Source organism: Clostridium sartagoforme, from assembly GCF_039521405.1.
Lineage (GTDB): Bacteria > Bacillota > Clostridia > Clostridiales > Clostridiaceae > Clostridium > Clostridium sartagoforme.
Genome location: NZ_BAAACH010000003.1, coordinates 57,672 through 173,014, shown reverse-complemented (window position 1 = coordinate 173,014; position 115,343 = coordinate 57,672). Strand labels below are relative to the sequence as shown.

97 protein-coding genes, 3 riboswitches and 2 other annotated features (2 of these 102 cut by a window edge) are annotated in these 115,343 nt (G+C 28.9%); of the genes, 74 read left to right on the top strand and 23 right to left on the bottom strand.

The window, feature by feature from the left end:
* Window positions 1-670, top strand: partial view of an ATP-binding cassette domain-containing protein gene (locus ABDZ60_RS01555; protein WP_343775294.1) — the 3' portion only. Its footprint begins 206 nt before the window's first position; the window shows 670 of its 876 coding nt (coding positions 207-876); its start codon lies beyond the left edge, outside the window; it ends in the stop codon at window positions 668-670.
* Window positions 670-1,413 carry a hypothetical protein gene (locus tag ABDZ60_RS01550; protein ID WP_343775291.1) on the top strand — a complete coding sequence of 248 codons (744 nt, stop codon included), beginning with the start codon at window positions 670-672 and terminating at the stop codon, window positions 1,411-1,413. The genes ABDZ60_RS01555 and ABDZ60_RS01550 overlap by 1 nt, the downstream gene beginning before the upstream one ends.
* A gap of 82 nt (window positions 1,414-1,495) precedes the next feature.
* Here the strand turns inward: ABDZ60_RS01550 and trhA are convergent, their stop codons facing one another.
* Entirely contained in the window at window positions 1,496-2,143 is a 648-nt protein-coding gene (gene trhA / locus ABDZ60_RS01545; RefSeq protein ID WP_046999882.1) for a PAQR family membrane homeostasis protein TrhA, read from the bottom strand.
* A gap of 209 nt (window positions 2,144-2,352) precedes the next feature.
* Here trhA and ABDZ60_RS01540 point away from each other — a divergent pair, with 209 nt between their 5' ends.
* From ABDZ60_RS01540 to ABDZ60_RS01525, 4 genes are all read left to right on the top strand, one after another.
* On the top strand, window positions 2,353-2,937 hold the full coding sequence (locus ABDZ60_RS01540; RefSeq protein WP_343775287.1) for a DUF1836 domain-containing protein: 585 nt from the start codon (window positions 2,353-2,355) through the stop codon (window positions 2,935-2,937).
* Window positions 2,938-3,112: 175 nt separating this feature from the next.
* A complete protein-coding gene (locus ABDZ60_RS01535; protein WP_343775284.1) occupies window positions 3,113-3,871 on the top strand; it encodes a hypothetical protein in 759 nt (252 codons plus the stop codon).
* A gap of 22 nt (window positions 3,872-3,893) precedes the next feature.
* A complete protein-coding gene (locus ABDZ60_RS01530) occupies window positions 3,894-4,424 on the top strand; it encodes a sigma-70 family RNA polymerase sigma factor (protein ID WP_016206971.1) in 531 nt (176 codons plus the stop codon).
* A gap of 231 nt (window positions 4,425-4,655) precedes the next feature.
* Entirely contained in the window at window positions 4,656-6,323 is a 1,668-nt protein-coding gene (locus ABDZ60_RS01525) for a flavin monoamine oxidase family protein (RefSeq protein ID WP_343775379.1), read from the top strand.
* 89 nt (window positions 6,324-6,412) lie between these two features.
* On the opposite strand, the gene ABDZ60_RS01520 is transcribed toward ABDZ60_RS01525, so the two are convergent.
* Both ABDZ60_RS01520 and ABDZ60_RS01515 read right to left on the bottom strand, forming a co-directional pair.
* Window positions 6,413-7,099, bottom strand: a complete 687-nt coding sequence (locus ABDZ60_RS01520) for a YjjG family noncanonical pyrimidine nucleotidase (protein WP_343775279.1) — start codon at window positions 7,097-7,099, stop codon at window positions 6,413-6,415.
* A 151-nt stretch (window positions 7,100-7,250) separates the two neighbouring features.
* Entirely contained in the window at window positions 7,251-7,988 is a 738-nt protein-coding gene (locus ABDZ60_RS01515) for a MerR family transcriptional regulator (protein ID WP_343775276.1), read from the bottom strand.
* Window positions 7,989-8,211: 223 nt separating this feature from the next.
* Here ABDZ60_RS01515 and ABDZ60_RS01510 point away from each other — a divergent pair, with 223 nt between their 5' ends.
* Window positions 8,212-8,853 (top strand): pentapeptide repeat-containing protein, encoded by a 642-nt coding sequence (locus tag ABDZ60_RS01510; protein WP_343775273.1) that lies wholly within the window; start codon window positions 8,212-8,214, stop codon window positions 8,851-8,853.
* 141 nt (window positions 8,854-8,994) lie between these two features.
* Here the strand turns inward: ABDZ60_RS01510 and ABDZ60_RS01505 are convergent, their stop codons facing one another.
* The 3 genes from ABDZ60_RS01505 to ABDZ60_RS01495 form a co-directional block, all read right to left on the bottom strand.
* Window positions 8,995-11,223, bottom strand: coding sequence for a glycosyl hydrolase family 18 protein (locus tag ABDZ60_RS01505; protein ID WP_343775270.1), 2,229 nt, complete (start codon window positions 11,221-11,223; stop codon window positions 8,995-8,997).
* Window positions 11,224-11,313: 90 nt separating this feature from the next.
* A complete protein-coding gene (locus tag ABDZ60_RS01500; protein ID WP_343775267.1) occupies window positions 11,314-13,587 on the bottom strand; it encodes a glycosyl hydrolase family 18 protein in 2,274 nt (757 codons plus the stop codon).
* Window positions 13,588-13,626: 39 nt separating this feature from the next.
* Entirely contained in the window at window positions 13,627-15,120 is a 1,494-nt protein-coding gene (locus ABDZ60_RS01495) for an immunoglobulin-like domain-containing protein (RefSeq protein ID WP_343775264.1), read from the bottom strand.
* 706 nt (window positions 15,121-15,826) lie between these two features.
* On the opposite strand from ABDZ60_RS01495, the gene ABDZ60_RS01490 reads away from it, so the two are divergent.
* From ABDZ60_RS01490 to ABDZ60_RS01465, 6 genes are all read left to right on the top strand, one after another.
* Window positions 15,827-17,626, top strand: coding sequence for a S8 family peptidase (locus ABDZ60_RS01490; RefSeq protein ID WP_343775261.1), 1,800 nt, complete (start codon window positions 15,827-15,829; stop codon window positions 17,624-17,626).
* Window positions 17,627-17,635: 9 nt separating this feature from the next.
* Complete coding sequence (locus ABDZ60_RS01485) at window positions 17,636-19,390, top strand: S8 family peptidase (protein ID WP_343775258.1); 1,755 nt, start codon at window positions 17,636-17,638, stop codon at window positions 19,388-19,390.
* A 143-nt stretch (window positions 19,391-19,533) separates the two neighbouring features.
* Window positions 19,534-20,295, top strand: a complete 762-nt coding sequence (locus tag ABDZ60_RS01480) for a sulfite exporter TauE/SafE family protein (protein ID WP_343775255.1) — start codon at window positions 19,534-19,536, stop codon at window positions 20,293-20,295.
* 121 nt (window positions 20,296-20,416) lie between these two features.
* Complete coding sequence (locus ABDZ60_RS01475; protein ID WP_343775253.1) at window positions 20,417-21,484, top strand: AI-2E family transporter; 1,068 nt, start codon at window positions 20,417-20,419, stop codon at window positions 21,482-21,484.
* A gap of 72 nt (window positions 21,485-21,556) precedes the next feature.
* A complete protein-coding gene (gene proB / locus ABDZ60_RS01470; RefSeq protein WP_343775251.1) occupies window positions 21,557-22,363 on the top strand; it encodes a glutamate 5-kinase in 807 nt (268 codons plus the stop codon).
* 20 nt (window positions 22,364-22,383) lie between these two features.
* On the top strand, window positions 22,384-23,628 hold the full coding sequence (locus ABDZ60_RS01465; RefSeq protein WP_343775249.1) for a glutamate-5-semialdehyde dehydrogenase: 1,245 nt from the start codon (window positions 22,384-22,386) through the stop codon (window positions 23,626-23,628).
* 83 nt (window positions 23,629-23,711) lie between these two features.
* Here the strand turns inward: ABDZ60_RS01465 and ABDZ60_RS01460 are convergent, their stop codons facing one another.
* Window positions 23,712-24,095, bottom strand: a complete 384-nt coding sequence (locus ABDZ60_RS01460) for a hypothetical protein (protein ID WP_046999895.1) — start codon at window positions 24,093-24,095, stop codon at window positions 23,712-23,714.
* Between the two features lie 133 nt (window positions 24,096-24,228).
* Here ABDZ60_RS01460 and ABDZ60_RS01455 point away from each other — a divergent pair, with 133 nt between their 5' ends.
* The 5 genes from ABDZ60_RS01455 to ABDZ60_RS01435 all read left to right on the top strand — a co-directional run bounded on the left by ABDZ60_RS01455 (window position 24,229) and on the right by ABDZ60_RS01435 (window position 28,662).
* Window positions 24,229-25,278 (top strand): ABC transporter permease, encoded by a 1,050-nt coding sequence (locus ABDZ60_RS01455; protein WP_046999896.1) that lies wholly within the window; start codon window positions 24,229-24,231, stop codon window positions 25,276-25,278.
* Window positions 25,279-25,280: 2 nt separating this feature from the next.
* The gene (locus tag ABDZ60_RS01450; RefSeq protein WP_016206955.1) at window positions 25,281-26,585 is read left to right on the top strand and encodes an ABC transporter permease; all 1,305 of its coding nucleotides are present in this window, start codon (window positions 25,281-25,283) and stop codon (window positions 26,583-26,585) included.
* A 4-nt stretch (window positions 26,586-26,589) separates the two neighbouring features.
* Window positions 26,590-27,258 carry an ABC transporter ATP-binding protein gene (locus tag ABDZ60_RS01445; protein ID WP_016206954.1) on the top strand — a complete coding sequence of 223 codons (669 nt, stop codon included), beginning with the start codon at window positions 26,590-26,592 and terminating at the stop codon, window positions 27,256-27,258.
* A gap of 223 nt (window positions 27,259-27,481) precedes the next feature.
* Window positions 27,482-27,943: a GNAT family N-acetyltransferase gene (locus ABDZ60_RS01440; RefSeq protein WP_016206953.1), complete on the top strand. Its 462-nt coding sequence runs from the start codon at window positions 27,482-27,484 to the stop codon at window positions 27,941-27,943.
* A gap of 23 nt (window positions 27,944-27,966) precedes the next feature.
* Window positions 27,967-28,662 (top strand): SanA/YdcF family protein, encoded by a 696-nt coding sequence (locus tag ABDZ60_RS01435; RefSeq protein WP_343775245.1) that lies wholly within the window; start codon window positions 27,967-27,969, stop codon window positions 28,660-28,662.
* A 45-nt stretch (window positions 28,663-28,707) separates the two neighbouring features.
* Here the strand turns inward: ABDZ60_RS01435 and ABDZ60_RS01430 are convergent, their stop codons facing one another.
* Entirely contained in the window at window positions 28,708-29,100 is a 393-nt protein-coding gene (locus ABDZ60_RS01430) for a hypothetical protein (protein WP_016206951.1), read from the bottom strand.
* Window positions 29,101-29,609: 509 nt separating this feature from the next.
* Between ABDZ60_RS01430 and ABDZ60_RS01425 the strand changes: the two genes are divergently transcribed.
* The 3 genes from ABDZ60_RS01425 (at window position 29,610) to ABDZ60_RS01415 (ending at window position 32,290) form a co-directional block, all read left to right on the top strand.
* Complete coding sequence (locus tag ABDZ60_RS01425) at window positions 29,610-31,004, top strand: NCS2 family permease (protein ID WP_016206950.1); 1,395 nt, start codon at window positions 29,610-29,612, stop codon at window positions 31,002-31,004.
* Between the two features lie 203 nt (window positions 31,005-31,207).
* A complete protein-coding gene (locus ABDZ60_RS01420; RefSeq protein ID WP_016206949.1) occupies window positions 31,208-31,993 on the top strand; it encodes an SDR family NAD(P)-dependent oxidoreductase in 786 nt (261 codons plus the stop codon).
* 9 nt (window positions 31,994-32,002) lie between these two features.
* A complete protein-coding gene (locus ABDZ60_RS01415) occupies window positions 32,003-32,290 on the top strand; it encodes a hypothetical protein (protein WP_016206948.1) in 288 nt (95 codons plus the stop codon).
* Window positions 32,291-32,360: 70 nt separating this feature from the next.
* Here ABDZ60_RS01415 and ABDZ60_RS01410 read toward each other — a convergent pair whose 3' ends face one another.
* The 3 genes from ABDZ60_RS01410 to ABDZ60_RS01400 are packed head-to-tail and all read right to left on the bottom strand — an operon-like array spanning window position 32,361 to window position 34,508.
* Window positions 32,361-32,555, bottom strand: a complete 195-nt coding sequence (locus ABDZ60_RS01410) for a hypothetical protein (RefSeq protein ID WP_016206947.1) — start codon at window positions 32,553-32,555, stop codon at window positions 32,361-32,363.
* Between the two features lie 44 nt (window positions 32,556-32,599).
* Window positions 32,600-33,784 carry an ABC transporter permease gene (locus tag ABDZ60_RS01405; protein ID WP_016206946.1) on the bottom strand — a complete coding sequence of 395 codons (1,185 nt, stop codon included), beginning with the start codon at window positions 33,782-33,784 and terminating at the stop codon, window positions 32,600-32,602.
* Window positions 33,777-34,508 (bottom strand): ABC transporter ATP-binding protein, encoded by a 732-nt coding sequence (locus tag ABDZ60_RS01400; RefSeq protein WP_016206945.1) that lies wholly within the window; start codon window positions 34,506-34,508, stop codon window positions 33,777-33,779. Before ABDZ60_RS01400 ends, ABDZ60_RS01405 begins: the two co-directional genes overlap by 8 nt.
* Before the next feature lie 800 nt (window positions 34,509-35,308).
* Here ABDZ60_RS01400 and ABDZ60_RS01395 point away from each other — a divergent pair.
* From ABDZ60_RS01395 to ABDZ60_RS01385, 3 genes are all read left to right on the top strand, one after another.
* On the top strand, window positions 35,309-36,358 hold the full coding sequence (locus ABDZ60_RS01395; RefSeq protein ID WP_016206944.1) for a carbamoyl phosphate synthase small subunit: 1,050 nt from the start codon (window positions 35,309-35,311) through the stop codon (window positions 36,356-36,358).
* A gap of 12 nt (window positions 36,359-36,370) precedes the next feature.
* The gene (carB, locus tag ABDZ60_RS01390; protein WP_016206943.1) at window positions 36,371-39,577 is read left to right on the top strand and encodes a carbamoyl-phosphate synthase large subunit; all 3,207 of its coding nucleotides are present in this window, start codon (window positions 36,371-36,373) and stop codon (window positions 39,575-39,577) included.
* 354 nt (window positions 39,578-39,931) lie between these two features.
* Window positions 39,932-40,222: a hypothetical protein gene (locus ABDZ60_RS01385; RefSeq protein WP_016206942.1), complete on the top strand. Its 291-nt coding sequence runs from the start codon at window positions 39,932-39,934 to the stop codon at window positions 40,220-40,222.
* A gap of 30 nt (window positions 40,223-40,252) precedes the next feature.
* Here ABDZ60_RS01385 and ABDZ60_RS01380 read toward each other — a convergent pair whose 3' ends face one another.
* Both ABDZ60_RS01380 and ABDZ60_RS01375 read right to left on the bottom strand, forming a co-directional pair.
* Window positions 40,253-41,326: an HD-GYP domain-containing protein gene (locus ABDZ60_RS01380; protein WP_016206941.1), complete on the bottom strand. Its 1,074-nt coding sequence runs from the start codon at window positions 41,324-41,326 to the stop codon at window positions 40,253-40,255.
* A 121-nt stretch (window positions 41,327-41,447) separates the two neighbouring features.
* Window positions 41,448-43,343, bottom strand: a complete 1,896-nt coding sequence (locus tag ABDZ60_RS01375) for a type I glutamate--ammonia ligase (RefSeq protein ID WP_016206940.1) — start codon at window positions 43,341-43,343, stop codon at window positions 41,448-41,450.
* Between the two features lie 280 nt (window positions 43,344-43,623).
* Here ABDZ60_RS01375 and murI point away from each other — a divergent pair, with 280 nt between their 5' ends.
* From murI to ABDZ60_RS01335, 8 genes are all read left to right on the top strand, one after another.
* A complete protein-coding gene (gene murI / locus ABDZ60_RS01370; protein WP_016206939.1) occupies window positions 43,624-44,397 on the top strand; it encodes a glutamate racemase in 774 nt (257 codons plus the stop codon).
* A 149-nt stretch (window positions 44,398-44,546) separates the two neighbouring features.
* Window positions 44,547-44,816: an STAS-like domain-containing protein gene (locus ABDZ60_RS01365; RefSeq protein WP_016206938.1), complete on the top strand. Its 270-nt coding sequence runs from the start codon at window positions 44,547-44,549 to the stop codon at window positions 44,814-44,816.
* A 136-nt stretch (window positions 44,817-44,952) separates the two neighbouring features.
* Entirely contained in the window at window positions 44,953-45,477 is a 525-nt protein-coding gene (locus tag ABDZ60_RS01360) for a peptidylprolyl isomerase (protein ID WP_016206937.1), read from the top strand.
* Between the two features lie 24 nt (window positions 45,478-45,501).
* Window positions 45,502-45,879, top strand: a complete 378-nt coding sequence (locus ABDZ60_RS01355) for a DUF3783 domain-containing protein (protein WP_016206936.1) — start codon at window positions 45,502-45,504, stop codon at window positions 45,877-45,879.
* Complete coding sequence (locus ABDZ60_RS01350) at window positions 45,872-46,555, top strand: helix-turn-helix domain-containing protein (RefSeq protein ID WP_343775230.1); 684 nt, start codon at window positions 45,872-45,874, stop codon at window positions 46,553-46,555. Before ABDZ60_RS01355 ends, ABDZ60_RS01350 begins: the two co-directional genes overlap by 8 nt.
* A 176-nt stretch (window positions 46,556-46,731) precedes the next feature.
* Window positions 46,732-50,436: a S8 family serine peptidase gene (locus ABDZ60_RS01345; RefSeq protein WP_343775228.1), complete on the top strand. Its 3,705-nt coding sequence runs from the start codon at window positions 46,732-46,734 to the stop codon at window positions 50,434-50,436.
* Window positions 50,437-50,498: 62 nt separating this feature from the next.
* Complete coding sequence (locus tag ABDZ60_RS01340) at window positions 50,499-51,980, top strand: peptidoglycan-binding domain-containing protein (RefSeq protein ID WP_343775226.1); 1,482 nt, start codon at window positions 50,499-50,501, stop codon at window positions 51,978-51,980.
* Window positions 51,981-52,204: 224 nt separating this feature from the next.
* Complete coding sequence (locus tag ABDZ60_RS01335) at window positions 52,205-53,980, top strand: heme NO-binding domain-containing protein (RefSeq protein ID WP_343775224.1); 1,776 nt, start codon at window positions 52,205-52,207, stop codon at window positions 53,978-53,980.
* Between the two features lie 69 nt (window positions 53,981-54,049).
* Here the strand turns inward: ABDZ60_RS01335 and ABDZ60_RS01330 are convergent, their stop codons facing one another.
* Window positions 54,050-55,108, bottom strand: coding sequence for a YkvI family membrane protein (locus tag ABDZ60_RS01330; protein WP_343775222.1), 1,059 nt, complete (start codon window positions 55,106-55,108; stop codon window positions 54,050-54,052).
* 132 nt (window positions 55,109-55,240) lie between these two features.
* On the opposite strand from ABDZ60_RS01330, the gene ABDZ60_RS01325 reads away from it, so the two are divergent.
* The 6 genes from ABDZ60_RS01325 (at window position 55,241) to ABDZ60_RS01300 (ending at window position 61,402) form a co-directional block, all read left to right on the top strand.
* Entirely contained in the window at window positions 55,241-56,350 is a 1,110-nt protein-coding gene (locus ABDZ60_RS01325; RefSeq protein ID WP_046999913.1) for a hypothetical protein, read from the top strand.
* 83 nt (window positions 56,351-56,433) lie between these two features.
* Window positions 56,434-57,360 carry a tRNA modification radical SAM protein MnmL/YtqA gene (gene mnmL, locus ABDZ60_RS01320; RefSeq protein WP_343775220.1) on the top strand — a complete coding sequence of 309 codons (927 nt, stop codon included), beginning with the start codon at window positions 56,434-56,436 and terminating at the stop codon, window positions 57,358-57,360.
* A gap of 31 nt (window positions 57,361-57,391) precedes the next feature.
* Window positions 57,392-58,123 carry a 2-phosphosulfolactate phosphatase family protein gene (locus tag ABDZ60_RS01315; protein ID WP_343775218.1) on the top strand — a complete coding sequence of 244 codons (732 nt, stop codon included), beginning with the start codon at window positions 57,392-57,394 and terminating at the stop codon, window positions 58,121-58,123.
* Between the two features lie 294 nt (window positions 58,124-58,417).
* The gene (locus ABDZ60_RS01310; protein ID WP_016206927.1) at window positions 58,418-58,975 is read left to right on the top strand and encodes a sigma-70 family RNA polymerase sigma factor; all 558 of its coding nucleotides are present in this window, start codon (window positions 58,418-58,420) and stop codon (window positions 58,973-58,975) included.
* A 1-nt stretch (window position 58,976) separates the two neighbouring features.
* Window positions 58,977-60,242 (top strand): hypothetical protein, encoded by a 1,266-nt coding sequence (locus ABDZ60_RS01305; RefSeq protein WP_343775214.1) that lies wholly within the window; start codon window positions 58,977-58,979, stop codon window positions 60,240-60,242.
* Between the two features lie 347 nt (window positions 60,243-60,589).
* A complete protein-coding gene (locus tag ABDZ60_RS01300; protein WP_343775212.1) occupies window positions 60,590-61,402 on the top strand; it encodes a CAP domain-containing protein in 813 nt (270 codons plus the stop codon).
* 80 nt (window positions 61,403-61,482) lie between these two features.
* Here ABDZ60_RS01300 and ABDZ60_RS01295 read toward each other — a convergent pair whose 3' ends face one another.
* Window positions 61,483-62,658 (bottom strand): class I SAM-dependent rRNA methyltransferase, encoded by a 1,176-nt coding sequence (locus ABDZ60_RS01295; RefSeq protein WP_343775210.1) that lies wholly within the window; start codon window positions 62,656-62,658, stop codon window positions 61,483-61,485.
* 289 nt (window positions 62,659-62,947) lie between these two features.
* Between ABDZ60_RS01295 and ABDZ60_RS01290 the strand changes: the two genes are divergently transcribed.
* Window positions 62,948-63,649 (top strand): hypothetical protein, encoded by a 702-nt coding sequence (locus ABDZ60_RS01290; protein WP_343775208.1) that lies wholly within the window; start codon window positions 62,948-62,950, stop codon window positions 63,647-63,649.
* A 125-nt stretch (window positions 63,650-63,774) separates the two neighbouring features.
* Window positions 63,775-63,957, top strand: coding sequence for a hypothetical protein (locus tag ABDZ60_RS01285; protein WP_046999919.1), 183 nt, complete (start codon window positions 63,775-63,777; stop codon window positions 63,955-63,957).
* Between the two features lie 170 nt (window positions 63,958-64,127).
* Here ABDZ60_RS01285 and ABDZ60_RS01280 read toward each other — a convergent pair whose 3' ends face one another.
* On the bottom strand, window positions 64,128-64,346 hold the full coding sequence (locus ABDZ60_RS01280; protein WP_016206921.1) for a (2Fe-2S)-binding protein: 219 nt from the start codon (window positions 64,344-64,346) through the stop codon (window positions 64,128-64,130).
* A gap of 290 nt (window positions 64,347-64,636) precedes the next feature.
* Window positions 64,637-64,887: a binding site (T-box leader), on the top strand.
* Between the two features lie 166 nt (window positions 64,888-65,053).
* On the opposite strand from ABDZ60_RS01280, the gene ileS reads away from it, so the two are divergent.
* Both ileS and ABDZ60_RS01270 read left to right on the top strand, forming a co-directional pair.
* A complete protein-coding gene (ileS, locus tag ABDZ60_RS01275; RefSeq protein WP_343775205.1) occupies window positions 65,054-68,164 on the top strand; it encodes an isoleucine--tRNA ligase in 3,111 nt (1,036 codons plus the stop codon).
* A 182-nt stretch (window positions 68,165-68,346) separates the two neighbouring features.
* The gene (locus ABDZ60_RS01270) at window positions 68,347-69,345 is read left to right on the top strand and encodes a LacI family DNA-binding transcriptional regulator (protein ID WP_343775203.1); all 999 of its coding nucleotides are present in this window, start codon (window positions 68,347-68,349) and stop codon (window positions 69,343-69,345) included.
* A gap of 261 nt (window positions 69,346-69,606) precedes the next feature.
* Here the strand turns inward: ABDZ60_RS01270 and ABDZ60_RS01265 are convergent, their stop codons facing one another.
* The gene (locus ABDZ60_RS01265; RefSeq protein ID WP_016206919.1) at window positions 69,607-69,792 is read right to left on the bottom strand and encodes a hypothetical protein; all 186 of its coding nucleotides are present in this window, start codon (window positions 69,790-69,792) and stop codon (window positions 69,607-69,609) included.
* 185 nt (window positions 69,793-69,977) lie between these two features.
* Between ABDZ60_RS01265 and ABDZ60_RS01260 the strand changes: the two genes are divergently transcribed.
* The 6 genes from ABDZ60_RS01260 to ABDZ60_RS01235 all read left to right on the top strand — a co-directional run bounded on the left by ABDZ60_RS01260 (window position 69,978) and on the right by ABDZ60_RS01235 (window position 75,471).
* Complete coding sequence (locus ABDZ60_RS01260) at window positions 69,978-70,553, top strand: nucleoside recognition domain-containing protein (protein ID WP_016206918.1); 576 nt, start codon at window positions 69,978-69,980, stop codon at window positions 70,551-70,553.
* A gap of 18 nt (window positions 70,554-70,571) precedes the next feature.
* On the top strand, window positions 70,572-71,096 hold the full coding sequence (locus ABDZ60_RS01255; RefSeq protein WP_016206917.1) for a spore maturation protein: 525 nt from the start codon (window positions 70,572-70,574) through the stop codon (window positions 71,094-71,096).
* A gap of 118 nt (window positions 71,097-71,214) precedes the next feature.
* On the top strand, window positions 71,215-71,427 hold the full coding sequence (locus ABDZ60_RS01250) for a hypothetical protein (protein ID WP_016206916.1): 213 nt from the start codon (window positions 71,215-71,217) through the stop codon (window positions 71,425-71,427).
* A 261-nt stretch (window positions 71,428-71,688) separates the two neighbouring features.
* A complete protein-coding gene (locus tag ABDZ60_RS01245) occupies window positions 71,689-72,129 on the top strand; it encodes an ACT domain-containing protein (RefSeq protein WP_016206915.1) in 441 nt (146 codons plus the stop codon).
* A 15-nt stretch (window positions 72,130-72,144) separates the two neighbouring features.
* On the top strand, window positions 72,145-73,377 hold the full coding sequence (locus ABDZ60_RS01240; protein WP_343775198.1) for an aminopeptidase P family protein: 1,233 nt from the start codon (window positions 72,145-72,147) through the stop codon (window positions 73,375-73,377).
* A gap of 78 nt (window positions 73,378-73,455) precedes the next feature.
* A riboswitch (Lysine riboswitch) is annotated at window positions 73,456-73,633 on the top strand.
* A gap of 107 nt (window positions 73,634-73,740) precedes the next feature.
* Window positions 73,741-75,471, top strand: coding sequence for a Na+/H+ antiporter NhaC family protein (locus ABDZ60_RS01235; RefSeq protein WP_343775196.1), 1,731 nt, complete (start codon window positions 73,741-73,743; stop codon window positions 75,469-75,471).
* 72 nt (window positions 75,472-75,543) lie between these two features.
* Here ABDZ60_RS01235 and ABDZ60_RS01230 read toward each other — a convergent pair whose 3' ends face one another.
* The gene (locus tag ABDZ60_RS01230) at window positions 75,544-75,999 is read right to left on the bottom strand and encodes a DUF5680 domain-containing protein (RefSeq protein ID WP_016206912.1); all 456 of its coding nucleotides are present in this window, start codon (window positions 75,997-75,999) and stop codon (window positions 75,544-75,546) included.
* A gap of 236 nt (window positions 76,000-76,235) precedes the next feature.
* Between ABDZ60_RS01230 and ABDZ60_RS01225 the strand changes: the two genes are divergently transcribed.
* On the top strand, window positions 76,236-78,002 hold the full coding sequence (locus ABDZ60_RS01225; RefSeq protein ID WP_343775194.1) for an aminopeptidase P family protein: 1,767 nt from the start codon (window positions 76,236-76,238) through the stop codon (window positions 78,000-78,002).
* 78 nt (window positions 78,003-78,080) lie between these two features.
* Window positions 78,081-78,392, top strand: coding sequence for a hypothetical protein (locus ABDZ60_RS01220; RefSeq protein ID WP_046999926.1), 312 nt, complete (start codon window positions 78,081-78,083; stop codon window positions 78,390-78,392).
* A 24-nt stretch (window positions 78,393-78,416) separates the two neighbouring features.
* Here ABDZ60_RS01220 and ABDZ60_RS01215 read toward each other — a convergent pair whose 3' ends face one another.
* Window positions 78,417-78,920, bottom strand: coding sequence for an FUSC family protein (locus tag ABDZ60_RS01215; protein ID WP_343775191.1), 504 nt, complete (start codon window positions 78,918-78,920; stop codon window positions 78,417-78,419).
* A gap of 129 nt (window positions 78,921-79,049) precedes the next feature.
* Between ABDZ60_RS01215 and ABDZ60_RS01210 the strand changes: the two genes are divergently transcribed.
* The 13 genes from ABDZ60_RS01210 (at window position 79,050) to ABDZ60_RS01150 (ending at window position 93,547) form a co-directional block, all read left to right on the top strand.
* The gene (locus ABDZ60_RS01210) at window positions 79,050-79,391 is read left to right on the top strand and encodes an SdpI family protein (protein ID WP_040436630.1); all 342 of its coding nucleotides are present in this window, start codon (window positions 79,050-79,052) and stop codon (window positions 79,389-79,391) included.
* A gap of 54 nt (window positions 79,392-79,445) precedes the next feature.
* Window positions 79,446-79,682 (top strand) — a binding site (T-box leader).
* 81 nt (window positions 79,683-79,763) lie between these two features.
* The gene (gene metG, locus ABDZ60_RS01205) at window positions 79,764-81,707 is read left to right on the top strand and encodes a methionine--tRNA ligase (protein WP_016206907.1); all 1,944 of its coding nucleotides are present in this window, start codon (window positions 79,764-79,766) and stop codon (window positions 81,705-81,707) included.
* Between the two features lie 134 nt (window positions 81,708-81,841).
* Window positions 81,842-83,470: a methionine--tRNA ligase gene (gene metG / locus ABDZ60_RS01200; protein WP_046999929.1), complete on the top strand. Its 1,629-nt coding sequence runs from the start codon at window positions 81,842-81,844 to the stop codon at window positions 83,468-83,470.
* Window positions 83,471-83,768: 298 nt separating this feature from the next.
* Window positions 83,769-85,379, top strand: a complete 1,611-nt coding sequence (locus tag ABDZ60_RS01195; protein WP_343775185.1) for a Na/Pi cotransporter family protein — start codon at window positions 83,769-83,771, stop codon at window positions 85,377-85,379.
* A 179-nt stretch (window positions 85,380-85,558) separates the two neighbouring features.
* On the top strand, window positions 85,559-86,344 hold the full coding sequence (locus ABDZ60_RS01190; protein ID WP_016206904.1) for a TatD family hydrolase: 786 nt from the start codon (window positions 85,559-85,561) through the stop codon (window positions 86,342-86,344).
* 258 nt (window positions 86,345-86,602) lie between these two features.
* Window positions 86,603-87,655, top strand: coding sequence for a resuscitation-promoting factor (locus ABDZ60_RS01185; protein ID WP_016206903.1), 1,053 nt, complete (start codon window positions 86,603-86,605; stop codon window positions 87,653-87,655).
* A 194-nt stretch (window positions 87,656-87,849) separates the two neighbouring features.
* On the top strand, window positions 87,850-88,404 hold the full coding sequence (gene rnmV, locus ABDZ60_RS01180) for a ribonuclease M5 (protein ID WP_016206902.1): 555 nt from the start codon (window positions 87,850-87,852) through the stop codon (window positions 88,402-88,404).
* On the top strand, window positions 88,404-89,249 hold the full coding sequence (gene rsmA / locus ABDZ60_RS01175) for a 16S rRNA (adenine(1518)-N(6)/adenine(1519)-N(6))-dimethyltransferase RsmA (RefSeq protein ID WP_343775181.1): 846 nt from the start codon (window positions 88,404-88,406) through the stop codon (window positions 89,247-89,249). The genes rnmV and rsmA overlap by 1 nt, the downstream gene beginning before the upstream one ends.
* A gap of 303 nt (window positions 89,250-89,552) precedes the next feature.
* Window positions 89,553-90,899: a hypothetical protein gene (locus ABDZ60_RS01170; protein WP_343775179.1), complete on the top strand. Its 1,347-nt coding sequence runs from the start codon at window positions 89,553-89,555 to the stop codon at window positions 90,897-90,899.
* Window positions 90,900-90,943: 44 nt separating this feature from the next.
* Window positions 90,944-91,456, top strand: a complete 513-nt coding sequence (locus tag ABDZ60_RS01165; RefSeq protein WP_016206899.1) for a hypothetical protein — start codon at window positions 90,944-90,946, stop codon at window positions 91,454-91,456.
* A gap of 136 nt (window positions 91,457-91,592) precedes the next feature.
* Window positions 91,593-92,432, top strand: coding sequence for a YhfM domain-containing protein (locus ABDZ60_RS01160; RefSeq protein WP_343775176.1), 840 nt, complete (start codon window positions 91,593-91,595; stop codon window positions 92,430-92,432).
* A gap of 12 nt (window positions 92,433-92,444) precedes the next feature.
* A complete protein-coding gene (locus ABDZ60_RS01155; protein ID WP_016206897.1) occupies window positions 92,445-93,287 on the top strand; it encodes an Mrp/NBP35 family ATP-binding protein in 843 nt (280 codons plus the stop codon).
* Between the two features lie 71 nt (window positions 93,288-93,358).
* Entirely contained in the window at window positions 93,359-93,547 is a 189-nt protein-coding gene (locus ABDZ60_RS01150; RefSeq protein WP_016206896.1) for a ferredoxin, read from the top strand.
* Window positions 93,548-93,580: 33 nt separating this feature from the next.
* Here ABDZ60_RS01150 and ABDZ60_RS01145 read toward each other — a convergent pair whose 3' ends face one another.
* The 3 genes from ABDZ60_RS01145 to ABDZ60_RS01135 form a co-directional block, all read right to left on the bottom strand.
* On the bottom strand, window positions 93,581-93,781 hold the full coding sequence (locus ABDZ60_RS01145) for a hypothetical protein (RefSeq protein ID WP_016206895.1): 201 nt from the start codon (window positions 93,779-93,781) through the stop codon (window positions 93,581-93,583).
* 77 nt (window positions 93,782-93,858) lie between these two features.
* The gene (locus ABDZ60_RS01140; protein WP_016206894.1) at window positions 93,859-94,320 is read right to left on the bottom strand and encodes a PadR family transcriptional regulator; all 462 of its coding nucleotides are present in this window, start codon (window positions 94,318-94,320) and stop codon (window positions 93,859-93,861) included.
* A 1-nt stretch (window position 94,321) separates the two neighbouring features.
* A complete protein-coding gene (locus ABDZ60_RS01135) occupies window positions 94,322-95,167 on the bottom strand; it encodes a DegV family protein (protein ID WP_016206893.1) in 846 nt (281 codons plus the stop codon).
* A gap of 328 nt (window positions 95,168-95,495) precedes the next feature.
* On the opposite strand from ABDZ60_RS01135, the gene ABDZ60_RS01130 reads away from it, so the two are divergent.
* The 7 genes from ABDZ60_RS01130 (at window position 95,496) to ABDZ60_RS18640 (ending at window position 104,385) form a co-directional block, all read left to right on the top strand.
* On the top strand, window positions 95,496-97,613 hold the full coding sequence (locus tag ABDZ60_RS01130) for an anaerobic ribonucleoside triphosphate reductase (RefSeq protein WP_016206892.1): 2,118 nt from the start codon (window positions 95,496-95,498) through the stop codon (window positions 97,611-97,613).
* 297 nt (window positions 97,614-97,910) lie between these two features.
* On the top strand, window positions 97,911-99,074 hold the full coding sequence (nifV, locus tag ABDZ60_RS01125) for a homocitrate synthase (protein WP_016206891.1): 1,164 nt from the start codon (window positions 97,911-97,913) through the stop codon (window positions 99,072-99,074).
* Between the two features lie 22 nt (window positions 99,075-99,096).
* On the top strand, window positions 99,097-101,016 hold the full coding sequence (locus ABDZ60_RS01120) for an aconitate hydratase (RefSeq protein WP_016206890.1): 1,920 nt from the start codon (window positions 99,097-99,099) through the stop codon (window positions 101,014-101,016).
* Window positions 101,017-101,153: 137 nt separating this feature from the next.
* Window positions 101,154-102,458: a CapA family protein gene (locus ABDZ60_RS01115; protein ID WP_343775170.1), complete on the top strand. Its 1,305-nt coding sequence runs from the start codon at window positions 101,154-101,156 to the stop codon at window positions 102,456-102,458.
* Window positions 102,459-102,606: 148 nt separating this feature from the next.
* Window positions 102,607-103,116: an anaerobic ribonucleoside-triphosphate reductase activating protein gene (nrdG, locus tag ABDZ60_RS01110; protein WP_343775168.1), complete on the top strand. Its 510-nt coding sequence runs from the start codon at window positions 102,607-102,609 to the stop codon at window positions 103,114-103,116.
* Window positions 103,117-103,452: 336 nt separating this feature from the next.
* Window positions 103,453-103,554: riboswitch (purine riboswitch) on the top strand.
* Between the two features lie 92 nt (window positions 103,555-103,646).
* A complete protein-coding gene (locus ABDZ60_RS01105) occupies window positions 103,647-104,219 on the top strand; it encodes a xanthine phosphoribosyltransferase (RefSeq protein WP_343775166.1) in 573 nt (190 codons plus the stop codon).
* Window positions 104,220-104,253: 34 nt separating this feature from the next.
* On the top strand, window positions 104,254-104,385 hold the full coding sequence (locus ABDZ60_RS18640; protein WP_425544841.1) for a LuxR C-terminal-related transcriptional regulator: 132 nt from the start codon (window positions 104,254-104,256) through the stop codon (window positions 104,383-104,385).
* A 57-nt stretch (window positions 104,386-104,442) separates the two neighbouring features.
* Here the strand turns inward: ABDZ60_RS18640 and ABDZ60_RS01100 are convergent, their stop codons facing one another.
* Entirely contained in the window at window positions 104,443-106,455 is a 2,013-nt protein-coding gene (locus ABDZ60_RS01100) for a penicillin-binding transpeptidase domain-containing protein (protein ID WP_343775164.1), read from the bottom strand.
* Window positions 106,456-106,868: 413 nt separating this feature from the next.
* Here ABDZ60_RS01100 and ABDZ60_RS01095 point away from each other — a divergent pair, with 413 nt between their 5' ends.
* The 4 genes from ABDZ60_RS01095 to ABDZ60_RS01080 form a co-directional block, all read left to right on the top strand.
* Window positions 106,869-108,344, top strand: a complete 1,476-nt coding sequence (locus tag ABDZ60_RS01095; protein ID WP_016206886.1) for a leucyl aminopeptidase — start codon at window positions 106,869-106,871, stop codon at window positions 108,342-108,344.
* A gap of 259 nt (window positions 108,345-108,603) precedes the next feature.
* Entirely contained in the window at window positions 108,604-109,197 is a 594-nt protein-coding gene (locus ABDZ60_RS01090) for a hydrolase (RefSeq protein WP_343775162.1), read from the top strand.
* Window positions 109,198-109,370: 173 nt separating this feature from the next.
* Complete coding sequence (locus ABDZ60_RS01085; protein WP_343775160.1) at window positions 109,371-110,435, top strand: SIR2 family protein; 1,065 nt, start codon at window positions 109,371-109,373, stop codon at window positions 110,433-110,435.
* 100 nt (window positions 110,436-110,535) lie between these two features.
* Window positions 110,536-110,617, top strand: a riboswitch (cyclic di-GMP riboswitch).
* A gap of 48 nt (window positions 110,618-110,665) precedes the next feature.
* Window positions 110,666-115,343, top strand: the 5' portion of a protein-coding gene (locus ABDZ60_RS01080) for a SpaA isopeptide-forming pilin-related protein (protein WP_343775158.1). 20 nt of this gene lie beyond the right edge of the window; the window shows 4,678 of its 4,698 coding nt (coding positions 1-4,678); the start codon lies at window positions 110,666-110,668; the stop codon falls past the right edge of the window.

Below are 115,343 nucleotides of genomic sequence, written 5' to 3'. Positions count from 1 at the left end.
AAATAGTAATGCCTTAGGGAAAATATATTTTATGACAGAGCAAGATTTATATCCTGAAGGAATGAAAATTAAGGATTTATTTAAATGGACAAAAGAGTTTTATAGTAATTTCAATATGGATTATGCTTTAAGCTTAAGCAATAAATTTGGACTTAATGTTAATAAGAAGTTTAAAGAATTATCTACTGGATATTCATCAATTTGTAAGATTATTATAACTTTATCATCAGGAGCAGAAGTATTGCTTTTTGATGAACCTGTTTTAGGATTAGATGCTAATCATAGGGATATGTTTTATAAGGAATTAGTAGCAAATTATATTGATAAACCTAAAACTATAGTTTTATCAACTCATATTATAGAAGAAGTTTCAGAGATATTAGAAAAAGTAATAATAATTAAAAATGGAGAGGTATTAGGTAATAATGAAGTTGAAAACTTGTTAGGGGAAGCTTACTTAGTATCTGGATCTTCAGAAAGGGTTGAAGAATATATAAAGGGTAAGAAATGTATTAATATAGATTCTATGGCAGGCTTTAAGGCTGCAACAATTATTGGGAAAATAAATGATGAAAATAAAATGCAAATAACGGATTTACAATTAGAAACATCAAAGGTAGAACTACAAAAATTATTTATCCACTTGACTGGAGAGGAGGAAGTTAAATAATGACAATAAAATCTATAATTAAATATAATATTAGTAGTTTAAAAAATTCAATAGCAATTTATTACACAATTTTTATTACTGTATGTCTAGCTTCAGTATTTCTTTCAAGAAATGCTAATATATCTTCTTCAGGAATAGAAATATCATCAGGAATATTTTTATTTGTAGCGGGACTAAATTTATTTAAAGAAAACTTCTATTTTATGAAGAGTAATAATGTATCAAGAAAAGATTTTCTATATGGAACAGCATTATCCATGATTCCAGTTGTTCTATTTATGTCTTTTATAGATATAATAATTAACCGTATCTATAATATATTTATGAAATGTCCAACTATTTACGATATGGCTTATAGCAATATAGGAAATGGGAATTGGTATCATTCTTTTGACTGGGTGCAAAGTAATAGTATTATAACTTTATTTAATACATTTGTGTTACAAGCTACAATATGTTTAGCTGCAATTTCTTTAGGTTTCTTAATAACTATAATTTATTATAAATGTAATAAGTTTATGAAGGTAGTAGTATCAATAGTACCAGTAGCAATAATTATACTATTAAATGTACTAATTACAGTTAATCCTAATATTAATAGTAGGATGGGGAAGGTTATAGCAACTATATTTGGATTGAATATTAGAAATTCATATGTAGCTGTATTAACGTTTATAATATTATTTATTGTATTTATATCAGTATCAAGGCTATTAACTAGAAAAACAATAATTAAGCAATAATAAGAAGAATGATAGTTATAATTTATAGCTATCATTCTTTATTTATATTTTATTTAAACAATATATTTATATTAATAAGTTTTTATAAGATATATGAAAATACAGAAATGAAATGACTTAAGCTTCCTAAGATAATAAATATGTGAAATATCTCGTGAAAACCAAACTTGCCAAATTTAAGCATTTTAGGCTTTAAAGCATATATAACCCCTCCAACAGTATAAAGAATACCACCAAGAACTAATAAGTATAAGCTAGCAGGATTAAGTACTTGAGATAATGGTTTAATCATAAATACTGCAGCCCATCCAAGTCCAATATAAAGAGAGGTTTGTAACCATCTTGGACAGTTAAACCAAAGCATTCTAAATAATATACCAGCAACTGCAATAGAAGCTATAGTTGTAAAGAAAACAGTTCCTTTAGAACCTCCAAGAGCAATTAAACAAAATGGCGCATAAGATCCAGCTATTAAAATGAAAATCATAGAATGATCCAGTTTTCTAAGTCTAAATATTATTTTTTCACTGGTTATTACACCATGATAAGTTGCGGAAACACTATATAATGAAATCAAACTTATACCAAATATAACGATGGAAACTATTGATACAGTGGAAGCATTATTAAGTAATCCTTTTGTTAACATTGCTATTAATGCAAAAAGTGATAAAATTGCTCCGATCCAATGAGTTAAGCTATTTATAGGTTCTCTTAAATATTTTTCCAAAATAAACACTCCTTCGTAGGTAGTTTTAAAAACTACGTGTTGTTAGTATTATATTAATAATATATAGTTAAAAAGTCAAAGTCCGTAAAAGTTCAAATTTTCAAAAAAATTAATATATTATATTAATTTTCTTGAAATATCTTAACAATACTAGTATATTTAATATAGATATATTAATAAGTAGTTTATGAAACTACGTGGAGGTACATATGAATATTACTGAATTAATAGAAAAATTTGATGAACTAAATTTAAATAATCAATTAACATTAGAAGAAATTCCTGAAATAGATTTATATATGGATCAAGTGATCCAACTTTTTGATGGTAAATTTAATGAGTCTAAAAGAAATGAAGAAGATAAAGCATTGACCAAAACAATGATTAATAATTATGCAAAGGGCAAACTTTTAATGTCTATTAAAAATAAAAAGTATAGTAAAGAACATTTAATATTAATGAGTCTTATTTATAATTTAAAAGGTGCATTATCAATAGGGGATATAAAAAGTTCATTAGATAAAATAGTTAAAGATTTAGAATCTAAAGAAAGTTATCCAATAAGAAATTTATACAATTTATATTTAAGTCAATATGAAGAAGATTTAAAAGATGTAAAAAAATCTATTGAAAATAAATTTGATAGTATAAATGAGATGATTTTAAAAGAAGAAGAATTAAATTCAGATGAATTCGAGAAAAATTTTTTGTTGCTTTGTTCACTGATTAACATGAGTAATACTTATAGAAAAATGGGTGAAAAATTAATAGATGATTATTTTAGTAAACTATAAGAGATATTAATATGAAAATACATAAAGACCTACTATTTATGAAAACAAATTTATAAGTAGTAGGTCTTTTCACTAAAAAATAACGCTAAATATTTGGAAAAAATTATATTATATGTCCAAAATAAGGTGAGTTATTTCGTATATAAGGTAAAGGAAATAATAAAGGAGATTTAATATGAATGATAGAGAAATATTTAAAGAGCTTAATGGCATTAATTATAATGAGCAAGAAATTAAAGAATATATAAATTTTTCTAATATTGAGGATAAGAAATTAAGCAGCATAACAAATGATGTAAAAACAAATTTAGCAAAAGAAAAACTTATGGAAGCTTGTATTTATGTTGAAGAAAGATTATTAGAAAAGGATGAAGTAATAGAAAAGATAATAAAGGGTACAGATCCAGATATGCTTATGGTAGCTACTGGAGCAAATTTAATGGTTAATGCACCTTTTATGACTGGGGATGGATATTCTTTTAATGTATTAATGTTTTGTACTAATAAAAGAATTATATTAGTTAATTCAAATTATTATAATAGAATGCAAGGAATAAAAATATATAATAAAGAAGAGATAAAAGATATGCTGGTTGGAAAAGATGTAAAGAAAAAGTATAGATTTAAAATTCAATTAGATTATAAGAGAAATAAGAAAGGTGCAATAGCAAGCTTATTATTTATGCTATTTATGACACACGTACTTTCAAATGTATTATCAAAGTTTGCATATATGCTATTAGGGGAATCTGAATTAATAGGGGCTGTGACTTATTTTATTTTAATAATACCTATCGCTTATTTCTTTCTTACCAGGAAAAAACTTGAGTCAGAAGTTCTTATAGAATTTAGTAATGGTAAGTTTAAGGATTTATTAATAAGAAATGTAGACTGTGATGAAATACAAGAATATTTATCTGATAAATATAAATAATTTTCTATAGGGGGATAGTGTTTTGGAAGATAATGAAATACTTTTGGACTTAATGAATGGCGAGCAATTTGCATTAGATAATTTATCAAGAACTTATGGGAAATTAATTTATGGAGTAATAAATAAGGTTCTTTGTGATTATTCAGAGATAAATGATGTGGATGAATGCTTTAATGATGTTTTAATAGCTCTTTGGAGAAATATAGATTGCTATGATAGAACAAAGGGAAGTTTAAGAAATTTTTTAATTTCAGTTGCTAAATATAAGGCTATTGATTATAAACGAAAAATAAATAAAAGAAAAATAAATTTAGAACTTAAGGAAGAAATTATAGATATTGGAATAAATGAAAATATGGAATTAGATAATGAAGAATTTTATATTTTATTAGAAAGTTTAAAGGAGGAAGATAAGAAAATATTTATAAAAAGGTATTTACTTGATGAGTCAATAGAAAAAATATCTGGAGATTTAAAGTTAAGTAAAGATTTAATTTATAAAAGACTAAGCAGAGGAAGAGATAAGATTAAAAACGAGTTAATAAATAGTTAATATTTATATATTTTATTCAAAAATTAAAACAGTTAAAGGAATTTTATAATAACTACCTATACGAAATTAAAATAATTTATTAAATTAATGATTATATAATGCTATTATTGATAACATTAGCATAAAATTAATAGAGTAATTAATGCAATTATTAATTTAAAGGAGTATGAGTTCTTGTATAGAGTTAATTATATTCAGCCAAATAATCCCACATATGAAGAAAGAAAGAATATGGTCAGAATAGCACTTGCGGAAGTAGGAAGGTTAGAAGACTTTGATAATTTACTGGAATTACTTGCGCCGCCAAAGGAGATTACAAATATTGCTTCACCTGGTATTGCTAAAGGAAAAGGGATTAAAGTAGGAATTATAGGAGCTGGAGTGGCAGGGTTATCTGCTGCATTTGAACTTAGAAAACTTGGTTTTGATATAACTATATTTGAACAACAAAAGCAAAGAATAGGAGGAAGGATATATACTCACTATTTCGATAAAGAAAGAGATCTTTATGGTGAATTAGGGGCAATGAGAATACCAGCAATACATGAAGCAGCATGGAATTATATAGATCTTTTCAAGTTGCCAACAAGTAAGTTTGTTGAAAATAATCCCAATACGTATATATATATAAGGAATACTCGCGTAAGAAATGACCCACAAGGGATAGGGGTTTCAAGAGAAATATATCCACAATTCAATTTGACAGCAGCTGAGAAAGAGTTGTCATGGAGACAGCTTATAGGATTAGGGCTAGAAAAGGAATTATATAAAATAGACCCAGAAACAAGAAGGGAATTAGTAGAGATAAAAAAAGAATACTCACCTCAAATAAATGCATTAGGGGATTTGAGTATAAGAAGAGTAATGGAGTTAAATGGATTAAGCCAAGGTGCCATGGAATTAATAGCTTCAATAAGCAGCTTTTTAGGATATTTTTATTATAATAGTTACATGGAAAACTTACAGGAGCAGTATACTGTGGATTATGCTTTCAGGTATTATATAAATGGAGGATTTGCAAATTTACCAAATGCTTTTTATAACTCATTAATATCGGGAAATCCAAAAGAATATATAAATATACCCCAAAGTGATTTAGGGACTGTGACTTTTAAAATGGGTAGAAGTGTAAATGAAATGCACCTAGATAGTGATAAAAATAAGGTCCGTATTTATTATAGCTATGAAGATAGACCAGAGCCAGTATATTCTGAAGAATTTGACTATGTAATTTGTGCAATTCCCTTTTCTTCACTTAGAAATATTGATTTATATCCAATGTTTTCTACAGATAAAATGCAAGCCATAAGGGCCTTAAATTATACTCAATCACAAAAAACATTATTTTTATGTAATGACCGTTTTTGGGAAAAGGATCCGGCTAAAATAGTGGGAGGAAGCTCTATAACGGACTTAGTTATATCAACAATATGGTACCCAAATAACCCTACTATAAATAATACTAATAGAAGAAGAAAGGAATCTAAGAAGCATAAGAGACAAATAACGTGGGACAATCCTGGGGTACTTTTAGCATCGTATAATTTAAATCAAGATGCAATAAGATTGGGAAATAATCAGCCCTATATTGATAGAGTAAAAAGACAAGTAGAAAATGTTCATGGTCTACCATTAGATTACCTTAACTCAATAGTTGAAGATTATAAACTAATACAATGGGACCAAGAAGATGGCTTTTTTGGCGCATTTTGTTATTATTTACCACAACAACAAAGATTATTTGCTTATTCTTCAGCAAAATCAGAATATAATGAAAGAGTTTATTTTGCAGGTGAACATGTATCAACGGCACACGGATGGCTTCAAGGTTCTTTTAATAGTGCTATGAAGGCAGCCAATGATATAGCTGCTCATTATAAAAATAATTTTATTAATTAAAGCAAAATAATATTATAAAAAGTATATTAATAGATTACCTTGATGTTGATCTATTAATATACTTTTTTTTAGGGATTATTATTAACTATTTAATCTAAAATGCTTTTTAAATCCATTAAGCAATTAATTTCATAAGTAGGTGTAATCTTTGATTTATTAGTACTTTTATTAGGGTTATACCAACAAGTATCTATACCGAAGTTTATACCACCTTGTATATCTGAGGTTAAGCTATCTCCAACCATTAAAACTTTACTTTTATCAGTATAATTAATAGAACTTAAGGTAATTTCAAATATTTTTGGATCTGGTTTAGCTACTTGTAATTCTTCTGATATAGCTATAGTTTCAAAATAATTAGAAATAATAGATTTTCCAACTCTTTTATTTTGAACTTCTTTTAATCCATTAGTAATTATAGCAAGTCTATGGTTTTTGCTTATATCTTCAATTAACTGAACACTTTCATTATATAAAAAAGAAGCATCAGATAAATGATTCATGTAAGCTCTAGCAAAATCTACTTCATTAAAATATATCCCAAGTTTATTTGATAATCTTTTAAATCTCTCGACTTTTAACATTTCTTGGGAAATACTGCCTTCTTCAAATTCTTTCCATAATTTAGCGTTTATATCTGAATAAATTTTTAAATGATAATCTTCATTATAGCTTAAATTAAACTCACACATAGAGTTCTCAAAAGCATATTTTTCAGATTTTCTAAAATCAAATAAGGTTTCATCTGCATCAAATAATATAAGTTCGTATTTCATATTAACCCCCATATAATTAATATTTACTAAGCGTATTGCTTATATAATAAACTGTCATAACCTTATAATTAAATTACAGTATTTATATTAATTTGGATATGACATATGTCATTATATGAGAGAAGTCATTAAATATTTTTAGAAAAATATTCTATAAAGAAGCATAGTGCTCAGCTGCGATACAAATAAAGTAACTTAATCCAGTTTGTATATTTTCTAGCATTTCGCGATGAAATTCATCAGATAAAAAGAATCGTGATTGTGCTACAAAGCCGTCTTTATCAATTTCTATATCATTTTTTAAGAAATTAATATGATTTTTAATGGCTTCCATTATCTTACCATCATTAGGACTTAAATTATTTTTTAGTGAATTAGCCATGAAATCCATAAACTTAGTAGCTTCAGCTGCCTTTTTATTCATTTCATTAGTATTTATTTCATCTGTATTTAATTCTATATTATATTTATTTTCTAAATGTTTATTTTGATCTTTAAAGATAACTGTCCAATCTTCCTTATTTAAACCTGTAAACATATTTTCCTTATTCATACTCTTACCATTCCTTTCATACTCTATTGTTTTATTTATTGTTTGTAAAATATTAGTCAACTTTTTTTGACGTGCTTCAAGTAGCTTTTGTTGTTCATATAGGATCATTAACCTATTTGGTTCACTTTCTAAAGAAACTTTTATCTTTTCTAATGAAAAGTCTAACTCTTTATAAAACAATATTTGTTGTAGTTTTTCAAGTTCTTTATCACCATAATATCTATAACCATTTTGAGTTATCTCTTGTGGTAGTAATAATCCTATTTTTTGATAGTGATAAAGAGTTTTTATTGTTGTTCCGGATAACCTTGCAACCTCTTTAACTGTATATAGCATTTTTCTCACCTCGTTTTCAGTATAAAGTCAGACCTAAGGTTGGAGTCAATAGAATTTATTATAATAAATTAGAAAAAACTTATTCAATATAAAAATGGTAATTTTAAGGAATTAGGGTTATAATGTATGATAAAAATAAATTTAATATAAATATTAAATCTATGAAGGATAATAAGCAAAATATATTTTATCAAATTAATAAAGGTGTGGTGAGTAATTTATTATGAAAAGCAGTAAGATTCAAAAGCCTAAGTTTCTAGATGAGCTTGAAGAAGTAATAGATATTACAGAAGAAATAATTGAAGCAGATAAAATTCAAAATAAGGTAGTAGAAAATATAACAATAGAAAATATGATGAGTAAGGGAATTACAATAGACTCTTGTATATTTAAGAATGTTATATTTGAAAACGCTTCACTTAGAAATATAGATTTATTAGATGCAATATTTGAAAATTGTGATTTATCTAATATTGACTTAGGTGATGGGAGCATACATAGAGTAGAATTTATTAATTGTAAGCTACTTGGAGCAAAATTAGATGAGTGTAATATAAAGGATGTAAAATTTCACGAGAATATTGGAAAATATATAAACTTATCTTATTCAAAGTTAAAAAATGTAAGTGTAGAAGAATGTAATTTTAAAGAAGGTATATTTCAACAGGTAAAGTTAGAAAAGGTTAGTTTTAATAATACTGATTTAACCAATGCATATTTTAGCAAAACATCATTAAATAAAGTAGATTTAACTACTTGTGAGATTACAGGTATAGATGTTGAAATAAATGATATATCAGGAGCAATAGTAAATAGTATTCAAGGCTTGGATTTAACTAGGTTAATGAATTTGACTATTAAGTAATAACCCAAAACAAATATTTAATACAAAGAAGAGGACAATAGAAAATTTTAAACTATAAAATTTTCTATTGTCTTTTTTAGATATGATTATTAAGTTTTTATAATTTAGTTAATGTTACTATAGAAAGGTTTTAGTATTAAATTAGTTAATTTTTTCCCAAGCACCCCATTGGTTTGTGCCAGGAGTTTCACCTTGTGTCCACCATTTAGCTCTATATTTAATACCGTTATACATAACAACGTCGCCAGCTACATAAGTCTTGGTTGGGCTATAGGTTGGGACTTCAGGATTTGTATTATCAACTACTGTGATTGTTACTTTAGCAGTAGTTACTAACCCCTTACTATCAGTAACTGAATAAGTTAAATTGTAACTTCCAGCTTTAGTTGTATCAACTGTGCCAGAAACAATTATTTTATTAGTTAAATCACCATCTTCCTTGTCAGAGGCAGTAATGCCTGCCAAAGGATTAAATGAATCACCTAAATTTATTGAAGCATTTGAAATACCTTTTAATGTTGGAGCGAAGTTTCCATTTACAGGCACGTTAGATGGGTTCATTCCATTAAAGGTTAAGTTTTTAACTCCTCCAAAGCATAGTTTAATTGATCCTGCTAATGAAGCAGTTTCTCCAACTTCAAGATTTTGCCATCCTGATGATGTTATTGTAACTCTATTAAAGTCTCCAATATCTTCAATTGTTGCAGTTCCGCCTTGAGGTTGAGCAAATATTGCTGATTTAGGTAAATCAAAACTTACCTTCCAGCCCTTATCTATTGCCTTGTCTGTTTTATTTGTAACTTTGATATCATAAGTGTAATTTGGATGATCATATTTTCCTCCAAATATAACCTCTACATCAGTTTGAGATAATCCAGGAATGGAATCATCGGTTACTTTACAATTACCTATTGAGTCTAAGCCAGATTTTAATCTACTTGTTAAAGTATCTCCAAAAGTATATTTTCCTTCATTTATATTAGTAGAGCCTGGTTTATAATTAGGATTTGAACCAAAGTCTCCATTCATTACCCATATTAGTGCTCCACCTAAGTTTTTATTTTTAATATATTCTACTCTTTTATCTATTGACTTTTCATTTTCAAAAGATAGGAATACTTTCTTTTCATTCTGCCAAACGTATGGAACTCCACCAACTTCATCAAAATAAACTTTTAGGTTTGGATCACTTTCCATTAAGTTTAATACATGCCACAATGGGTTTGCGCCTGCAGGGTCTAAGACACCATTATTATCTACGTCATCTCCCCAAACATTGTATATTCCAGTAGCAGGTGTTCTACTAGAACCGTGTAATCCATTAGTTCCACCTTGTACATTTTCCCATCCTCTTGTATAGTAAGGGATTCCCATAATTATTTTTTCAGGAGGTAATACTCCTCTATAGTATTTATAAGCCCAATCCATATTTAATGTAGGCATGGCCATTTGTATAGTTTCTCTATCAGCTGGATCAGGATATATATTAGCTAAGTTTTCGACAAACTCATTCCAACCACCGTGGAAGTCATAAGACATTACACTAAGAAAATCTAAATATTGAGCATAGGAATTATCAGTCATTCCGCCAAGAACCCATGAAGATGCAGTTACTGCAGCTGTTTCAAGATATTTCTTACCATCTTGCTTTCCAGCAGAATCAAGCTTTTCTCTTAATGTCTTCATTAATAGATTATATCTTTCGTTTAGCTTGCCTCTTCTAGGTTCAGCTAAATCTTGATCAGCTGGATTACCTGAAGTTGATGTTGCAGATGGATATTCGAAGTCTATATCTATACCATCAAAGTTGTACTTTCTTATAAATTCAACGCATGAATCAGCAAAAGTATTTATATCTTGATCAGTATCCAGCATTGTATAAAAACCTCTACTACCAGCCCATCCTCCAACAGACATTAATAGCTTTACGTCTGGATATTGTTTTTTCATTGTTTGAAGAACATTAAAGTGTCCTTTATATGGGAGAGTTGGATCAAGAGTAACAGCCTTACCATTGTGAGTTAATGGATGGTCTGCAAATGTTTCTTCAATAGCTGCATGCTTATCTCCAAGTGTTATTTTATTAGTGGTCGGATCAATCATTCCAAAGGAATACTGAATGTGAGTTAAGGATTGCCATTGTAAATCAGCAGCATCAAAGTATCCTTGGGATTCACTTTTATATGCCCATTCAGGAAAATATCCAATTACTTTTCTACTTAAATCTGTATCATTAAGATCAGAAGCTGTTGGTGTTATATTTTCGTTATTATTTACCACAGCAGCTTGAGGTTGTATTGATATATTAAAAAGTGTAAATAGTGAAAGTGTTATTCCAGTTACTATTCGCTTAATTTTGATCTTTTTCATATTTTACCTCCATAATACTAATTTAAAAAGTTGATAGAAGTGGCTAACAAATAAGGTTAGCCATCTTCAAATTATAAATATCTAGGTATACTAACTAATCTTTTCCCAAGCACCCCATTGACTTGCACCAGGAGTTTCACCTTGTGTCCACCATTTAGCTCTATATTTAACACCGTTATACATAACAACATCGCCAGCTACATAAGCTTTGGTTGGGCTATAGGTTGGTATTTCAGGAATTGTATTATCAACTACTGTGATTGTTGCTTTAGCAGTAGCACTTAAACCTTTACTATCAGTAACTGAATAAGTTAAATTGTAAGTTCCAGCTTTAGTTGTATCAACAGTACCAGAAACAATTATTTTATTTGTTAAATCACCATCTTCTTTATCAGAGGCAGTTATACCAGCTAAAGGATTAAAAGAATCGCCAATGTATATTTGTTTATTAGTAGCCCCATTAATTACTGGAGAAGTATTATCTTCTGGAGATGTTGCGTTACCATAAATAAATTGTCTTCCCATTTCAGGAGATGTTGAATACATTCTTTGTGATAATTCAACACTTACTAAACCATTTAGGTTATCTATAGATTCAGCAATGTTTAAATCAAAAGATACTGTTTGACCAGGTTTCATAAGCTTTCCATCATATGATCCAGAAAAGTCTATTACGTAATATCCGTTTTCTTGCTTAACTGCAGGACTTGGATATTGAGCACCTGTTATAGTAATACCATTTGTCTTAATATAAAGCTTTACATTTTTTAAAGTTTTAGCTGCAGTTTCAACAGAACTAAGAACTTCTCCAGATTCAATTAGCTTTTCATTATTTGTAAAGCTTAAATTTATCACGCTACCGCTTCCCCATGCAGGTTTACTTGTAGTTAATTTAGAAGTCACATTAAGCTTATTATAAGTTATGGTATAGTTGTCTAGACTGACGGATCCAAATAATGCTTCCTTGGTTACTTTTGTAAGTTCATCATGTTTAGTAGATGTTGTTTTAGCATCTTGTGAAGCCATCCAAGCAATCATTCCACCTAAGTTATGCTCTTTAACATATTTAACTTTTTCTTGTATTGATCTTGCATTATCGTAGGTAAAGAATGCACCTGTTGTTTCATTATATAAATAAGGAGCTTTAGCACTATCGTCCCAATATTCTTTTAGGCCAGTATATTTTGATTTTAGTTGGTTAAGAGCATTGTATGACCATACTCCACCAGCACGACCACCTTCACCATTTTTTATAGGAGCTTCATTAAGAGCTCCTGGAGTTGGAGTAAGGTCTGCATCTTTATTAACAACTGCAGCTGTTCCAAACAACCCAGGATTAGAAGCATCTGGTCCATTATTGCTTACTTTTTCCCAGCCACGTGTATAATAAGCTGCTCCAATAACTATTTTTTCTGGTTTAGCTCCATTTGCAATATAATAATTAACGCTTTCATCAACAGAAAGGCATTCTCCTTTAAATGGAGAATTAGGATTAGTGTAAAGTGCTGTTTGATGACCGCTAACTGTACTCCATGCACCAGCCATATCGTAAGTCATAATATTTGCAAAATCAACTACATTAAATAATTTTGCTACATCTATTCCTTCATCAACTTTAGCTTTACCAGCAGGGATAGCAACTGAAAGTTCATAAGTTTTTCCAAGCTCAGCACCTTGTTTATTTAAAGCATTCTTTAAATCTTGCAATAAAATTATGAAGTTTTCTTTGTCAGCAGGAGTTGCTTTAGTAGTTCCTTCGTCGTTAGTATTATCAACTTTATCTGGATCTCTAAGGCTAGCTGGATACTCCCAATCTATATCAACAAAATCCATATTAGTATATTTAATAAATGCCATAACATTTTTTACAAAGCTTGCTCTTACTGATGGATTAGCAGCTATAACTGAGAAGTCACCTGATTTAGACCAGCCACCTAAAGATACTCCTATTTTTAGGTTAGGATTTTCACTTTTTAATACTTGAAATGCATTTAGAATACCGCCATTTACATCTCCATAGGTTACGCCAGCATTTCCTAAAGGATGACCAGTAGCAGCATCTTTATCAGTGAATTTTAAAACACCTTGTGCATCAAAATCTACAAATGCAAAATTAAGGTGAGTTAATTGATCAGCAGGAATATCCTTAGGATAGAAGTTGCCTTGACCTCCCCAAATTGACCAGTCTCCATAATACATTACATTACGATACTTTTGAGTAGATTGTTGAACTGCATTAGGTGCAAAATCGGTAGTTTTATTAACAGTAGCCCTAACTGGAGTAACACCTGTTATAAGCATTGCTGCTATTGCTGTTAATGCAACAATAGGCTTTGATTTTTTATAAAGTTTTTTCCTTATCATAATATTAAATCCCCTTTACAAATAAATTTCCAATCTTATTTAATTTATTTTTTCCCATGGGCCCCATTGAGCTGCACCAGGGGTTTCTCCTTGAGTCCACCATTTAGCTTTATACATAACTCCATTGTATAAAACTATATCTCCAGCTACATATACCTTAGTTGAACTGTATGTCTGAACTGAAGAATCGATTACTGTTATTTTAGAACTTACAGTAGTTGATAAGCCTTTACTATCAGAAACTGTATAGTTTACATTGTAGATTCCAGCTTTAGATGTATCAACTAAGCCAGTAACAATAATCTTATTAGTTAAATCACCATCTTCTTTGTCAGATGCAGTAACTCCTGCTAGAGGGCTAAATGTAGCTCCAATATTAATTTGTTTATCTGTAACACCGCTAATCACTGGAGCAGTATTATCGCTAGGAATTGCTGGTGAACCAAATTTAGAAAATATCTTTGAATGTTCATACTGAGAAGTTATTCCTTGATTACTTTCTATTTGAGAATCTCTATTTAGTGACCAATAAGAGGTCATTCCAATATTTTTAGATTTAGCATGGTCAACTACTAATTGAGACCATGCTGGAGTAAATATAGGATCTGAAGAGCTTTCATATCCTACAGATACTGTAGCACCAATTTTTGAATAAGCCTCAGAATCAGATAAAGTAGTATTAGCAAATTTTTGGTAAGCTTCTTTTATTTGATTCTTTGTTGAGTCTATTGCTCGCATTGAGGCTGTGCCATAATTTTCTCCAGGTAGCAAAGTACCACTTCCATAGCACATAGCCATTATATTTATATATTTTAGAGTAACATTATTAGATAAATAGGCATCTAATAAATCTATTTGAGTTTGAGTTAAACCAGATGGTAAAACAGGAACGGTTAATGTCACTTCTACTCCTGTAGTATCTTGTAACATCTTTACAGCCTTTGCATTAGCAATATTGCTTTGTTTATTTTGGGCTCCGCCTTCAACATCAAGATCTATTCTTGTTAATGCATATCCATTCACTATTTCTAAATAGGTATTATAAAGAACATTAACATCTTGAGAAGTTTGCCAAAATGCAGTTCCACCAGCACCACCAAAGGATATAGCTGCATCACCACCAATTGCTCTTAGGTCTTTTAGAGACTGTTTTATTCCGTTGTATTGACTATCATTTTTACCTTCGCTTAAAACAGAATATCCTCCCCAGCCCCAATTAATTTTTCCATTTGTAACACTACCAGTTGATTGTATAAAAGCTAAGTTAAAGTATTTTATGCCAGTTTCATCTGATAGCTTTTTAAGATTAGCAGCTCCTCCGCCATCATTCCCCATATAATATCCATTTTTAGTTACCCAGCCAACCATATCAACATAGGGAGCATTAACTTGGACAGGCCAGTTTTTTATTCCAATACCAGCATTATAACTACCAACATTTGTAGCTGCCTTAGTAATAAATGAAGTAGATGTAAGTGTAACGAAAGCTATCAAAAGTGTGCAAATAACTTTTTTAAGAAAGTTTTTCTTCAATTATATTTACCTCCTAACAATATATTTATTTATTCTCATCTGTATATTGAATGAGGATCTTTTTGGAGTAGGTAAATATCTAATAATTTGATATTAGATTTAAAGTAAGTTAGGTATTTTTATAAAAATAAGAGACTCACTTTAAACATTTGTACATCTAAAAGGAAAAAATCAGGTGTTTATTAAAAACTTAAGAACACTTTAATTAGTATACAAAATGCGCATTTTATACACTAAGAAATGTTTATAAAAGAGTTTGTTAGATATTCCAATAAAGTACTTGGATACTAAATGGAACATATTAAATGTAATTTATTAGGATTTGTCTGAAGTGTTTATTAGTTCCTATATTGATTGAAGTGACAATGAGTTTTTTAGGAACAAAAAGGTTAATAAATAATAAGCGATGATGCTTAGTATTTCATCGAAGGTAACGATATCACCTCCTTTACAATAAATGGAACACACCATTTATTTACAATATAAACTATTAGTAAATTAATAGCAATACATTTAAATAAAAAGTCGAACGATTAACAGTATTTTACAAATTTTGTATGTTATTTACGAATTGGAATTAAAAAGAATAGAGTGAATAGAATTAAAAAATATAGAGTGTTGAATTTAAAATAATAAATATATAAATTATAAGCGATATGATAAAAAGCACATATGATATATTATTAATTTCTTTGAGAGGATATGTATGGAAAATACTGTTGGATGTAAAAACTATTTAGATGAAAATTCTCCTGGATATGTAGTTGAATATAGGGGTAATTTTAAAGATGAAATTGATAAAGTTGATTATGCTTGTGGAGATATAATTACAGAAAATCTAGCAGTTGTATCTGTAAGTGAAAAAAATTTAGATAGATTAAGAAATGATGTACCTTCAATTGCTTTTGTGGAGACAAGAGGAATATATGTATTACAAGATATACCTCCAGTAAATATAGATAGTATATATAACATAAAAATTAACCCTTATTTAAACTTAACAGGCAAAGGTGTAACAATAGGTATAATTGATACTGGAATAGATTATTTAAATAAGGAGTTTATAAGGGAAGATGGGACATCGAGAATAATTAAAATATGGGATCAGACAGTGACTAAAAATACAAAAGGTAATGTATATATAGGTTCTGAATATTCTAATGATGATATAAATAGAGCAATTGCTAATAGCAAGAAAGGATTAGATCCATATGAAATAGTACCAAGCAAAGATGAAGTAGGGCATGGAACTAGCATGGCAGGAATAATAGGAGCGCGAGGATATAACCCTGATATAGAAGGTGTTGCTAATGATTGTGAATTTATAATAGTAAAACTATTACCATCTCCTAATTACCAAAAAATATTAAGAGAAAATAATTTACCTATTATACCTGCTTATAATAGTTCTGAAGTATTATCCTCAATTGAGTATTTAAGAAGATCAGCATATAAATTAAGAAGGCCAATAATATTATATTTAGGGGTTGGCAGTTATAATGGTAGCCATGATGGATATAATATCACAAGCAGATTTATAACATCAATTGCAAGAAAACGGGATATAGTGTTTGTAAATGGTACTGGTAATGCAGGAAATGATGAGGGGCATGCTACTAATTTTATATCAAACAATGGAGAAATTAAAACTACAGAGTTATTAATGGCTAAAGAAATGAAAATATTTACTTTACATGTTTGGATTCAAAGGCCAAATAAGATGGCATTAAATATAATAGCACCAAGTGGAGAAGAGTCTGGATTTATTAATCCTAATATTAAATCAAAGGATAATAGGGCTTTTTATTTAATAAATACTAAAGTTGAAATAATATGCTATGATCCAGAAAGCTATACTGGGCATCAAGTATTCATACTGAATTTTACTGATATAAAACCAGGAATTTGGATGATAAAGATGAGAGGACAATATATAGCAAATGGTAGATATGACATATGGTTGCCAGATAAACATCTTTTACCAAATGGTACAAAATTTTTAAATTCAAATCCAGATAATACATTAACTATACCTTCTATGGCTAAAAACTTAATAACAGTATCTTATTATGATGGAACAAATAATAGTCTGGTTTCTTCATCTGGAAGGGGATTTAATACAAATGGGTTAATTAATCCAGACATAGCTACGGAGGGGATAAATATATTAACTATATCAGCAGGTTCTGATAAGGTAACTAAGGTAAGTGGAAGTTCAGCGGCAACTGCAATAGTTGTAGGTGTATGTGCTTTACTAATTCAATGGGCTATATCAGATGGAAATGATTTATCTATGTACTCGATCAAGCTCAGGAGCTTATTAATATATGCAGCAGATAGAGATAGTATGTACGAGTATCCTAATGAATCTTTAGGTTACGGAAAATTAAATTTACAAGAAATTTTCAAAATACTTGGTGGTAATTATAGGATTAATAATGATATTGAATATTTAATTGGAAACTTATTTGTTAGGATTCCAAATGATATTATAAATAATGAGTAGGAGGTATTGATGGAAAATAATATTACAATAGTTCCAGAATATATATTTGGAAGTGAAAATTATATAAGTTATTTAGTTGAATATATAGGAGAGTTTAATGAAATGTTACTAAACAATCCAGGAATTTATGTGATAATAATTAATGACGATTATGCTTCTGTTTATATTAAATCAAGCCTTATAAAAGATATAGCCAATACTATGGAAATACTTAATTTGATAAATGATTTTTATAAATCAAGTAATTTTGAAATAGTTTATGTATTGCCACCTGAAGTTTATACCCTTCAAGCAATATCAGCTATTGAAGCATCACAAGTAGGTATATTGCAAGTTGAATTACCTTTAAATTTAAGAGGAAAAGGTGTAGTAGTTGGAATAATAGATACTGGAATAGATTATTTAAGTGATGAATTTAAAGATATTCATGGAAAAACTAGAATAAGTGAGATATGGGATCAAAGCATAGGATCTAATACCCAAATTAATAACATAGTTTTAGGAACTGTATATAAGAAGGACCAAATAAATAATGCCATAGATGCATATAATAACGGAGAAAATCCATATGATATAGTTCCAAGCAAAGATAAAATTGGGCATGGAACTAATGTGGCAGGAATAGTTGGAGCAACAGGTAAAAATCCAAACTTAAAAGGCGTAGCACCTGAATGTGAACTGGTGATTGTAAAATTGGTACAGTCCAATTTCATAAAAAGGGCTTATGAAGTTGACATTCCGGTATATAATATTACATCAATTTTTATGGCTATAGAGTATTTAAAAAATTACAGTATATCAGAAGGTAAACCAATGGTTATATTACTACCTTTAGGAACTAATAGTGGTAATCATAGGGGAGATCATGTTTTAGATAATTATATAGCATCAATATCTAGAAATATTGGACTTGTTATTGTGACAGGAAGTGGAAATGAAGGGATACAAGATCTTCATACATCAGGGCTTATTAAAAATAAAAATGAGTATGAATCAATAGAAATGATAGTAGAAAAAGGACAAAAATTTTTATCAATGGAAGTTTGGGTTGATTTACCTAATGTAATTGAAATTAATATAATAGCTCCATCAGGTGCAGATACTGGATTTATTCCAGCTATATTAAATATAAATAAAAAACATTCTTTTATATTTGAGCAGACAACAGCATTCATATATTACAATGTTCCAGAGGAATATACAGGAGATCAATTAATAAGAATATATTTTAAGGATATACAACCAGGTATATGGAAAATTGCTATTAGATTAAGGCTTGGTAAGATGGCAACATATAATGCGTGGTTGTTACAAAAAGGATTAACCCTTCAGGGGACAAGATTTATGTCAAGCAATCAATATGGTACTATAACCATACCAGGAGATTCACCGTTCATTATTACTGTAGCTGCATATAATCAAAATAATAATAATTTATTGGCATATTCAGGAGTGGCTTTTAGAGATAAATATGAAGATACAATTGATTTTGCAGCAGGAGGATCTAATACTATGACAGTGGGTATAGATAATAGAATTGATATTATAAATGGAAGTAGTTTGGCAGCGGCTATAGGAGCTGGTGCATGTGTTTTGTTGTTTGAATGGGGAATAATTAATAAGAATTATCCTTATATGTATTCACAGAGTATAAAGACTTTTTTAAGTAGAGGAACTATGCAAAGACAAGGAGATAAATATCCTAATCCACAATTAGGATATGGAATAATTAATTTTTATAAAATATTTGAAAATATGCTATAGCTACATAGTATTAGTCTATGTATATATAGTTTAATACTATATAATATTTATATATTAAATTAAATATATAAATTAAAGGTATATTAATCAATTATATAATATATTAGAAACACCTTAATATAAAAAAGGAAGGCGTAGGAAGAATGACATATAGTACAACTCTATTAATTATTTGTCCATTGATATTTATTGCGGGATTTATAGATGCAGTAGCAGGAGGGGGTGGATTAATATCTTTGCCAGCATATATATTTGCAGGGGTACCAATACATATTGCATATGGAACTAATAAGTTTGCAAACTGTATTGGTACAAGCGTAGCATCAGTTAAATTTTTTAAAAGTGGTAATATAAAGGTAAAGCCTGCGATGATATCAGCAGTAGGAGCACTTATAGGATCATGGATTGGAGCGCAATTAGTTGTTCTATTAGAAGAAAAGTATTTAAAGTATTCATTAATAATAATTTTACCAATAGTTGCTGTATTTCTGCTGTTTAATAGAAATTTTGGACAAGAAAATAATACTAAAGATTTAAAAGTAACTAAGATTTATATTTTATCATTTGTAATAGGTTTAATAATTGGAGCTTATGATGGATTTTTTGGACCAGGAACCGGAACTTTTTTAGTTTTAGCATTTACAAGTGTTTGTGGATTTAGCATAATAACATCATCAGGTAATGCGAAGATGGTAAATTTAGCATCAAATTTAGCTGCTTTAATAGTATATCTATTAAATGGAAAAGTTAATTTTTCAATAGGAATACCAGCTGCTATATGTGCAATTTTAGGAAATTACCTAGGAGCTCAACTAGCAATAAGAAATGGAATTAAGTTTATAAAACCTGTAATGATTTTTGTGATAATATTACTGTTTTCAAAAGTAATATATGAATTCATTTAAAAAACTCCTATTGGAGTTTTTTTATTTTAAATTCTATATTCTAATACAGTGCTTTATTTTAAATAATATTTACTTCTATGGATAAACTAAACTTAATTAATTTAAACAAAGGAGAAGGTTTATGCATAAGAAGAATATAATTACCTACTTAATTATTTTTAATCTTTTGACTATATTGATAATATTATTAAGTAAAATAGCCATATTAAAGAATTTTGTAAAAGTGATATTTTCTATAGTTATTATACCAATAATATTCGGAATGTTCTTGTTTTACATATTAAAACCGCTAAATAAAGTATTTATAAAGAAGAAAATAAAAAATGGAAAAGCAGCAACTTTAACTTTATTAATTTTCTTTTTTATTGCATCTGGAATAATAAAGTATTTTGGCGATTATTTTATTGAACAATTTACAAATCTGAAGATAATATTTTTAAATATATTGAAAGAAAAGGGAATTCTATATGGAGTAGATGATATTATTAAAGGAGATTTATTAAAATTAGATTATTATAATAAATTTTTAGGAGATATACAAAAATATTCGATAATATTATTTAGTAGTTTAAGAGGAATATTTGACAAAGGAATGCAATTATTTTCTGACATTTTACTTATTATATTAATAGTTTTTTATTTACTTAAGGATGAGGATAAAATTAAAGAAAATATAGCAAATATATTTCCTAGGAAATATAAGGATAGGGTTAGTGATTTTGTAGAAGAAAGTGATGAAGCTTTATCATTATATATTGTAGGTCAAGCTAAAGTAGCATTTTCATTAGCCTTAATGGTATACATAGGTTATAGATTTATAGGAATGACAAGTCCACTTCTTTTATCATCAATTACTTTTGTATTAGCTTTTATACCCTTTATCGGATTTTTTATATCTATGATAATTCCATATATTATAGCAATAGCACTAGGTTGGCATATGTTTATAAAATTATCTGTATTAGTTATTATAGCTCAGACGCTTAAGGGAAGAATTATTGTTCCTTTAATTATGGGAAGAACCATGAATATACATCCAATAACAGATATATTTTTGGTTGTTGGAGCAGCAAGTTTGGTTGGACCCATTGGAGCTTTTGTAATAGTACCTCTATATGTTGTTATTAAGATATTTTTCAAGTATTTTAATAAGGAAGTAGAAGAAAAGATAAAGGAATTTAAAGAATAAGGCAATTTATATAGAAAAAACATACAAAAAAATTTATAATTAAAAAAAGAAACAATATTGGGGGATTAAAAAATGAGTTTTAGAAGTCAGCTTAAAGAAGCTAAGAGAATTGTAGTTAAAGTAGGAACTTCCACATTAACTTATGAAAATGGAAAAATAAATTTAACAAGGATAGAGAATCTTACAAGAGTATTATCTGATGTTATGAATTGTGGAAAAGAAGTTGTATTAGTAACTTCAGGGGCTATAGGAGTAGGAGTATCTAAATTAAAATTAAAGGAAAAACCTAAAACAATAAGAGAAAAACAAGCAGTTGCTGCAGTTGGACAATGTGAATTAATGCATATATATAGTAAGTTCTTTGGAGAGTATAGTCATACAGTTGGGCAAGTTCTATTAACAAGAGATGTGGTTGAAGATGATCATATAAGAGAAAATGTATGCAATACTTTTGAGACGCTAATAGAAAATCAAATAATACCAATAGTTAATGAAAATGATACTGTATCAATAGATGAAATAGAAAACATAGTTAGGTTTGGAGATAATGATAATTTGTCAGCAATAGTAGCCAAATTAATTAAAGCTGATCTTTTAATAATATTATCAGATATAGATGGATTTTACGATTCAGATCCTAGAAAAAATTCAGATTCAAAATTAATAAGAGAAATAAAAAATATAACGCCAGAACTAGAAGCTTGCTGTGGCGGTACAGGAAGCAATCTTGGAACTGGCGGAATGATAACTAAACTTTCAGCAGCTAAAGTTGCAACTGAATCAGGAGTAAATATGGTTCTTGCAAATGGAGAAGAACCTAAGATAATTTTGAATATATTAAATGGTGAAGAAATAGGAACGCTTTTCACTAAAAAATAAAAATCAAGGGAGAGATAGAAATGCTAAGTATTTATGAGTTAGGTAGGAGAGCCAAAGAGGCATCTTATGATTTGTCAATTGCTGAAACTACAGAAAAAAATAAAGCTTTAGAGTTAATGGCAAAAGCTTTAATTGAAAATAAGAAGTCAATATTAGAAGCAAATGAGATTGATATAAAAATAGCTAAAGAAAAAGGTACTAAAGAAGCTATGATTGACAGGCTTAAATTAAATGAAGAAAGAATAGAAGGTATGGCTAAGGGTATTTTAGACATAATTTCATTGGAAGATCCAGTTGGAGAAGTTATAGAAATGTGGAAAAGACCGAATGGAATTCAAATTGGAAAAAGGAGAGTTCCAATTGGAGTTATTGGTATAATATATGAAGCTAGGCCTAATGTAACTTCAGATGCAGCTGCGCTATGTGTAAAAACAGGAAATTCAGTTATTTTAAAAGGTGGCAGCGATGCCATAAATTCAAATAAAGCTGTAGTTAAGGCTTTAGCAAATGCAATTGAAGAATCTGGTCTACCTCTTCATTCAATTCAATTAGTAGAAGATACAAGTAGAGAAGCTGCAAATGATATGATGAGGTTAAATGAATATATAGACGTTTTAATTCCAAGGGGGGGAGCAGGACTTATAAAAGCTGTTGTAAATAATGCTACAGTTCCAGTAATTGAAACAGGAACAGGAAACTGTCATGTTTATATTGATGAAACTGCTGAATTTGAAATGGCTAAAAATATAATAATCAATGCTAAGGTTTCAAGACCTTCAGTTTGTAATGCAGCTGAAAAATTACTTATTCACGAAGATTTAGTTGAAAGTTATTTACCTAAAATAGTAGAAGAGCTTAAAAGTTATTCTGTTGAAATTAGAGGAGATAAAAAAGTTTTGAATCTTATAGCGGATGCAAAGCTTGCAACTGAAGAAGATTGGTACACAGAATATTTAGATTATATTATTGGAATTAAGGTTGTGAGTAATGTTAATGAAGCAATATCTCACATCAATAAATATGGCTCAGGTCATTCAGAAGCAATAGTAACAAATAGCTATAAAAATTCTCAAAGGTTCTTAAACAAAGTTAATGCGGCAGCGGTTTATATTAATGCATCAACAAGATTTACGGATGGTGGAGAATTTGGATTTGGTGCAGAAATAGGAATAAGCACTCAAAAATTACATGCAAGAGGACCAATGGGACTTAAGGAGCTTACAACTATTAAATATATAATTTATGGAAACGGACAAATTAGATAAATCAAAATTAAAATCAACCAACAATAAATTATAGTTTTATTGTTGGTTGATTTTAATTTTAATTATGCTGATTTATTTCTTTTTTAATAGCCTATAGTTGTGGTTCTTCTTACATATGTCCAATTACCATTAAGAATACAGCCATTTTCTACATAACCATCACCTCTAAAGGAAGTATAAACATATGTTTCAGCAGGATATTTATTATCATAAGTAAAGCTTTTTGCATATCTAAGAACGGTAGGTGTTGGATTTACAATCTCACTATCTACCCATACACCAGCATTAGAGGGGCCGTTAGATACCATGGAACCCTCCATATAGTTACTATAAAGATTAACTGTAGACCTTATACTATAATTGGCCATTGGTGATATTTCATTTGCTAATACAGCTTTTGTAATTAAAGGTGTTAATAGTAATGAGGATAATGAGGATAATGCTATGAATTTTGAAATTTTATTCATTTAACCACTCCTTTATTGTTACATATAATTATATATTATTAATATTGTTAATATATACAAAATATTATAACATTCAAACACCGTATTGTAAATATATTACATAAATGTTAGTATATTTACAGGAGGGGATAAGGTGTTTAAATTTTTATTAAAAAGAAAAAGTATCAATATGTTTTTTATATTAGCATTTACTTTTACAATAATAACTTTTTCGTTAGGTAACTCTATTATATTAAATCAAGAAGAACTAATTAATAAATTTAGTCCAGATAAAAATAAAATAATAGTTTTTAAGTTAGAAAATGATATTAGTATTTCTGATGTTGTAGGTCTAATAAAGGATAAGGAAATAACTGTAGATTTAAGATTTTATGATAACAAGTCAGAGGCTTATATTGAAAGTGAGTTTATAATTAAGAGTTTTTCAACTGTTGGAGAACTTAAGGAGGGTAACTTATTTAATAGTGAAGATTACTTATCCCAAAATAATATATATATTGCATCTTCAGCTTTCAATGAAGAAGAGGTAAGTTTAATGGGCTATGGTAGTGAAAGATATGAGTTTGAGAAAATAGGTAGTTTTTATGATACAACAAAAAGAATAATAGTCCCTAATGATAGTTTTATAAAACTTTTGGGTGAAAATAAGATTAATTCACCTTATCTAAATATTATAATTAGTGGAGAAGAAGAAAGTATAAATTCAAGTATTGACATTCTAACTAAATATATTAAGGAAATTGATAATAAAAATAATTTGGAAGTATTTTCATATATGAAAGAAAATAGGAAGGTTGAGGCAGAGTCTTTATATAAAGCTTCAATTCTTATTGTAATAATAACATTAATTAATTCTTTAACATTATCATCATTATGGGTAGAAAGTAGAAAGAAGGAGTTAGCCTTAAGAAAAGCAGTAGGAGGTACTAGCAAACAACTTATGAAGTTATTTTTTAATGAAATGTTTTATATAAGTATTATTTCGTTAATCTTAGCCTTTGCTATACATTATATAGTATTCATTATAAGTGGAGGATATATAGAAAATCTTAGTGTGGCAATTAACATAAAGGGTATTTTATATTCAATGATTTTAACAGTTATAGTGGCAGTAATTATAACTTTACCATCTATTTTTTATCTTTCGGGAGTTAGACCGTCAGTAATATTAAGGGGTGAATAATTATGGGAAATGCATTAAAATCCCTAAAGAGAATAAAATTAATAGCTTTTTTAACTATACTACAATTATCTATAGGGCTAACACTTTTAAATACAGGCTCAATAATAAAACAAGAAAATGAAAATAAGCCTAAAAATCTTGAAAGGTTATTTGATTTTGAGAACACTTATTTAGTGGAAACTAAAGTATATGATAATAAAAATTCTAAATCAGATAAGATAATAACATCAGCTGATTTTAACAAAATAGAAAAGAGTTATAATGCATTAACGGATTTAAAAGATAAAGGAATAATATTTAATAATTTCATTTACTACTGTGGGGGTGGAGGAAACCCTATAATTTCAAGTGAGGGTAGCGCTGGGAAAAGTGATATTGCTAAGGAGTACTTACCAGAAGAGTATCACAATTTAGATGAAAATACTTTGATTAGAAATACATCAGAGATTAATATAAATGAGGAATTCTTTAATTTGTATAAAATAAATATAGTGGAAGGAAGAAACTTCACATCTAGTGATTTTAATATTAACTCAAAAGAAGAGCCTATTCCTATGATAATAGGATTAGACTACAAGGATAAAATATCTATAGGTGATGAATTTAAATATTCAGTACCAGATATAGATGGAGGATTAATAAATATAAAATATAAAGTAATAGGGTTTTATGATCATAATGATATGGTGATGTTGGGAAGTAAGGGAAAGTACGTGGATGGAGTAACTTTTTCAGATGCCTTTGTAATAACTCCAGTAGTAAATGATGTTTTATTTCTAAGTAACAAAGTAATAATGGCTCAATATGGAATTTGGGTAAATGTACCTAATTCAAATAGTATGGATAAGGTTGTTGATACATTATTACCTATATTAGAAGATGATGGGTTTAGCCTTGAAATAACAAATATGAAAGACGAAGTTAATAGAACAAAAGAAGTATTAGAGAAATCAAGTGTAAATGCAAGTGTATTAGGGTTAGCTCTTACAATATTATCTGTAATGGGAGTTTCATCAGTTATGATTGGAGAAATAAATAAAAGGAAAAAAGAATTTGGTATAAGAATAACTCAAGGAGCAACATTAAATACAGTATCAAAGGAAATATTTTTTGAGATATTACTTATGAGTGTTTTTGCAGGAATTGTATCTCTAATTTTAATTTTTTTAACAGACAGTAATTTGTTGACTATTAAGATTATATTAAAAAACTTATTAACAGTTATAGTTATTGTAAGCCTTATTAGTATAATACCAATATTGAGTTTGAGAAGATTTAATCCAATAGATTTAGTTAAAGGGGATTAGGGATATGAAGAGTATTGATATAAGAAACGTAACAAAGATTTATGGTAAGGGAGAAGGAAAAACTAAGGCATTAGATAATGTGAATTTATCTATACAAGAAGGAGAATTAGTAGCGATAATGGGGCCTTCAGGCTCGGGAAAGTCTACATTATTAAATATTATAGGATGCATTGATGTAGCAACAACAGGCAATTATTATTTAAATGAACAATTAATAGAAAATTTAAGTGAAAAGAAACTAGCAGAGATAAGAAATAAGAAAATAGGCTTTGTATATCAAAATTTTAACTTATTGTATGACTATAATATTATAGATAATGTAACCTTACCACTAACATATTCAAATAATAAAAAAACTATGAAAAAAAGGGGAATAGATATATTAAGAAGAGTAGGTTTAGATAGCTATATAAATAAAAAACCATCAATGCTATCAGGTGGACAAAAACAAAGAGTAGCTATTGCTAGAGCATTGATAAATAATCCGGATATAATATTAGCAGATGAACCAACAGGATCTTTAGATATGGCATCAGGAGAAAATGTTATAGAAATATTAAAAGAAATCAATAAAGGTGGAAAAACGGTAATAATAGTTACTCATGATATAAATATAGCTTATAAGTGTAATAGAATTATTAAAGTTATAGATGGAAAAGTGTTAAGTAAATAACAAGAGGGAAGTTAGATATTATAATAATTAGTATCTAGCTACCCTCATTTTTGTTTTAATAAATACTTATATATTTATAGTAAAGAAAGTTATTCATATCTATCAATGAAATGTGTAGTTATATAAATTTAATAAGTTTTAGAATGTTTGTTTGTAGAAAAAGTAAAGCAATAATATTATAATGATAGTACTATAAAGAATATGAATTAAGGGGAATAGTTATATGAAGAAGGAGTTTGAATTTAGACTTAAATATTTTGATGAACTTAACATAAATGAACTTTATGACATAGTAAAGGTGAGATATGAAGTTTTTGTTTGCGATCAAAAAATTACAAGTGAAAATGATTTTGATGATAAGGACAAGGAATGTTACCATTTAACAGTATATTATAAAGATATTTTAGTAGGATATTGTAGAATACTTAAGGCTGGAATGTCTTATAAGGAGCCTTCTATTGGGAGAGTACTAGTATTAAAGGAATATAGAAGAAATAATATAGCTCAAGAAATGATGAAAAGAGCAGTAGATTTTATAATTAATGAATTAGGTGAAGATAAAATAACATTATCTGCACAGTTATATGTAAAGGACTTATATGAATCAATAGGTTTTAAGGTTATATCAGATATTTATGAAGAAGCAGAAATACCACATATAAAGATGTCATTTAGTAAAGTATAAGAATATATTAGTATGGAGGAAAGATGTTTAATAAAAGAATAAATAAGTGGGTGAAATCTTTTATGACATACATGGCAGTCTTTATAATTACTTTAATTATTTTAATAGTTTCAATAATATTTAAAGTCAGAAGCTATGGTGATAAATATATACTGGATTTAAATGATTTGCCAAAGAACAATGATGCCATAATAGTATTAGGGGCAGGTGTTAGAAGTGATGGAACACCATCAGATATATTAGCTGATAGACTAGAAACATCTATAGAAGCGTATAATTCAGGACTTGGAAGTACATTTATATTAAGTGGAGATCATGGAAGAGAAGATTATAATGAAGTTGGAGCTATGAAAAAATATATCTTAAAAAATGATATAGATGAAAAAATAATATTTATGGATCATGCTGGCTTTAGCACCTATGATACTATGTATAGAGCAAAAGAAATATTTAAGGTAGATAAAGCTATAATAGTAACTAATGAATATCATTTGCCAAGAGCATTATATATAGCAAGAAAAATGGGTATAGATGCGTATGGATTAAAATCAGATAAAAGAGAGTATCAATTAATGGATAGTTATAAGAAACGTGAATTATTAGCACAATTAAAGGACTTTGTTTATGTAAATATATTAAAACCAGAACCTAAGTTTTTAGGAGAAGCAATTCCTGTAAGCAGCTCAGATGGAAGAGTGACTGAAGATGAAAAGAAATAATTTATAGTAAATGAAAAGTGAGGATTTAATGCCTCACTTTTATTTTTAATTACTTATATCTTCATGCGTTATACGTGTTGCTGAAAAAATTAATTCTCCATTTTCTTCAATTATATCAATAACTAAGGGTCTTATATCAGTAAGCACTATATTACCGTGTATAACAGAACTATGGTTTTCACCATTTAATACGTAATTTAAGATTAAATCTGATTTTTCCATAGTTGGTGAAGGATATATTTCTTCGGCGATATCAGAACTCATTGCTTTTATAGTTCCTAATTTAATAGGATGTCCCCCGGTACCAGTTCTTTCAATAGTAGAATTTTCTAGGTTATAACCTGTGTGATTCTTTATATATATATTTGTATTGTGTCTATTAAAGTCACTACCAAAAATTAATAAAGGAACAGGTATTTTTTGAACTTCTCTTTTCATTATAAGTCCTCCTATATAAATATTTAATAAATGAAATTACTAGGTATTGGTTTTAAATTCAATACTAAACCAGCCTCTTTTTCTGTTAGTTCGACAACTAAAGATCATATAGTGATTATTATAAATAATTAAAATATAGATAGTTTTATCTAATGAAGCTGTCCCATAGAAAGCTTCAATTGTGATTTATTAGAATATTTATCTTCATGTATATGAATACAGTGTAGTTATATACATATTATACCTGTTTGAAACTTTATTGTAAATATATAGAATAATTCTTGAAATATTATATCAAGCAAAAAGCTGATAATACTAAAAACCATATTGAAGACAAATTATAAATATATATCTTGCATTGAAATGTTCGTGTTGATGAACAGTGAATAAGATGAATCCACCTTAAAAAGCAATATTATATATAAAAAATCAAAAATAAAAATAAAAATATTGATTAAATACGAATAAAATGATAAAATGAATATGAAATATTCGAAACGGGGGTTATTATGAATAAGTTTTTTAAATTAAAAGAAAACGGAACAAATGTAAAGACAGAATTAATGGCAGGACTAACTACATTTTTAACTATGGCATATATATTATTCGTAAATCCAGCAATGTTATCTATAACAGGAATGGACAAGGGCGCAGTCTTTGTAGCAACAATTCTTGCATCAGCTATTGGTACTTTAGTTATGGGATTAGTAGCAAATGTTCCTTTTGCACAAGCACCAGGAATGGGATTAAATGCATTATTTACATTTACAGTAGTATTAGGTCTTGGTTTTACATGGAACCAAGCATTAGCCATGGTATTTATATGCGGAATTATAAACATAATTATAACTACTACTAAAATAAGAAAAATGATAATACAAGCAATTCCACTATCTCTTCAATATGCTATATCTGGAGGAATAGGACTATTTATAGCTTACTTAGGAATTAAACAAGCTCATTTTATAAATTTTACTGGAGAGGCAGCAAATAAAATTTTAGATACAGGTGATTCTGCGGTATTTGCAGATATAGTACCAGCTATTACTAACTTTAAAGATCCAGTAGCTATACTTGCACTAATAGGATTAGTAATAACTGTAGTATTAATGTTACTAAATGTTAAAGGTGCAATTTTAATTGGAATATTAGCAACAACTGTAATAGGTACTTTTAATGGAGTTACACACGTGGCGGATTTTTCAACTATGGATTTTAGTGTGCCAAGCTTAGCACCAACATTCTTTAAATTAGATATTAAGGGATTATTTAGTGATCCATCTAGGATATTATTAGTATTTACAACTATATTTGCTTTTTCATTATCTGATACATTTGATACAATAGGAACATTTTTAGGAACAGGAAGAAAAGCGGGTATATTTGATGAAAATGATGAAAAGTTATTTTCTGAAGGAAATGGTTCTAAATCAAAACTTGAAAGAGCTTTATTTGCAGATGCAATAGCAACTTCAACTGGAGCATTATTAGGTACTAGTAACACAACAACTTATGTGGAAAGTGCTGCAGGTATCGGGCAAGGTGGAAGAACAGGATTAACATCTGTAACAGTTGCAGGATTGTTTCTAATATCATTATTCTTTTCACCAGTAATGGGTATGGTTCCAGCAGCAGCAACAGCACCAGCTTTAATTGTTGTAGGGGTATTAATGGCAGAATCACTTAAGAATATTGAATGGGGTGATTTTGATATAGCTGTTCCAGCATTCTTTGTTATAGCATTTATGCCATTTACTTATAGCATAACAAACGGTATTGCAGCAGGATTTTTAGCTTATTGTTTAGTTAAGATAATAAAAAAACAAGCCAAAGATGTTCATCCAATAATGTACACTGTAAGCTTATTATTCTTATTAAACTTTGTTATTCAAGCACTAGGATAAGGTTATAATTACTAGCTAATTAAATAATGGGAGTTGTATTTTAAGTAATTAGGATACAGCTCTTATTTTTTACTTTAATGAAAATTATTTATTAATAATTAATATATTAGAGTGTTAATTAATATTTATATATTGAGAGGTATATGGTATATTTAGATATAAATTTATAAATAAAAAAGATTAAGTTTATATGGAGGATTTTTATGGGTAAACCGTATGGTAGGAGCTATGTATTAATAACTGGAGCAACTACTGGAATTGGGTATGAGTTAGCAAAGTTATATGCCAGTGATGGAAATAACTTAATTTTAGTTGCAAGGGATGAACAGAGATTAAGGGGAGTAAAAGAAGAGTTAAGCTTATATAGCATTAAGGTTTATACTATTGCTTTAGATTTATCTGAGGATAACTCTTGTGAAAAAGTATTAGATTTTGTGGATAAAAAAAATATATCTGTGGATATTTTAATTAACAATGCAGGACTAGGATCTTTTGGTTACATAAGCGAAATAGAAATGGAGAAGGAATTAAAATTAATAGATGTAAATATAAGAGCTTTAACGGAGCTAACTAAAACATTCCTACCTATTATGATAGAACATGGAGAGGGAGCTATTATGAATGTAGCTTCAACAGCTGCTTTTTGTGCTGGACCAAAGATGGCTGTTTATTATGCTTCAAAGGCTTATGTGCTTAATTTTACGGAAGCTTTACACGAAGAAGTAAAGAATAGTGAAATAAAAATAAGCTGTCTATGTCCAGGGCCTGTAAAAACAAGTTTCCAAGAAAAATCAGGAATAAAGAAAAGTGAAGGAGCTAAAAATACATTAATGTCAGCTAAGGATGTTGCAGAAATAGCTTATAAAGATTTTAGAAAGGGAAAAGTAATAATAATTCCAGGATTTAAAAATAAATTAATAGTTACATTAAATAAATTTATTCCTAGAAGCTTATCTAGAAAGATAATATTAATGATGAACAAAGGATAGGTGAGATTAATGGAAGTGAATATTATAGATGATATTTTAGAGTTATATGAAGTCTTAGTTGAAAATGGAGTTATATTTTTTTATGGGGATGAGTCAATATCTATAGGAGAGATAACAGAATTTAATATACTAAATACAGAAGTATTACAAATAGAATTAGATGGATCTGAAAAATATGAGGTTAGTATAGAAGATTTTATAGAATATTACTCTAAAGAAGGTGCTAATTATCATACATGGCCCGATATAAGAAAATTAGATAAAAAGCTTGGAGAGCTTTCTGTAATTGATAATTAATAATGGGAAATGAATAATCAAGAAAAAAATAGCCTATGGGGTACCCCATAGGCTAAAAATATATCATTCTTTATTTAAATCTTTCTATCTTAGTTACTCTTGAATGTACAATACTTCCACATTCGGTACAAATAGTGTGTTCAATAGGGCATCCTAATTTCAATCCGAATGTCTGTGGATACATACTTCCTTGTGCAGTTTGATATCCCTTAGTAAATTCTGTCGCTCCACAATAAGGACAGTTATCTATTTTTATTTCTTTCATAATATAAGCCTCCAAGATAAATTATCAAGTATCCAAGTATAATATTAGTTTCTAAATATAACTTCTTCCTTTGAGAACATAGATTTAGCGAAAATTATGGAAGCAATTATATAAACTATATGCCATCCAACAACCAAAGCAATATGCTTAATATCAAATATACCAACTGTAAATTCCTTCATTAAACAAATTGCATTTGTTATAGGAATATTGAAGAATGCAGGATTTATACCTTTTGCATCCATCATATAAGGTATAAATGATAAAATCATAGTTGGCATAGTAATAGCAGCTAGATAAGAATTAGCTTCTTTAGTTGCCCTTGCATATATACTTACAGATATTTGTAATGCTGACAAAGTAACTAAAACTAGAGCTCCAATTACAAGCATTCCAAGGATTGTTTCAGGAGTAAGTTTAAAATTAACTTCTTCACCAATAACCATAAACTTTTGCATGGATATTACCATTGCTGTAAGGTTGGCTATTAGTGCTATAAATGAGACAGTACATAAAGCAGCTATTTTACCCCAAAGTAATGAAGATCTTTTAGCTGATGTTGATAAAAGTGGTTCAAATGTAAATCTTTCTTTTTCACCAGCACCAAGATCAGCTGCCATACCAACTGTAGAAGATACCATAAGAATAACAATTAGTGTAGGAATCATAGTAAGAAGCATTGTAGCCCCAGCATTAATATCCTCATTATCAGTGTTTATTCCTGATTTAATAGTAACCTCAAAAGGTTTTAATATAGAGGAATCAATTCCATTTTCAATTAAACGTTGTTCAACTATGGAATTTTTATAATTTTCATATACTTCACTAATCAGGCTACTTGCGATCATAGACTTATTGGATTCTTCATCTATTAAAAGTTCAATAGTATCATTTTTACCTTGTGCTATATTTGCATCGAAGTTATCAGGGATTTTTACTATAATCTGAATATCCCCATTTTTTAATGCTTCACTTGGAGATGATATATCAGGCGTTTTAATATTATCTAAAGATGTTATAGCTTTTGCCATAGCAGAATCTTTATTTCCATCCACATAAATGTTAATTTCCTTTTGAACGTCAGATTGAGTCTTTTCCATGGCGGAAGACATAAATTTGAACATTATAGGATATATAAGTATAGGAAGTATTAGAGTGAATACTAATGTTTTTTTATCTCTTACAATGTCTAATAATTCCTTTTTTAATACAGTTAAAAAATTATTCATTACTATGACCTCCTATAAGACCTAAGAAAGTTTCTTCTAAATCATCATTGTTATACTTTTCTTTTAAATGACTTAATGTACAATCTTCCAGTAATCTTCCTTTATTTATAATTACAACTCTATCACAAAGTTTTTCAACTTCTTTCATAGAATGACTAGAGAATAATATGATTTTATTTTCAGCTTTACATTGAAGTATAAAATCTTGAACTATCCTGGCAGCACTTACATCCAATCCAGTAGTAGGTTCATCAAAAAGCATAACGGATGGATTATGAACTATTGATCTAGCAATTGAGATTTTTTGTTTCATACCTCTAGAATATTTACCAACAGGTTTATTTATATAGTCTTCCATTTCAAAGCTTTTTGCCAATTCATCAATTCGCTTGTCAGCTGTTTTCTTGTCCATTCCATAAAGATTGGCAAAGTAACGTATGTTTTCTCTACCACTTAGTCTATCATAAAGCCCAACATCTCCGCCAAACAGTATTCCTATTTCTTTTCTTACTTTTTCAGAATTGGATTTAACATCAATGTCATTTACGTTAATTTCACCTTCAGTTATCTGTAACATAGTAGAAATCATTCTTAATGTTGTTGTCTTTCCAGCACCATTTTCTCCAAGCAGTCCAACAATTTCACCTTTATCTACTGAAAAAGATAAATTATCAACTACCTTTGATTTTTTAAAACTTTTACTTACATTTTTTAATTTAAGCACTTAGTTACCCCCTTCTACAACGGTATAAATTATTTTATTAAGAGTTAATATATACTATATTATATCATTAAAAAGAATAATATCAATATTAATTATGAAAATATTTCCTAATATATTTTTATTATAAGATAATATTTTAAATTTTTATATTGAAATAAGTCACTGTTAGAGTGACTTAAGTAACTATTTAATAATAAGTATATTGATGCTAAATATGATAGGATTATACTATTTAAGGATAGACAAATTACTTTACAATTTATGAATAAAAATTAGCTATTAATGAATTTTTATTCATAATATATATATATTTATTTTATATTATAGTGTATTATAGATAGTAGATAATTATTAAATAAATCTACTATCTATAATATAAGTATCAGTAGTGTACTAGCCTACGCTTATGATGAGCAGATTATATTTTAATAGCTATGAATATTTATTTGGATATAATATATATCTATTTATTGCATAATTATTAATATTGTTTAAAAACATTGACATATAGTTATATAAAATATAAAATATTATCAAAAAGATAATTAATTTTGAGTGAAGTTAAAATGTACACTTTAAATTGGTCCTGTGAGGCCAGAAAGGGAGTATGATTATGTTATATTTATATTCACAAAATAATTGCATAACTATGTCAGTAAGGGCATTTTCTAATACTGATACTAAATATATAAGGATAGTAGGAAGAGAACTATAATTTGTTGTCTTCTTATTATCCTTTTGTTTTTGTTTTATGAAGTGTATTTTTAGCTAAATATGTTTAATTTTAAGGAGGGCTAAATATGAAAGCAAAGCTAATATTAGAAAATGGCATGGTTTTTGAAGGAAAAGCTTTTGGTTATTTAAAGGACAGCATAGGGGAAGTAGTATTTACTACTGGTATGACAGGATACCAAGAGGTGTTAACTGATCCATCTTATTACGGTCAAATAGTTACAATGACTTATCCTCTTGTGGGGAATTATGGGATTAACTTAGAGGATATGGAATCAAAGTCTCCAAAGGTTAGGGGATTCATAGTTAGAGAAAAATGTAATCATCCTAATAATTTCAGGTGTGAAATAAATTTAGAAGATTACTTAAAACAAAATAAAATAATAGGACTAGAAGGAATAGATACAAGAGCCTTAACAAAGGTTTTGAGAAATCATGGAACAATGAAGGGGATTATTACCTTAGAAGATGTAACTTTAGAAGAGGTTAAAGATAGAATAGCATTATTTACAAATAAAAAAGCAGTTAGCATGGTAAGTACTGAAAAGAAGTATGAAATAGATGGAACTGGAAAGCATGTTGCGATTATAGATTTTGGTATAAAAGAAAATATAATAAGAAATTTTAAAGATAGAAATTGCAAGTTAACTATTTTCCCTATGAAAGTAACAGCAGAAGAGCTTTTAAAAGTAAACCCTGACTTAGTATTTTTGTCAAATGGTCCTGGGGATCCAGAAGATTTACCAGATGTAATAGAAAATATAAAGAAGTTAGCGGGAAAGAAACCATTAGTAGGCATATGTCTAGGACATCAACTTTTAGCATTAACACTAGGTGGTAAGACTACTAAATTAAAATTTGGACACAGGGGATGTAACCATCCGGTTAAGGATTTAGAAGAAAATAAAGTTCATATTACATCACAAAATCATGGGTATGTAGTTGAAACACTCCCAGAAGATGTTGTAGCAACTCATATAAATATAAATGATGGAACTATTGAAGGAATGAAGCATACTAAGCTTCCAATATTTTCGGTTCAATTCCATCCGGAAGCTGCAGCAGGTCCACAGGATAGCGAATATATCTTTGATAAATTTATAAAGTATGCATTATAGGAGGGGTTAGATATGCCGTTAAATAAATATATAAAAAAAGTTTTAGTAATAGGATCAGGCCCGATTGTTATAGGGCAAGCAGCTGAATTTGATTATTCAGGAACTCAAGCATGCCAAGCACTTAAAGAAGAAGGCATAGAAGTAGTTTTGGTTAATTCCAACCCAGCAACTATAATGACTGATGCAGAGGTTGCAGACAAAGTATATATTGAGCCATTAACAATTGATTTTCTAGAAAAGGTTATAGATAAAGAAAGACCTGATAGTTTGCTTACAGGAATGGGAGGACAAACGGGGCTTAATCTTGCGGTAGATTTACATGAAGCAGGAATACTTGAAAAATATAATGTAAAAGTAATAGGAACATCTATTCAATCTATTAAAGAAGGTGAAGACAGAGAGCTTTTTAGAAATATGATGAATAGAATAAACGAACCAGTTATACAAAGTGAAATAATAACTGAAATGGAAGCTGGCGTAGAGTATGCTTCAAGTATAGGATATCCAGTAATAGTTAGACCGGCATACACATTAGGAGGAACTGGTGGTGGAATAGCTGATAATGAAGAAGAGCTTAGAGAAATATTATCATCTGGCTTACAATTAAGCACAATAGGACAAGTTTTACTGGAAAAGTCAGTTAAGGGATGGAAGGAAATAGAATATGAGGTTATGAGAGATTCTTATGGGAACTGTATAACTGTATGTAATATGGAGAATATAGATCCAGTAGGAATTCATACAGGAGATAGTATAGTAGTTGCTCCATCACAAACATTATCTGATAAAGAATATCAAATGCTTAGAACTTCAGCTATAAATATAATAAATGCAGTAGGAATAGAAGGAGGATGTAATGTTCAATTTGCATTAAATCCAAATTCATTTCAATATGCAGTAATAGAAATTAATCCAAGAGTATCGAGGTCATCAGCATTAGCATCAAAGGCAACAGGATACCCAATAGCTAAACTTGCAGCAAAGATAGCATTAGGATATGGATTAGATGAAATTAAAAATGCAGTAACTCAAAAGACTTATGCTTGCTTTGAGCCAACATTAGATTATGTAGTAGTAAAAATTCCAAAGTGGCCTTTTGATAAATTCTATACAGCAGATAGAACTTTAGGAACTAAAATGATGGCAACTGGAGAAGTAATGGCTATAGGATCTAATTTAGAGGCAGCGCTTTTAAAGGGAATAAGAAGCTTAGAAATAGGTAAGTATTCTTTAGATCACCCTAAGTTCAAAGAATTAAGCATACAAGAATTAAAAACTATAGTAATGAAGCCTGATGATGAAAGACTATTTGCTCTTGCAGAAATGATAAGAAGAGATTATAGAATAGAAAGTATATCTAAAATAACAGGAATAGATATATTTTTCCTAGAGAAGTTTAAATGGATAGTGGAAGAAGAAACTAGATTAAAGCTAAATAAAATAGATGATTTAGATAAGGAATGGTTATTAGAATTAAAGAAAAAGGGGTTTTCAGATAAAGCGATAGCTGATATGCTGAAGGTTAATCCAGATGATATATATAAGTTAAGAAGCATTTGGAACATAAAGCCTTCATACAAGATGGTTGATACTTGTGGAGGGGAATTTGAAGCATTATCACCATATTATTATTCAACTTATGAACAATATGATGAAGTTCAGGTATCTGATAAGAAAAAGGTATTAGTTATAGGATCAGGGCCAATTAGAATAGGGCAAGGAATAGAATTTGATTATGCTTCAGTACATTGTGTAATGGCATTAAGAAAAATGGGAATTGAAACTATAATAGTAAATAATAATCCAGAAACAGTAAGTACGGATTTTAATATATCAGATAAACTATACTTTGAACCACTTACAGAAGAAGATGTATTAAATATAATAGAAAAAGAAAATCCATATGGAGTTATCCTTCAATTTGGTGGACAGACAGCTATAAAACTTGCGAACTTCTTAAAAGAAAAAGGAATAAAAACTTTAGGAACAACAGCAGATCAAATAGATATGGCAGAAGATAGAGAGAAGTTTGATGAATTACTTGAAAGCTTAGGGATTGATAGGCCAAAAGGCAAAGGGGTTTGGACTGTAGAAGAAGGGTTAGAAGAAGCTGAAAGGTTAGGTTTTCCTGTACTTGTAAGACCTTCATATGTCTTAGGGGGACAAGGAATGGAAATAACTTTTGATGAAGAAGAGTTAAAGTATTATTTAAAGAATGCTTTTTCAAAAGATAAGAAGAATCCTATATTAGTAGATAAATATTTAATGGGTAGAGAAATTGAAGTAGATGCTATATCTGATGGAGAAAATATTCTTATACCAGGAGTAATGGAGCACTTAGAAAGAGCTGGGGTACACTCTGGAGATTCAGTAACAATGTATCCGAGCCAAAATATAAGCAATAAAATAAAAAGTAAAGTTTTAAATTATACAAAAAAGATTGCAACATCAATTGGTATTAAGGGTATGATAAATATTCAGTTTATAGAGTTTGAAGGAAATCTTTATATAATAGAAGTAAATCCAAGAGCCTCAAGAACCGTACCATATATAAGTAAAGTAAGTAAGGTACCTATAGTAGATTTGGCTACAAAAGTAATGCTTGGATACAAGTTAAAAGATTTAGGATACGGAGTAGATATATATATAGAGCCAGATTTAGTTTCAGTAAAGGTCCCTGTATTCTCAACTCAAAAATTACCTAAAGTTGAAGTATCCTTAGGGCCAGAAATGAGATCTACAGGAGAAGTACTAGGAGTAGGAAGAACTATAAGAGAAGCATTATATAAAGGATTTGTAGCAGCTAGTATGTATCCTTCAAATAAAGAAAAGAAGATATTGGCTACAATAAATAATCATGATAAAAAGGAATTCTTGCCTATAGCTAAAATGTTATCAGAAATAGGATATAAATTTATTGCAACAGAAGGAACAGCTAATCTTTTAAAGGAAGTTGATATAGAAGTTGAAACAGTAAGAAAGCTTCATGAAGATAAGCCTAATATATTAGACATAATAAAAAGTAAGGCAGTTGATTTAGTAATAAATACTCCAACAAAGGGTAATGATTCAAAAAGAGACGGATTTATAATAAGAAGAGCGGCAGTAGAAAGAAATATAGAAGTTATAACATCGTTAGATACATTAAGAGCAATAGCAGAAGTTAAATACTTTGGAATAGAAAATGAGAACTTAGAGGTATTTAATATAGCAGAGTAGTACTTATGTTCATAACGCACAGTTTCTTTGATAAAATAACAATGAACAGAGAAAAGGAGACAGGTGTGAGAGAATAGGTATTAGATTTTGTTTAAAAATGCGAAGCATTTTTCAGTTCACAGTTCACAAGGCACAATTCACAGTTATGGAAATAATTCAGCTCTACTGAATTAAGAAACTGTGAACTGTGCGCTGTGAACTATATAAATTGCTTCGCAATATATTATTTTCGACAACAAATAATATATTTATACAAAAAAATAAATTTTTAAATAAAAGTTTATACAAGTATTGACATAAAACGTACGTTCGTATATATTAATATTATAGAACTTATGTTTGGTGGAGGTCAATATGAACAATGATATTTTTGTAAAATTAAATTATAAAACAATAGGTGAATTTAAAAGTTTAATAGTAGATAGACAACATATAAGTAATGTAACAGAAAAGTATTTAATGTGTACAGGAAAATATGATAAAGATGGATGGACGTTTATATTTAAAGCAAATAGTATGAAGGAAGCTGAAGAATTTATAAATAGTAATTCATTAAATAAAAGTAAAAGTATTATAAAAAACGTAATAGGGAATAAATCTTCTATTATTGATAATGAAAAGATAAGTATTCCAGCATGGATATAAAAAAGGCAGAGATATTCTCTACCTTAAGCTTCATACAACTTTTTCTATATGTGATATAACTATCGATAATTCATTTATTAAACTTATAGTTGTTCCTTCATTTTCTTTTATATTACTTTTTATTATTTTGATATTAGGTCTTAAGGGAAAGTTTGAAAAGGTCTCTTTAACAATACCTAAATCACCATTACTTAACCTAACAACTGTCCCGTATGGGAAAGGAACAATAACTTTAGAAAAGACTTTAACTATATTGAAATCAAAGATAGTACCTGCATGACTCATTATATATTCCAAAGCATCACTGGCGCACATTGATTGTATATAATATTTCTGTGATGTTAACATATCATAAATATCTGCAATTGAAACTATTTTAGCAAGTTTATTTATTTGATTTCCAAATAATCCATTAGGATACCCTAAACCATCAATTCTTTCATGATGCTGTAATACTATCATTTTAATATCATTATTGATAAAAGCATTATTCTCTATATAATTATACCCTTTCTGACAATGATTTTTCATTAATTCAAATTCATCATAAGTTAGTGGAGCATCTTTCATAACTAAACCTTTATATATAAAAGCTTTACCTATATCATGTATCAGTGCACCTGTAGCCAGGTTTAAAAGCTCAGTTCTATTAAGCTTTAAATTTATTCCAACTACTAAGGATATAATAGCAACATTTACACAGTGATTATAAGTATTTAAGTTCAGATTTCGTATATCTACTAAATAAGGTAATAAATCATCATTAGACAGTATAGCATCTAGAAGCTCTTCTGCTAATAAATAAACAGATTTCAAATATTCATCATTATCATTAGATAAGCCTGAGATTTCTGCATTTTTAAATGTACTATTTATTAATTCTAAAGCTTTATTCCTAAGATCAGGTTTTATTATATTTTTAATATCATCATTACTTAAATCATCAATAATATATAATAAGTCTATATTGAAACTTCTTAGTTTTTCTATTAAGACAGTATTGATTTTAGTACCTTCATTTAGTAAAACTCTTCCTTCAATATCGTATAAGGTTTTAGCAAGATATGAATTAATTCGAACACTTTCTAAAGGAACAAGTCTCATATTTTATACCTCTACTTTTTATTTATATTATAACAATTTATGTAATATATTACTAGCAGTCACATATTAATTTATACATAATTAAAGGATTAAGATGTTAATCCTAATCCTTTAATTAAATTTATATATCTAATAAATTTTTAGTGTAGTTATTGTAAAGCTTTCTTAATGAGCTCATTTTATCTTCTAACTCAATTAGTAAGTCGGAAGCAACAGCATAGTTTTCATTAGTTAAAGCCTCTTTTATTCGAGTGAATAACCCCTTATTTGTATAAGTATCTTTCATTATATAATGTCTAAGGTTATCTATAGTCATCCAATTTGATATATCTAAATCTAATGCATTATCAGAATGTAATTTTTTAAATGATCTAACTTCAGAAGCATGGTTTAATATTATTCTGTGAATAATATCTGTAGTCCATCTTTGAATAGTTGCAAGTTTAAAACTATTTATTAATTTATCACTAAAGACATCATTTCTTTTTAATACATTTAGCTTATCAGGATATTTATCTAACTGAAGAAGATTTTCGTACACTGTAGCTGGAGCCTTACTAAAGTATTCATCTCTCTCTAGATCGGAGTAGAACTCAAATACATCTTCTTCACTTCTATAAGCTCTTGTCTTTTCTAAATATTTAGCATCTTCGCCAGGTTTCTTCGATAATTCAACTAAAAGCTCTTCTTCAGTTTTATTATTTTCAAGAGCATATATTATTCCATCAAGCATTGACATATATGAAACTGAAAGAGCTAGATATATATTTGTATGAGGATTAGGTGATCTAAGCTCAAATCTAGTTGCTAATGGATTCATTAAGTCTCTTATTAAGCCTATTAATATAGTTCTATTTCTTGATGGATTATCAGGAGATACTCCAAGAGATGTAACTATACATATAGGGGCTTCAAAACCAGGTTTTAATCTTTTAAATGCACCACTAGTTGTAGAAATAAATGGATTCATAATTTCATAATTTTTTAATACTCCCATTATAGCTCCATATCCGATGCAGCTTAAGAAATCCTCCTTAGTTGCGTGGAATAAGTTTATTCTCTTTCCATCCTTAAGTTTTAAGCTAACACCTAGATGGACATGCATTCCAGATCCTGCAACATCATCGATAGGTTTTGCTTTAAAAGAAACATCTAAACCATGTCTTCTAAAGGTTTCTTGAGTAAGGATCTTAACAAAAATTTCATTATCAGCAGCTTGAACAGCATCTGAGTATTTCCAATCAATTTCAAGCTGTTCCATTATATGATTAAATTGTCCATTACTATCTAATTTGGATTTAACTCCTCCAACTTCTTTATGCCCCATTTCAGGCTCAAATCCATATGCTTCCATAAGAAGTAAGGTTTCTTCTAGTGCAGTTCTTACTGTTCCTTTAGTTCTAGTCCAGTATTGCTCTTGTAATACTTGAGATGTAGATAATTCTTCTATATGAGCTTGTTCATTTGGAGTCTTAACCCAAAATTCTAGTTCTGTAGCTGAAGTAATTATAATTTTATCTATATCATCATATTTAATTCCAAATGGATCTAAAGTTTCAGGTTTATTCTTAAAAATATCTAAAAGAGTTGATTTAAAAGTATTTATTGCAGAAGTAAGTATATTTCTTGAACATACTGCCTTATTGTTATGAATTAAAAATGAAGGGATTCTAAGAGTACCAACTGGTTTGTTAGTAATTGGATCAATATAATCGAAGTTATAGTCAACAAACCAATTTGCATTAAGATCTGCCACCATATCAACTTTTGCATCATTTAATGTTGCTATTCCAGGAAGTACAACTGAAGAACCATCTGTCTGAATTGCAACTCCGTTTAAAAATGAGTCAATATCGTCTAGAAATAATCTTGTAGGAATTTTTTCATCGGTGTCATTACCGGATAAGTCTATTCCAACAATAGATACAAATTTTATTTCAGGATGCTCTTTAAGTATTTTAGATAAGTCTTCTTTATTGTGTTTTGATTTAGAAATTGTAAAAATTAAATCTTTCATAAAAAAGTTCCCTTGCGAAAAATAACAAGGAAAATTCACTTCCTTTCTGTTGAAACTCGAATATTTAAGTGGTATAGACATCATAATATTCGTAAATTTTTTTATTTATAAAGCAATTCTATTATATACATCTTATGATGTCAATAATTAATTTGATGAAATAGTATTGGTAAATTATTTCTAATATAAGTAAGTATGAATAAGAATATAAATTTGTAGATTTATATTAAATAAAGGTATAAAATAAAATATAGAATTAAAGAAAATGGAGTGAGAGTAATTGGACAACAAAAATAGGCCAATAGGTTTTTTTGATTCAGGGGTAGGCGGACTAAGTGTAATGAAAGAGGCAATAAAAATAATGCCAAATGAGAACTATATATATTTTGGAGATTCTAAAAATGCACCGTATGGAGTCAAAAGCGTTAGTGAAGTTAGGGATCTAACTTTTAAAGCTGTAGAAATTCTATTAAATAAGGGAGTAAAAGGAATTGCAATTGCATGTAATACAGCAACTAGTGCTGCTGTTGCAGAATTAAGAAAGGTGTACCCAGAACTACCTTTAGTTGGAATAGAGCCTGCATTAAAACCAGCTGTAGAGCTTAATATACAAGGAAATATATTAATAATGGCAACAACAATGACATTAAAAGAAGAAAAGTTTAATAAACTAATGGGGAAATATAAAGATAAGGCATCGATAATTCCAATACCGTGTCCTGGTCTTGTAGAATTTATAGAAAGTGGTAAACTTCAAGGCGAAGAAATTGAAGAGTACTTAAGAAATAAAATAAATACATATAATAAAGGGAAAATAGCTTCTATTGTATTAGGGTGTACGCACTATCCATTTATAACAGATACATTATCAAAAATAGTTGGAAAAGATGTTATTATAATGGATGGGGGATTAGGAACGGTAAAAGAGTTAAGACGAAGATTAGAAAATAAAAACCTATTAACAGAACGTAATAAAAAAGGAGAAATAGAAGTTATAAATTCATATGGTAAAAATGAATTTATAGATTTAAGTAATAAACTTTTAAATATGTAGAAAAGAATTAAGCTTATAATAATATTATTATAAGCTTAATTTAAAAAAATATTTGTTAAATTGTTGACAAAAAAACTAATAATTGATATATTATAGTAAAGAGAGTTTTCAGAAAATTTAAACAATTAATAGATTTGGGGGTATTATATATGGAAATCAGAATAAAAGACGTATTAGGAGAAGATATAACTATAGAAGATGCTATTTTGCTAAGAGAAATTATTAGAAACAATATAAATTTAGGAGTAGTTCTTGATTTTCAGGGATTTAAAAGAATTCCTACAACTTTTTTAAATGTTCTTCTTGGAGATTTAATTAATAAGTTTGGAAGAGAGTTTATTTTTAAGCAAATAAATGTTAAAAATTTATCAAATTATAAAGATTATTCTAGAGTAGTGTTAGGAACTACTTTTCAATAAAGCATAGAGAAATCTATGCTTTTTTTATTAAATAATATATAATTACCATTAAGAAATAATTTATATATCATAATTTTGAATTCAATTATTCAAATATGATAATACTAATAAAAATGAAATCGAAGGGAGATTTATTATGCAAAATCCAATAGTAACTATAAGCATAGAAAATGGAGGAATTATAAAAGCTGAATTATATCCAGAAATAGCACCAAATACAGTAAGAAACTTTATAGATTTAATTAATAAAGGATTTTATGATGGAATTATATTTCACAGAGTAATACCAGGTTTTATGATCCAAGGGGGATGCCCAGATGGAACAGGAATGGGAGGCCCTGGCTATAGTATAAAAGGTGAATTCTCAAGAAATGGATTCAAAAACGATTTAAAACATTCAAGAGGAGTTCTTTCAATGGCTAGAACAATGATACCTGATTCAGCAGGAAGTCAATTTTTTATAATGGTTGCTGATTCTCCACATCTAGATGGACAATATGCATCTTTCGGAAAAGTTATAGAAGGAATGGAAGTAGCAGATAAAATAGTAAATTCAAAGAGAGATTATAATGATAAGCCATATGAAGATCAAAAGATTCTAAAAATGACAGTAGAAACATTTGGAGAAACTTATGCTTCACCAGAAATAATAGAAAATTAGTAATAAAGATTTAGGAGGGGTTATATGCTTGATAATAACAAATGTATCTTAGCTTATAATGTACCGGAGAGGGAAATAAATATATTAAAGGAAGAAGGATTTAAGGTTATATTAATATCTTCTGAAATGACAGAAATGACCATTAGGGATATTTTAGATGGCTTGAAATTTGAAACTTTCAATTCAAACTTAAGAAATGAGTCTGTTATTCTTTTTAATAATTTTTCCGATGAAGAGCTTAAGGAAACTATAAGAAGCATTAGACAAAATATCAAAGGTGGAATATTGGCAACAGTAACACCAGTCTCAATTGAATGGAAATTTAATTATTTAGTAGAACATTTAGTTGAAGAAAGAGAATGGTATTTAAAACAACAGAAGGGAAGATCTCAAAGTGAGTAGAGTTGGGGAAAAGATAAAGGAAGCTAGACTGAAAAGTGGTATGAGTCAGAAAGTATTAGCAAAAAAATTAGGTGTAGCTGAAAAGTTTATAAATGAAGTTGAAATAGGAAGAAGAGTTGCTCAAGAATCTTTTATTGAAAAGGCATCTAAAATACTGAAATCTGATTTTAATGATATTAGTATGGTTGTTACAGATGAAGCTTTATTAGAAGAAAGAAAATCAATAAAAGAAGCAAATAATAGAGGGATATCTAGAGAAAAAATTGAAAAAGATGAGGTTTGGACTAATGCCTTTTCTTCAGTACTGAAGAATATTCCGATTTTTGATTATTCACTTAAGAACAGCAAGGGATTCAAGGAATTACCAATTCATTCTAATAAGGTGGAAGGATATTCTCAAGATAAAGTTTTATATTTAGAAGTTCAGGATGATGAAATGTCTGGATTTAGAATGTTAAAAGGTGATTTAGCTTTTTCTTATTTAGTTAAGGAAATAAGCAGTAATGGAATTTTTCTAGTTGAATATAAAGGTAAAAGAGCTATAAGGCAAGTAAAAAGTTTAGGAAACTCAAAAATTTTATTAGTTAGTAATAGTGGAAGTTTATTAACAGAGACTATGAATATTAGTGAAGTATCTGTATTAGCTAAACTAGAAAGATTGGAAATAAATTTATAATACTATTTAAGAAGGTTATTTTTGAAGTTGCTAATTTCAAAATAGCCTTTTTTAAATTTTTCACTATTTCTTTATTCAATATTTTGCAAAGCAAAATATAATCTGCGAAACAAATTTATAAATTAAATTCTCACTTTTATAATAATTACATATATTATTATAAACAAGTTGTAGAGGTGATAACGATAGAAAACATAAATCCAAATAAGGTAGATGCAGTATTAGGATTAATACAAAATGTACCGAAGAACATATTAAGTAAATTAGGAATAAGCTATGGAGATAAATTTTCACAATTAAATATAATAGAAGTTACTATAATATCAGGAGATAGTGAGGAAAATGTAAGAAGTATCGTCCAAAGTTTAGGTGGAACCTACGAAAATTTAGGGTTTGGATTTGGAATAGTCAATATACCAACTGAGAATCTATGGAGATTAGCAAGTAGTGACTCAATACAATATATAGAATTACCGAAGAGTTTATATACAACAGATGCTCAGAGTAATAGGGCAGCTTGTGTAAATACAGCAAGAGAAGGATATAACATTAGAGGTGAAGGAGTTTTAATTGGATTTATAGATTCGGGAATAGATTATACTCATCCAGCATTTAGAAACCCAGATGGCACTACAAGAATAGATTATATATATGATTTAAGCGATAATGGTAAAGTTTATAATAGAGAAATTATAAATACTGCATTACAAAATCAAGATCCATTTACAATTGTACCTTCATATGACAATACAGAACATGGAACTCATGTGGCTGGTATAGCTTGTGCTGGTGGAAATATAAATAATGCTTTTTATGGTGTAGCTCCGGAAAGTTCGATTGCTATGGTTAAGTGCACTAGAGGACAGTATGCTCTTAGTACAAACATAATGAGGGGAATTAAATTCTTAGTAGATAAGGGAAAGGAGCTAACTAAACCATTAGTAGTAAATATAAGCTTAAGTACTAATGATGGAGCTCATAATGGTAGCAGTTTATTAGAACAATATATATCAACTATAGCTACTCTAGAAAGAATTACAATTGTTATTGCAGCAGGAAATGAAGGAGATGCGGCGCATCATGTTGGTGGGGATTTATCAGGAGAAAAGAGAATACTTATAAATATAGCCGAAGATGAAGCTGCTGTTATATTAAACTTATATAAACCTGTCTTATCAGAAATAGCGATAAGAATAATTAGTCCTACAGCAGCAACTAGCGGAGACATAATAGTACGTGAAGGATACAACGAAGGATTTATTGGACGAGATAGATATCAAGTATTTTATACAGGGCCTAAACCATTTGACTTAATAGGAGAAATATCTATTGCATTACTTACAAATGGACAATATATATCTTCAGGTCAATGGGAAATTAGGATATTTTTATTAAATGAATATACAGGTTTATTTGATATGTGGTTACCAATATCAGAAGGATTAAATGTTAACACAAAATTTCTTCAACCCACAGTTTTAAATACACTGGGAATACCAGCAACTGTTAGTAATATAATTGCAGTTGGGAGCTATAACTATGTCACTAATAATATATCACCTTTTAGTGGAAGAGGAAGGCCCTATATATTTCAAACAATAAGACCAGATTTGGTGGCACCAGGAGAAAATATATCATCAACAACTCCAAATAGATCTTTTGATACTAAAAGCGGAACATCTATGGCAGCTCCGCATGTAGCCGGAATAGCTGCATTAATGATGGAGTGGGGGGTTGTTAAAAGAAATGATCCGTATTTATATGGAGAGCGGCTAAAATACTACTTGGTTACATCTGCAAAAAGGCCTAGAACAGATGTTAAGTATCCTGATCCAAGTTGGGGGTATGGAGAGGTATGTCTAAGTTCTGCTATAGAAAGTATAATAAATAATATAGGGTTTATTGGTACTAGAAATAGTGGGAATTATAGATATGATGAAGAAAAACAAAGCGATAGCAATGGAATTAATTATAAAGATATCACGGCTGAGGAAAATAACGTTTTTATTAAATTGGAGGAAAAGGAAGTGGATATCAAAAATAATAAGTATAGACAAATGAGTATATACAAGGATCTTCAAAGTGAAGCACTTCAAAATTATCAGAATTACTCAGAGGTTGTAGGTTTTTTAATTGAATATAGTTCTAGGGAGCAAGCGCTAAAAGTAAATGATATACCAGGTGCATCAATTGTGTTAGTAGATAATAACTTTGGAATCGCTTTTATACCATTTAATAGAGTACTAGAACTTGAGCCATATGTTAAAGATGTAGTTTCAATAGAAATACCTGTAATTTATACATTAGAGCAATCTTCACCTGTAGAAGCAAGTGGGGCTCCGTTATTTCATAACAATCCATTTATACAACTAAATGGGAGAGGCGTTATTGTTGGAATTATAGATACTGGAATAGATTACTTAAATAGTGAATTTATGAGAGAAGATGAAACTACAAGAATAGTAAGAATATGGGACCAAAGCATAGAAGGTGATGATAGGGTTTATGATGTTAAGCTAGGAGTAGAATATAATAGTGATCAAATAAATCAGGCTATACAAGCTAACAAAGGAGGAGAAGATCCATATGCAATAGTTAGAACTAAAGATGATATAGGACATGGGACAATGGTGGCAAGTTTAGTTGGTGCTAGAGGAATAAATCCAGAAGTTATGGGAATAGCTCCAGATTGTGAGTTTGCAATAGTTAAATTGAAACAAGCTCCAAGTGTGATATTAGATTATGCAGGTGTTAGTACACCAGGAAGTGGAAGATATACAAGTATAGAACTATCTTTAGCAATACGGTATTTGAATATGTTAGCAAGTGACTTAGGGAAGCCTATGGTTATATGTCTCCCTGTAGGAAGCAATATAGGATCACATGATGGGACCAATGTAGTTGAGGCATATATATCACAAATAAGTATTCAACTAGGAGTAGTATGTGTTACGGGTACTGGAAATGAAGGTGATACAGACACACATACAGAAGGAAGGTTTGATAGACCAGGGCAAATAAGAACTTTAGAAATCAGAATTGGAAAGGGACAAAGAGATTTAAATTTTCAAATATATATTCAACAACCTGATAAGGTTTCAATAGGAGTAGTATCGCCCTCTGGAGAGGTGGTTGAAAGAATACCAGTAAGACTAAATAAAGTTGAAAAGGTAAATTTTATTTATGAAGGAACAAGAATGAGAATTTCATATATATATCCAGATCTTTTTACAGGAGACCAGATAATAAGTATAGAAGCAAGAGGGTTAAAGGAAGGAATATGGCAATTTAGATTATATGGAGATTATGTAGTGGATGGACGATACTGGAGTTGGCTACCACAAAGAAGTTTACTTGATCCAGATACCAAGTTCTTAAGTCCAAGTCAATATACGACACTAACAATTCCTGCAACAGCAAGAAGTGTAATAGCAGCAGCATTTTATAATCAAAACAACAATGCTACTATAGGACAATCTGGTAGAGGATTCACAAGAGATGGGAGAATAAAGCCAGATATTGCAGCAGGAGGAATAAATGCAATAGTTACAACACCAGGCGGAGGAACTAGGATAGTTAGTGGCTCATCTGTGGGGACCTCCATTACAGCAGGATGTTGTGCACTTTTAATGCAATGGGGAATAGTTAATGGTAATGATCCGAGTTTATATGCAACGGAAATAAGAACTTATTTAATAAGGGGAACTAGTATGAGAGTTGGAGATATATATCCAAATGAGCAGTGGGGATATGGAACAATTAACATGAAGGGAGTATTTGATGCTATAAGGGAAAACTTAGCAGGTGGGGTTGATCAAACAAGATCAAATGATGAGTATGAGGTTGGTAATATGTTTGTAAGTAAACCTAAAGAAATATAAGAGAACTATTTTAATTATAGAAGCATATATTAATTAGAGGAAAAATATTAAAGGAGTAATATATGGCAGAAAAGGGTAGATTAAAGGTACAATGTTTTGTTAGGGAAAGCTATATACCTGTTGATAATACTAGAATAGTCATAAGACCATCAGTTGGAGGTGAAAGTACAAATGATATAGTTTTATCAACTAACTCTATGGGAGAATCTGAAATAGTAGAATTAGATGCTCCTCCATTAGAATATTCACAACAGCCAACGGGACAAGTACCTTATAGTATGTATGATATAAGAGTAGAAAAGGATGGCTTCCAAAGTATATTAATAAATAGATGTCAAGTTTTCCCCGATGAATTAGCAATACAAGAATGTAATCTTATAGAATCTTTAAATAGGTCTTATAGAATGGAAACAATAAATATTCCGCCGAATACAGCAGATGTTTCACCAACTAGTTTAAATGGATTAACTGGATTAAACGGAATTACTGAATTAAACGGAATGACCGGATTAAACGGAGCCACTGGATTAAATGAATCAAATATAAATGAAATTATAAATATAGGTCCGAATGTATTAAATGGGAATTATCCAGAGAAGATTCCAGAGGAAGAGGATAAACCATTACCACCTCCAACAAGTGGAGTAGTTTTACAAACACCAGTTGTACCTGAATTTATAGTAGTTCATGCAGGAGGACCTAATAACACAGCAGCACCAAATTATAGAGTTCTATATAAGGATTATATAAAAAATGTAGCATCTTGTGAAATATATTCAACATGGTCAGAAAATACAATAAGATCAAATATATATGCTATAATTTCTTTTACCTTGAATAGAATATATACGGAATGGTATAGAGGTAAGGGAAAGAACTTCGATATTACAAATTCAACAGCATACGATCATGCATTTACTTATGGAAGAAACATATTTGAAAGTATTAGTAGAGTAGTGGATGATATTTTTGCAACTTATATAAGAAGAATTGGTAGAAAGCAACCTCTATTAGCTCAATATTGTGATGGTAAGAATGTATCTTGTCCAGGATGGATGACTCAATGGGGAAGCAAATACTTAGGAGATCAAGGGAAAGCTCCTTATGATATATTAACAAGTTTTTATGGTAGTAATATAGAATTAGTAACTGCCGAGCAAGTTAAGGGGATTCCTAAATCATATCCAGGATACAACTTAATAATAGGTTCTTCAGGACAAGAGGTTAGAACAGTACAAGAATTTTTAAATAGAATATCACAAAACTATCCATTAATTCCCAAAGTAGCTCAAGACGGGATATATGGTGCGAAAACTGCTGAAGCGGTAAAGGTATTTCAAGGAGTATTTAATTTACCGCAAACAGGAATAGTAGATTATGCAACTTGGTATAAAATATCAGATATTTATGTAGGTGTAACAAGAATAGCAGAATTAAGAAGTAGCGCTAGAAATGTTCAAAGGATATTTATACCTCCTAGGTCTTTTGATAACTATTACGATTCAACAGTTCCTAAATTCAATTATATGGATGACATGATATAGTATAAATAAATTAATAATTAAAAAATAATTTGATTTTTAAAACTCCTGCGGGAGTTTTTTTGTTAAGTTTCCATCTTGTATTATTAATTTTTTATCATGAATAGGTATTTATAAAAAAAATATACATCCTTCGACAGCCCTTCTTTTTTTATTATAATAGAGGTATAATAGATATAAATATGTGATAATCTTAACAGTGTTATTAGAAATTAAGGAGGTAGAATATGAAAGGCACAGTTGTTTCTACATGGATAAGAACCTGTAGAGATTTGTATGGAAATGATATTATAAATAAAAGTTTAAAATCTGTAGATTGGTCGGAAGATATAGTATTTACACCTTTAGAAGATGTAGATGATACAAAAATATTTAAGCTTATAGAAGTTATAGCTAATAATGTAGATATTTCTATAAATGATTTATGGCAAGTTATTGGGGAAAATAATTTAACTAAGTTTTCAGAAGATTATCCAGTGTTCTTCAAAAGAGTAAATTTATATAAGTTTTTGAATTCTCTTAACTTTATACACGCGATAATAATGAAGAAGATAAGAGGCGCAAAGCCACCTAAAATGGCATTGGAACCGGTAACAAATGATAGCATATATTTTACATATAGATCAGATAGAGAATTATTTGATTATTTTTTAGGGTTATTACATGGCAGCGCTAAATATTTTGGAGAAAAAATTGAAGTAAAAGAAATAGAAAGAAAAAAAGGGGAACTTAAAGTACATATAAAATTTGAAAATACTATTGAGCATAGTAAAAAGTATAAGTTTAGCAAAGCTTTATCTAGCATGGGTTTAAAAAGCTTAGAGCTAAAGATGACAATTCCTATATTCATTATTATGACTTGTGTTGGTATAGTACTTTCAGGATTAGTTAAGGGTCTATTAATTGGAGGTATATCAGGAGTTATTTCAGCTGTTGTATCATATATGACAGTAAAGCCTTTAAATGACATAATAGAAAATATAGAAAATAGAAATTTTGAAGACATTGATAGAAGTATTAAAACTAATGATAAGCTTGAAAAAATATATTTAGGAATATCCAAATTAAAAGATAGTATAGGTAAGGACTCAACGTCTGCTAATCTTGCAATAAATGAATTGTCAGTATTTACGAACAACATGTACAATACTACAGAAAAGATGAAGGAAGCAACTAGAGAAATAGCAAATTACTCAGAGCAGGTTTCACAATTAGCTACTCAACAAGAGATAAGTACTGAAACCCTTGTAAAGCAAACAAATGAAAATATGGTAGCTTTAAAAGAACTTGTACAATCTGAAAATAAAAACAAATTGGAGCTAGATAAATCAGTAGAAAAAATTAATCAAAGTCATATTAATGTGGACAAGTCTAGCGAAGCTATAAAAGAGTCATTAAAATCATTTATGAATGTAAAAGAAAAAGGTAAAAATCTTAAAGGTAAAACTGAAGATATTACTAATATAGTATCATTAGTTTCAGGAATTGCAGCACAAACCAACCTTTTAGCATTAAATGCTTCAATAGAAGCAGCAAGGGCTGGAGAGCAAGGTAGGGGGTTTGCGGTAGTTGCAGAAGAAGTTAGAAAGCTTGCAGAACAATCTCAACAAGCAGTAAAGGATATTAATAGTAATTTATTATATTTTGCAGATGAAATAAATTCATTAGTGGGTAGCATAGAAAGCCAATATAGTGTATTAGAATTAGAAACAACTAATTTAGAGAATGTAAGAAAAATAAGTTCAGAAGCAAATGACCTAATTAAAGTTGTATCAGATGAAACTAATAAATCAATAACTCAATTAAATAGCGAAGTGGAATCTGTAGAAGAGATGTTTAAAACCATTGATTCATTGGCAGCAATTGCAGCAGAAAATGCATCATCATCACAAGAAGTTAATAGAAATATAGAAGAGTTTACTAACAATATTCAAGACATGATAGAAACCCTTCAAAAGGTTAAAGATGTTGGAGATAACTTTGCAAATGATATAGAAGTATAATTAAAAAAATTACACCTAAGAGGTTCTGAAATTTGAAGCCTCAGGTGTAATTTTTTTATTTTAGGACTTTTAATTTAACTCATGTTTATGTTTAAAATAAAAATAAATAGTTTGAATTATGAATACTAAACTAAGTAATCCAAAAAAAGGATATAAGGATCCGATTAATTTAGAAAATCCAATTCTGGATATAGGAAAGGCAATAATGATAACTAAGAAAATTGCTTTCTTAAAGTCTATGTTTAAAGTATTATCCAATGTTTTACTTATAGAGTAAACATCAGAAACTTCAGTCGAAAACATCTCTAACCAAATTACGACTAGTAACAATGCTTGAATTATGTTTCCAAAACGTTGGGCCACGAATAACAAAGGTACTTCATATTGATGTATATATGGTTGATTTATCATTAGCAAGAAATTTATTGCAAAGCTTAAAGCAGCTAAACCTAAGGCTCCTAATGCTATTCCATAGAACATGGTTTTAGGTTTTCTAACTTGATTGCTTAAAGGAACCAACACTCCTAGACAACAAAGGGTATTGTAACCTGAGTATAAAATAGTAGATAAGGTTATCCCTGTTTTGCTGGGTTCAAACTTAGTTAAAAATTCTAATGAAATCATATCTTTGCAAAACATAAAATATAGTATGGTTATTGTAGTAATAGTTATAACCAAAGTTGGAACTATAAAGGAGTTTACTTCTATTAATCCATCGGTATCTCTTAAAAGGAAAAATATAGCTAAGACTATCATTATAAGAGAACCTATTATCTTAGGTATTCCAAAAAATTGATTTATTAAAGCTCCGCTACCAGCTAAAATAATTGATGCACTAGAAATAAGATAAAGAGTAGTAATAACACCCGTTATTTTACCAAGAAGATTTGGGCTAACTACTTTTATTACATCTCCATAAGAATTTAACTTATACTTAATACTTATTTTTGAAACTATAGATCCCATTATTACATAAAATATGCCACAAGCTATAATTCCTACAAAACTAGATATTCCATATGAAGTAAAAAACTCCTTAATCTCTTGTCCAGAAGCAAGTCCAGCCCCAACTATTGTTCCTATGAAAACAACAGCTATTTGAAAAATTTTAGAAAGTTCCCGTTTCATTTATATATCCCCCTAATTTCTATCTATTAACAAATATATATGTATTGAGTTACTTTTATTCTTCAAAAATGAATAAGGTATATATTCTTAGGGAAAATAAGTTTAAGGACAATATGTAAGGAGGTATTATAAATGAAGAATAGAAAAATAATAATGTGTTATTTATTAGTAATTATGAATCTTTTTTTATTATCATGTTCTAAAAAAGAAATTAACGAAGAAGCTAACATAGATTTATTTAACCCTAAAGCAGCATCAGAAGTAGCAAAGGATTATTTAAGCTATGTGAAAGAGAATAATATTAAAGAAGCAAATAATTTATGTACAGATCAACTTATAAGTAAAAATAAAGAAATATCTATGGGAGGAACAAGAATAATATCTTATGCACCTGATAATTTAATAGAATCCTCAGGATCTGCATATATATTATTTAATGTAGTTAGGAATTCAGAATCAGAATCAAGATGTGATTTAGATAATTATGCAATAAAGGTAGTTAAGATTGGTGATGAATACAAAATAGATGAAATTAAATCTATAAACAAAAAACAAGTTTTTGTTAGAGATAGATCATTAAGAGTTATTGGAGAGGATGGAGGGAAAAGCGATTTAATACTAACATTAAACAATTTGCCAAGAGATATTTATTTAAGTGAAAATAAAGTAATGCTTTATAAAGAACAAACACCAAATGAAAAATTTGGGCCTATATCAATAGGATATAGGGGCCAAAAGGTAGCAATTTCAACAATAGGTGATAATAAATCATTTATATCAATTGCATATATGGAAGAAAGTAAGGAAGCCCAAGCCCAAGCACAATCAGAAGAAGCGGGTGGATCAGCAGATAAGGGGATTACAGGAAGTACCAATTTAGAAGAAGTATTAGATAAGCCTATAGCAAAAAAAGTAATATCACTAGATATTTTAGATAACATAAAGTTACAAGACTTGATTTTCTCAAAGGAAGAGGAATATTTAATAGTAAGTTATTTAAATTCTAATTCATTAAATAGAATGAATGTTTATAGCACATCAAAAGGTGATCTTATTAAGCTAAAATTTAATGAGATGTTTCCAGAAGATAAGTATAACATAGCATTAAAGGAATTTGATAAAAATACAATTACCATTGAAGTAACAGGAAAGGCTAAATTAGATAATATAAACAAAGAAGTTATAGGTAATTATAAAGTAAATATGGAAGAGGAAGAAATTGAAAAAATATTTAATTCATAAAAGGCTTAACATATAAAAATATTGTAGTAGAATAAAAGTACAACTTAAAATAAAGTTGTACTTTTACTTTTTAGGAGGAACTTATGAAAACATGGAATGGTAAGAGATATCATAGTTTAAACTATTATCTTAGAAATAAATTTAATGAAAAAGTGTATAAAATATCACTAGATGGAGGATTTACATGCCCTAATAGGGATGGGAAAGTTGCTACGGGGGGATGTACTTTTTGTAGCGCAAGAGGTTCTGGAGATTTTGCAGGAAGTAGAATTTTATCAATAACAAAGCAGTTTGAAGATAGAAAAGATATGATGGAGAAAAAGTGGAAGGATGGAAAGTTAATTGCATATTTTCAAGCTTACACAAATACATATGCTCCAGTAGACGAACTTAGAGAAAAGTATGAGGAAGCTTTAAAGCAAAAAAATGTAGTAGCAATATCAATAGCAACAAGACCAGATTGCATCGATAATGATGTTTTGGAGTTCTTAACAGAGCTAAATAAAAAAACTTATTTAATTATAGAGTTAGGCCTACAAACTATAAATGATGAAACGGCAAGAGACTTTAATAGAGGATATGATTTTGAAGTGTTTGATAATACTTTAAAAAGGCTATTAGAAAGAAATATAGAAGTTGTAGCTCATACAATTTTTGGACTACCAGGAGAAACAAAAGAAGATATGCTAAAGACTGTTGATTATATAGCACATTCAGGAGCCAAAGGTATAAAATTTCATTTGCTTCATTTAATGGAGGGAACAAAGATGGTTAAACAGTATGAAAGCGGAGAATTAAAATTGTTAAGCCAAGAAGAATATATAGATTTAATATGTGAAGGAGTCTCTATGTTGCCAGAAGAAATGGTTGTTCATAGGCTAACAGGAGATGCGCCAAGAGAATTATTAATAGGTCCTATGTGGAGTTTAAAAAAATGGGAAGTGTTAAATGCTATAGATAAAGCATTAGAAGATAATGATATTTGGCAAGGGAAAACTTATATCAATTAACAATCAACAATTAATAATGAGGGGGGTTTTTATGAATATAGATGTTATTATATCAGCGGATCATATTAAGGAAGAATATCTAGAAAATAAAACTGTGGTAGTGATAGATATGCTAAGAGCAACATCTGTTATTATTACAGCCTTAGCCAATGGAGCGAAGGAAGTCATTCCAATGTTGACTGTAGAAGAATCTTTTAAGAAGAAAATGGAACTTTCAAAATTAGGAATACCATCTTTACTTGGAGGAGAAAGAAGAGCGGTAAAAATAGGAGGATTTGACTTCACAAATTCACCATTAGAATATACTAAAGAAAAGATAGACCAAAAGGTAATTATATTAAGCACTACTAATGGGACAAGGGCTATTAATTTGAGTTTAAAGGCAAAGAAAATATTAATAGGAGCAATGATAAACGCTAATGCTGTTGTTGAATTATTAAAAAATCAAGAAGAGGATATAGTATTTATAAATTCAGGAACCAATGGTGAATTTTCTATGGATGATTTTATATGTTCAGGATATATGATAAATTTATTGTGCCAAAGTCATGAACATAACTTATCAGATATAGCAAAGACGGCTAGATATATATATGCTAATAATAGTGATGTGGTACAGTATATAAAAAATGCTAGGCATTATAATGTATTGAAAGCTTTAAATTTAGAAGAGGATTTAAAATATTGTTGTAAAAAAAGTATTGTTGATATAGTTCCCATAGTCAATAAAAGTAGCAAAACTATATCTATAATTAGTAAATGATAATAAATTTCAATTATTTTAAATTTTCTATTGACAATAATATGAAAAGATTATATTATAATATTAGATTGATAATGAATATCAATTAAGCGGAAAAAATACTATTAAAAGCTCCACACTTTTAATAGTATGGATTATATACAAACAAACTAAACTCCTATAATTATAGAATTTATTTCAATAAAAGATGACTAAGCATTACACTTAGTCATCTTTTATTTTGTTTGAAAATAATTGTAATATTTTTAATTTATTATCGATATATAAGATGAAGAAGTAAATAGGAGTGAGTAAATGCGAATTGATGAGAATAACTTTATAGAGAACTTAAAGAAGAAGCATCCTAAAGCTTTAAATTATATTGTAGATACTTATGGAGGATTAGTTAATACAATAATCACTAATGCGCTTAAGTCAATTGGAGACAGAGGGTTAATAGAAGAATGTATAGATGATGTGTTTATTGCTGTATGGGAAAATGGATATAAATTTATAGGAACTAGAGATAACTTTAAAAGTTGGATAGCGGGGATATCAAAGTATAAAGCAATAGATTATTTTAGGAAAAATTCTAAAAGAATTAATACTGAAATAATAGATGAAAATATATCTGACAAAAAGGATTTAGAAGAAGAGTTTATAAATAGTTTAGAGTCAAAAAGGTTACTGAAACTTATAATGACCTATGAAGAACCTGATAAAAGTATTTTTATTAGAAAATTTTTACTAGGAGAGACAAGTATTGAAATAAGTAAAGCAATTGGAATGACAATAAGCAATATAAATACCAGGATATTTAGGGGGAGACAAAAAATAAAAAAAGATTTCTATGGAGAAAAGGAGGTATTATAGTATGAAAGAAAAAGATATTTATGAATATTTAAACAATCTTAATATAGAAACCATAGATGAAGAAATTTCATTAAATAAAATTGATAAGAAAAGAATAAAAAGGAGACTATATAAGAAAATATTTTATAATAACAAAAGAAGATATTTAATAGTTGCACTATTATTTTTAAGCTTTATATTTGTAATATCTCCTATAGGAAAAGATGTAATTGCTAAAATAAAAGAAAAATTAGTCTTTAGTGCTTCACATGGTATTATTTCTTTAGAAGAAGATAAAGAACTATATATGTTAGAAGAGCCTTTTAAAGTAAATATCAATAATAAGGATATATTAGTTAAGGGTATAATAAAGAAAGGCGAGAATTTATTTGTTCAAATAATATCAGAATCATATCCTGAAGAAGCTAAAGAAATAGCATCTGGAATTAAAATAAAGTTAGAAGATGGAGAAGTAATTAATATTGACGGTTATGGTATTGGTTTTAGTACTACATCAGTTATAGAAGTTGGAATTAATATAAAAAACAAAAAAGTGAATAAATTTGTATTAATGTTTAAAGATGAAGAACTAAAGGAAGTAACTTTAGAAAAGGCTGAGTATAAATATAATTATAATGATATTGGTGGAAATATAGATAATAAAGGTATATTAATAGGTGGAACTAGTTATTATGTACAAGGAGAAAGATATTTTAGACTTTGGAATGATGAAAGTGCGATAAGTTCAAAGAAGTATAATGTATCTATAGGAAATATAAAAATTGATAAGGTGTTAGATGAAGGTGGAAAAAGTTTGAACTTTGAAGCTAGTAATGATGGTACTGGTAAGGAATATAAAATATTAGAAGAATATAATGGAAAAATAAATATAGAAATAAAGGAAATAAGTTTAGAATATAAGTTTAAAAATCCCACTAAAATAACAATTAAAGATCCTAAATATGCAGGAGATTATAAATTAAATCAAGAGTTGTCATTCGAAGGAATAGATGATATCGCAAAGATAACAGAAGTAAAAAGATCAAATGATGAAGTTGTAATAGGTCTTGATTTTTCTAATAATAATTCAAGTGATAGATTTATATATATGATTTTAGATAGTTCTAAATACAGTGGAGGAATGGGGGATATGGAAAATTTAATTGGCGAAATAAATATTGATTATGAAGATATAAGTATCTTTGAAAAGCTTACAAGGAAAATAAACCTTAAGCTTGATGATATCGATATTTTGCAAAAGGGAAACTGGAAATTTACAATAGAATAATTTAAAAAGTATTAGAAATGTAATATGATTTTAGAAGAAGATATAAGAAACTTTATTAACTTAAAAATTATATAGAAAAGCTTTAATCAAAAATTAAATGAAGTGTATTATATAATATAAGGGTTTAATAGATAATAAAATCATAAAAATTAAAAAAATAATTAAGAAGAAACTCAACTAATAAAAATTAAGTTTCTTCTTAATTTTTAAAATTTATCAATAGTAAATAATTTTATCCTTTTATTAAAACATTTTCATTAATTACAAGGTAACTCATATTTAGTGTAATCTATTATTATGATATTATTAATATTGTACATAAGATTAAATTAAAGGAGGAAATTCCTATGAGCAAATCTAGAATAATTACTCTTATAATTTCGGGATTCTTAGCCATAGCAGTGGCTGGTGGAGTATACTATACATATTCTAAAAATGAAGTTGGTGATAATAACACAACTAATATTGAAGAAAACAAAAAACTTGCATCTGATAAAAATAAGAATGATAATGATAAAAATAAAGAGACTGAGATACCAGATAATAGTGATGGAGGACCAAATATTAATGAAAAAAATAATGATGGAAGTCCTGATTTAGGTGGTAATGTTCCAAATAATAATGATAATTCTAATAACGAAACTATACCTCCGAGTCAACCAGAACAAGCGCCTCAAGCTCCACAAGGAGGTAATGTTAATCCTAATACTATTACGCCAGAGGTTCCACAACAACCATCAACCTCAGATAATAGTAATTATATAGCAGAAATTGAGCAAGCTATTTTTCAAAGAGTAAATAAAGAAAGAGCAGCTGCAGGACTTACAGCTTTAAGCTATAATACAACTATGGAATACTATGCTAGAATAAAATCAAAAGATATGGGAGATAAAGGATATTTTGATCATAAAGATCCACAAGGCAGACTAATTACGGAGCAAATGAAAGCAGATGGAGTATCATATAATGCTTGGGGAGAAAATATTGCCTATATTCAAGGTGTTAGTGGAAATTCTACTTTGGCAACACAGTTTATGGATAACTGGATGAATTCTCCAGGACATAGAGCCAACATATTATCATCAAATTTCAGTAGTATAGGCATTGGTGTTTATAAAATAGGAGACACTTATTATGCAACACAAGAATTCTATAGATAATAAATAATAATTAAAAAAGCTGTTATTTTACAATTGTAATTTGTGAAATAATAGCTTTTTAGATAAATTTGTTTAAATTATTATATAACTTGGAATATAAAGAATTTTAGATAATAAGATTCATCAGAATTCCATAAAATTGGATGGTCTGCACTTTGAGTTCTTATTTCAACTTGCCTTAAGGTTCTTCTAGCATCATGAGCTGCTTCTTGAACTGTTTTCTTTAATTGTTCTTCACTCATATAATGAGAGCAAGAGCAAGTTGCGAAATAACCACCTGATTTAACCATTTTTAAACCTCTAAGATTTATTTCTTTATAGCCTCTAATTGCAGATTTAATTGTGTTTCTTGACTTTGTAAATGCTGGAGGATCGAGAATAACAACATCAAATTGTTTTCTTTCTCTAGACCAGTCACCAAGAATATCAAAGGCATTATGACATTCAAATTTAACAGTATCTTGAAGATTGTTAAGTTCTGAATTTTTTCTAGCACAATCGATGGCATGTTGAGATACATCAATACCTAATACTGATTTAGCTCCTGCAATACCAGCATTTAATGCGAAAGACCCTGTATGAGTAAAACAGTCTAATACATCCTTGTTCTTACAAATTCTATGTATAGCAGCTCTATTTTCTTTTTGGTCTAAAAAGAATCCTGTTTTTTGGCCGTTTTCTAAATCAACTATGTATTTAACTCCATTTTCTATTATTTCAACATTTGTATCAAAGGGTTCAGTTAAAAATCCTTTGGTTTGTTCAAGGCCTTCTATTTCTCTTGTTTTTATATCACTTCTTTCATAAACGCCCTTAGCAGAATACTCATCAACTAAAATTTTAACTATTATATCTCTATACTTATCCATACCTAGAGTAGAAATTTGAATTACATAATAATCTTCAAATTTATCAACAGTAAGGCCAGGTAAAAAGTCAGCCTCCCCGAAAATAAACCTGCAAGATGATATATCTATAACAGTTTTTCTATATTCAAATGCATTAGAAAATCTCTTTTTAAAAAAATTATAATCTATTTCCTCGTCAATGTCTGTTGTCATTATTCTTATAGTAATTTTACTTTTATCATTTATATAACCTTTACCTATAAAAAATCCTTTATGATTATATACTTCAACTATATCACCATTTTCATAATCACCATCATACTCATTTATTTCATCAACATATATCCAAGGTCTTCCTTGCTCAGCTCTTTTGTTTTTACCTTTATGTAAATAAAACTTACTTGCCATAACTTATCATATCTCCTTTTTAATTAAATCTTATAAAATTATAACATATATATAATTAAATCAATATTATAAAGTTTAATAGTATAAGCTAAATACAATAACTCTATACAAATTAATAGGTAATAGCGCAAAAAGAATTAGATGATAAACCTAAAAGTAATATAAATACATTTAAGGTTTATTTTGTTATATAAATTTGATACAATATATATATTAATTTTTAATAAATAGGAAAATCACAATTTATATTTAGTATGCAAATATTTAAATAGTGATTAGGAGGATTAGTATGGAAGCAAAAAGACTTAAAGGAACCATAGCAAAATTTTTAGCAATAGTAGTAATTGGTGGGATAGGAATAGGGGCCAAGGCTCTTTCTGATAACAGAATAGAGAAGAAATTAGCTTTAAGTGCTAAGGCTTCTGAAGAATCTAAAAAGGCCGAAGAAAATAAAAAACTTGAAGAAATAAAAAAAATAGAAGATGAGAAAAGGGCAGAAGAAGAAAGAGCTGCTGAAGAGATAAAAAAAATAGAAGAAGCTAAAATGACAGAGGATACTAAGAAAGCTGAAGAGGTACAACAAGTTGAGCAAAAGATTGATACGCAAGATCAAGCTATAAATAACAAGATAAGGGGGTTTGTTGACTTAAAGAATGGAAATAAATTTTATAGATACCCATCTGATCCACTATATAATAAATTATCTAGTTTTGGAAGTTATGAAGAATTTGCAACGGAACAACAAGCAGAGGCAGCAGGTTATCAACTAGCACCTAAAAACACTAGTGTTGCACAAAATGATAAAACTCAAGTAGTAAGATCTAATAGTCCGGTTAGGGGATATGAGGATGAAAAACTAGGTGGAAAATTTTATGTATTTCCAAGAGATAGAGCATATGATACTTTAGGTACTGAAGGGCAAGGTTATGTACAATTTAACAATGAACAAGAAGCTATAGATGCAGGATATAAGGTAAAGCCTGCACGTTAATAAAAAAGGCAAAAATAATTTTTCTATATAGTAAATTCAGTAATAAATTTATATTAACTAGTTATGAATATAAAATATAAATATAAATATAATTATAATATAAAACAATTATTTGGGGGATTTAGATGATATTTAAAGCAATTGTTATACCAACTCCAAGAAGAATACGAAGGTTTGTGGAGAAGAAAATAGATGAATTTACAAGTGAGAGCATAACAGCAAATGAAACTGTGAATAAGGAATTAGAACATATTGATATAACAAAAGATACTTTTAAAAATTATGGATTATCAGTTAGACTTTTTTAAATGAAATATTAGACATATGTAAGGTTAATTTATTATGGTGTCCTTTTTAGGTCAGCACAAACTTACATATGTCTATTTTAAATTTAAACAAAATATAAGCCACCTGTTTCCATAACAGGTGGCTTAGGGGAGATATAATCTATATGCTAATATAGTTTGGGGGAACTATATTAGTTATTTTCCAGATGTTTATCAATCAAATTTTGGATTGTAGGGGTACATCTGTAGCCTCTGCATCCACCTGTACAAGCTCCTGTTGCCTTTGAAACTTGTTCTACGGTATGAGCTCCGGCTTTGATTGCATCTTTTATTTTGGATCTTGGTATTGCCTTGCAAGTACAAACTTTAGTAATCTTATCAAGGACTTGTTCGTTTAAGTTATTTTCCATTTAGTTTTCCTCCTATATATTAAGAAATAGACTAAGGAAAATAAAGGGGATAAAAAATAATTATTGTTTATTCTTTATGATTAAATTATATAGCTATCAATAAGGAAAGTCAATACTAATTAATAAAAATTATTAGATAAGTATAAGTTTGTCAATTGGTATTGATAATACTATTTTGTGAAAATTATATTTAAATATTCCTAAATATAATCTTTTATATTATTCTACTTTGTAGTAGAATATAATTATTATTAACATAATGATTATATTTATATTAGCTTATTCAATAATTAAAGACTGTGATTAGGAAAAGTACTTAGTTGGATACTTTAAGAGAGTGGCTGTTTGGTGGAAAGTCATAGAGAAGATTAAGGAAAATCACCTAGGAGTTTGAGACTGAAAGGTAAATTTACTAATTAAGTTTTCACGTTAGCCAGCGTTAAAGGATAGAGTATGATTGTACTCGAAATAGAAAGTTTTTCATAATTTTATGATAAACTTATGACCTTAGGTGGTATAGCGAATTATCTTCGTCCTATTGGGCGAAGTTTTTTTTATTTAATTTATGTTTAGTAGCAATCAGCTTGTGAATAATTACTAGTCTATAGTTAATAATGTAAAATATAGATTAAGGGTTATGATAAAGATAAGTATAGTCTTAAACTAGTATATTTAATATAAATTGATCAAAAGAAGGGAGTTTATATATGTACAAAAAAGTTGAACTGTCAAAGGGCTTTGTTGGCATGGAAAAGGAAGTAGCAAACCTTTGGAAAGAAAATAATGTTATTAAAAAGAATTTTGATATGAATCAAGATGGTGAGTATTTTACATTTTATGATGGACCTCCAACAGCAAATGGAAGACCTCACGTAGGACACGTTTTAACAAGAGTTATGAAGGATATTATCCCAAGATACAAAGTTATGAAGGGATACAAAGTTATAAGAAAAGCAGGTTGGGATACTCATGGATTACCAGTTGAACTTGAGATTGAAAAGAAACTTGGAATTTCAGGGAAAGAGCAAATCGAAAGTTATGGAGTAGAGAAGTTTGTTACAGAGTGTAAGGAATCAGTATTTACTTATGTAAACATGTGGGAAAAAATGACTAATCAAATAGGATACTGGGTAGATATGGAACAGCCTTATGTTACATATCATAACTCATATATAGAATCTGTTTGGTGGGCATTAAGCCAAATGTGGGAAAAAGGACTTTTATATAAAGGTCATAAAGTAATGCCATACTGTCCAAGATGTGGAACAGGACTTTCTTCACATGAAGTTTCACAAGGATATAAGGATGTTAAGGATTTAACTGCTATAGTTAAATTTAAAGTTGAAGGAGAAGAAAATAAATATATATTAGCATGGACAACAACTCCATGGACATTACCTTCAAACTTAGCGTTATGTGTAAATAAAGCTTATGATTATATTGAAGCGAAAGTTGGAGATGAAACATTAGTACTTGCTAAAGATTTAGCTTCAAAGGTATTAGGCGAAGACTATGAAGTAATTAAAGAGTTTAAAGGAACTGAATTATTAGGAACTAAATATGAAAGATTACTTCCTTTTGGTGAAGTTGAAGGAAAGGCATTTGAAGTTATTCATGGAGACTATGTAACTTTATCAGATGGTACAGGGATAGTTCATATAGCTCCTGCATATGGTGAAGATGATAGTTTTGTTGCAAAGAAAAATGGAATAGGCTTCATAAACCTAGTAGATGCTAGTGGTAATTTTGTAGATGAAGTAACTCCATGGGCAGGAAAGTTTGTTAAAAAGTGTGATGAAAGCATAGTTAAATACTTAGATGAAAATAACAAGTTATTTAAAGCTGAAAAGCATACACACTCATATCCACACTGTTGGAGATGTGACACACCACTTCTTTATTATCCAAGGGAAAGTTGGTTTGTTGCAATGACTAAGCTTAGAGATAAGCTATTAGAAAATAATAATAAAATTAATTGGTATCCAGATAACATAAGAACAGGTAGGTTTGGTAAGTTCTTAGAAAATGTTATTGACTGGGGAATATCAAGAGATAGATATTGGGGTACTCCACTTCCTATATGGGAATGTGAATGTGGCCATAAAGAATGTATAGGAAGTATAGAAGAATTAAAAGGAAAGGGAATTAATGTTCCTGAAGATATAGAGCTGCATAAGCCATATATAGATAATGTTCACTTAAAGTGCCCTAAGTGTAGTAAGGAAATGACAAGAACAGCTGAAGTTATTGACTGTTGGTTTGATTCAGGATCAATGCCTTTTGCACAATTACATTATCCATTTGAGAATAAAGAAGTATTTGAAAAGAATTTCCCAGCTCAATTTATTTCAGAAGCTGTTGACCAGACAAGAGGTTGGTTCTATACTTTATTAGCTATTTCTACAGCTATATTTGATACGAATTCATTTGAAAATTGTATAGTTTTAGGCCACGTGTTAGATAAGAAAGGCTTAAAGATGTCAAAGTCAAAAGGAAATGTTGTAGATCCATTTGAAGTTTTAGATTCACAAGGAGCAGATGCAACAAGATGGCATTTCTATACAGCAAGTGCGCCATGGCTTCCAACAAGATTTTCTATTGATGATGTTCAAGAAGCACAAAGAAAGTTCTTAAGTACTTTCTGGAATGTATATTCATTTTATGTTTTATATGCAGATTTAGATAAGTTTAATCCATTAGAATATAAAGATTTTAAATCAAAAAATGTAATGGATAAATGGATAATGTCAAAGCTTAATACATTAATTAAAGATGTTGATGACAATTTAAATTCATATAATATAACTCAAGCTGCATTAATTATTGAAGAGTTTACAGATGAACTTTCAAATTGGTATGTAAGAAGAAATAGAGCAAGATACTGGTCAGAAGACTTAACTGAAGACAAGATTGGTGCTTATGTTACTTTATATAGAGTCTTAACTACTTTAGTTAAAGTTGCAGCTCCGTTTGTACCATTTATAACAGAAGAAATTTATCAAAATTTAGTTGTAGGCTTAGATGAATCAGCTGTGGAAAGTGTACATTTATGCACATGGCCAACTTATGATGAAAATGCTATTGATGAAAAGTTAGAAAAAGAAATGGATTTAGCTTATACAATAGTTAAACTTGGAAGAAGTGCTAGAAATGGTGCTAACATAAAAAATAGACAGCCGCTTTCAAAGATGCTTTTATCAACAGCAGTAATACCAGAATATTATGGTGATATAATAAAAGATGAACTTAATATAAAAGTCGTAGAATTCGGTGCTGATTTATCACAATATGTTAATTTTGAAATTAAGCCTAATTTACCTGTATTAGGAAAGGCGTATGGTAAGTTAATTCCAGGAATAAGAAAAGAAATAGCTTCAAGAAATCAAATGGAATTAGCACAAAAACTTCAAAATGGTGGAACTGAAACTATAATAGTGAATGAAACTGAAATAGTTTTAAATAGTGAAAGCGTTCTAGTAACAATGCAAGGTTTAGAAGGATATGCTTTTGCTGGAGAAGGTCAAATAGGAATAGTTCTTGATACTACTATTACAGAAGAATTAAGAGAAGAAGGACATTTAAGAGAAGTAATTTCAAAGATTCAAAATATGAGAAAAGAGAAAGGCTTTGAGGTTGCAGATAAAATTAAATTATTTATTTCAGATAATGATATGTTAATAGGCGTAATTAATAAATATTCTGATGTAATAAAAAGAGAAACTTTAACGCAAGAGATTGCAGTAAATGAAAAGGCAGATTATACAGAAACAATCATAAATGGCGAAAAGCTAAATATGACAGTAGAAGTTATAAAATAGGTAAAGATTTTATTAAAAGGTTAGAAGTTTCTACTAAACTTCTAACTTTTTAACTCTATTATAGTAAATTATTATAAAGAGAAAGCTTGAATATTGTATTAATTATTTGTAAATAGTATAATATATAGATAATATATAGTAGAATAAGGAAAAGATTATAATAAAAATGGAGTGATGTTGGTATGGCTACTTCTATAAAAGATGTTGCTAAAGAAGCGGGCGTCTCAATTGCTACTGTTTCTAGAGTTTTAAATGACATAGATGTTGTAAACGAGGATACGAAAAAAAAGGTCTTAGATGCAATAAAAAAACTAGGATATAGACCTAATATAGTAGCAAGAAGCTTAAAGACGCAAAAAACAAAAACTGTAGGTATTTTAGTTCCTGATATTTCAAGTGGTTTTTATCCTGAAATAGTTAGAGGAGCAGAAGATGTTGCTAATATTTACGATTATAACGTAATATTATGTAATTCAGACTTTGATGATGAAAAGGAAAAAGAATATTTAAGAGTACTTAAAGAGAAAATGGTTGATGGAGTTATATATATGAGTTCATCACTGCAAGAAGAAACTTTACAGATAATAAATGAATTAGATTTAACTACAGTATTAGTTGAAACTAAAGATAAGGATGAAAGCTTACCAAGTGTAATAATAGATAATATAAAAGCTTCAGAAGAAGCTACAAATTATCTTATAAACAAAGGTTTAAAAAATATAGCATATGCTGGTGCTAAAAAGGATAGTATGAATGCTTGGGGTGATAGATACATAGGTTATGAAAATGCCCTAAGAGATAAAAATATCAGTATAGACGAAGATTTAATATATACAGAAGGATTAAAAGTTAAGACTGGGTATGAGGCCGTAGAATATTTCGAAAATAGCAATAAAGCTTATGAAGCAGTAGTATGTGGATCCGATGAAATTGCTATGGGTGTAATAAATGCACTAAGAGAGCGTGGAAAAAAAGTTCCAGAAGATGTAAGCGTTATAGGATTTAATGACAATGCTGTTTCTTCAGTTTTCTATCCTAAAATAACTACTATAAGACAACCAAGTTATGATATGGGATCAGTAGCTATGAGAATGCTTATAAAAATGTTAAACAAAAAGGAATTAGATGAATCACAGTTTATTCTTGAATATGAGCTTATAGAAAGAGAAAGCTGTAAATAGTATTAGTAAGGGGATATCGTAGATATCCCCTTAATTGTAAACTTTATACTTTTTTGTTCTGAAGTATTGCTAGCGGATGAAAATCATGGTATAATTATGACAATATATTATTAAACGTTTTCAAATTTCGACTGTGTGTAAGAGAAAGTATGATAGTGTATGGTCTTAAGATTAGAAGTGGGTTATCTAATCAAAAAAATGTGAGTTATAAGTCATAAAAAAACAACTTCGTTATCGAAGTTGTTTTTTTTATAATAAATATTAAAGAATTCCTTCAGTTTTTAAAATACTTTCCAATTCTTGAACCTTTTCTGTTAATGTAAGAAACTTTTCCTTTAAGATATCTTTAGAAAGGTCATCTCCATCGATGACGCTTACCATATCATCTACTGTTTTTAATGCATCATCTATATCTTGTTGAGCTAGTTTTAAGTTTGCTTCTTTCATAATTTGTCTCCTTTAAGCATATAAACATAATTAATATTACATATATTTATCCTATCACTAATAAATACCTTATGCAAGGCATATATTGTATAAGGCAAAATCAAATAAATGATAGACCAATAGTAAAGTATCTTTAGTTTATTATTCATTTTAATATGCCTAAGCAATTTATAAGAGGTGAGATTTTGATAAACTATATTTGGTTTGGAATGATATTTTTAGGGGTATTAATTGGATTGTTAACAGGTAATGGAGAGGTAATATCAAAAGCTATAATATCTTCTGCTGATTCAACTGTTTCATTAATTTTAGGGCTAGTAGGGCTTATGTGTTTTTGGTGTGGGGTAATGAAAGTAGCAGAAAAAAGTGGTTTTACGAATAAACTTGCAAAGATTTTAAGACCAATATTAAAGCTTATTTTTAAAGAGGCTGCTAAGGATGAAAAGGCATTAGGAGCAATAGTTATGAACATAACAGCAAATATGATGGGGCTGGGTAATGCAGCAACACCATTTGGTATAAAAGCTATGCAAGAAATGGACAGGTTAAATAAGGAAAAAGGAACAGCATCAGATGACATGTCATTATTTTTAGTGCTAAATGCAGCTTGTATACAATTAGTACCTTCAACAGTAATATCAATAAGAGCTGCTTGTGGCTCAAGTAATCCAGGCTCAATAATACTTCCAGCAGTACTAGCAAGTACTATTGCTGCTATAATGGGAGTTATTTGTTGTAAAGTATTACAAAGATATTTTTAATAGGAGGTGTATAATAAAATGTTTCAATATTTAACCAAAAGTATAATTCCTATAATAGTTATTATAATCATTACTTATGGAATGTTTAAAGGACGCAAAGTCTACGAATGGTTTATAGAAGGAGCAAAAGATGGGTTGAAGGTTTGTTTAAACATATTTCCATATTTATTAGCTATGATAATAGCCGTGAACATATTTAGGGAAGCAAAATTATTAGATATATTAAATAATATGGTAGCACCAATTGGTGGGTTAATTGGATTGCCAAAGGAGGTAGTTCCACTAGTATTAGTAAAGCCCTTATCAGGCAGTGGAGCTATAGGAATTCTTACTGATATACTAAAAACACATGGACCGGATACACCAATAGGATTAATTTCCTCAGTTATTATGGGGACAACAGAAACAATATTCTACACAATAACAGTTTACTTTGGAGCAGTTCAAATTAAGAAGATAAGGCATACATTATGGGCTGCTATATTAGCTGATTTAACAGCTATAATAGCTGCAATTTTCTTGGTGAATAAATTTATAATGTAGTGAATTTATTAAATAAATAATTAACAAATTTTAATCAATACGTAATAATTTTGTAACTAGTTATTAATGAAAGTATCTTATAATAAAAATATAGAAAGAAGGAGGGAAGTGTATAAACATGGAATGGAATGACAAATTATTTTTGTCAGAAGAAGAATTGAAATTACTAACTATGTTTCTTGCTTATGGAGTAGGACTCGGAGTTTTAGCAGGGTTATTTACAGGAAACATTCAACTGTGTTTTGCATTAGGGGGAGTTATATCTATATTGATTTCACTTTTGAAAATATTTATAAATAGAATAAAGAAATCAAATAAGATTCATATATAAATAATAGTAGATATCTAAGTATATTTATTATAAATTTAATTATACTTTAAATTTATGATATTATGTAGAGTCTCAAAAACTTATATAAAAGTTTCAACAATGTATGTTTTGAATTTTGCTTAAGTAGTAATGTTAACTTGTAATAGTATTACTTAGTAATGATGTAGATTATTAATTGAAACATATATATTTTATTTTAAATAAGCTATATAATTATTAATTATATAGCTTATTTAATTTTAATATAAGGTAGGTGACTTTATGTCTTCGGAAAAGTTTTATATAGTTAGTGGGAGAGTATTGCCGGAGGTTTTTAAAAAGGTTTTAGAAGTTAAGGAAAACCTTATTACTGGAAAGGCAAAGGATATAAGTGATGCTGTGAAACAAACAGGGATAAGTAGAAGTACCTTTTATAAATATAAAGATTATGTTTTTCCAATGACAGAAGGGATACATAGTAAGAAAATAACATTAGTTGTATTACTATCTCATGAAACTGGAACTTTATCTAAGGTTTTAGATTGTATTGCTTTTAATAAGGGAAATATATTAACAATAAGTCAAGATATACCCATAAATATGGCTGCAAATGTCACTATAACACTTGACATATCTAATGTAAAAAAAGATTTAAAACATTTAGTAAATACTTTAAGAGCACTACCTAATGTAATTAGCGTTAAGGTATTAGCAATGGAATAAGGAGGACATTAATTTATGAATAAGAAATTTTATAAAAGTAATAGAAATAAGGTTTTAAATAAAATTAAAGATAATTCCTTATTAATATTATTTGCTGGAAATGCCCCAAAAAAAACTGCTGATGAAAAATACCAATTTACACCAAATAGAAACTTTTATTATTTAACTGGGATAGATGAAGAAAATCATATTTTAGTCTTATCAAAATTTAGTGGTAAGATAAAGGAATATTTATTTATAAAAGAGGTTGACCCTATTATAGAAAAATGGGAAGGAAGAACTATAAGAAAAGAAGAAGTACTTGAAATTTGTGATATAGAAGATGTTAGATATTTAGGTGAATTTAATAATTTTATAGATAAGATAATTTCAGTTAATGAAGAGATAAATATCTATTTAGACCTAGAAAAGGAAAATAATTCATATAAGTATGCACATGAAATTAAGGATAAGTATTACAACTTAAATATAAAAAATGCATTTAAACTTATAGGTGATTTAAGAATTATAAAAAGTGAAGAAGAAATTGAAAGAATTAGAAAAGCTATAGAAATTACCATAGAAGGTATAGAAATATTGATGAAAAATTCTAAATCTGGAATCAAGGAATATGAACTAGAGGCATATTTTGATTTTATATGTAAGAAAAGTGGGGTAAAGGATTTTGCTTTTAAAACTATTGCAGCTGCTGGGAAAAATGCAACGGTTTTGCATTATGTAACCAATGACTCAGAATTGAATGATGGAGATTTGATATTATTTGATTTGGGAGCTCAATATAAATATTATAATGGAGATATATCAAGGACATTCCCTGTTAATGGTAAGTTTACGGAAAGGCAAAAAGAAGTATATAATGCGGTTCTTAGAGTAAATGAAAAAGTTATTAAAGAAATGAGACCAGGAGTAAGCTTTTTAGAGTTAAATAGTAAAGCAAGAGAATGGATTGCTGAAGAGTGTATTTCACTTGGATTAATGACCAATAAAGATGAAGTTTCAAAGTTTTATTATCATAGTATAGGGCATAGTTTAGGCATGGACACACATGATATAGAATTAGAAAATAGGGATGTTATATTCGAAGCTGGGATGGTATATACTGTTGAACCAGGAATATATATAGAAGAAGAGAATATAGGAGTAAGAATAGAAGATGATATTCTTATTACTGAGAATGGTAATGAGGTATTAACTAAAAATATGATTAAAACTATAGAAGAAATAGAAAAATTTATGGCAAAAATATAAAGTAATACAGTAAATGTTAATAGTTGATTTAGTCAGTTAATGATTATATAATATGTGTATAAAATAAATATAAATAAAGACAAGGGTAGAGGAGCGATACTTAAAAGTACTATTAATGAGGTAAGCACTTAGATTTAGTAGGAAAGGAATTATCGCCGAAGTGTATGATTGATGCTTTAAGATCATGTTACTGGGGTTGCATAAAATATGTGTAACACTGTCACAAATTTTGTTATTGTGATGAGCTATCGCTTGAGGAATTTTACTTTTTGAATTTAGAGTATATTAGAGCCTTGAGTGAAACTCAAGGCTTTTTTTTGTTCTGCTTTTTAATTATTTATTTAAACATTGAAGGAGAAAAATATGAATAATAAAAGAAACTTAAGAATATTATTGATTACAATAATATTAACATTACAATCAACATCTATAGTTTTTGCAACGGAAGTAGATACAGCTACATCTAATGCTAATCATTATGGATTCTTAACTTTAATACCACCAGTTATTGCAATAGTATTAGCCTTTTTAACTAAGAATGTTATTATATCTTTATTCATAGGAACACTATCAGGAGCATTTTTAGTACAGTTAGTAGATAAATCTTTTTTTACTGCTGTTATTCATTCATTTTTAGATTTAGTATCTAGATCTTTAAACTCTCTAGCAGATCCTTGGAATGCAGGAATAATACTACAGGTTTTAGTAATAGGTGGAGTTATTCATTTAGTTGCTAAAATGGGTGGTGCTAAAGCTGTTGCAGAAGCATTAGCCAAAAAGGCCAAAACTGCAAGAAGTACTCAAGTAGTAACTCTTTTATTAGGGATAGCTGTGTTTTTTGATGACTATGCTAATTCATTAATTGTTGGACCTATTATGAAGCCAGTTGCAGATAAAATGAAAATATCAAGAGAAAGATTAGCATTTATAATAGATGCAACAGCAGCGCCTATTGCAGGATTAGCTATTGTATCTACTTGGATAGGGCTAGAGGTTGGATTAATAAAGGATGCTTTTTTAAATGGTGTAGGGAAAGAAGTTGATGCATTTGGAATCTTCTTACAAACTATACCTTATAGATTTTATAATATATTAATACTAGTTTTTGTATTTATCACTTCAATATTATTAAAAGAGTTTGGGCCAATGTATAAAGCAGAAGTAGCTGCAAGAAGAAGAAGTTTAAATTCGGAGAATGATAGTGAGGTCGCAGTTGATTCTAATATGGATCATGATGATCTTGAACCAAAGGAAGGAGTAGAGTTAAGTATATGGAATGCAATAATTCCTATAGGAACATTAGTTATTACAGCTTTAATATGTTTTTATTTTAGTGGATATTCTGCAATAATGGGTGGAGAAGATAGTGCTCTTCAGCAAATAATGAACAGCTCACCACTATCATTCAAAGCTATACAAGAGGCATTTAGTGCATCGGATGCATCAATTGCATTATTCCAATCAGCTTTAATAGCAAGCGTTGTATCTATAATAATGGGAGTATCTAAGAAAATATTTACTATTTCAGAAGCTATAGACACATGGATAGATGGTATGAAACCTCTATTAATAACAGGTGTAATATTATTATTAGCATGGTCATTAAGCTCTGTAATAAAGGATTTAGGAACAGCTAAATATTTAGTTTCGTTACTTTCAGGTTCATTACCTAACTTTTTACTTCCAAGCTTAATATTTATATTAGGAGCAGTTATTTCATTTGCTACAGGAACTGCATATGGAACTATGGGAATATTAATGCCTCTAGCAATACCATTAGCGTATTCTATGAATCCAGATATGAGTTACGTGATTGTTAGTACAAGTGCTGTATTAACGGGTGCTATTTTTGGGGATCATTGTTCGCCAATATCAGATACAACAATCCTTTCATCAATGGGATCTGGATGCAATCATATTGCTCATGTAAATACGCAAATATGGTACTCACTGTTTATAGCAGTAATAACTATTTTGTTTGGATATATTCCAGCAGGATTTGGAATAAAGTGGTATGTAGTACTTCCAATAGCTGTGATAGCGGTTTATTTAGGAATTCAAGTCTTAGGTAAAAAGGTTGAGGAATCAGTGTAAATAAGTTTTACAAAATAAAGAGGAAGTTTTGCAAGTATATATACTTGCAAAACTTCCTAAATTTTTTTGCTATTATTTAAGATTTCCTCCATGAAAATAAAGTTTAAATATTTGTGTTCCTTTATGATATATTGCTTCAACACCATTAAAAGAAGCAATATCACCATCCCAAGTACATTCATAAACAAAATCTTCATCCTCAAAATGTCTAGGTCCTCTAAATGGACAATCATCAGATACTTTTTTTAAAGCATCTTTTAAGAATTTACTAAATCCAGAAGGAGTTTCTTTAACAAGAACTTGTCCTTTATAATTCATCCCCCAACAAATTTTTTCATTATCCCAAACCAATTCTTCACCTATAAAATCTTTGTTTCCAACAAAACTATCAAGATAGTAATAATTAAATTTTTTGTAAGCATAGTCTTTAGAATTTGGTCTAGAAGATTCTTCTTTTTTTGCTCCTGAAGCATATGTATTTCTTTTAGCCTCTACAATAAAGCTCTTAAATTTAGATTGGTCTCCCATATAAGCCTTCCCCCCTTGTATACGTTACATAAATTATATACGAAAAACTTAATCGAATCAATAAATTTTCAGAAAATACAATATATTAAGAATTTTCGATTTAACTATATAAGCTGAAGATAGAGTTATATTATATTAATTATGTAGATTATTAACTAAAACATATATATAATATTGAATATAAAAATAAAGAAGTGATAGAAAATAATTTATCATTTTAATTAGGGGGCACTAACGTGAGTAATTTAGAAAAAATTAGAGACATTATGAAAAAAAATAATATAAATTATTATATTATTCCAAGTAGTGATTCACATCAAAGTGAATATGTAGCAGATTATTTTAAAGGAAGAGAGTTCATATCAGGTTTTACTGGCTCAGCAGGAACTCTATTAATAGGACATCAGGATGCTTATTTATGGACTGACGGAAGGTATTTTATTCAAGCTGAGAAAGAACTTAGAGGAACTGGAATTTCACTTATGAAAATGAGAACTTCAGGATATCCAACTATTGAGGAATGGATTAAGCAAAATATTAAAGAAGAAGAAACTTTAGGATTTGATGGTAAGTTGTTTTCTGTTAATCAATATAAAGGTTTTTTACATATAGCTAATGAAAATAAGTTTAGATTAAATATGAATAATGATTTATTAGAGGAATTTTGGGCTACAAGAAGCGAACTTCCTAAAAGTAAAATATTTATACATGAAGAAGTATATTCTGGTAAATCTGCTTTAGAAAAATTAAGTGAAGTTAGATACCATATGAAAGAAAAAAAAGCTGCAAATTATATAATATCATCATTAGACGATATAGCATGGCTATGTAACATAAGAGGAAACGATATAAAGTTTAATCCTGTTGCTCTTGCTTATGTAATTGTTACTGAAAAGGATACAAATCTTTATATAAATAATAATAAGATAGATAACGAAACCAGAATCAAATTAAATAGCCAAGGCATTAACATATATGAATATGATGAAATAGAGGAGCACGTTAAATTAATAAATGAAGCTACTATAATAGATGCAAGTAAGTTAAATGCTAAAATATATTCACTATTAAGTAAAGATATAGAAATAATAGATGAAATTAATATAACAACAAGACTAAAAGCAGTTAAAAATGATATTGAAATTTCTAACATAGAAAAATCTCAAATTAGAGATGGAGTAGCTATGGTTAGATTTATTAAGTGGTTAAAAGAATCAATAAAGAAAGAAAAAATAACTGAGATATCAGCAAGCAAGAAATTGACAGAGCTTAGAGCGATGGGTGAAAATTATAAAGGTGATAGTTTTAATACTATAGCCGGCTATAAAGACCATGCAGCAATGATGCACTATTCAGCTACAGAGGCAACAGACTATGAATTAAAAGCAGAAGGAATGTTTCTTGTAGACTCAGGAGCTCAATATCTTGATGGAACAACAGATATAACAAGGACTTTTGTTTTAGGAAAGCTAACTTCTGAAGAAAAAAGAGATTTTACTCTTGTGTTAAAGGGACATATAGCTTTAGCAACAGCCAAATTCCTAAAAGGAACAACTGGGATGAATTTAGATATATTAGCAAGAAGACCTCTCTGGAACTATAGAATTGACTATAAGTGTGGAACAGGTCATGGTGTAGGATATTTTTTAAATGTTCATGAAGGACCTCAAGGAATAAGACCAGAAGGAAATACTACAGCTTTAGAAAAAGGTATGATAATAACCAATGAACCAGGAGTCTACAAGGAAGGAAAACATGGAATAAGAATAGAAAATACACTTTTAGTGGTAGAAGATATGAAGTCAGAAGAGTTTGGAGAGTTTTATAAGTTTAATACAATATCATATTGTCCAATAGATTTAAACGGTGTAGATATATATATGCTTACAAATGAAGAAAAAGAATGGTTAAACAACTATCATAAAATTGTATTTGAAAAATTAAGTCCATATCTAAGTGAAGAAGAAGTTAAGTTCTTAGAAGGTGAAACTAGAGAGATTTAAATTTATTTATGTATTCAATGGCTAGAGGAATATTTAATATTAATCTAGCCAAAATAACCATGAAGGGTGGTTAGAATAATGAAGAAATTTATTACTATTAGTTTGGTTTCCTTATTTTTATCATTTATTATATTTACTCAATCAGTATATGCAGTAAATATATTTGAGGAAGGAGTATATAAGGTTTCTGACTTAAATTTTTCAAATGAAAGATATACAGTACAAAATGTATCTGAAACAGATAGCATTTATTTACAAGTATTTGATGAAAATCAAATAATTCTCCAATCTATTAGACTTCCGGCTAAATCAGATAAGTTTAATTTAACTTTTTTATTACCAGATTATAGGATTGTAATAGTCGGCAAAGGAAATGTTTATATTTCTTAAAAATTGCGGAGGAATTTTTTTATATTATTTATTTTCATTTGGTTCATCCATTTTTTCAAGTTTTTCTTCTGGAGGATTTATATATCTATTTATTAATATTCCGATAATAACTCCTATAGCAGTTTCACCTGTCCTTCTTATAGAATACATAATAGGATTAGCAACGGCAGGATCTACCAAAATACTTAAAACAACTATTGATGCAATGACACAAGCAGCAGGTTTTTTTATTACATTACAAATATAAATAATTAGACAAACATTTACTGCAGATATAATTGTAGAAAATGAATGTAAATTAAGTTTGCTTATAGCAAGTAACATAACAATACCAAGAATACCACCAAGAAAAGTACCAATTAATCTATTAATTCCGGTATGCACCGAATTTTCTATGGTACTTTGCATACAGATAATTGCTGCAATTGGTGGGTTTAAGGCACCTGGAAATAATAATAAACATATTAAAACGGCTATACCAGTTTTTATGTTTCTAGAGCCTATATTAGGTACATTTAAATTATTCATACTTAAACACCTCCATACAAAATTATTATATCATATAAATTTAATTAAATATAATATATGACATATTTGGTAAATAAGTATATAATTATGACTATAAATAAAAAAGATAAAGAGTTAGGATATTATAATATGAATTTTTGGATTTATTTAATATTGATAGAACTAATACCAATAGCGCTATTTGTTATAGGTGGAATTTATGAAACTAAATCTACGAATTACCCAGATACTAAAATTGGGTATAAGACTGAATATTCGATTAAAGATAAGTTTTCTTGGGAATATTCTAATAAAGTGGCTGCTAAGATTTATGGAACAGTAGGAACGATATTATTTATAATTAATGCAATAGTATTACTTATAATAGGGGAAAAGTCATTCAATTTTTTATTATTAGTTAATTCATTTATGGTTATTTTAGATAAATTAATAATAGATAAATTATTAAAGAAAAAATTTGAAAAAAGATGATATGATAAAAATAATTGACAGTAAAATTAATATAGAATATCATAATAATAAATAAAGAATGCAATGAAGAGAAGAGTAGTAAAGGAGAATGTCTAAAGAGAGCTAGGTTAGGTGAAAGCTAGTGGCATAAAGCTTTATGAAGATGGCCTTGGAGCATATTTTCTGAGCAATATAGCTAGGAAAATACGGGAGCAACCGTTATATTGCAAGGTGATGGCATGTCACCTATTGAGATATTTATCGCAAGATAAATATGAATTAGAGTGGTAACACGTATAATACGTCTCTATGTAGGTTTTAATATACCTATATAGGGACTTTTTTATTATTCAAGAATTTATAAAGAAGAAACGATTAAGGGAGGAAAATGGTATGTGTAAGAAGACATATTATATTACTACACCAATTTATTATCCATCAACTAAACTTCATATTGGAAACACTTATACTACTGTAGCAGCAGATGCTTTAGCAAGATATAAGAGATTAACAGGGTATGATGTGATGTTTTTAACAGGAACAGATGAGCATGGACAAAAAATACAAAGAATAGCAGAAGAAAAGGGAATAACACCTAAGAAACATGTAGATGAAATAGTAGCAGGAATTAAAGATTTATGGAAGATGATGAATATCAGCTATGATAAATTTATAAGAACAACTGATGATTATCATATTAAAGCTGTTCAAGATATATTCAAAAAGCTATATGATAATGGAGATATATATAAGTCATCTTATGAAGGTTTATACTGTACTCCTTGTGAATCCTTCTGGACAGAAACTCAATTAGTTAATGGAAATTGTCCAGACTGTGGAAGACCAGTAGAAAAATCAAAGGAAGAAGCTTATTTCTTTAAGATGAGTAAATATGCTGACAAGTTAATGGAATACATTGAAACTCATCCAGATTTTATTCAACCAGAATCAAGAAAAAATGAAATGGTTAATAACTTCTTAAAACCAGGATTGCAAGATCTTTGCGTTTCAAGAACAAGCTTCAATTGGGGAGTTCCAGTTACTTTTGATGAAGGACACGTAGTTTATGTTTGGATAGATGCCCTTTCAAACTATATAACAGCTTTAGGATATGGAAGCGACAACAAAGAGCTTTATGAAAAATACTGGCCAGCAGATGTTCATTTAATAGGTAAGGACATATTAAGATTCCATACTATTTATTGGCCAATTATGTTAATGGCTTTAGATTTACCACTACCAAAGCAAGTATTCGGACACGGATGGTTACTTGTTGATGGTGGAAAGATGTCTAAATCTAAAGGTAATGTAGTTGATCCAGTAACTTTAGTTGAAAACTTTGGAGTGGATGCAGTTAGATACTATTTATTAAGAGAAATTCCATTTGGAGCAGATGGATTATTCAATAATGAAATATTTATAAAGAAAATAAACTCTGATTTATGCAATGATTTAGGAAACCTATTATCTAGAACTGTAGCAATGATAGAAAAATACTTTGATGGAGTAGTTCCAAATAATAATGTTAAAGAAGCTATAGATAATGAATTAATTAATTTAGCTTTAGAAACTCCTAAGAAGGTTAATGATGCAATAGATAAATTAAGAATACCAGAAGCTTTAGAATATATATTTGATTTAATAGGAAGAGCAAATAAATATATAGATGAAACTACACCATGGATATTAGCTAAGGATGAAGAAAAGAAAGAAAGACTTGGAACAGTTTTATATAACTTAGTTGAGAGCTTAAGATTTGCTTCAGTACTACTATCTGCTTTCTTACCAGATACAAGCAAGAAGATAAATGAACAAATAACTGCAAGCAATGTTACTTTTGAATCATTAAATAGTTTTGATGGAACAGTAGTTGGAACTAAGGTCCAAAAGGGAGAAGCACTATTCCCAAGAATAGATGTAGATAAGAAATTAGCAGAATTAGACGCTTTAAGAGAAGCTCAATTAGCTGCTAATAAACCAGAAGAAAAAAGAGAAATAACTCCAATTAAAGAAGAAATAACTATAGAGGATTTCGAAAAAATAGACTTAAGAGTAGTAAAAGTATTAGCTTGTGAGCCAATAAAGAAGGCTAAGAAATTATTAAAACTAACTGTAGACTTAAATGGGGAAGAAAGACAAGTGGTTTCAGGAATAGCACAATACTATAAGCCGGAAGAGCTAGTTGGTAAATATGTAGTATTAGTAGCAAACTTAAAACCAGTAACACTAAGAGGGGAACTATCACAAGGAATGATATTAGCAGCATCAACCGATGGCGATAGTTTACTAAAGGTAGTAAATCCAGGGGAACTACCAACAGGAAGCGTAGTAAGATAAATTAAAAATTAAGAATAAAGAATGTAAAATCGAGGAAACAATTCAGCCTTTATGAATTATAAAAATATAAGACTCAGCCTAAGCTGAGTCTTCTCCTTAATTCTACATTCTTAATTCAAACAAGGGGGTTTTTTATGAATATAATAGTAGGAAATGCATGGCCTTATGCAAATGGACCATTACATCTAGGAAGAATAGCAGTATTACTACCTGGTGATATAATTGCTAGGTATCATAGACTTATGGGTGATGAAGTTATATTTTTATCTGGAACTGACTGTCATGGTACACCAGTAACTATGAAGGCTAAGGAAGAAGGAATAACTCCATTAGAAGCAACAAAAAAGTACCATAATGAATTTAAAGAATGCTTTGATAAGTTAGGATTTTCTTTTGATATATTTGCAAGGACTCATTCAGAGTATCACGAGGAAAGGGTTAAGAAATTTATACTGGAGTTATATAATAAGGGATATATATATGAAAAGGAAATAGAACAAACTTATTGTGAAAGTTGCAATGAGTTTTTATCCGATAGATATATAGAAGGAAAGTGTCCGCATTGTGGAGAAATAGTATCTGGAGATGAATGTGAAAGTTGTTCTGAGATAATTGAAGCAGAAGACCTTTTAGATAAAAAGTGTAAACTTTGTGGAAATGAAACAGTAGTTAAACAAACAAAACATTTATTTTTCTCTCTTTCAAGTTTTGAAAATGATGTTAGAAGACTTTTAATTAGACAAAAGGGTTGGAGAGAAAACGCTGAAAAAATAGTAAAGAGATATTTAGATGAAGGATTAAGGGATAGAGCAGTTACAAGAGATTTTAATTGGGGGGTAGATGTACCTTTAGAAGGATACGAAGATAAAAGGATATTTGTTTGGATTGAGGCAGTTATGGGATATTTAACTGCGAGTATGAAGTGTTTAGAAGAAAAAAATGAGGACTGGAAGGAATATTGGCAAGGAGATGATTCAAGAGTTTATTTTGTTCATGGCAAAGATAATATACCTTTCCACACAGTTATATTTCCAGCTATTCTAGCAGGACTTGGAATAAAAAATCCTAATTTAAGAGTTATATCAAGTGAATATATGAAATTAGAAGGGAAAAATTTCTCATCAGTAAAAAATTGGGCTATATGGGCAGATTATATAGTTGATAATTATAATGTGGATGAGTTCAGATATTATTTAGCTTTAAATTCTCCAGAGATTAAGGATACAGATTTCACTTGGAGGGATTTTATAAATGTAGTAAATAGGGACTTAGTAAGTTCCTTAGAAGGTTTTGTTAAGAAAATCATAGATTTTATAAATAAATACTATGAAAGGGAAGTACCAGTAGGAATTACATCAAATGATTTTAGAAATGAAATACTTAACCTATATTTCGAAGTAGGAGATAATATAGAAGAAGGTAAATTTAAAGTTGCAATTTTAGGTATAATGAATTTTATAAAAAAAATGAATAAGTCTTTTGATGAAGAATATCAAGCTATATACACAGAGGTAAATAGAAAAGGAAATAAAAATAAAATATATGAGTATATTCAAGCTGTTGTAAATATATCAAATTTATTAGAACCATTTATGCCATATACTTGTAAAAAGATAAGACTTTCATTAAGACTATATGACCCTATTTGGAGTTATTCAGAAAAGAAAACTGGTAAAATTTTAGAATTAGAGAATTTATTTAATAAAATTGATAGAAAAAGGGCTTCAGAAGAAGTAAAAAGATTAAAAGAAGAAAGAAATTAATTTAATAAAGGAAAAACCCTAGATTAAATCACTTTGGGGAATAATTTAATCTAGGGACCATTAGATGGTTTTAGGGGTAAATAATAATGCTTTAACTACTTTACAAATATTATAATACAGCAATAATATGACAATACCGTGACAAAAGTATAAAAAAATTGTGAATACTTATCAAGTTATTAGTTTTAACAAGAATTTAACATTCTATCTATATTTACAACTACGAATATTAATTGTATATTAAGTTTGGTAATTAATAATTTTAATATATAAATTATAAATTTATAAGGAGAGAGTCATGGATAAGTTTGCTATTTTTACAGGTTTGCTAGGGGGATTAGGACTATTTCTATATGGAATGAAGCTTATGGGGGATGGTCTAGAAAATGCTGCTGGTGAAGGCTTGAAATCTATATTAGAGAAATTAACAAGCAATAAGTACATAGGGGTATTAGTTGGAGCAGCAGTTACAGCAATAATACAAAGTTCAAGTGCAACTACTGTAATGATTGTTAGTTTTGTAAATGCAGGATTAATGAATTTACTTCAAGCTGCAGGAGTAATAATGGGAGCTAATATAGGAACAACTATTACAGCTCAAATGGTATCATTCAAGTTAGATGCAATTGCACCAATATTTATAGGTGTAGGGGCAATAATATTACTTGTAGCTAAAAAGAAAAGAGTTAGAGATATAGCTAGTATAGCTTTAGGTTTTGGAATTCTATTTATGGGAATGGGTGTAATGTCAGATGCAATGAAGCCAATAGCAGAAGCAAGCTGGTTTAAAGAATTTGTAATAGTAGTTGCAGATAATAGCATATTAGGACTACTTGCAGGACTGGGAATGACTGCTGTTGTTCAAAGTTCATCAGCAACAACAGGTATTTTAGTTGCATTAGCGACAACAGGAGCAATAGATATGCGATTAGCATTTCCGGTAATACTAGGTTGCAACATAGGGACATGTGTTACTGCAATATTAGCTTCATTAGGGGCAAATAGAACTGCAAAAAAAGCAGCAATAATACATTTATTATTTAATACAATAGGAGCATTAATTTTCTTACCATTTATAAGTCCATTTATAAGATTAGTAGAATCAACTGATCCATCAAGCGTGGCAAGGCAAGTTGCAAATGCACATACTATATTTAATGTTACAGTTACTGTATTATTACTACCATTATCAGCATACTTAGTTAAAATAGTTAATAGAATACTTCCAGGAGATGCGGAGATAGAAAAAGAAGGAGCTATTTATTTGGATAAAAGTTTATTAGAAACTCCAATAGTAGCAAATGGCCAAGTTTTTAAAGAAACTTTAAGAATGGCTACAAAAGCAAAAGAAAATGTAGCATTAGCTATGGAAGCATTTACAAATAGTAATATGGATTCTGCAGATAAAGTATATAAAAATGAGAAAATAATAAATGCATTAGAGAAAGACATAACAGATTATTTAGTTGAGTTATCTCAATTAGAGTTACCTGAGGAAGATATTAAGCTATTTAGTTCAACATATCATGTAATTAATGATATAGAAAGAATTGGGGATCATGCAGAAAATATAGCTGATTTAGCAGTAGAAAAAATAAATAAAAACATACATCTTGGAAGTAGTGCTAAAGAGGAGTTAACAATTATTTTTGATAAAACTATGAAAGCCATGGAAATTGCTATTGAAAGTTATAATAATAAAAAAATAATGGCTCCAATTGAAATAGAGCAAATAGAGGATGAGATAGACGAACTAGAAAAGAAGTTTAGAGAAAATAATATAAAGAGATTAAATGAAAAGTCTTGTTCAGCTGCATCAAGTGTAATCTTCTTAGATTTATTAAGCAACTTAGAAAGAATAGGGGATCATGCAAATAATATCGGAACTTCAGGAAAAAAGAATAAATAATAAAAATAAAATGTGATAAAAAATTAAGCCCATCTACTTTGGAAAATCCTTAGTGGATGGGCTTGTATATTAGATTCAGCAATTTCTTCATTGTTTCATTTTTAATTATTTTAATTTGAAAAATTCTACTTATGGTATAATACTTATAATAAATTAATATATACGATGGAGGAATTGAAATGGAAAATAAATACGTAATATTTGATACACACGCGCATTATGATGATGAAGCATTTGATGAAGATAGAGAAACTATTCTTAAGCAAATTAAGGATAATGGTGTTATAGGAATATTAAATTGTGCATCAAGCTACAAGAGTATAGAAAAAACAAATAAATTAACAATAGAAAATGATTTTATATATGGAGCATTAGGAATACATCCTGAGAATGCAAATGAATTTAACAGTAATGTAGAAATAGAAATTATTGATTTAATTGAAAAAAATAAAAAAATAATTGCAATAGGGGAGATAGGATTAGATTACTATTGGGATGAAAATCCTTCAAAAGATATACAAAAGCAGGTATTTAGAGAACAGATGAGGTTAGCAGAAAAATTAAAATTACCAGTTATTATCCATGATAGAGAAGCTCATGGAGATACCTTAGAGATTATAAAGGAGTTTCCAAATGTTAATGGTATAGTTCATTGTTTTTCTGGAAGTGTTGAATTTGCAATGGAATGTATAAAACTTGGATACTACATAGGCATAACAGGAGTAGTAACTTTTAAGAATGCTAAAAAAATAATAGAGGTAGTAAAGCATGTCCCACTAGAAAAATTGCTAGTTGAGACAGATTGTCCATATATGGCCCCTGCACCAAACCGAGGAAAAAGGAATAAATCAGACTATATAGCTTATATAATAGAACAAATTGCTTTAATAAAGGAATTGGAACCGAAAGAGGTAAATTTAGCTGTAAATGACAATTTTAAAAGGTTGATTCAAAATAATATATAAAGTACAATTAAAAAGTAACAATTTGAAAAATTTAACAGTAACAATTGTTTATCAATATATAGGATGAACTGTTTAAAGAACAAATCTACTTTAGAAAAATTATAAACTGCAAATTTGCTATTATTTATAAATTATATTTTAATTATGCATATGATGCATTCATCCGCAGTTTTATTAATGCGAGAGGTCTTAAATTTGACAAAAGCGCTTAATTCCATTATAATTCAAAAGACGCTCTTGCCAAGGGAGGTAAAGTAGATGGTAGAAAAATGTAAAAAATATCTAAAAAATAATTTTTCTAACGGTCCAAAGGCAAAAATACTGATAGGAACAATAGCAGTTGCTATTATTTTATCAGCGACGTTCATAAATATGCGAAAGACAATAACAATGAAGATAGACGATAAAGAAGAGACTTTTGTCACATATAAAGGGACTGTTGAAGATGTGTTGAATTCTAAGGGAGTAGAGGTTAGTCCTAAGGATAAAATTCAACCAGCTTTAAATAGTAAGGTATCTGAAGGAGATACAATATCTATTAAGAGAGCTGTTTCAATAGAATTAACTGTAGGAGATAAACAAATAGAAGTTTACACTGCAGAAGATACTATTGAAGAAATGCTAGAAGTAGAAAAGGAAGAACTTAAGAATCAAGGGATTGAATTTAATGAAGGATTAGATGAAATAACTCCTACATTAAATACAGAAATTACATCTGATTTAAAAGTTAACCTTGTTAAGGTTGAGGTAAAAAAAGAATTAGCTAAAGAAGCTATAGATTTTGATGTAGTAGTTGAATCTGACTCTAACCTTGATAGTGGACTAGAAGAAATAAGACAAGATGGAGCTTCAGGAGAAAAGGAAGTTACTTATGAAATAGTTTACAAAAATGGTAAGGAATTTTCTAAATCTATAAAAAGCTCAAAAGTATTAGCAGAACCAGTTAACAAAATAGTTGTACAAGGAACAAGGAAGACCCTTGCAAGTAGAGATGGCCAGCTATTAAATTATAAGAGCGTAATATATTGTGAATCTACAGCATATAGCGGAGGTGGAACTACTGCAACAGGAACTGTACCAGTTAGAGATCCTAATGGTATAAGCACAATAGCAGTTGATCCAAGAGTTATTCCTCTAGGAAGCTTAGTATATGTAGAAGGATATGGCAGGGCTGTAGCTGCAGATACTGGTGGAGCTATACAAGGAAATATTGTTGATGTATATGTTAATTCTCAAGAAGAAGCATATAATAGCTGGGGAAGGAAATATAACGTTGCTGTTTATATTTTAGCGTATCCAGGAGAATGGTAAAATAAAAATGGGCACGGCTTAGGCTGTGCCTTTTTTATGGACAATTATTGAGTAGATTTAGACTAATAAATATTTATCATAATTACTTATTTTAATTCTTATTTCGTTTGACATAATAAGTATATAAGGATAAATTAATATTTAGATGTGAAAGATAAAGGAATTTCTTAATTAATAGAAAGGAAGTTAATATTTTGATTAAAGAAGTTATAGTTGTTGAAGGAAGAGATGATATAACCGCTGTAAAACAAGCTGTAGATGCCGAAGTTATAGCTGTAGGAGGATTTGGAATAAATGCTAGAGTTATAGAAAGGATAAAGGAAGCACAAAGAAGAAAAGGCGTAATAGTATTAACAGATCCTGATTTTGCTGGAGAAAAGATTAGAAGTATAATTGCTAAAAGGGTAAAGGGAATAAAACATGCATATATAGCTCAAGAAGACGGAATAAAAGGCGATGATATAGGCGTTGAAAATGCATCTCCAGAAGTAATTATAGAAGCTTTAAATAGAGCAAAGATATCAGAAGAAATAATTGAAGAAATATATACATCAGAAGATATGTTTCATTTTAAGCTTACAGGCGATGCTGATTCAAAGAAAAGAAGAATTATTCTAGGAAAAGAATTAGGAATTGGTTACGGAAATTCAAATCAAATGTTAAGCAGATTAAATAAATACTCTATAACAAAAGAAGAGTTTATTACTGCTATAGAAAAAATTGAAAAATTTTTAGAGGTGAAAGAATAATGGAAATACAGGATATAAAAACAGCAGAATTAGTTAAGAAATATAATTTTAAATTTTCTAAAAGTTTAGGGCAAAATTTCTTAATAGATGATTCAGTTCCAAAAGATATTGTGGCAGGGGCTGAGGTTAATGAAGATGACCTAGTTATAGAAATAGGTCCAGGAGTGGGGACGTTAACAGCTCAATTACTAAATAAAGCTAAAAAGGTAGTTGCAATAGAATTAGATAGTGATCTTATACCTATTTTAAATAAAGAAATAGGTGATAATCCTAAATTTACATTAATACATAATGATGCTTTAAAAGTTAATTTTAATGAAATAATAGGAGATGAAGAAAGTGTAAAGTTAGTAGCTAATTTACCTTATTATGTTACAACTCCTATAATACTAAAATTATTAAAAGAAGACTATAAATTTAAATCTTTAACTATAATGATACAAAAGGAAGTAGCAGAAAGGATGAATGCAGAACCAGGTAATAAAGATTATGGTTCACTTTCATTATTAGTTCAATATTATTGTGATACCAAGATAGTAAGAAAAGTAGCACCGCAATGCTTTATACCAAGGCCTAAGGTAGATTCAATAGTGATAAGATTAGATAAGCTTACAGAACCTAAGGTAAGTGTTAAAAGTGAAAAGCTATTTTTTGATATAATAAGAAGTTCATTTAATATGAGAAGAAAAACTCTTTGGAATGGTGTGAAAAATATCGGGTTAAGCAAAGAAAAACTAGAACTAGCCTTTAATGAAGCAGACATAGATCCAAAAAGAAGAGGAGAAACATTATCTATACAAGAGTTTGCAGTTTTATCAGACAAAATTTATGAAAAAATGGAATAAGATTAGAGGTGATTTTATTCAGTTCACAATTCACGGTTATTTAAGTTAAAGGTAACAGGGATTAGGGAACAGGGAACAAGTAACAGAGAGTATAGTAATTTAATTTTTTGGAGAAAAATTAAACTGGTGTAGAACTTAAAGCATATACTATTAATCATTCACTAGTAATTGCTTTGCAATTTATTTAAACTCGTGAGAAATTTGGTGTAATATCAAATAATCTCACGAGTTTTATTTTTAACATATTTGGATATATTAAGCATATAATGTATTGAATTAATGTAAAGTGGAGGTTCTAAAGGTTTGTCACAGTTAAATAAATTGTATAGAAATTTTATTATTTTACAAGAAGATGAAAGAGGCTATTCTAGTTCTAACGACAAAACCTTATCAGGATATTCAAAGATAGAAGCAAAGGGGGATACTTGCAAAATTTCCTTTTATGCTCAAAATCTAAGAAATGATGGTGATGATTATTGCATTATGGCTATATGCAATAAAAAGGATACTAAGAAAATGTTGGACTTAGGAAAAATCACCGTATCAGATGGGGGAAAAGCTGAAATAACAAAGGAGTATTCTGTTGACGATATAGCAGGATTAGGAATATCTTATGACAAAATTTCAGGAGCTGCAATAGCTAAAATGAAAGATGAAATTCCTATAATTATTATGTGTGGATTTATAAATGGTGAACAACCAAGTGATAATTGGAAAAACTATAAAATAATTAAATCTACTAGTGATAAATCAAAAGATAAAGTTGAATATTTCAAAAAAGAAGATAAAATGAAAAAAGATTATGACAAAAAGAAAGAATCTGATAAGAAAAAAGATGATGATAAAAAGTACTATGATAAAAAGAAAGATGAAGATAAGAAGAAGGATGAAGATAAGAAGAAGGATGAAAACAATTGTAAATGTTCAGAACATAGAGAGGAAGATCTTAGGAGTGATGAAAGACCTATTATGGAAGAAGGCATTGGGCCAATAGATATAGAAGAACAAGATGTAGAAGCAATTCCAGAAGATGGAGCTGATGTTAAAAAGAATATTGATGATAAGGACAATCCGTTTACTAATTTAAACGGAGTAAATGCGGCTCAAAATCCTTTTGTTAATAGTTCAGGAGAAATTAATTATTATGGTTCAAATTCATTAAATAGAGCAAGTAAAAAGAATAAATTTGATGAATATGAAGAAGAAATAGAAAAAAAATCTGATGTATTCTCTATAAAAGGAAGCGTAGGAGAATATTTTGAAGGGATTGCCAATGGTTTTGAACATTGTAGAAATGAATATAGGGAAATAAAATATTGTAAGTGGTATAAGATACCTGTTCATGACTTACATGAAATGTGTAATATGTCAAATTACAATAGATATACAGTGGCATACTATCCAATGCTTAACTATTATCCATATATAAGAAAATATGGGCACTTTATGCTAGGCTATAAATGTGATAAGGACGGAAATTTAAGATATATAGTTTATGGAATTCCGGGAAGAAAAAATAGGGACGAACAGCCTTATGAGGGGAAAACTGGATTTGTAACTTGGATTAGTAATGAAACTAGGGATGGAGTAGGATGTTGGTTAATGTTCTATGATTTTAGAAATTCAACTGTTGTTGTACCTATGAAATAAAGTGCAGCAATAAAATGTACTTATAATCCTAATGAGTATATGAGATGAATAAGAAAAAAATCTATATAATAGCCCTACTGGTAATCCTAATGTTTATTATAGTTTGTATGAAAAACCTATTTATACAAGATATAAAAGAAGTTGCAATTTCAAATAATAATATAAAAAATTTTGATGAATATTTATTGGGAGAGGGAGAATATAAAGTTTCACTGCCAGAAGGATGGGAAATAGATAAAAAAATAAAAAGCTTTAATGGTGATATTAATATCAATTTTAGTGATAATGATAATATTGAAGGTAATATTTCTATAGAAAAAGGAAATATAGAAGATATTTCCAATAGTATTACTAATAGTAAAGAGAATATTAAAATAATAGAAGATAATTATATATGGCATATAATAAATGTGGTAAATAATAAAACTATTAATAAATATTATCTTAGAAGTTACTCAGAGGGAAAAGTTCTTATAATTAAGTATTCCTATATTAAGGAGAAAGAAAAAAATAGTATTAATGTAGTTTTTGATAGTATATCAATGAGTTTTAAGTGATGCTTCAAAAAATTTGCTATTGAAGAATTAAAGTATTATAATTTATTTATAATTAGGAGAAGCTAATGCTTCTCCTAATTAACTATTAAGCATTGTAGGGAAAATATTGACTTTTTAATAGAGGGGAAGGATACAATTGAAAAAGCCAATAAAAAGTATAATAACTATATTAGTAATAATATTATCTTTCAACTTAACATCTTGTACATTAATTGATAATATAAAAGGTAAATTTAAAAAAGATAATGGATATTTTGATTATTTGCTAAGCGGTAAGGTTGATGTTATAAGTATACAAAGTGTTAGAGATAAGTCTTTTAAATTTCTTGTTACAGATGAAAAAGCTATACAAAGTATGCATGAGCTTTTATCTAAAGCTAAAGTGAGCGAAGAAAAATCAGATTTGCAACCAGATTATATATTTGAAATAAAAATGGGGAGCGAAATTAAACAATTCAACTATATAGTTGGAGCATATGAAGGTAATTTCTATGATGAAAATGAGAATTTTACAGTATCTAAGAGATTAGATGAAAGTATAATTCAAAACTTATCAATAATAAGAAAGCCTAGAGACTTTGAGTACATATATTATAATTCTATACTAGATGTTATGAATTTGAAGAAAGAAGTTCTTAATAATGGGAATAATAAAATTGGTATTGATGTAGAAAGTGATATAGATTGTCTTAAATATATATTTTCTACAGATATAGAAGATTTTCTATCAAGGGCCAGAAAGATAACTTCTAATGTTGAAATTGTAAATAATAATGAAGAAGATTTTGACATTGTTATAAAAGTAAAAAATAGGGGACATAACACAACTGTTTATAAAAGTAATATAACTGTTGAGGACAAGAAAAATAAGGTTGAATATTACTATTATATAGTTGGTGAAAATGAATTTAAAGAATGGAACATAGATATTTATACGAAAGATAATGTTCCAAAAGAAGTAGAAAAGAACTGGTAGGAGGTAATTAATATGTCAGATTGTTCAACTTGTCCAAGTAAAAATAAATGTAGCTCTAAAGATACTGTTGGATCTCAAGGATGTGGTAAGTTATTACCTAAGTATGGAACAATAAAAAATGTTATTGGAATAATAAGCGGAAAAGGTGGAGTTGGTAAATCTACTGTTACTGGTATATTAGCTAGTACATTAAGAAAAAAGGGATATAAGGTTGGTGTGCTTGATGCGGATATAACAGGACCATCAATGCCAAGATTCTTTGGAATAAATGATAAAAGAGCTGTTATAGAGCCAATAGATGAAAATAACTTTAAATATAATCCAGTAGAATCTAAGGGTGGAACAAAAGTATTGTCAATGAATCTATTAATACCTAAAGAAGATGATCCGGTTGTATGGAGGGGACCTATAGTAACAAGCGTTTTAACTCAATTATTTACTGATACAGTTTGGGGAGAACTTGATTACTTATTAATAGATATGCCACCTGGAACATCAGATATAACATTAACAGTAATGCAAAGCTTCCCTATTACTGAGCTTATTATTGTTTCGACTCCACAAGATATGGTTTCTATGATAGTTAAAAAAGTAATAACCATGGCAAAAAAAATGCCTTTACAAATAAGAGGAGTAGTAGAAAATATGTCTTATATAGTGTGTCCAGGTTGTGATACAAAAATGAGAGTATTTAGCAAAAAGTCTGCAGAAGAGCATGCAGAATATCTAGGAATACCCCTATTAGGAGAACTTCCTATAAATGTTGATTTAACAGAAGCATTAGAGCAAGGAATAGCAGAACAGTATGTAATGGATAATGATTTATACTCATTAATTTTCGAAGGTCTATATTAATAGTAGAATACATAAAATCTATATTGGTGGTAATAATATTATTGAGTTTAATAAAGAAAGGAAGAAACAATATGGAGGCTTATGTAGATAAAGATACTTGTATTGGATGTGGATTATGTCCATCAATTTGTGAGGCAGTATTTGAAATGGATGATGATGGTAAAGCAATTGCAAGAAATCCTAATGTACCTAGTGACGTAGAAGATGAGGCAAAGGATGCAGAAGCAAGTTGTCCAGTAAACGCAATTAGTGTATCCTAATAAAAAGATGCTTGAAAACTTCAAGCATCTTTTTTAAAAAAAATCAATTACTTTATCTTGATGTATTTTAGGCTGATTGCTGGTATTGTAGCTTAGATTATTGGAGTCAATATTAACAACATAACCTATTCCTAAATAATCATTTACTTGAGTGAGTGGCACCTTAACAATAGTATCATCTTCTAATGCTACGAATGCTTCAAAATAATTATAGTCTATAATTTTTCCTTTCAAAATAACACCACCTAAAAGTTAGTAGTATTATTTTGTACAAAATTAAAAATATAATACTATAAAAATTTAATATTAATCTATTTATACAGATCTTTATATATTATTTTAAAAACTTTTAAAGCTTCTTCGATCTTGGGTCTTAAAAGTCCTTTTCTAGCTTCATATTCTTTTTTGCCTTTTGGAGTTAATGAATAAATTTTTTGAAACTTTTTTTTAGGATCATCCCATTGTCCAATAACATATTCTTCTTTTTCTAATTTTTTTAAAAGAGGATATATACCTCCTGTACTAGGAATCCAGAGTCCATTAGTACGTTCACCTATTTTGGTTGCAATATCATTTCCATTTGAAGGTGATATACTAAGTATATGAAGAACATATATTGGAAGGAGTCCTTTAGTAAATACCTGACCTACTGATTCCTTTTCCTTTTGAATTTTTTTTAACTCAGCAAGTTTTCTTTTATACTCTTCGTGAAGTTTTTTCTCTTCTTCTTTTATATCTTCTATACTACTTAGATGAAGATTGTACTCATCCATATTAATAAACCTTTTGAATTGCTAGGCCAAGTAATCCAGGACCACCATGAACTCCTAAAGCTGGACTTATCTGAGACATATTAAGACTAACTATATTTTTTAAGTCTTTTATAGATTCCATAAATTTTTTAGCTTCCTCTAAAGCGCCACCTTGAAGTACCCAAACTTTGCAAGGACCTAAAGAAAGTTCATCTTTTAGTATGTTAGTAAGCTTTAATATAGATTGTTTTCTTCCTCTGGCCTTACAAACAGTATAGTAAACCCCGTCATCATCAACAGAAACAACAGGTTTTAAGTTTAACATTTCTCCTATAGTACCAGAAATTTTGCCTATTCTTCCGCCTTTTTTTAAGTATTCCAAAGTATTTATTGTAAAATATCCGCTAATACTCTTTCTTATTTTAGGGATAGCAGATACTATTTCTTCAAAACTTTTGCCACTATTAATTAAATCAGAAACCTCTAAAGCCATAATTCCTTCTGGCATAGCTAGAATTTTAGTATCAAAGACATAAGATGTTAATTTAGGGTGATCTTCTAATGCTAATCTTATTGAGTTGAAGGTTCCAGATAAGCCACTAGAAATAGTTATAGCAATAACATGAGTATATCCTTCATCTTCTAATGACATTAATATTTCTTCCATAATTTCAGCACTAGGCAATGAAGTTTTTGGAACTTCTTTTTCTAAGTTGTTATAAATCTCATCAGCAGAGATATCTATTTTATCTTTATACTCTTTATCTGAATAAGAAATTCTAAGTGGTAATAGTTTAATATTTCTTTCGTTAAGGGTTTCAAGAGATAGATCGCATGCGCTATCAACTATTAAGGCTATTTTTTGCATAAAAATCCTCCTAATATTTAATATATTTATATAATTTTATAATATCAATATCTTTAAATTCTATTCATCTAAATTATATCATAACAAGCATGTATATCAATACTGATAATCAAAAAAACCATATCACTATTGATATAGTTTTGTTTAAGTAAAAACTTATTTGTCAACTTTAATTTGCAATAAAAAAGTCCAAATATAGAATAGAATGCCATAAATCAATAATAAATCTAGCGATATCTATCCATCTTATAATTTGAAATGAATATTTTTAGAGTCTATAATAGATACTATGATTAATACAAGATATTGTGTAATGGGGGTTTTGTAAGTGCAATATGTAGTAAAAAGAGATGGCAGAGAAGTTTCTTTTAATTCAGTTAAGATAGCTACAGCTATAAAAAAGGCATCAGATGAAGTAGGGGAAAAGCTCAAAGAAAGTGAACTTTTAGATATAGTAAAAAAAGTTATAAATTACATAGAAGATTTAGAAAAAGAGAAAGTAACTGTTGAAGAAATTCAAAATTTAGTAGAAAAAGCATTATTAGTTAAGGGTTATGAAAATATAAAAATAGCATATTCTAGCTATAGAAAAGAAAGAACAAAGGTTAGAGAAATAAAGTCTGATTTAATGAGAGCAATAGAAAAAATAGGGATAGAAACAGATAGAGATAATGCTAATGTAGGGAATAATTTTAGTTCCAAGCTACTAAGAATAGCATCTGAATCTAACAAGTGGCATAATTTAGCCATGATGCCAAAACATTTAGCAAAGGCACATGAAAATGGTGATTTATATTATCATGATTTGGATAGTTATAATCTTACAACTAATTGTCTTCACATACCAACAAAGGAAATATTAGAAAGAGGATTTAATACTGGATATGGAACTATAAAAATACCTAAGAGGATAGAAACGGCAGCAGAACTATCCTGTATTTTATTACAATCAACTCAAAATGACATGTTTGGTGGCCAATCACATCCAGATTTTGATAATGATATGGCTGTATTTGTTGAGCCAACAAGAAAAGAAATAAAGCTTGAATTAGAAGAACTTGGTTTAGATAAAAACAAAATAGAAGAGTTGACAGAAAAAAAGCTAAGAAAAAAAGTACATCAGGCTATGCAGGGAGTAATTTATAATTTAAATACCATGCATTCTAGGGCAGGATCTCAAGTACCATTTAGTTCTATTAACTTAGGAATACCTTATTCAAAAGATGCAGCATTAATATGTGAAGTATTTTTATTAGAATATGAAAAAGGTTTAGGGAAAGGTGAACAACCAATATTCCCCAATATAATATTTAGAGTTAAAGAGGGGGTTAATAGAGAGCCAGAAGATAAATATTATTACTTATATAAATTAGCTTGTAGGGTAGCAGCGAAGAGAATGAATCCTACATTTATGAATATAGATGCTGACTTTAATAAGGAATATTATGACATGGGATATATGCCAGCAACCATGGGATGTAGAACATACCTAATGAAAAATGTAAATGGAGAACCTGGATGTAAAGGTAGAGGAAATATTGCTCCAGTAACAATTAACTTACCTAGAATAGGAATTCAAGCTAAAGGGGATATAAATGAATTTTTTAATATACTAGATAAAAGATTAAATCTAGCAAAAGAATCCTTAATGCATAGATATGATATATTAAAAAATCTAAAGGTTAAAGACTTACCATTTGTTGCAGGTCAAGGGTTAATGAAGGGCTCAGAGGGGCTTTCAAAGGAAGATTCTATAGAACCAATATTAAAACAAGGAACTTGGGGGATTGGATTTATAGGTCTTGCAGAAACTTTGATTTCATTAATTGGATATCATCATGGAGAAAATAATGAAGCAAAAGATTTAGGAGTAAAAATAGTAAGTCATATAAGAAAGTTTATTGATAGGGTAACAGAGGAAACTAAATTAAACTGGAGCTGTTATGCAACTCCGGCAGAAGGTCTTTCAGGTAAATTTATAAAGAAAGATAAAAAAGTTTTTGGTACTATTAAAGGTGTAACAGATAAGGATTATTATACTAATAGCTTTCATATACCTGTAAATTATCCTATATCAATAAAAGATAAAATAGATATAGAAGCAACTTATCACAAACTATGTAATGCTGGGCATATAAGTTACTTAGAAGTAGATGATCGTCCATCTGGCGAGGCTATAATGGATATTTTAAACTATGCATATAAAAATACTAATATCAGTTATATAGGAATAAATTTTCATATAAGATATTGTAAGAATTGTGGTAGTCATTTAAGTAGTAATGAAAGAAAATGTCCAGAATGTGGAAGCGGAGATATACAAGGGGTTTCAAGAGTAACAGGATATTTAAGCTTAGATGAAAGGTTTGGACCTGGAAAATATGAGGAAAGGGCAGATAGATTATCACATTTAGGAAATAGAAAAAATAATTATAAATTACTATAATTATGCATAAATATACGAATTTAAAAGTAGGAATATAAAAAATCCTACTTTTTTTATTTTAAAAATGGTGCAAGATTTTTAAAATTTATTGCAAATTTTCTATGCATTTCAATCAAATAAAACATAAAAGCATTTTAAACTGAAATAATTTTATAAAAACTTGCAATTTTTATAAAAATCAAACGCTTTTTACTTGTCTGTAATTACTTGATATGATAAAATTGTTATTAATTATTATAAAAAATATTTTACATTGGGGTTAATTAGCAATAAGTAATATTTTAAAGGGGGAGGCTTATGTCTATTAAAAATTTAAATAATGGCAAAGAGGTCTTTATTGTAGATACTACTTTAAGAGACGGAGAGCAAACAGCAGGAGTTGTTTTTGCAAATGAGGAAAAAGTTGCAATAGCATCTATGCTAAGCGAACTTGGAGTTGATCAACTAGAAGTAGGTATTCCTACTATGGGTGGAGATGAAAAAGAAGCTATAAAACAAATTGTAAAAAGAAACCAAAAATCAAGCATTATGGCTTGGAATAGAGCAGTAATAAAAGATATAGAAGAATCTATAGATTGTGGAGTCGATGCTGTAGCTATATCAATATCAGTTTCAGATATTCATATACAACACAAACTAAAAACCTCTCGAGGATGGGTTCTAGAAAATATGGTTAAATCTGTGGAATTTGCGAAAAAAAATGGATTATATGTATCTGTAAATGGAGAAGATGCATCAAGAGCTGATAGAGAGTTTTTGATTCAATTCATAGAAGTAGCAAAGCAAGCAGGAGCAGATAGATTTAGATATTGTGATACTGTAGGTATAATGGAGCCTTTTAAAATTAATGAGGACATAAGATATTTACATGCTAAAACAAATTTTGATATTGAAATGCATACTCATAATGATTTTGGGATGGCAACTGCAAATGCAATAGCAGGAATTATGGGAGGAGCATCTCATGTTGGTGTAACTGTTAATGGTTTAGGTGAAAGAGCTGGAAATGCAGCCTTGGAAGAAGTTTTAATGGCATTAATGTTTGTTTATAATTATGGAGGTAATATAAGCACAACTATGTTTAGGGAGGTTTCAGAATATGTTTCTAGGGCCTCAGGAAGAATATTGCCAGCATGGAAGGCTATTGTTGGAGATAATATGTTTGCACATGAATCAGGTATTCATGCAGATGGGGCAATAAAAAATCCGAAGAACTATGAAGCTTTTGATCCAGGAATAGTTGGATTAGAAAGACAAATAGTTATAGGGAAACACTCTGGCAAAGCTGGAATTATAAATAAGTTTAAAGAATATGGAATAGATTTAGATAACAATTCAGCCAAAGATATATTAGAAATGGTAAGATCTACTTCAGTAAGACTTAAAAGAAGTTTATTTGATAAAGAGCTTGTTCAAATATATAAGGAATATTTAAGGTTGAGAGAAGAAAAGGTTAATTAGATAAAAAGGGGGCAATAAGTTAATGGGGGACAATTTAGTTTATAAAATATTAAAAAGTCATTTAATTGAAGGAACTATAGATATAGGAAAAGAAATAGGAATAAAAATAGATAGAACATTAACTCAAGATTCTACAGGTACTATGGCATATTTACAGTTAGAAGCAATGGGAATAGATAGAGTAAAAACTAAAAAGTCTATAGCTTTTATTGATCATAATATGCTTCAGCAAGGATTTGAAAATGCGGATGATCATAAATTTATACAAACCGTGGCTTCAAAATATGGAGTTTACTTTTCAAAGCCTGGTAATGGAATATGTCATCAAGTATTTCTAGAAAGATTTTCAGTTCCAGGAGAAACTCTTATAGGATCAGATAGTCATACTCCTACTGCTGGAGGAGTTGGAATGCTTGCAATGGGAGCAGGTGGACTTGATGTAGCATTAGCTATGGGCGGTGGAGCTTATTATATAGCAACCCCTAAAGTATGCAAAATCAACTTAATTGGAAAGCTAAAACCAATGGTTTCAGCTAAGGATATAATACTAGAAGTCCTTAGGAAATTAACTGTTAAAGGTGGAGTTTCTAGAGTTTTTGAATATGCAGGAGAAGGAGTTAAAACACTTTCAGTTCCTCAAAGAGCTACAATTACAAATATGGGAGCGGAACTTGGAGCAACAACTTCAATATTTCCAAGTGATGAAAAGACTTTAGAGTATTTTAAGGCTCAAGGAAGAGAAGATGATTGGATAGAATTTAAACCTGACGCAGATGCAGTATACGATGAAGAAATAATAATAAATTTAGATGAATTAAAGCCGCTAGCAGCTAAGCCACATAGTCCTGATAATGTTGAAGAAGTAGAAAGCATTGGGAAAATTAAGGTTGATCAAGTTGCTATAGGAAGTTGTACAAATTCTTCATATGAAGATTTGATGAAAGTAGCTAAAATCTTAAAAGATAATAAAGTTCATGAAGATGTAAGTTTAGTTATAGCTCCAGGATCGAGACAAGTTATGGAGATGTTAGCTAGAAATGGAGCTTTAGGAGATATAATAAGTGCAGGAGCAAGAATATTAGAAAACTCTTGTGGACCATGTATAGGTATGGGGCAAGCTCCTGGAACAGATGGAGTATCATTAAGAACATTTAATAGAAACTTCTATGGTAGAAGTGGAACATTATCTGCCAAAGTGTATTTAGTCAGCCCAGAAACAGCAGCAGTTTCAGCAATAAGTGGGGTACTTACAGATCCAAGGGAGTTAGATTTAGATATTAAGGTAGAAATGCCAGAAAGATTCTTAATAGATGATTCTATGATAATTTCTCCGGCAAAAGAAGGAGAGGATGTAGAAGTTGTAAGAGGACCAAATATAAAGCCTTTCCCTGTAAATAAGGAATTAGGTGATAAGGTTGAAGGAAAGGTTCTTATTAAAGTTGAGGATAATATTACAACTGATCATATAATGCCATCTAATTCAAAACTTTTACCATTTAGATCCAATATACCTTACTTAGCAGAATATTGTTTCAATACAGTTGATGAAGAATTCCCAAGGAGAGCTAAGGAAAATAATGGAGGAATAATAGTTGCAGGCAATAATTACGGACAAGGATCTAGTAGGGAGCATGCAGCACTTGCACCATTATATTTAGGAGTTAAAGCAGTAATTGCAAAATCTTTTGCAAGAATTCACAAAGCTAATCTTATAAACAATGGTATTATACCAATGGAGTTTGAAGCGGAAGTGGATTATGATAAGATAGGCCTTCTAGACGAACTTGTAATAGAAGATATAAAATCAGCTTTGGTTAATGGAAAAACTATAGTAAAGAATTTAACTAATGGAAGCTTGTTTAATGTTTATATAAATCTAACAGAAAAAGAGATAAATGTAATAAAGTCTGGAGGAAGACTTAATTCAGTCCGCAAAGCATAGTTTTATATGGATGATTAAAAAGAGAGTTTGTTACTCTCTTTTTTCGTGCAGAGAAAAATAATAAAGTTATTATTTTACATATTACTTTTAAATCTAATAGTATATAATAAAAATAAAAACATTACATAGGGGGATTTATGAAAAGTAAAGGTAAGGGTAAAATGCTTATTCCATTATTATTAATATTAATCATAGCCGTTGTAGGCATATTTTATATTCCAAAGATAGAAAAATTATTATTAAATAGTAAACCTAAAGAAGAAAATTTGAACATTGATAATGTTGATAATGATACAAAAGAAAATGAAAATATTGAAATAGAAGATAAAAGCAATACAAAATCTATAGAAATAGTTGCGACTGGAGATTTCTTAATACATAAAGAAATATTAGATACTCAATATAACTCTGAAACTGATAGTTATGATTTTAAAAATACTGTTCAATATGTGAAAAGTTATTTAAGTGATGCAAGTTTAACTATTGCAAACTTAGAGGGAACACTTTCTGGTATAGAGAATTATGGTTATTCAGGATATCCAAGCTTTAATGCTCCAGATGATTTAGCAGATGCTATGAAATGGGTAGGAGTAGATGTAGTAAATAATATGAATAATCATTCATTAGACAGAGATGTAAGAGGTTTTAATAGAACAAGAAGTATTTTAGTTGAGAAGGGCTTTGATGTAATAGGAACAAGAGCAGATACTACAGAGGACAGATATATAATAAAAGAGGTTGAAGGAATAAAAATTGGGATAGTATCCTATAGCTATTCTATGACAGCAGAGGGTGGTGCAAGAGGATTAAATGGAGCAGTTATTCCACAAGAACTTTATCCACTTATGAATACATTTAGAGAAGATACTTTAGATTCAGATCTTCAAGAAATGAAAGAGCAAATAGCTGATATGAGAAATAAGGGTGCAGAAGTAGTTGTTTTTTATATGCATTGGGGAGATGAATATGAGCTAGAACCAAATGCAACTCAATTAAAAATGGCTAAGTTTTTAGCTAATGAAAAAGTTGATATAATCTTTGGTACTCATCCACATTCATTACAGCCAATAGATATTATAAAATCAGAGGATGGAAATAGTGAAACAGCAGTAATTTATTCCATGGGAAATTTTTTATCAAGTCAAAGAACTGAAAGAATACAGAATCCTTATACAGAAGATGGAGTCATAGTGTCAGTTAAACTAAGTAAAAATTTAGATACGAATGAGATAAAGTTAGATTATCCAACATATATACCAACTTGGGTTAACTGGTACGAGAAAGACGGAAAATTATTTTATGAAGTTGTTCCTGCAACAATAAGTGATGCTGATTACTTAACAGAAGAAGGAAAGATAAGGGTTGTAGAATCCTTTAACAGAACTAAAGGAATAATAGAACAATATAGTGATAAGATAAAACTATATAAGGAAAATTACTAGCATAAATCTTCTGTATTAGAATAATAAGCAAGTTTATAAAGGGGCGTTATGGACATATGGGGCTTATTAATAAGAAATTCAAAAATAAAGGAAATAAAAAAGTAAAGAGGATAAAAAAGTAGAGAAGATAATAAAGGGGATGTACTATATGGATAAAATGATAAGACTTTCAGGAATAGCTTACGAAAGTTTGGTTAATGGACCAGGAATAAGGAGAGTATTTTTTTCTCAAGGTTGTAGGCATAATTGCGAAGGTTGTTTTAATCCAGATACCCACGATTTTTCTGGTGGTGAAGATCGTAATATGGATGAACTTATCGAAGATGTTCTTAAAAATCCTATTATTAAAGGGGTTACCTTTAGTGGGGGGGATCCTTTTGAAAGGGCAGAAAAGTTTGCATATATGGCAAAAAAATTTAAAGAAGCTAATTTAAATATATGGAGTTATACAGGATATACCTTTGAATATATAATAAACAATTTAGATAAGATATTAGGCTGGAGAGACCTACTTAATAATATAGATGTTTTAGTAGATGGTAAATTTGAGAAAGATATGATGGAAGATGGATTAAGATTTAGAGGGTCAAGTAATCAAAGAATTATTGATGTGAGAAAGACTCTAAAAGAAAATAAAATATGCCAATTAGAATATTAGTTTTAAAATGCGAAGCATTTTTCAGTTCACAGCGCACAGTTCACAGTTCACAGTTTTTGGAATAAAGTAACAGGGAACAGGTTATGATATAAATTGCAAAGCAATTTATAAATGAAAGAATGAAAAAATTAAGGTTATTTTGCTACACAAAACTAACTACTGTCCCTAAGCTTACCTTGAAGTAGATGTTTCTTAATTTTTAATTATAGTTTACATCTAGTACTTGTTACCTGATACCTGTTACCTAAAAAAATAAAACAACTGTGCACTGTGCCTTGTGAACTGCAAACTAAAAATTTTGCTTCGCAAAATTTTACAATAGTGTTATAATAGATAAAAAAATAAACATATAGTATTCGTATATGCTTGAAGATATGGTTCAAGTGTCTCTACTAGGAAACCGTAAATGTCCTAACTACGAAGATTTAATTATTGCCATGTATTTAACTTTGGCTTTATTGCGTAGATTTGAGGGATAATCTTTTTAAGGAATACTATAAAATAATCAAAGTAATAAAGGGGATAATTATATGGAAAAGTTAAAGAAAAAAATAATAAATGAAGGAAAAGTTAGAGAAGGAAATATACTTAAGGTTGACTGTTTCCTAAATCATCAAATGGATATAAAGTTCTTAAATGAAGTTGGACAAGAATTTAGAGAAAGATTTAATGGGCAAAAGATAGATAAAATTCTTACAATTGAAGCTTCTGGAATTGGAATAGCTGCTATAGCATCTCAATATTTTGGCTTTGCACCGGTAGTTTTTGCAAAGAAAACTGAAAGTTTAAACTTAGATAAAGAAGTATATGAATCGGAGGTTCATTCATTTACTAAAAAAAGAACTTACAAAGTTAGAGTAGGTAAACAATTTTTAAGTGAAGGTGAGAATGTACTAATAATAGATGACTTTTTAGCAATGGGTTGTGCAGCTAAGGGAATGATTGATATAGTTAAGCAATCAGGTGCAAATTTAGTTGGAATTGGAATAGTTATTGAAAAAGGTTTCCAAGAAGGAAGAAGTGTTTTAGAAGGCATGGGAGCTAGAGTTGAATCTTTAGCTATAATTGATAGGTTTGAAGATAATAAAGTAGTATTTAAGTAATAGAAAATTGATAATTAAGAATAGATGATTATTTATAAGACTTAGCTTAGGCTATGTCTTATTTTTAAGTGAAGGAACTATTAGAAATATAGTGTCTATAATAATGAGTAAGATAGGGGCTAAAAATAGGACTCAATTAAGTAACATAATTAATGAGTATGATTAAAAGATATAAAATAAGGAATCTCAAACAAATATTTGAGATTCCCCAATAATTCTTTAATTACTTATTAAGATAGTATTCCATAACATTTCTAACTTTAGGAACAGTTACATGACTATGTCCCCTATCTTTAACATCTTCTATAATCATGGCTAATGAAATCTTAGCTGTATCTGGATCAACAGATACAAACCATCCATTTTCAGTTCCATTAACATCATCTTGAGATTTTTTTATTTCAGCAGTACCTGTTTTACCAGCTACCCTATGTCCTGGAACAACACCATCAGAGATGGTAGCACCAGAATCATTAATTAATGCGGTGAAGGAATTTATTAATGCTGGTAAATCATCTTTTGATATAGCGCTTTGCTTCCAAATATTTGATTCAGAGTTTTCACTTATTACTAATCTAGGCTGCATTATATCTCCATTATTGGCTAGGGCACTATAAGATAAAGCCACATTTAAAGGAGTTACCATTATTTCTCCTTGTCCATATCCTGTATCTGCTAATAGTATTTCTCTACCTAAATCACCATCATTAGAAATTTGTGACTCTTCCATAGGATATTCAAATTTTAGTTCTTCTCCAATACCAAATTTTTTAATTCCTTCAATAAATTTATTATTCCCCAATTCTAGAGCGACTTGACCAAAATAAATATTATCTGAATGATTAACAGCATCCTTTAGATTTACAGGACTGCCAGGGTCAGTTACTCGAGTGATTTTAAAATCTCCCCAAGAGCTATCTTTCTGCCAAGATAGTCCTTTAATATCTCTTGTAGCGTTCGAATCAATAATTTTATTTTCTAACCCAATTGAAGACGTTAAAAGTTTCATAGTTGATCCAGGAGAATATGTTTTATTAAACCTATTTATTTCATCAGCATTATTTGTTTCTTCCCATTTTGACTTTTGAGTTTTAGTTACATAGGTTGTAAATACATTTGAATCAAAGGAAGGGGCACTTACCATAGCTAATACTTCTCCAGTTTTAGGGTTAACAGCTGTAGCAGCTCCTTTTTCTCCATTCATTTCACTGTATATTTTACTTTGAAGTGCTGAATCTATAGAGAGTTTAATATCATTTCCATCTTCTCCATCCTTTTTAGCAATAGTTATTTTTTCTTCGCCTCGTTCTATATAAATTTCAGCAGAATCTTTTCCCCTTAGAGTGTCTTCGTATACTTGCTCTAATCCAGCTTTACCTATAAGGCTTGTATCATTATATCCATTGTCTTTGTTATTTTCTAATTCTTCAGCAGTTATACTTCCAATATAGCCAATTAATCGTCCAAAGGCTTCACCACCAGTATATATTCTTCCGGCTTTTTCTTTTATAAGAATTCCGTCCTCAGCTCTACCTCTAAGCGAATTTAACTTCGAATCTGTTGGTAATATATCTACTAATGGAATAAAGTGTTCAGGATTTGTATTTGCATCAAGTTTGGTTTTTATGTTTTCTTCACTAATATCTAAAGTAGTGGCTATTTCAGCTATTTTAGCATCAATATTTGATAAATTAAATTTTGCTGGATAAATTCCTACAGTGTTTAAAATACCATCATTAGCTAATAAATTAGCATCTTTATCTAATATACTACCTCTCTTTGATGGAATTACATTAACTCTTACTTTATCGTCTTTAGTCATTTGAGGGAAGATTAAGCTTTCATCCCATTTAATCTTAAATTCTTTATCTTCTTTTATAATATTTAATTTATAATCTGAAATATTAACATCACCAGCAATTGTATTCATACTTAGCTTAAAAGGAATCGTAATAGTATCATCTTCTTTTACTTTATCGCCATTAATTTCTATTAATAGATTATTAGCTTCTATAGCAGAAAAGATATTAGTATATCTTGTTGTAAAATCTTCTTCTGAAATAATTGCCTTTGAATCATTAGTTAACATTTGATACATGCCAGTATAATCATTTTGTGTCCACTTTTGGGAAAATGTTTCAAAAGCTTTTTCAGCCTTATTTAATTTAGAACAACCACTAATTAATAGCATAAATGATAATAATAAAGATATTAAAATTAATTTTTTATTTTTCATTTTAAATTATCTAACCTCCTAAAGTTATTATATATTTAATAATTCGAATAACCAAAACTAATAAGGCTTGGTTAAAAAATTCAATTTTAATTGTGTAGAAGAGCCTTATATAAATTATATCATTAATTAATTGTTTACATATTATAAATGATATAAAATTTTTAAAATTCAAAAATAAGTTTAAAAAACAAAAAAGCGCCGAAGCGCTTTATAAATAAATGGGGGATGGGACCTGTATTAAACAGGTTTTGTATCTACATTAGTATTATTTACAAAAATAAAGTTTTTATACAATAAATTAAAACAATTCTTAAAATAAAAAAATTTTTCAAACAAATAATAATTATTATCCATTGAATAGATTTTATAATAGTGTTATTATGATAAAAAGATATTTTAGATGAGGTGATTAAATGAAAGTATCATATAGAAGTTTTACTTGTTCACAAGGAGACATTAAAGTAATTTATTTATTTGAAGATAATCTTACTTTTTCAAAGGAAGAAGTAAATAAGCATATTGTTTTAGCTAATGGCAGAAATTTATTTAATGGAAAAAAAGGTGATTTATATACATTCACATTAGATGTAAATGAAACAATTCAAACTATTATATTGTTAGGTTTAGGTAAAGAAGAAGATTTAACAGTTGATACAATTAGAAAGGTAACTGCTAAAGCAATAAGAAAAGCAAATGAATTAAAAGTTAGTACAGTGTTCTTGAGATTACCAAAAACAGAAGTGCTACAAATAGAAGAAATGGTAAAAAATGCGACAATAGCAGCACAATTAGCTGGATATAAATTTGATAGATATAAAACAAATTCAAAGGAAGAAAATGATTTAACAGTTTCAATCGCAAGATGTGGACTAAAGGAAGCAACTCCAGAAATAGTATCAGCTATAGAAGAAGGAAATGAAGTTGCAAAGGGAATAATATTAGCAAGGGATTTAGTTAACGAACCTGCAAATGTTCTTTATCCAGAAACTTTAGCAGAAGAAGCAGTTAAAGCTGGAAAACAAAATGGATTTGAAGTAGAAGTTCATGGTGTTGAAAAGATAAAAGAACTAAAAATGGAAGCTTTTTATAGTGTAGCAAAGGCTTCAGAAAAAGAACCTAAACTTATAGTGATGAGATATTTCGGTAATCCAGAACAAAAAGGAGAAATATTAGGTCTTGTAGGAAAAGGCTTAACATATGATTCAGGTGGATATTCAATTAAGCCTACATCAGGAATGGTTGATATGAAATCAGATATGGGTGGAGCAGCTTCAGTTATAGGAGCAATGTCTATAATTGCTAATAGACAATTAAAAGTTAATGTTGTAGCAGTTGTGGCAGCTTGTGAAAATATGATTTCTGGAGGAGCTTATAAGCCAGGTGATATAATAGGAAGTATGGCAGGTAAGACTATAGAAATAAGAAACACAGATGCTGAAGGAAGATTAACTTTAGTGGATGCAGTTAATTATGTTATAGAAAAGGAAAATGCCAATGAAGTTATTGATTTAGCAACTTTAACAGGAGCAGCTTTAGTAGCTCTTGGAGATACAACAACAGCAGTTGTTACAAATAATGATAAGTTCTATGGAGAGCTTAAAGAAGCCTCAGCTTATACTGGAGAAAAGTTCTGGCAATTACCATCATTTGATGAATATAAGGAAATGGTAAAATCAGAAATAGCTGATTTAAATAATAGTCCAGGAAGAAATGCAGGGACTATTACAGCAGGATTATTTATAGGAGAGTTTGTTCAAAATAAACCATGGTTACATTTAGATATAGCTGGAACAGCTTGGGCAGACAAGAAAACTGATTTAACTGTTAAAGGTGGAACAGGTGCTCCGGTTCATACATTATATGAATTAGTTAAGAGAAGAAGTAAATAAAAAAATTATTTTAGTTAATAAGAAGAGGGTATGTATATATTATTATGCATACCCTCAAAATTTATAAGATTATTAATATAGTGTGTTTACAATTACTATTATATCAATAAATATCTATAATAAATATACAGTTATTTATATAAGTGTTATAATTATGAATAAATATAATAAGGGAAGTGAGCAGTTTATAAAAGTATTAGGTTATTTTTATAAAATTATTTGAAGTTCAAAATTACAAAATATAAAGGGAGGAAATGAAATGATAACAAGAGAAGAAGCATGGAAATTGCTTACAGAATATAATAAGGAAGAATTCCATATCCAGCATGCTTTAACAGTTGAAGGTGCTATGAGATATTTTGCAATAAAGTTAGGATATGAAGAAGAATCTGATTTTTGGGCTAATGTAGGATTACTGCATGATTTAGATTTCGAAATGTATCCAGAAGAACATTGCAGTAAAACACAAGAAATTATGAGAGAGTGTGGAATAGATGAAAGATTAATTAGAGCTGCAGCCAGCCATGGATATGGTCTTTGTTCAAAGCCACAACCTAAACCTGAACATCAAATGGAAAAGGTTCTGTTTGCAGTTGATGAGCTTACAGGATTAATAGGTGCTGCTGCAAGAATGAGACCATCTAAAAGTGTTATGGATATGGAAATTTCAAGTATTAAAAAGAAATTTAAGGACAAAAAGTTTGCAGCTGGATGTTCTCGTGATGTAATTAGGCAAGGTACAGAGAATTTAGGATGGGAGCTTGATAAGTTATTTGAAGAAACGATACTAGCTATGCGTTCTTGTGAAGAAGATATTAATAATAAAATGGTAGTATATAAAGAATCTAAGTAATGACTAATAGTCTATATAATGACATATATTATTAAGGCAAATAAGACCAAAATTATTACTGAAACTTACTCTAACTAAATTAGATTTAAAATAAATTTATTAATATGAAAATACTTATTTAACACTAAAGCATAAATTAATACTAAGCCTATTTAGAAAGAGAGTACTAAGCCATGAAAAGTGAAAGTGATACTAGAAGTTTAATTAAAGATGTATATAATCATGAATATACAGTAAATGATTTAGTTAATAAGGGATTAATACATGATAATGATAATTGGAAAGAGCTAAGAAAAGAAAGAATTAATGAGATAAAAAATATTTATAAAAAAGATGAACTAGTATTATTTTTAGGTGCTGGTATATCAAAAGATGCAGGCATAGGTGATTGGAATGATTTAATGTCTGACTTATTGATACTTATGATAATGAAGGAGTTAGAGCAAAAAAATATTAAAATAACTTCTCAGGAGGCAGACTTTATAATCAAGCAAATTAAAGAGGTAAATAATAAATCACCATTGCTTCAATCAGCATTTATAAAAGCTACATTGGGAGATTCTTTTGAAGAAAGTTTAGCTAACTTATTATATAAAAATATAAGCGGAGATAATGGAAACTCAAAATTATTAGATAGCATTTCAAAATTATGTTTAAAGAGAAAAGGTGGGGTAGGGGTTAAAGCTATTGTCACATATAATTTTGATGATTTATTAGAAGACAATTTTGATAAATATAACATTCAGTATCATTCCCTATATAGTGAACTGGATTATACGACCTCAGATAAATTAGGGATTTATCATGTGCATGGTTTTTTGCCACGTCACCCAAGTCAATATGAAAAGCTATATGAGAGCTTATTAGTATTCTCAGAAGATAGATATCATAGTTTATATAATGATCCTTATTCATGGACCAATATAACACAACTAAATTTTCTTAGAGAAAACACTACATTAATGATAGGATTATCATTAACAGATCCTAATTTAAGAAGAATTTTATCCATAGCTAATAGAAAGAATAAGATGAAAAAACATTATGCAATCATGAGAAGAAAAAACTTTAAATATGATTCAAATGATATAAATATAAATAATGATATCTTAAAAAAAGTAAATATTATAAATAATGATTTACACGAAAAATCCTTTGAACAATTAGGAATAAATATTATATGGGTAGAGGATTATAATGATATTTCTAATATAATAGAAGATATTATAGCTAAATAAAAATAAAATAATAAAATAAAAGTTTAACAACAACCCTTTCAAATAATTTACTAAAAATACAATTTATGGTAAAATTATTTTTAATAAATAAATTGTTCGAGATTTTTAAGGAGATGTTGATGTATATACTAATTTGGGCACTTGTATATACGGAGTCAGTAGTGCAACCGACCTTGATTAAATTAAGGTCGGTTTTTTTATTTTAAAAATAATTATGGAAGGGGTCTTTTATGAACAGAGAAAAACAGAAAGCTAAGCCAAGGAAAAAGTTATTTAATTTTATAGCATTTATTGCTATGCTATTTCAATTCTTCTCCATCATTCCTACATTATCCGCGAATGCTACAGATATTACAGGGAAATTTAATTTTATAACTAAAGTAAGTTTAACAGATGAAAATGGAAAGCCAATAAATGATTTATCAAATCCTATAAGTAAAAATGCAGAGGTTAAATTGACCTATAAGTTTGATATACCAAATGAAGAAGTAGTAAAAAAGGGTGATACCTATGTGATGCAAATACCTAAGGAAATCCAAATAATAGGTACACTAAATTTCCCCATCAATCTTGAAAATGGAGAAACTATTGCAAATGTTGTAATAAATACTGACGGAGCAGTTGTTATTACATTTAATGAATTTGCCGAAAATAATTCTAATATATCAGGGTATTTTTATATAGATACTCAATTTAATATTGATGAAATTGGAAATAATAATCCAATACCTATTAAATTTGAAGTTGGAGGAAATTCAGAGCCTATAATAATTAACGTAGATTTTGAACAACCTGAAATTCCTAATGCTTCTATCAAAAAGGAAGGGTCATATGATGCTTCAAGAAATGAAATAACTTGGAAGGTAATAGTTAATCCAGAAAATGTTAAAGTATATGGTGCTCAAGTCATTGATGATATACGAAATGGTCAAGAATTCGTACCTAATTCAGTTAAAATAAATGGAGCTACCCCTCAAGAGGCAAATTACAATTATGATTTAAGTAGCAAAAAATTAACTTATAATTTTCCAAATGTTATAGAAACAACTCAAATAATTACCTTTAAGACGAAAGTAACAGATTCAAAACTTTCTGAAGATGAAGGAGCCACAATATATCAATATAACACAGCAATTTTTAAGCATGATGGAACTTCTGTAAACTCTAACGAAGCATCAGTTGGAATAAAAACTGATTTTGTCAGAAAAGATGGGAAGTATGATGCATTAACAAAAAGAATTAATTGGAGTATTTATGTAAACAATAATTCTCAAAATATACCAAATACTGTAACTGTAGATGATATACCTGCCGGATTAACATTTGTGCCAGGAAGTGTTAAGGTAGATGGAATTGAAACAAATAGTAATTATAGTATAGACGGGCAAAAGTTTATATACACTTTCCCATGGGCTATCAATGAGCCACATAAAATAGAATTTTCTACAGAAGTAACAGATGAAGCAGCTTATAACTCTAACACAGGAAAAACTTATAACAATAAAGTAACCTTAACTGGAAGCGGTGTTCCAAGTAATGCATCAGATACTAAGGGGGTAGGAGTACCGAGTAGCATCATTAATAAACAAGGTATAGGATACAATGCAGCTACAGGTGAAATTACATGGAAAATTACTATAAATACTAATAAGATATTAATAAAAAATGCTATTATTAGCGATGAAATAAGAGTTGGTCAAGAATATGTAGAAGGATCAGCATCTATAGATAAAAGCACTCCAGGAGGAAGTTTTAATTATTTGAAGGCAGAGAGTGGAGACAAACAGAAAACAGGAACATTAACTTATAGTTTTAATAGTGATATTAATGAGCCCTATGTAATAACATTTAGGACGAGAGTAACAGATAGTAATGTGTATGCAGGAAATAAAGATCAGAATTATTATAATGAAGCTAAATTAACAGGAGATAATATTATAACTTCAAAATCCCAAGGAACTCAAAGGGTCCAAAGTGAAGTGATAAATAAGACTAGTCAAGATTATAATTATATTACAAGAGAAGTTACATGGAAGATTGTTGTTAATAAAAATAAGATGAAGCTTCCTAATGCTAAAGTTTTAGATACTATAAATAAAGGGCAAGAGTTTGTTGTAGATTCTGTTATGCTTAATGGTGGTATTGCAGATAAATTAAATTATACCTATGATGAAAGTACTAGAACATTAACTTATAATTTTCCAAGTGAAATAAATAATGAGCAAGTAATAACTTTTAAAACTAAAATTACAGATACTTCTATATTTAATAATAATGGAGAAAAGGAAATAAGAAATACTGCAAAGCTAATAACAGATTTGGTGCCTAGTGGAGTAGAAAGTACGGGAATAGGAAAAATAAAGAATACTTTAATTGATAAAAAAGCTGACTATACTAGAGGAAATTCTTATATTGATTGGAATGTAACATTTAACTCTAATAAGGTTCCTATCACAGATATTGTTCTTACAGATAATCTTCAAGAGGGACTTGAATTAGATACTACCTCTGTAAAATTGTATAAGCAAGTTTTAAAACAAGATGGAAAGCTAGAAAGAGGAGAGGAAATCAGTTTAGGAAAAGATAATGTAAAGTATAATGTTTCTACAAGAGAATTTAACTTTATATTGCCAGGTAAGATAGAAGACGCTTATATATTAACTTTTAGAACTAATGTAGTAGATAAAAAGAAAACTCCATTTACTAACTCTATATCTTTCAAAGGAACTGGATTAATTGAATCATCAAGTTCAGGAAATGTTGATGTTATATTTCAAGGCGCCGGTGGTGGTGGTATTGGTGAAACTGGGAGTATTAAAGTTATAAAGGTAAATAGTAATAATGAAAATATAAGATTACAAGGTGCAGTATTTGAATTACTTGATAGATATCAAAATGTCATAAGAACTTCACAACCAACAGAAGGTAATGGAGAAATAGTATTTGATAAATTAAAATTTGACATAGATTATTATGTTAGGGAAAAGCAAGCACCTACAGGATATATTTTAGGAAATGAAGTATATAGGTTCCAGATTAAAAATAGTGAAGATAAAAAGAATATATCCTATAATTATAAAAATAGAATTATTACAGGTGAAATTGAATTCTTTAAGTTTGGAGAAAATGGTAAAACCATTAAAGATGCTGAGTTTACGCTTTATAGTAGGTCAGATACTGATTACCAAAATCCATTGATGGTAGCTATAAGTAATGAAGCGGGAAAAGTGGAGTTTAAAAATGTTGAGTATGGCGACTATATTATTAAAGAAACAAAGGCACCAGAGGGATATGTTATTTCAAATAAAACATTAAATGCTAGTATAACTGAAGATGGAAAGGTGATTAAAGCAAATCCAGAAAGTATATCTAATACGAAGATAAGAGGAAATATAGAATTTACGAAGCTAGGAGAAAGCAATGAAGTATTGCAAGGAGCAACATTTACACTTTATAAAGCAACAGATATAAGGTATGAAAATCCTATAGCAGTAATTATAAGTGATGAAAGTGGAAGGGTGGAATTCAATAATATAGAATATGGTAAATATACAATAAAAGAGACAAAAGCCCCAGAAGGATATGTTCTTTCAGAAGAAATATTAACTGCTGAAATAAAAGAAAATGTAACAACTATAAAAGCAAATCCAGAAAGCATTTCTAACACAAAAATAAGAGGAAATATAGAATTTACAAAGCTAGGAGAAAGTAAGGAAGCATTACAAGGAGCTGAGTTTACACTTTATAATGAAGTCGATGAAGATTATAAAAATCCAGTATCAGTAGTTGAAAGTGATGAAAGTGGAAAAGTAGAGTTTAAAAATATAGAGTACGGTAGGTATGTGATAAAAGAAACAAAAGCACCAGAAGGATATGTTCTTTCAGAAGAAGAATTAAAGGCGGAAATAAAAGAAAATGAAGTAACTGTAAAGGCAAATCCAGAAAGTATATCTAATAATAAAATAAGAGGAAATATAGAATTCACAAAATTAGGAGAAAACAAAGAAATATTACAAGGGGCTGAGTTCACACTTTACAAATCAACAGATACAAATTATGAAAATCCTATAACAGTAAGTATAAGTAGTAAAGATGGGAAAGTAGAATTTAAGAATATAGAATATGGAAGATATATAATAAAAGAAACAAAAGCACCAGAAGGATATGTTCTTTCAGAGGAAGAATTAAAGGCGGAAATAAAAGAAAATGAAATAACTGTAAAGGCAAATCCAGAAAGTATATCTAATAATAAAATAAGAGGTTCTGTTAAAATAATAAAATTAGATGATAATAAAAAGGTTCTTAAGGATTCAGAATTCACATTATACGATATGGAAGGCAAAGAAATTGATAAATTATCATCAGGAGAAGATGGGGTTGTTTTATTTAAAAATCTTATTTATGGTAAATATATAATAAAAGAAACAAAAGCACCAGAGGGATATATAGCTTCAAAAGGCGTAATAAATGTATTTATAGATAAAAATCAGAAAGTGTATGACTATAAAGTAATAAATAATAAGATTAAAGGAGTAGTTATAATAACTAAAACTGATATGAAGGGAAAACTTCTTAAAGGAGCAGAATTCACTTTATATGATAGAGAGGGTAATGTGATTTCTAAAGAAGTTTCTAAAGAAGATGGGCTTGTAACATTTAGTAATATAGATTACGGTGAGTATATTATTAAAGAAACAAAGGCTCCTAAGGGATATATTTTAGGTAATGAACAATTAGAAATTAAAGTGAAATCTCCAGAGACACAAAACTTTACAGTTAAAAATGAATCAGAAAAAATTATAGACAAGGTATTAAATGTTTTACCTAACACAGGAAATAAATTTGATCCAAGGGCTATAATTATAGTTGGAGTAATAACAGCATTAGGAGGAGTTTACCTATTCTTAA

Coding starts and splice junctions, on each gene's coding strand:
- ABDZ60_RS01550 (WP_343775291.1), top strand. CDS start 670: ATGACAATAAAATCTATAATTAAATATAATATTAGTAGTTTAAAAAAT.
- ABDZ60_RS01540 (WP_343775287.1), top strand. CDS start 2,353: ATGAATATTACTGAATTAATAGAAAAATTTGATGAACTAAATTTAAAT.
- ABDZ60_RS01535 (WP_343775284.1), top strand. CDS start 3,113: ATGAATGATAGAGAAATATTTAAAGAGCTTAATGGCATTAATTATAAT.
- ABDZ60_RS01525 (WP_343775379.1), top strand. CDS start 4,656: ATGGTCAGAATAGCACTTGCGGAAGTAGGAAGGTTAGAAGACTTTGAT.
- ABDZ60_RS01520 (WP_343775279.1), bottom strand. CDS start 7,099: ATGAAATACGAACTTATATTATTTGATGCAGATGAAACCTTATTTGAT.
- ABDZ60_RS01515 (WP_343775276.1), bottom strand. CDS start 7,988: ATGCTATATACAGTTAAAGAGGTTGCAAGGTTATCCGGAACAACAATA.
- ABDZ60_RS01510 (WP_343775273.1), top strand. CDS start 8,212: ATGAAAAGCAGTAAGATTCAAAAGCCTAAGTTTCTAGATGAGCTTGAA.
- ABDZ60_RS01505 (WP_343775270.1), bottom strand. CDS start 11,223: ATGAAAAAGATCAAAATTAAGCGAATAGTAACTGGAATAACACTTTCA.
- ABDZ60_RS01500 (WP_343775267.1), bottom strand. CDS start 13,587: ATGATAAGGAAAAAACTTTATAAAAAATCAAAGCCTATTGTTGCATTA.
- ABDZ60_RS01490 (WP_343775261.1), top strand. CDS start 15,827: ATGGAAAATACTGTTGGATGTAAAAACTATTTAGATGAAAATTCTCCT.
- ABDZ60_RS01485 (WP_343775258.1), top strand. CDS start 17,636: ATGGAAAATAATATTACAATAGTTCCAGAATATATATTTGGAAGTGAA.
- ABDZ60_RS01480 (WP_343775255.1), top strand. CDS start 19,534: ATGACATATAGTACAACTCTATTAATTATTTGTCCATTGATATTTATT.
- ABDZ60_RS01475 (WP_343775253.1), top strand. CDS start 20,417: ATGCATAAGAAGAATATAATTACCTACTTAATTATTTTTAATCTTTTG.
- proB (WP_343775251.1), top strand. CDS start 21,557: ATGAGTTTTAGAAGTCAGCTTAAAGAAGCTAAGAGAATTGTAGTTAAA.
- ABDZ60_RS01465 (WP_343775249.1), top strand. CDS start 22,384: ATGCTAAGTATTTATGAGTTAGGTAGGAGAGCCAAAGAGGCATCTTAT.
- ABDZ60_RS01460 (WP_046999895.1), bottom strand. CDS start 24,095: ATGAATAAAATTTCAAAATTCATAGCATTATCCTCATTATCCTCATTA.
- ABDZ60_RS01450 (WP_016206955.1), top strand. CDS start 25,281: ATGGGAAATGCATTAAAATCCCTAAAGAGAATAAAATTAATAGCTTTT.
- ABDZ60_RS01445 (WP_016206954.1), top strand. CDS start 26,590: ATGAAGAGTATTGATATAAGAAACGTAACAAAGATTTATGGTAAGGGA.
- ABDZ60_RS01440 (WP_016206953.1), top strand. CDS start 27,482: ATGAAGAAGGAGTTTGAATTTAGACTTAAATATTTTGATGAACTTAAC.
- ABDZ60_RS01435 (WP_343775245.1), top strand. CDS start 27,967: ATGTTTAATAAAAGAATAAATAAGTGGGTGAAATCTTTTATGACATAC.
- ABDZ60_RS01430 (WP_016206951.1), bottom strand. CDS start 29,100: ATGAAAAGAGAAGTTCAAAAAATACCTGTTCCTTTATTAATTTTTGGT.
- ABDZ60_RS01425 (WP_016206950.1), top strand. CDS start 29,610: ATGAATAAGTTTTTTAAATTAAAAGAAAACGGAACAAATGTAAAGACA.
- ABDZ60_RS01420 (WP_016206949.1), top strand. CDS start 31,208: ATGGGTAAACCGTATGGTAGGAGCTATGTATTAATAACTGGAGCAACT.
- ABDZ60_RS01415 (WP_016206948.1), top strand. CDS start 32,003: ATGGAAGTGAATATTATAGATGATATTTTAGAGTTATATGAAGTCTTA.
- ABDZ60_RS01410 (WP_016206947.1), bottom strand. CDS start 32,555: ATGAAAGAAATAAAAATAGATAACTGTCCTTATTGTGGAGCGACAGAA.
- ABDZ60_RS01405 (WP_016206946.1), bottom strand. CDS start 33,784: ATGAATAATTTTTTAACTGTATTAAAAAAGGAATTATTAGACATTGTA.
- ABDZ60_RS01395 (WP_016206944.1), top strand. CDS start 35,309: ATGAAAGCAAAGCTAATATTAGAAAATGGCATGGTTTTTGAAGGAAAA.
- carB (WP_016206943.1), top strand. CDS start 36,371: ATGCCGTTAAATAAATATATAAAAAAAGTTTTAGTAATAGGATCAGGC.
- ABDZ60_RS01385 (WP_016206942.1), top strand. CDS start 39,932: ATGAACAATGATATTTTTGTAAAATTAAATTATAAAACAATAGGTGAA.
- ABDZ60_RS01380 (WP_016206941.1), bottom strand. CDS start 41,326: ATGAGACTTGTTCCTTTAGAAAGTGTTCGAATTAATTCATATCTTGCT.
- ABDZ60_RS01375 (WP_016206940.1), bottom strand. CDS start 43,343: ATGAAAGATTTAATTTTTACAATTTCTAAATCAAAACACAATAAAGAA.
- ABDZ60_RS01365 (WP_016206938.1), top strand. CDS start 44,547: ATGGAAATCAGAATAAAAGACGTATTAGGAGAAGATATAACTATAGAA.
- ABDZ60_RS01360 (WP_016206937.1), top strand. CDS start 44,953: ATGCAAAATCCAATAGTAACTATAAGCATAGAAAATGGAGGAATTATA.
- ABDZ60_RS01355 (WP_016206936.1), top strand. CDS start 45,502: ATGCTTGATAATAACAAATGTATCTTAGCTTATAATGTACCGGAGAGG.
- ABDZ60_RS01340 (WP_343775226.1), top strand. CDS start 50,499: ATGGCAGAAAAGGGTAGATTAAAGGTACAATGTTTTGTTAGGGAAAGC.
- ABDZ60_RS01335 (WP_343775224.1), top strand. CDS start 52,205: ATGAAAGGCACAGTTGTTTCTACATGGATAAGAACCTGTAGAGATTTG.
- ABDZ60_RS01330 (WP_343775222.1), bottom strand. CDS start 55,108: ATGAAACGGGAACTTTCTAAAATTTTTCAAATAGCTGTTGTTTTCATA.
- ABDZ60_RS01325 (WP_046999913.1), top strand. CDS start 55,241: ATGAAGAATAGAAAAATAATAATGTGTTATTTATTAGTAATTATGAAT.
- mnmL (WP_343775220.1), top strand. CDS start 56,434: ATGAAAACATGGAATGGTAAGAGATATCATAGTTTAAACTATTATCTT.
- ABDZ60_RS01315 (WP_343775218.1), top strand. CDS start 57,392: ATGAATATAGATGTTATTATATCAGCGGATCATATTAAGGAAGAATAT.
- ABDZ60_RS01310 (WP_016206927.1), top strand. CDS start 58,418: ATGCGAATTGATGAGAATAACTTTATAGAGAACTTAAAGAAGAAGCAT.
- ABDZ60_RS01305 (WP_343775214.1), top strand. CDS start 58,977: ATGAAAGAAAAAGATATTTATGAATATTTAAACAATCTTAATATAGAA.
- ABDZ60_RS01300 (WP_343775212.1), top strand. CDS start 60,590: ATGAGCAAATCTAGAATAATTACTCTTATAATTTCGGGATTCTTAGCC.
- ABDZ60_RS01295 (WP_343775210.1), bottom strand. CDS start 62,658: ATGGCAAGTAAGTTTTATTTACATAAAGGTAAAAACAAAAGAGCTGAG.
- ABDZ60_RS01290 (WP_343775208.1), top strand. CDS start 62,948: ATGGAAGCAAAAAGACTTAAAGGAACCATAGCAAAATTTTTAGCAATA.
- ABDZ60_RS01285 (WP_046999919.1), top strand. CDS start 63,775: ATGATATTTAAAGCAATTGTTATACCAACTCCAAGAAGAATACGAAGG.
- ABDZ60_RS01280 (WP_016206921.1), bottom strand. CDS start 64,346: ATGGAAAATAACTTAAACGAACAAGTCCTTGATAAGATTACTAAAGTT.
- ileS (WP_343775205.1), top strand. CDS start 65,054: ATGTACAAAAAAGTTGAACTGTCAAAGGGCTTTGTTGGCATGGAAAAG.
- ABDZ60_RS01270 (WP_343775203.1), top strand. CDS start 68,347: ATGGCTACTTCTATAAAAGATGTTGCTAAAGAAGCGGGCGTCTCAATT.
- ABDZ60_RS01265 (WP_016206919.1), bottom strand. CDS start 69,792: ATGAAAGAAGCAAACTTAAAACTAGCTCAACAAGATATAGATGATGCA.
- ABDZ60_RS01255 (WP_016206917.1), top strand. CDS start 70,572: ATGTTTCAATATTTAACCAAAAGTATAATTCCTATAATAGTTATTATA.
- ABDZ60_RS01250 (WP_016206916.1), top strand. CDS start 71,215: ATGGAATGGAATGACAAATTATTTTTGTCAGAAGAAGAATTGAAATTA.
- ABDZ60_RS01245 (WP_016206915.1), top strand. CDS start 71,689: ATGTCTTCGGAAAAGTTTTATATAGTTAGTGGGAGAGTATTGCCGGAG.
- ABDZ60_RS01240 (WP_343775198.1), top strand. CDS start 72,145: ATGAATAAGAAATTTTATAAAAGTAATAGAAATAAGGTTTTAAATAAA.
- ABDZ60_RS01235 (WP_343775196.1), top strand. CDS start 73,741: ATGAATAATAAAAGAAACTTAAGAATATTATTGATTACAATAATATTA.
- ABDZ60_RS01230 (WP_016206912.1), bottom strand. CDS start 75,999: ATGGGAGACCAATCTAAATTTAAGAGCTTTATTGTAGAGGCTAAAAGA.
- ABDZ60_RS01220 (WP_046999926.1), top strand. CDS start 78,081: ATGAAGAAATTTATTACTATTAGTTTGGTTTCCTTATTTTTATCATTT.
- ABDZ60_RS01215 (WP_343775191.1), bottom strand. CDS start 78,920: ATGAATAATTTAAATGTACCTAATATAGGCTCTAGAAACATAAAAACT.
- ABDZ60_RS01210 (WP_040436630.1), top strand. CDS start 79,050: ATGAATTTTTGGATTTATTTAATATTGATAGAACTAATACCAATAGCG.
- metG (WP_016206907.1), top strand. CDS start 79,764: ATGTGTAAGAAGACATATTATATTACTACACCAATTTATTATCCATCA.
- metG (WP_046999929.1), top strand. CDS start 81,842: ATGAATATAATAGTAGGAAATGCATGGCCTTATGCAAATGGACCATTA.
- ABDZ60_RS01195 (WP_343775185.1), top strand. CDS start 83,769: ATGGATAAGTTTGCTATTTTTACAGGTTTGCTAGGGGGATTAGGACTA.
- ABDZ60_RS01190 (WP_016206904.1), top strand. CDS start 85,559: ATGGAAAATAAATACGTAATATTTGATACACACGCGCATTATGATGAT.
- ABDZ60_RS01185 (WP_016206903.1), top strand. CDS start 86,603: ATGGTAGAAAAATGTAAAAAATATCTAAAAAATAATTTTTCTAACGGT.
- rsmA (WP_343775181.1), top strand. CDS start 88,404: ATGGAAATACAGGATATAAAAACAGCAGAATTAGTTAAGAAATATAAT.
- ABDZ60_RS01165 (WP_016206899.1), top strand. CDS start 90,944: ATGAATAAGAAAAAAATCTATATAATAGCCCTACTGGTAATCCTAATG.
- ABDZ60_RS01155 (WP_016206897.1), top strand. CDS start 92,445: ATGTCAGATTGTTCAACTTGTCCAAGTAAAAATAAATGTAGCTCTAAA.
- ABDZ60_RS01150 (WP_016206896.1), top strand. CDS start 93,359: ATGGAGGCTTATGTAGATAAAGATACTTGTATTGGATGTGGATTATGT.
- ABDZ60_RS01140 (WP_016206894.1), bottom strand. CDS start 94,320: ATGGATGAGTACAATCTTCATCTAAGTAGTATAGAAGATATAAAAGAA.
- ABDZ60_RS01135 (WP_016206893.1), bottom strand. CDS start 95,167: ATGCAAAAAATAGCCTTAATAGTTGATAGCGCATGCGATCTATCTCTT.
- nifV (WP_016206891.1), top strand. CDS start 97,911: ATGTCTATTAAAAATTTAAATAATGGCAAAGAGGTCTTTATTGTAGAT.
- ABDZ60_RS01120 (WP_016206890.1), top strand. CDS start 99,097: ATGGGGGACAATTTAGTTTATAAAATATTAAAAAGTCATTTAATTGAA.
- ABDZ60_RS01115 (WP_343775170.1), top strand. CDS start 101,154: ATGAAAAGTAAAGGTAAGGGTAAAATGCTTATTCCATTATTATTAATA.
- nrdG (WP_343775168.1), top strand. CDS start 102,607: ATGGATAAAATGATAAGACTTTCAGGAATAGCTTACGAAAGTTTGGTT.
- ABDZ60_RS01105 (WP_343775166.1), top strand. CDS start 103,647: ATGGAAAAGTTAAAGAAAAAAATAATAAATGAAGGAAAAGTTAGAGAA.
- ABDZ60_RS01100 (WP_343775164.1), bottom strand. CDS start 106,455: ATGAAAAATAAAAAATTAATTTTAATATCTTTATTATTATCATTTATG.
- ABDZ60_RS01095 (WP_016206886.1), top strand. CDS start 106,869: ATGAAAGTATCATATAGAAGTTTTACTTGTTCACAAGGAGACATTAAA.
- ABDZ60_RS01090 (WP_343775162.1), top strand. CDS start 108,604: ATGATAACAAGAGAAGAAGCATGGAAATTGCTTACAGAATATAATAAG.
- ABDZ60_RS01085 (WP_343775160.1), top strand. CDS start 109,371: ATGAAAAGTGAAAGTGATACTAGAAGTTTAATTAAAGATGTATATAAT.